Below are 111432 nucleotides of genomic sequence, written 5' to 3'. Positions count from 1 at the left end.
TGGCCTCCCGCCCCGCGAGGACCGTCGCGAGCTCCTCGACCGTACGTTCGTCCGCATCGATCAGGTAGTACAGGAGGAGTCGACGCCGTGCCGCCGCGAGCGCACGGTAGAGCCCGTCGTCGGACGGCCGCACGGCCCCCTCGAGGACCGGAGAACTATCGCTTCGATTCGGTGCCTCTCTCTCGGGGTGCATCGTACTGTTGAATATAACATCAGATAGTAAATCAATCTAACGATCGTTATGGATTTCTATGGCGTATATGCAATTTGCGTGGGGATCCTATTATTTCAATAGATATCATTAAATATGCATTATACGAACATATCGTGGATCAGTCCCGCGAGAGAACCGGCGGATCGGCCGGAACGTCAATCGTCGAGCGTGGCGGTCAGGGTGCCGTCGCCATCGGGACGGAAGTGAACGTCCGAACGTACCCGGTTCGATCCCGGGTCGTCCCACATCCGCTCGCGAAGCGTATCGGTGGTTTATATACGACCGCATCGTCGAGCCGATCGATGAAATCCGTTCGGGTGTCGCTGTATCACGACGCGGAGACGCTCTCGCCGATCCACGAGGGGATCTGTACGTCACCCGGTCTCGATCGGGAGGTCGTCCTCGGCGGGCAAGCGGTCGACGGCGTCGAGACGATCACCTCGTACGTGTACGGCGAGGTCGCGGCCTATGAGTCGCTGCTCACGGACCTCGAGACGGTGCTCGAGTACGACGTGACGCCGGCCGACGACGGCTGCTTTTTGTACCTGCGCCAAGAGCTGGAGAGAGACGGCCTGTCGTTGTTGAACGCACTCGCGCAGGAGACCGTCGTGGTCGTCCCGCCGATCGATATCCGCTCCGATCGCACGATCCGCCTGACGATCGTCGGCCACTCGGCAGACCTGTCCGCCGTGATCGAGGAGCTCGCGACCGGCGTGTCGATAGACGTTCGTTGGACGAGCGACGGCGTGACGGCAACCGGCACGCCGGTCTCCGATCGCCAGATTGCGGCGCTGTCGACCGCTCGAGACCTCGGCTACTACGAGGTTCCCCGGCGGAACGGAATCGAAGCCGTCGCGGACGAGCTCGGCGTGGCAGTCTCTACGACTTCGGAGCTCCTCCGCCGCGGCGAGGCAAATGCCATCGAGCGCGTCCTCGACCGACGGCTGTAGCCCGCCGGCTGCCGGGCCGTCGCTCGCTGTCAGGTCGTCGTCTCCGCCGCCCGACACAGCGCCGTGTAGGTCGTCCCGGCGGTGTACGTCTCGAGCACGCGACACTCCGCGAAGACGAGCCGTAGCGTCTCGAGAACGTCGTCGTCCGGGTTCCAGTTGGCGTACCACTGCAGACACAGCCGTACCAGCGGATTCAGTACCCGCGCGGGGCCCTCCGGGAACGGCCTGACGTCGAAGACGACGAACGGCGCGCCCGGCGTGAGCAGCCCGTGGACGTTCGCAACAGTCCGGCGGACGTCGGGCATCACGCTCAGCGAGAGCGACGCGATCGCGGCGTCGAACCCCTCGTCGGCGTCGAAACGCGTCGCGTCCGCACAGACCACCTCGACGTTCTCCCAGCCGTGGCGATCGACCCGCTCGCGGGCCTTCGCGACCATCTCCGGGCTGTAGTCGACGGCGACGACCTGCCCGGTCGGGCCGACGTCCGCCCGAAGCCGCTCGAGGTTCACTCCCGGCCCACAGCCGACGTCCAGCACGCGATCGCCCGGATCGAGATCCAGACGGTCGATCGCGTCCTCGCGCATCGGCTCGAAGTCCCGTTCGCTCATCGCGTACCAGTCGCTCCAGCGGTCCCACGTCCGGCGGCTGCGCTCGAGGTGTGCCCGGTAGTCCCGGTCGGTATCGGGCCGGTCGCTCGCTTCGTCCGCGGGCGAGTCGCTCGCGCTGCCGCGATCGGGATCTCGTCCGTGCTCAGTGGCGGTGTTCATACGCGTCTCTCGATCGCCGACCGGGGAATGAATACTCGCGAAGCCTATCGGCCATTTATCAGTGAGATCGAACCCGTCGCTGGTGGAACTGCTCCGTGTGAAAGTTTTGCGAGGGAAGAACGCTCCGAGAGCGCCCTTCCGCATCACGGGGCGTGGACCCCGTCGATGCGAGGGGAGGGATTTGAACCACGGTCGCGCCGGAGGCGCTCCCTGATTCAAATTCTCCCCCTTGTGCATTCGCGCGTTGTGGACGCGGTCATGCGAGGGGAGGGATTTGAACCCACGGACCTCTACAGGAGCGGATCTTGAGTCCGCCGCCGTTTCCGGGCTTGGCTACCCTCGCACGCGACCGATCGTTTTCGGTCCCGGCTCTTTATCCCGTCGGTTCCGCGTTTCGGGTCCCCGTCCTCCCGGCGCTCGGTGTGAGGGCTACGCTTACGACGTTCCCGGTCCAAATCGTCCGCATGGACGATCACACCCGCGATCCGGGCGTCGCCCCGCCGCTCGGGGACCCGACCGGGTGGCATTCGGGCGACGGAGCGACGTCGGACGAGTCCGGAGCCGACGCTCGTGTCGGCGGCGGCTACTGGGAGCACGCGACGCTCCGTCGAGCGACCGAGCACGGCGTTCGGCTGTTCAACGCCGGGGAGTACCACGAGGCCCACGACTGCTTCGAGGACGAGTGGTACAACTACGGGTCGGGCACCGTCGAGTCCGCGTACCTCCACGGGATGGTGCAGGTCGCGGCGGGCGCGTACAAGCACGTCGACTTCGAGAACGACGACGGCATGCGCTCGCTGTTCGAGACGGCGCTCCAGTACCTCCACGGCGTCCCCGAGGACTTCTACGGCGTCGACGTGGCGGCGGTCCGGACGCGGCTCCGCGCCGCGCTCGACGACCCGACCGCCATCGATGGCTGGGCGATCCGACTCGACGGCGCGCGGCCGGAGGCGTACCCGGTCGACTACGAGTACGCGGAACGGCTCGAACACGGCCCGTAGCTGTACCGGGCGAACGTCGAGGCGGATCCGAACGCCACTTAGTCGCTGACGTGCTCCGATGTATCATGGACGTCTTCGAGCTGGGAGAGGGCACGCCGGAGATCGCGGTCGTCGGCGCGATCCACGGCGACGAGCCCTGCGGTGCACGCGCGATAGAGCGGCTGTTGAGCGACGACCCGGCCGTCGAGCGGCCGATCAAGCTGATCGTCGCAAACGAGGAGGCGCTGGCCGCGGGCGAGCGCTACCTCGACGAGGACCTCAACCGGGCGTTCCCCGGCGACCCAAACGCCGACACCCACGAAGGGCGGCTGGCACACCGGGTCCAGTCGGAGCTGACCGGCTGTACCACGCTCGCGATCCACTCGACGCAGTCGTACGCCGACCCGTTCGCGGTCGTCGACTCGATGGACGAGATCACCCGCGGCGTCGCCCCGCATCTCCCGGTCGACGTCATCATCCAAACCGACGAGTTCACGGAAGGTCGGCTGATCGAACACCCGCACACCCTCGAAGTCGAGGCGGGCTTACAGGCGTCGGAGGGTGCCGCGGACAACGCGTACTGGCTGACCCGCGCGTTCCTCGCGGCGACGGGCGCGCTGCCCGCGCCCGGCGCGGAGGACGTCGTCGACGCCGGCGGCCGCGACGACGTCGACGTGTTCCGGCTGCGAGAGCGTATCCCGAAGCCGGACGCTGAGACGTACGAGGTGTTCGCGCGCAACTTCCGACGCGTCGAGGCCGGCGAGCGGTTCGCCGCCGCCGACGGCGAGGCGCTGTTCGCGGAGGAGCCGTTCTACCCCGTCCTCCTCTCGCCGTACGGCTACCGCGACCAGTTCGGCTACGTCGCCGAGAAGGTCGGCGCGATCGAGTGATAGCGCGGCGATCGGTTCACGGTCCGTCGTCGTCGGACGCGACCAGCGACTCGTACTGCGCGCCCGTCTGTTTCAGCGTCTCCGTCGAGTAGAGCCGCTCGTGCTCGAACGGCAGGTACTCCGCCGCCAGCTCGTCGATCTTCGCGTCGACGGCGTCGGCCTCGCGACCGTGGATCATCGTGAACAGGCTGTACTCCCACCCCTGCTCGGGCCGTCGAGGTCGGTGGTAACACAGCGTCACGTACGGGAGGCTGCCGACCGCCTCGCCCCGCTCGTCGAGCGCCGCGTCGGGCACGTCCCAAACGACCATGCAGTTGTTCGTGAACCCGGTGACGACGTGGTTGACGACGCAGCCGATCCGTTTGATACAGCCGTCCGCCAGCAGGCGCTCGACCGCCGCGAGCACGTCGTCGACGGGGGCGTCGATCTCGCTCGCCACGTCGGCGTAGGGGGTCGCCGACAGCGGAAAGCCGTCCTGGATCGCGAGGAGGAGGTCGGCCTCGACGGGCGTGAGGTCGCCGCGGGCGTCCTCGGAGATGCGGGTCGCGGACACCGTCGTCTCGCCGAGCGACTCCCTCGCGAACCGGTCCCCGTTCACCACCGGGAACTCCAGATCGATGTAGTAGTCCGTGAGCATCGGGAGAGCCAGCACCTCACAGCCGGTCCGCTCCTCGATCTCCGAGAGGATCGCGTCGCGTCGCTCCCGCGACCCCGCGGTGACGACGAACCACTGGTTCCACTCGTGGTCGCGGCGGTAGTTGTGGTTCACCTGTCGGTAGCCGTTGATGACCTCGGCCACCTCGTCGAAGCGGTCCGCCGGCGCGCGCACCGCCGCGAGCGTCGACGAGCCGATGGCCGGTGGGTTGAGCACCGCCCCGAACCGCCGGAACACGCCGCGCTCTCGGAGGTCGCGGACGCGGTCGAGGATCGCCTTGCCGTCGACGTCGACGCCCGTCTCGGCCGCGATCTCGCGGGCGACCCGCTCGAACGGGTGCGACTCGACGGGGAAGTCGCTCTGGTACTCGTCGATGAGGGCCGCGTCGATCGCGTCGAGGGCGGCCCGCCAGTCCGCGTCCAGACTCATTGGCCGACGTAGGTCGGGGACGTACCTACGGCTTTCGGACCGGCGAGCGACGCCTTATAAACGGGCACGCGGGTTCGTTTCCGTGCGGGGAGCGACGACGACCGCCGAGGCGGCTACCGTACGGGATCGGCCCCGACCGCGTCCGGCGAGATGGTCCGAGCGCTCGCGCGGATCTGGTCGGCGGAACAGCCGCTCGCCGTCGCCGCCTGCTCCAGCGTGATGGTCCGGGAACGATACAGCGTCAGCGCGGTGGCAACGGAGTGAGACGTCATCAGGGTACGTCAATCAGTTACTGTACACATACATAACAGTATCGTCTTTGAGAGACCATATAACCGGAGAGATATCTCAAAAGTGGTTATACGGGCGTATATAGTCCTTGAAAGTTGACTATGTGGAACCCCAATCGGGTGAGATGTCTCATCCGTGTGCGGTCAGTACCGTTGATTCATCTACAGGCGGAGCAGGCCGAGTGCCTCGGGATCGTCCGAGAATCTTCGATTCCCGGGGTAACGAGACGCCTTTGGCGTCTCGAACCACTTGACCCCGAGGCAGTTCACCGGTATGGGCTGCGTCTTCTCGGTATCTGGTAACACGGGGACGTCGTCATTTTCGCCAAACGAGCGTGCGAACTGGAATTTCTATCTCCCTTTTCGCCAGATGTGGCGGCTGATACGTTCCCGCATCGTACACTCGACGGCGAACCGGGCCGAACTGGGCGGGCCGATCGGCAGGACGGTCAGCGGGCCGATCGGCAGGACGGTCAGCGGACCGATCAGCGTCCTCCGGGCGGTCATCGTGCTCGGTCGACGTCGTTCGGGTGGCGACCACCGTTCCCGTTCGACGGGAGTCGAGCGGGAGGCTTTTCGTTCGACGACCCGAACGGGGTCGCATGGCGCAAGCGACCCGGGAGTTCGGCGAGTGGCCCCTCAAACGGCTGATGACCGAGGTGTGTGGATCCGGTCACAAGTCCGCTGACGACCTGACACGCGCGCAGGCGACGGAGGCGTTCGAGCGCATTCTCGCGGACGAGCCCGACCACACGACGCTCGGCGCGTTCTGGCTCGCGAACCGCTGGAAGCGCAACGATCCGGAGGAGTTGGCGGCGTACACGGACGTGATGTGCGAACGCGTCGAGTACGCCGAACCCGACTGCGACCCCGTCGACTGCGGCGCGAACTACGACGGCAAGGGGCGGAGCGCGATCCTCGGCGTCGCCGCCGGCGCGGTCGCGGCCGCGGCCGGAACCCCCGTCGTCGTCCACTCCGGCGACCGCGTCCCGACCCAGAAGCAGGACGCGTACAAACACGTCCTCGACGAGCTCGGCGTTCACACGGAGTTGACGCCCGCCGACTCCGCCGACATGGTCGACGAGACCGGCTTCGGCTTCTACTACCAGCCCGCGTTTAACCCGGCGATCGACGACCTGTTCGAGCGCCGCGACATGATGGGCGTCCGCACGTTCGTCAACACGATCGAGACGCTCGCGAACCCCGCGGGGGCGTCGACGCATCTCGGCTCCTTTTATCACCTCGCGTTCGCGAAGAAGGTGGTCGACACGTTCGCGGAAAGCGAGTTCCACGACCTCGACCGCGTGTTGATGTTCCAGGGGATGGAGGGGTACGACGACGTCCGTCCCGGCTACACGAAGGTCGCGGAGTGGGACGCCGACGGCGGCGACGGCGAGCCCGCGTTCGACGACTTCGAGATCGAGACCGCCGAGTACGGGATGGACGTCGAGAGCGAGGACCTGGGCGTCGACGACGTCGCGGTCGACTCCGCGCGGATCACCGAGGAGGTGCTCGCGGGCGAGCGCGACGACGAGTTCGCCGACGCGGTCGCGGTCAACGCCGCCCTCCGGATCTACGCCGGCGAGGACGCCGACTCGATCGGGGAGGGGCTGACGATCGCTCGCGACCACATCGACGACGGCTCGGCACACGACGTGCTCGACGCGATGCGGGCGTTTTAACTGAGGATCGAGGCGGCACGACGCGGGCGTTTTAATGGGGATCGAGGCGGCACGACGCGGGCGTTTTAACTGAGGATCGAGACGGCACGACGCGGGCGTTTTAATGGGGATCGAAACGATGCGATCCGGGAGACCGCGACGGATCTCGGGGGAATTTTGGAGAGAGTTCGGACAGCCAATATATGCGTTCGTCACCCACGCTCACGTGTACAGCACACACTCATGATCCACGACGCTCCATCACCCCATGCCGACGTGTGAACACTGCGAGGAACACGTCTCCGAACGGTTCGTCCGCGTCTTCGCCGACGAACGAGGGCGGGTCCACGCCTGTCCGAACTGCTCGGCGAACGCCGGGATAGCCGAGATAGCGAAGGAGCGTGCGCAGGACGCCTGAACCTCGATCGCTACCGGGTCGATACGTCCATCGGAGCCGGCGGGCGGTTCCGGCTTATCGCTCCGGTGCGGGCGGCATCGACCGCTTGTGGGCGCTCCGTTCGGTCAGTTCGACGACCCGATCGACCGCCTCGGCCGGGACGCCAAGTTCGCGAACGGTCGCGTCCCGCGAGAGCCCGCCGTCGACGTGGACCGCGAGGATCGCGTCGACGGTGTCGTAGTCGAGCCCCATCTCCTGGGCGTCGGTCTGGCCCTCCCACATGCCCGCGGTCGGCTCCTGCATCACGAGGTCGCGCGGGACGCCGACGTGGGCCGCGAGCTGGCGAACCTGCTGTTTGTACAGGTTACCGATCGGGTTACAGTCGACCGCCTGGTCGCCGTACTTCGTGAAGTAGCCCGTCATCGCCTCCGCGCGGTTCCCGGTTCCCAGCACGAGGCGGTTCTCCGCGTTGGCGACGAAGTAGTTCAGTACGGCTCGCGTCCGGACGAAGACGTTCCCCTTCGCCATGCGGCTCTCGGCGGCGTCCGGGAACGCCTCGAAGAACCCCTCCGCGATCGGCCCGATCTCCACGACGTCGTACTCGATGCCGAGGTCGTCGGCGACGCGCTCGGCGTCGCTCATCACGTCCGGGTCGTTCACGGCCGAGGGCATCGTGATCCCGTGGAGGCCATCCTCGCCGAGCGCCTCGACCGCGAGGTGGGCGGTCAGCGTCGAGTCGATGCCACCCGAAAGCCCGAGGACGGTCCCTTCGGCACCCGCGTCGTCGACGAGGTCACCGATGAAGGAGACGATACGGTCGCGGGTCGCGTCGAGCTCGCGGTCCGACAGCCGGAGGTCCAACGGGGGGTCCTCCGACAGCAACACTGACTGGTCCGTGGTCCGGCTCATGAACGGACGCAGGGGCTCGGCCGACTAATACCTCCCCGTCGGCGCGGGGAACTGGACGCGCGTCGGATTCGACGGTACCCGCGGAGCGATCGCCTCACGCATCGCCGACGAACGGGCCGCGACGGAATATCGGTATATAAAAGAGAACGGCGAGCGCGACGAACAGCCCCGCGGCGTACCGGAGCTGCGTGACCGGGTCCGGCGGCGGCTTATAAATACCCAACGGCGAGACCCTCGATTCGTTATAAAAGCCCGTCCTCTTTGGCCAACAGCAACCCCTCCACCGTCGCGTCGTTGGTCGGCGGCTCGCGGGCGACGTCGATCGCCTCGTCGATGGGGACCGTCCGCGGGACGAGGAACTCGTTGTCGTCGAGGGCGACGTCGACCGGGTCGAGCCCCTCGGCGAACACGTAGCCACGCCGGTGTCGAAGCAGCCCGGTCGAACACCACACCTCCTGTAACAGCGCGGTCGAATCGGGCTCGAACCCCGTCTCCTCGGCGAGTTCGCGTGCCCCCGCCTCCGTGTACGACTCGCCCGGCTCGACGATGCCGGCGGGGAGTTCCAGGTTCGTCTCCCGGATCGTCGGGCGGTACTGCTCGACGAACAGCACCGAGTCGTCGGCGACCGCGATCACGACCGTCGCGGGCGGGAGCTCCGCCCAGTAGTAGTTCTTCTCCGTGCCGTCGGGCTGTTCGACGCGGTCGTAACCGCCGACGTACCACCCGGCGTCGTACTCGACGGCGACCTCGCGCACCGGCCACTCGGGCTCGCCCGGCAGCGAGTGGAGCCGCCCGTCGGCGAACGCGGGCAGGTCCCGGAGGTCGCGTGCGGCAGTGTCCGTGACGTGCTCGCCGTCATCACGCTCGGGGTCCGTCATGGGGGCGGCTGCGTCACCTCGACGTAATACGTTTCCCCTTCGTACTCCACGCGGACGCCGTCGTCGATCCCGGCCGCAGGGACCTGCTGTGTCAGCGCGTCGACCTCGTCGAAGGGGGTGTGCGTGAACCACTCCTTGATCCCGTACGGTCCCATCCGGTACCCGTCCGACCGACCGTCGTCGCTTTCGAGCGCGCCGACCAGATACGGGTATCGCCGATCCGAGAGGTCGTCGACGTTCGCCGCCGACTCGTCGGTGTCGACGTGCTCGGCGGTGAGATAGTACGGGTCCCCGCTTCCGAGATAGCTCGGGAGCGCGCCCAACGCGAGCAGCGCGAGGAGGACGAGCGCGATGGCGACGAGCAGGTTCCGGGTGACCGGACGCATACCCCGGCGTAGGTGGCCGCCGGGAATACGGGTTTCGACCGCGAGATCCGGGCCCTATTCGACCGTGCAACGGTGCGGCGAGCCCTGTCCGGCCGTCCGAAGCCGACGACGACGCGTTTTAGCCCGTCCCGAGCCTCGAGCATCCATGGAGTTCCGATTCGAGTTGGCGCTGTGTGCCGCGCTCGAATCGCCGGATCGCGTCGTCGCTCGCCAGCTCGGCTCAGGCGTGACGGCTCCCGGAGCGCGGATCGTCGACGTCTGCGTGCTGTCGCCCGGCCCGGGGTTCGACGCCCGAGCCGCGATCACCCCCGACCGGATCCCAGATCCCGCGATCGAGTCACCCGTCGGTCCCGGCGAGGCGATCCCGCTCGCGGACGCGTTCGACCTCCCGCCGGACCGGGCCGAGGCGGTCGCCGATGCCGCCGTCGACGCCGGGTACCTCGAACGGGAGCGCCGCGGCGGGCGGCCGGTCGTTCGTGCGACGGCTCGGTATCCGGACGACTGGGTCAGTTCGCTGACCGCCGTCGAGAACAAGCCCGATCTGGGCGTCCCGGGGGATCTGCGGGCCCAGCTGCGGTACGACGTCGCGCTCGGTCTGTTCGATCGGGTGGTCCTCGCGACCGCCTCCTACGTCACCCGCGCGCATCTCAACCGGATCCCGGACGCGGTCGGCGTCTGGCGGTTCGACCCGGACTCCGGCGACCGCGAGGTGGTTCGCGAGCCGGAGCCGTTGGCGACCGCAGCGCCCGGCGTGGAGATCCGCGAGGAGCGTCCGCTCCGGACGGACGTAGCGCTCGTCGGCTCCGAGGCGAAAGCCCGGAAGCGGCGGCGGGTCGCCGAACGCGCCTACGGGAAGGGATGGCGGCCGGAACCACCGGCCTGTGCTCACGCGTCGGCGACCGACGACGGGCGACCGTACTGCGAGCGGTTCGAGCACGTCGTCGATCCCGGCCGTGACTGCGGGGAGACCTGTGCGGCGCACGACCCCGCGGACCCTCCACCGGTGGACCGTGCCGGGCTCCGCGACGGTCGGACGGCGTGGGTCGCGGAGCCCGAGGGCGGCGGCCCCCGACGACAGTCCGGGCTCTCGCGGTTCGAGTGATCGGCGGTGGGAGGCGGAGGCGACCGAGCGGAATCGGACGATCCGAGTCCAAGTCGGTGGGTCTCCGTCCCATGTCTTAAGGGCTCACGGTAACCCTTATACCGCGAGCGAGGAATCGTCCAGTATGGACGACATCGACGACATCTTCGTCGCACGGCTGATGACGACCGACCTGCATACGGTAACGCCCGGCACGCTCGTCGAGGACGCCGCGGCCGTGCTGCTCGACAACGACATCAGTTCCGTGTTGGTCGTCGAGGACGACCGGCTCGTCGGGATCCTCACGACCACCGACTTCGTCGACATCGTCGCGAAGAGCCAGCCGAAAGCGGAGACGGCCGTCGACCGCTACATGAGCACGGACACGGTGACGGCGGGCGCGCAGGACTCGATCGCGACGGTCGCCACGACGATGGTCGAGCACGGCATCCACCACATCCCCGTCGTCGACGACGACGGGATGGCGATCGGAATCATCACCACCTCCGACTTCGCCGCGTACGTCTCGACGGCGGAACCGAACGCCTCGATCTGAGTCCCACCCGACGACGGGTGGAAGCGATCGAGAGGGAGCGGAGTTCGGTGAGCGAAGTTCGGTGAGCGAAGTTCGGTGAGTGGAGTTCGATGTGCGGAGTTCGATGTGCAGAGACGAAGGCCCGATCCGCCGGCGATCGACGACTCGCGTTCTCACGACTGAGAACCGCGGGGGAGCGATTAAGTGATCGTCGGAACCGAGACACGGTATATGGCTACACGCGTACTTATCGCGGACGATTCGGAGTTCATGCGGAACCTGCTCCGGGAGATCCTCGAAGGCGAGTTCGAGATCGTCGGCGAGGCGGAGAACGGCGTGGAGGCGGTGAACATGTACGACGAGCACGGGCCGGACCTCGTGATGATGGACATCGTGATGCCGATCCGCGACGGTATCGAGGCGACGACGGAGATCAAATCGGAGGACCCGAACGCGAAGGTCATCATGTGTACCAGCGTCGGGCAGGAGGAGAAGATGAAAGCCGCGATCAAGGCGGGCGCGGAGGGGTACATCACGAAGCCGTTCCAGAAGCCGAACGTCCTCGACGCGATCGGGTCCGCGGTCTGATGCGTGTCGACGTTCGAGCGCTCGGCGCGTGCAACCGACTGGCGGAACGCGGGGCCGAGCAGGCCGCCGGCGCGCTCTCGGAGCTGACGGGGACGGATCTCACGGTCGAGGTGACGGGCGCGAGCGTCGCCAGCGGCGAGGACCTCGCGGAGGCGTTCGCGGGACGGGAGTCGATCGGCGTGACCGTCGGCCTCCGCGGCGGTCTGGAGGGCGAGGCCGTGCTCGCGTTCGACGCCGCCAACGTCGACGGGCTGCTCTCGCTGCTTCCGGGCGGCCAGTCGATGGGTCACAGCGCGGTGACGGAGGTCGGCAACATCGCGCTCGGGGGCTTCCTCGACGGATGGGCGAACTACCTCGGCAAAGCGATCGATATGACGCCGCCCAGGTACCTCGAAGCCGACGGTGCAGCGGTGCTCCCGGACGGTGCGCTCGCGGGCGACGGCGTGTTCCTCTTCGAGAGCCGGCTCGACGCGATCGGAACCGATCTGGACTTCTCGATCTACATGCTGCCGGACTCCGGGCCCTTCCGTGACCTGATCGTCGGGAGGACCGCCCCCGCGGCGGCAGCTGGCGGCGGGAACGGGGGCGGGACGGACAGGACCGTGGTTCCCTACGAGTCGCTGTCGACGTTCGCGTCGCTGGCGAAGCGGGGATCCGCGAACGCCGCCGACAACATCGGGATGATGACCGGCCTCGACACGTCCGTCGAGGTGAGCCGGCTCCGGTTCGTCCCGCTGGCCGACGTCCCGATGGAGGTCGGCCGCGAGCCGCACGCCGGGACCGTCTTCGAACTGCAGGGCGAGCTGAGCGGCTATCTCGCGATCCTGTTCAACGAGGCGTCGGCCGCGAGCGTCGCGGGGGCGATGTTGCCGATGGAGCCCGACGAGCCGCTCGGCGACATGGCCGAGAACGCGCTCTGCGAGCTCGGAAACGTGATGACGAGCGGCTTCATCGACGGGTGGGCGAACGTGCTCGGCACGTCGATCTCACACTCCCCGCCGGAGTTCGTCCACGACATCGGCGCGGCGACGGTCAGCCCGCTGGTCGCGAAGCTGAGCGAGCGACAGGACTACGGCTTCGTCATCGACGCCGCCATCGAGACCGAGGGCATCCAGGCGCGGTGTGACGTGTACGCGCTCCCGGACGAGCGCGAACTGGCCATGGCGCTCGAGAACCTCTCATCGAAGTGAGCCACCCGACGTCGGCGAACGACCCGACGCGTGCCGGCCACCAGCCGCGCGTGAAGGTCGGCGTCGGCGATCTGGCCGTCGTGACCGACGACTCGACGCTGACGACGAGCGGGCTCGGCTCCTGTGTCGCCGTGGCGGTGGGCGATCCCCGCGCGGGGGTTCGCGGCCTGTTACACGCGATGTTGCCGACCGCCGGACGCGTCGAGACGCCCGCACCGCGACCCGCCAAGTACGTCGATATCGGTATCGAGACCCTCCTCGAGGAGCTCCAGGCCGCCGGCGCGTCCACGCGCCGGCTGGAGGCGCGACTCGTCGGCGGCGCGGAGATGCTGGACCTGACCGAGGCGATCGGCCCGCGCAACGTGACGCGTGCGGAGGCGACGCTCGAGGCGGCGGGCGTGCCGATCGTCGGCAGCGACGTCGGCGACACGGTCGGACGGACGGTTCGGTTCCGGACGGACGGGAGCCTCGCGGTCAGAGCGGCCGACGGCTTCGAGCGCACGCTATGACGTCCTCCTCGTCGTGAACGGTAGCCGATCGTGTTCCCCGGACGTGACGAGTTGGTCGTGGTTTCGACGACGACGCAATCGCCCGACCGCGTTCCTTCGAGTGCTGTTCTCATCACTGATAGTTTGAGGGGTGCCTTGAAGTGGACGCTGTGGCTCGTACCTGGTAATGGGCCTCGAACTACCGGTGTGGGGAGCTCCAACGGTCGTGTGGGTAGTCGCCACGCTGGGGCTCGTCAGCGCGAGCGTCCTCGATCGGTTCCTCGACAACGACTCCGACGACCCCGACGATTCAGGCGGCATGGGCGGGGACGACGACCTCTTCGGCGGTGGTGGCGGGGGCGGCGGTGGCGGCGGAGAGTTCGACGACTTCGACGGAATGGACGAGTGGGACGACGCGATCGAGGGCGATGAGGGCGGCGGCGACACCGACGAACTGGAGAAACGCATCGACGATCTCGAAGCCGAGGTCGCGTCGTTGTCATCGACGGTTTCGACGGTGCGCTCGGAGAACGAGGAGATCTCCGGCACCGTCGAGGAGATCGAGGAGGACGTCAGAAACTTACTCGACATCTACGAGATGGTCACGCGCGGGATCAACCCGTTCGTCGACGAGTCCAGCGGCTTCGACGACGTGGGCGGCGGCGGCGAGGGCTCGTTCGGACTCTTCGACGACGACGACGAGGAAGTCGAAGACGACCTCGACGAGGACGTCGCCAGCGCGAACGCGGACGGCTTCTTCGACGAGGATCTGGTCGAGCCCGGCGACGACGGGTTCGACGACCTCGACGACGAACTGGACGATGAGTTGGACGAGGGGCTGGACGACGAACCGGACGACGGCGACACCGCCGACGCCGCGTCCGAGACGGAACCGGCGGACGGAGACGACATGAACGACGATGGAAAGAGCTTCAGCGAACTGAAAGAGGAGTACGACGCCGGGGAGGCCGACTGGGCCGACGACGGCGGCGAAACGGACGCGGGCGCGGCCGCGGACGAGGACCCGTTCGACGACGGCACGGACTCGTTCGACGACGGCGACGACGACCCCTTCGGTGACGACGGCTTCGATGAGGCTTCGGGGCCGGTCGACGACGGCTTCGATGACGGCGGGTTCGACGACGACCCCGAACCGTCGACGCCCGACCCCGAACCGACGCGGACGTCGCCCCCCGGTGGTGACCCCGCGGAGGCAAACGGGGACGGCTTCGAGTACGTCCAGCAGGGCGATCTGTCGGGGAGTCGGCGCAAGCCGTACCTGACCGAGCTTCCCGGCGACTACGTCGGGGACCTCCTCGTGATGGAGTGGCTGGAGTTCCTCGTGTCCGCGAGCGACGTCACTGACGCGGTGCGCGCGATCAACTACTACGAGCGCATCGAGTGGGTCGGGGCGGACGCCGCCGACAGCCTCCGTGACTTCCTGTCCGGCTTCGGGACGATCGACCGCAACGTCGTCGACCAGCCCGGCACCGACCGACTCGTCCGGGAACACCACACGCGGAGTCTCCGATACATCACGCAGCTCAACGGGACGAGTTCCCACACGGTCCTGCTCGACCGGTGGGACGATCTCTCCGGCGGCTCGCTCGTCGGCGGCGTCCCGCCGGAGCCGGTTTCCCGAGGTCGAAGCCGACGGACGAACGGGGACCGACGCGGTCGCGGTGCGGACGGAAGCAGCCCTCGCCACGAGGAACACGACGACCACGACAGCCGAGGCGACACGCCCCGAGGGAGCCGCGACGACCACGACAGCCGAGGCGACACGCCCCGAGGGAGCCGCGACGACCACGACAGCCGAGGCGACACGCCCCGAGGGAGCCGCGACGGGGCGAACGGCCGCGAGGACAACGGGTCCGCCCCGCGCCCGATGAACGACCCGAACCCGCGTTCGGACCGCGCCGATCCGGCCGACGGAGGGTGGGGAGATGGGCGTTAGCGTCTCCGCGTCCACGGCCATCATCGTCGCGGGGCTGTTCTTCGCGTTCACCGCCTTTTACCCGGTCGCGGCGAACGGGTTCGAGCGCGTCACCGACGCCCAACACGACGTCGGCGAGCGGGCGCTCGAACGACAGAACACGGCGATCGGGATCGACGCCGCCGAGAACCGGACGGTCGACGGCGGCGACGAGCTCGTGATCAACGCTACCAACGACGGCTCGACCGGGCTCGTCGTGAGCGACACGACGCTGGTCGTCGACAACGAGTACGTCGACCTCGCCGACGTGAACACGACCGTCTACGACCGCGACGGGGCGACCGGCGAGACGGATCTGTGGCTGACCGACGAGACGCTGGAGATCGTCGTCGTCGACGCCGACCTGGAGACGACCATCGTCTCGGAGGCGGAACGGGTCGTCGTCGTCACCGAGAGCGGCGTCCGCGACGCGACGGCCGTGGAGGGGGGTGCCTGAATGGCGAGCGTCCCCGTCTCCCACCTCATCCTGTTCGTGGCGAGCCTCGTCATCGCCGCCGGCGTCGTCGGCACGGTGACGACCGGCGTCGATCGGGTGAGTTCCGCGGTCGACGACGGAAGTCTCGACGCGACCGAGCAGCTCCGGACGGACGTGACGGTGATCTCCGACCCGAACTCGGGGGTGTACGACCCGAACGCAGGCGAGGACGGGAACGTGACACTCCTCATAAAGAACACCGGCACCCAGCGGCTCCGCCCGGACGGCTCGGGACTCGACGTCGTGTTCGACGGGACGTTCGTGCGACCGAACGCGACGAGCGGCGAGCTGGTGTCCGTCGACGGTGCGACCGCGTGGAGCCGCGGTGACGTGCTCGCGCTCACGATCGATCTGGACGAAATCGACGGGGCCGGGAGCCTCGACGACGAGAACAGCGACCACCGAGTGTACCTCTCGATCAACGGCGACGAGGAACTGTTCCAGTTCCGCGTGGAGGGGAGCTAACGATGCCACGAGCCGATAACCTGCTGTCGCTCGGACTGGGGGATCGGGATCGACTGAACAAGGAGCTCGGGGGCGGGATCCCCCGCGGGAGCATCGTGCTCCTCGAGGGAGACTACGGTGCGGGGAAAAGCGCCATATCACAGCGCTTCTCGTACGGACTCGTCCAGGAGGGCGCGTCGGTGACGATGATGTCGACGGAGCTGACCGTCCGCGGGTTCATCGACCAGATGCACTCGCTGGAGTACGACATGGTGTCGCCGCTGTTGAACGAGGAGCTCCTCTTTTTACAGGCCGACTTCGACTCCGGAGGCGCGTTCTCCGACAGCGACGGCGAACGAAAGGAGCTACTCAAACGGCTGATGAACGCGGAGGCGATGTGGAACTCCGACGTGGTCTTCCTCGACACGTTCGACGCCATCTTCAGAAACGATCCGACGTTCGAAGCGTTGGTTCGGAAAAACGAGGAGCGGCAGGCCGCCCTGGAGATCATCTCCTTTTTCCGGGACATCATCTCACAGGGGAAAGTCGTCGTCCTCACCGTCGACCCGTCCGCGGTCGACGACGACGCGATCGGGCCGTTTCGGTCGATCGCCGACGTGTTCATCGAACTGGAGATGGTGGAGGTCGGCGGCGACATCAGACGCCAGATCAACGTCAAGCGGTTCGCCGGAATGGGCGAACAGGTCGGGGACACGATCGGCTTCTCGGTCCGTTCGGGGACCGGAATCGTCATCGAGAGCCGGAGCGTCGCATGAGATCGAGCCGGGACGACACGCTCAAGCGGGCGGCGGTCCGACGGACGAACTGACGGACGGACTGACGGACGAACGAATCGACGGACACGACGGCACGAGCAGGAATGACAGAACACGGGACCGCAAAACCCTCGGACGAGCTTCGAAAGGCGGCCATGCGCCGCCCCCACCTACGGAAACATCTCCGGGAGTTCAAACAGATCACGGGGGAGTTCCCGCAGTTCATCGAGGAGCCGAAATCCGAGTACGAGTCCGATCGGCCCAACGTGTTGTATCCGGTCGGTGGACCGATCTTCTGTCACGTGTACGGCGACCTCGGACAGGAGACGAAGTACTACGCCATCGAGCCGGAGATGTCCGGACCGCAGGCGACGATCCTCGACCAGGTGAAAAACAAGCTCCTCACCGTCAGTGGCCAGCACAGCGCCCCCGACTCCGAGGCCGAGTACGACGACCTCATCGAGGAGCTGTTGGAGGACGTCACGCACGTGCAGGCGAACCGCGAGGGGTGGAAGCGGATCCTCGAGCGGATGCGAAACTGGGGGAAGCTGTCGGTGACCGAGGAGACGTACGAGGACATTCGCTACCGACTCAATCGCGACATCGTCGGGCTCGGCCCGCTCGAGCCGGTGATGCGTGACCCCGCGAACGAGGACATTCACGTCATCGGTCCCCACGAGTGTCACGTCGATCACGGGACGTTCGGCATGCTGGAGACCACGGTCGACTTCGGCGACAAAAAGCAGTTCGACACCTGGCTTCGGAACATGGGCGAGCGGATCGGCGACCCGCTGTCCGACTCCGACCCCATCGTCGACTCGACGCTGCCGGACGGGTCGCGTATCAACATCATCTACTCCGACGACGTCTCGCTGAAAGGCTCGTCGCTCACGATCCGGCAGGGCCAAGAACAGCCGCTGTCGATCAACCAGATCACCAACTGGGGAACGCTCTCCCCGAAGCTGGCGGCGTATCTCTGGCTCTGTCTGGAGAACGAACAGACCGTCTTCGTCGTCGGGGAGACGGCGTCCGGGAAGACGACGACGCTGAACGCGATCCTCTCGTACATCCCGAGCGACTCGAAGATATACACCGCGGAGGACACCGCGGAGGTCATCCCGCCGCACAACACCTGGCAGCAGCTGTTGACCCGCGAGGGCGGCGACGAGGGGTCCTCGGACGTCGACATGTTCGACCTGGTCGCGGCCGCGCTGCGCTCCCGTCCCGACTACATCATCGTGGGTGAGGTTCGTGGTGCGGAGGGGCGAATGGCGTTCCAGGCCGCACAGACGGGTCACCCGGTCATGCTGACGTTCCACGCGTCCGACATCGTCTCGATGATCCAGCGGTTCACCTCCGATCCGATCAACGTCCCGGAGACGTTCATGGACAACGCCGACGTGGCGCTGTTCCAGAACCGGGTGAAACAGGGCGACGACGTCCTCCGCCGCGTGACGAGCGTCCAGGAGATCGAGGGATACTCGAAGGAGATGGACGGCGTCGTCACCCGGGAGGCGTTCAGTTGGGACCCGGTCGAGGACGAAATCGTCTTTCAGGGGATGAACAACTCCTACGTGCTAGAAGAGCAGATCGCGACGCTGCTCGGCTACGCCGACACGCGAGACATCTACGACGATCTGGAGTTCCGTGCGAACATGATCGAGCGCATGATCCAGGAGGGGATTCTGGGCTATCACGAGGTGAACAACGCGATCGACGCCTTCCAACGCGACGGCGTCGAAGGGCTTCCGTTCGATATGCACCGGAAGATATCCTGACGCCATGTCCGTGAAACAGGCCAGCGACGGGCTCGCAATGGCGGTGCGTCTAACCTCCGATCTCCTCGCATCGTACGAGAAGCTCGACATCTCCAAGCGGCAGTACGTCGGCTACGTGCTGGTGCCGGCGGTTCTCGTGTTCGCGCTGAGCATCGTCGGTCTGTTCGCGCTTCCGTTGCCGCTCGCAGCACGAGTCCCCGTCCCGATGTTCGGCGGCGTCGTGTTGATCGCGGCGGGGGTGTATCCGAAGATCTACCTCAGCAGCCGCGAGAACCAGATCGACAACCAGTTCCACCTCGTGATGACGCACATGACCGTGCTGTCGACGACGAACATCGACCGCATGGAGGTGTTCCGGACGCTCGCGCGCGAGGAGGAGTACGGCGTCGCCGCCGAAGAGATCGCACAGATCGTCCATCTGGTCGACACGTGGAATCAGAGCCTTGACGACGCGTGTCGGCGGCGTGCAAAGGAGGTCCCCTCCGCGATGATGAGCGACTTCTTCGACCGGTTGGGCTACACGCTCGGGGCGGGACAGTCGTTAGAGGAGTTCCTGATCACCGAACAGGACGTCATGCTCACGCAGTACGAGACGCTGTACGAGTCGTCGCTCTCGAACATCGAGGTGATGAAGGATCTGTACATGTCGATGATCCTGTCGGTGACGTTCGCGTTGGTGTTCGCGATCGTGTTGCCGATCCTGACGGGGAACAGCCCGACGGTTACGGTCTCGGCGGTGATCGCGTTGTTCGTGTTCGTGCAGGTCGGCTTCTACATCGCCATCCGGGCGATGTCGCCGTACGATCCCGTCTGGTACCACCCCGATCAGCGAGTTCCCGGTGACCTGAAACTGTGGCTGGCGCTCGGGATCGGCGGGTCGCTCACGTTCGGACTCATCGGGATCACGGCCGCCGGGATGTTCGGATACGGGCCGGGACTACCCGGCATGCTCTGGTTCCTCGGGGACGTTCCGCTCCCGCTGTATCTCGCGGTCCCGATCACGCCGATGATCGTCACCGGGATCATCCTCCGAACCGAAGAGCAGGCGATCACCGCCCGCGACGGGGAGTTCCCCTCCTTTATCCGGGCGCTTGGCGCGACCGAGAGCGCGAAGCAGTCGACGACGACCGACGTGTTGACCACGCTCCGGGACAAGGACTTCGGAAGGCTCTCACCGGCGATAGAGGGACTGTATCGCCGCCTCAACATGCGCATCAGCACGGAGGGTGCGTGGCGCTCGTTCTCGCGCGCCACGCGTTCGTACCTGATCCAGAAGTTCTCCGAGATGTACCTCGTCGCACGTCGAATGGGCGGCGAACCGAAGCAGCTCGGCGAGCTCATCTCGCGGAACATGAACGCCGTCAACCAGTTGCGCGAACAGCGCCAGCAGGCGGCGATCACCTTCATCGGACTCATCTACGGGATCACGGCGGCAGCGACGTTCGCGTTCTTCATCGGGCTGGAGATCGTGTCCATCCTCGCGGACCTGTCGGCGGACTTTGAGATGGATCAGATGGACATCGGGCAGATCATCTACGCCGGCGCGTACGACATCCCGCTGATCGAGTACCTCCTTCTGACCGTCGTCATCTTCAACGCCGCGCTCTCCTCACAGATGATCCGCACCATCGACGGCGGCAATCCCGCGAACGGCTACATCCACTTCGTGTTGCTCACGTGGCTCGGCGCGCTCACCGCCATCGCGACGCAGACGCTGGTCAACGCGCTGTTGACGATCTGACCCCGCGAGCGGCACGGACTGCGATCGGACCCCGCGATCGGTACGGACTGCGATCGGACCCCGCGATCGGTACGGACTGCGATCGGACCCCGCGATCGGTACGGACCGCCCACGACGCGGCCGCCTCCGGCAGGTTTTAAGCCGATGAGCCGATACGAACGGGTATGCAATGGAACACGGACTGGGGACTCCGTGGACGGATGGCGTTCACGATGTTTCTCCTGTTCGCCCTCTACCTCGTCTTCGTCGGATTCATCACCCTCTACTTCCAGGGTGGGATGCTCCCGCTGATCCTGCTCGGCGGGTTCGCGATCGCACAGTACTTCTTCAGTGACAAGCTCGCGCTCCGGAGCATGGGCGCTCGCGAGGTGTCCGCCGACGAGTACCCCGAGCTCCATCGGATGGTCGAGCGGCTGTGTCAGCAGGCCGATCTCCCGAAGCCGAAAGTCGCCGTCGCGGACACGCAGGTCCCGAACGCGTTCGCGACCGGCCGGAACCAGCAGAACGCGACCGTCGCGGTGACGACCGGCCTGCTCGCGACCCTCGATGACGACGAACTGGAGGGCGTCATGGCCCACGAGCTCGCGCACGTCAAGAACCGCGACGTGATGGTGATGACCATCGCCTCGTTCCTCTCGACTATCGCCTTCTTCGTCGTGCGGTGGGGATGGCTGCTCAGTGGGAACAACCGACAGGGCGCGCCCGTCATCGTCGCCATCGGCGTCTCGCTGGTCGTGTGGGTCGTCTCGTTCCTGCTGATCCGCACGCTCTCGCGATACCGTGAGTACTCCGCCGACCGCGGCGCGGCCCTGATAACGGGGAAGCCCGCCGCGCTCGCGTCGGCACTCGTCTCCATCAGCGGCCGGATGGACCGGGTGCCCAAGGAGGACCTCCGCGACGAGGCCGAGATGAACGCCTTCTTCATCATCCCGATCCGCTCGGGGTTCATCGGCAAGCTCGCCTCGACGCACCCCTCGACGGAGAACCGGATCGAGCGCCTGCGCGAGCTCGAACGCGAGATGGAGACCGCCTGACGGACCGAGACGACGCGCGACGGCACCCGGCGACACACCCTTTTATACTCCCGTTCATGTCGACCACATGGACCTCGCGATCACGCTGCTCGGTGCGGCCGCCATCGTCCTACTGACGGGGATCAGCGCGTTCTTCTCCAGTTCGGAACTGGCCGTGTTCTCGGTCGCACGACATCGGGTCGACGCCCTGGTCTCGGCGGGCGTCCCGGGGAGCGACGCGCTCGCGGCGCTGCGGGCGGACCCGCATCGCTTTCTCGTCACCGCTCTCGTGAGCAACAACGTCGCCAACATCGCGGCCGCTTCGGTCGCCACCGCCGTGCTGGTCCAGTACGTCTCGCCGAGCCAAGCGGCGACCGGGTCGACGGTGTTCACCTCCGTGTTCGTCATCGTCCTCGGCGAGATCGCGCCGAAGTCGTACGCCGTCGCGAACGCCGAGCGACACGCGCTGCGGGTCGCTCGTCCCGTCGTCGTCGCCCAGCGAGTCCTCCGGCCGGTGTTGTTCGTCTTCGAGGCGCTCTCCGGGGCCGTCAACCGCGTTACGGGTGGAGAAACGGAGATCGAGTCGTACCTCACTCGCGAGGAGATCGCGACGCTCGTCCTCTCCGGCGAGGAGACGGGCGCGCTCGACGCCGAGGAGAGCGCGATGATCCGGGGCGTTCTCGAACTGGACACGACCCGCGTCACGGCCGTGATGGTTCCGCGAACCGATATGGTCGCCGTCCCCGACACCGCGACTCCCGAGGAGGTGATCACGACCGCGGCCGCCGAGGACGTCACGCGGATGCCGGTGTACGGCGAGAACCGGGACGACGTGGTCGGCGTCGTCGACGTCCGTGACGCGATCCGCGCGAGCGAGTCGGGCGCGAGCCTCGCGAGCGTGCTCGACGAGCCGACGTTCGTCCCCGAGAGCAAGCCCGTCGGCGAGCTGTTCGAGGAGATGCGAGCGGACGAGACCCGAATGGTGATCGTCGTCGACGAGTTCGGCGCAGTGGTCGGTCTCGCGACCGTCGAGGACGTCATCGAGGAGGTCGTCGGCGAGATCGTCGGCCGCGGGGAGACCGAACACGTCAGCGTCGTCGACGCGGACACCGCGGTCGTCAGGGGATGGACCACGATCGCACATCTCAACGAGACGCTCGGGCTCTCGCTGCCCGTCGACGGCGAGTTCGAGACCGTCGCCGGCCTGATCACGACACGTGTGGGCCGACTCGCGGCGGAGGGCGACCGCGTCGAGGTCGACGGCGTGACGCTGATCGTCACCGACGCGACCCCGACGCGGATCCGTCGCGTTCGCGTGGAGTTCACGACGGACATCTGATGGGCGGGAAGTCCATCGGGGACGGAGCGCCGCCCACTCGCCACAAACCGCCGTCCAGGGTCGACGTCCCGAGGCGCAGAGGCGGTCCGAATCGGAGCCGTCGAGCGTCGATCGCGGCTCCGAGACCGTTCCGCCGATCGGGTGCCTTTTTAGGGCATACCGCCGTAGCCCGACGTATATGTTCAAGGCCATCGTGGGCGCGTCGACGCTGCAGGACGCGCTCGATTCGGTGAGCGTGCTGGTCGACGAGTGTAAGATCCGCTTAAACGAGGAGGAGCTCTCGATCCGAGCCGTCGATCCCGCCAACGTCGGCATGGTGGACCTCACCCTCGAAGCCGCGGCGTTCGAGTCGTACGAGGCCGACGGCGGCGTCATCGGCGTCAACCTCGCACGCTTGGAGGACATCGCCGGCATGGCCAACTCCGGCGATCTGATCCACCTCGAACTCGACGAGGAGACCCGCAAGCTCCACATCGAGGTCGACGGCCTCTCGTACACGCTCGCGCTCATCGACCCCGACTCGATCCGGCAGGAGCCGGACATCCCCGACCTCGATCTGCCCGCCGAGATCGTCGTCGAGGGCGCACAGCTCGACCGCGGCGTGAAAGCCGCCGACATGGTCTCCGACCACATCCGCCTCCGCGTCGACGAGACCGACGAGGCCTTCTTCATCGAGGCGGAGGGCGACACCGACGACGTCGACCTCCGACTCAGCCGTGAGGACCTGATCGCGCTCACCGCCGGTCCCGCCGACTCGCTTTTCAGCCTCGACTACCTCAAGGACATGAACAAGGCGATCCCGGGCGACGCGGAGGTGACCGTCGAGCTCGGCGAGGAGTTCCCCGTCAAACTCCACTACAGCTTCGCGGAGGGGTTAGGGACCGTGACGTTCATGTTAGCACCTCGCATTCAGAGCGACTGAGGTCCCGTTCTACCGGGGTTCAACGCTCGACCCGCGCGTTCTCTTCTCCTCGCCATCGATCTCGGTCGTGACCGGTATCCGAACGGTGACGGACGTTCCTCGCGGCTCCCGGTCGGCGTAGTCGACCGCGGCTCCGAGCGCGACGGCGGCCCACTCGACGATCCACAGCCCGATCCCCGAGCCGTGTTCGAGCGACGTCTCGCGACCGGACTCGACGGCGGCGATCTCGTGGTCGGGGATCCCCGGGCCGTCGTCCGCGACCGTGAGGACGAGCGCATCGTCCGCTCGCACGAGTTCGACTCGAACCCACGGACCGCCGTCCTCGCGCTCGACGCCAGCGTCGTCGTGGTGTTCGAGCGCGTTATCCACGGTGTTCTCGACGATCGCCCGAACGGCGGTCCGGCGGAGCTCGACGACCGCCGATCCCGCGTCGACGGTCGCGTCGACGGTCGCATCCGGGTACCGGTGGCGCGCGTCGGCGACGACCGTCTCGACGACGTTCTCGACGTCGACCGCGACCGGCGTCGCGTCCGTCGACAGCGCCTCGACGGTGCCGGCCTTCGCTCCGAGAGCGGCGAGCGCGCCTGCACGACGTTCGATCGCGTCCGCCATTCGGCGGAGGTCGGGATCGTCCAGGCGCTCGACGAGCAGCTCCCCGTATCCCCGTGCGACGCCGGCATCGTTCCGGAGGTTGTGTCGGAGGATCCGGTTTAACACCGCCAGCTGTTGGCGGCGGCGCTCCCGGTCGGTGACGTCGGAGAACACCACGGTGTAGCCGACGTGGCTCCCGGTCGAATCGGTGAGCGGCGAGGTGGACACCGAGTACGTCCGACGTCCACGGGCGGATCCGACGGTGAGCTCCTCGGTCCCGCCGTCGACGGCGACGGTCACGTCGAGGAACTCCGACAGCGCCGTGTCCCGGACGTCCGTCGACGCCGTGACGCCGAGCAGCGACTCGGCCGCGGGGTTGAGCCGGACGATCCGACCGTCGAGCGCGAGCGCCACGATCGGGTCGGTCAGATCGTCGATGGCGGTCCGCTCGGCCGCCCGGCTCGTCGTCGGGTTCCGCTCGAACATCTCGGCGCGGGCGAACGCGTAGCCGTCGAGCGCGACGTGCGGAACGAACATGAGCGGTGCGAGCTGGAGCTGCGGAACGGGGCCGATCGCCAGTATCCACGCGACGAGCGCGAAGCCGGGTGCGAGCGGGCTCAACGCGACCGCCGCGCTCTCGCGCCAGTAGAGCGGGCCGTAGCTGAGCAGGGTGTCGACGAGCAGGAAGACGGCACTGGCGACGGCGATCAGTTCGACCGCGATCACGAGGTACGCCCACGGACCGAACGCGTACGACGCCGTCGACACGCCGAACACGGGATCGATCCGGAACGACGTCCAGTACGCACCGTGAACCGAGTTCGTGATCAACAGCGCGGTCGACAGCAGTCCGAACGCGACGACGATCCCGAACAGCCGCCCGTGGATCACGTCCCCGCGACCGGTGTACTCCAACGCGAACCCGAGAAAGGCGATCCCCGTCCAGACGATCCCGAACCACGCCGTCGTCTCGAGTACGATCCGGAGCGTGAGGTCGGAGACGGCGAGTCCGATACCGTACGAGAAACACCAGACCGCCTGCGCGGCGAACACGCCGAGGAACCAGTCGACGCCGGGCTCGTCCCGGTACGCCCGGAGCGCCCACGCGAGGACGACCGCACCGATCCCGCCGGCGAGCGAGCCGAGGACGGGCCACGCGAGGAGGGATCCGGAGATCATTCGTCGGACACGACGGGGGAGCGGCCCCTAAAACTGTCGTGCGTCCGCGGTCCGCGTCGGTCGGTTCGCGGGGTGATCGAGCCCGGATCGGTCCGCGGGTCGAACGGTCTCGAACGACGGAGTCAGCCGGTGCGCCGAACGAACGCCACGGCGACGGGAACGAGCAACAGGGCACCGACGAGGAACGGAGAGGCGTACGCGACGGTGTACAGAACCGCCATGAGCGGTGGTCCGACGGTTCGGCCGAGGCTCGCCGCACCCTGCGTCACGCCGAACGCGGCCCCCTGTCCGGCCGCGTCCGTCGACGTCGATACGAGCGTCGCAAGCGAGACGTTGACGAGCGCGTTTCCGAGCGAGAGCGTCGCGAGGACGACGAGCAACGCGACGAGCGGCCCGGTGAGCCACGTCGGACCGCCGACCGCGACGCCGCGGCCGACCCCGGCGGTGAACGGGAGCGCGGCCAGCGCGCACGCGAGCAGTGCCGCGCCGGCGGCCGCGAGGGTCCGCGAGGGAACGACGCGGGAGAGCCGTCCGACGAGCACGCCCTGATTCATCGCGCCGAGGACTCCGACGTAGGTGAGCAGGAACGCGGCCGCGGTCGCGTCGTAGCCGTACAGGTCCGCGACGTACGGGATGAACATCACCTGGACGCCCGCGAACGCGACGGCGACGACGAAGTACGCGACCGTGATCGGTCGAAGCGTCGGCGACGCGAGCGCGTTCCTGAACGTTCCGACGAACGTCACCCGGACCCCCGCCGTCCGGTTTCGACGGGGCTCCTCGAGGAACCGGTGTCCCGCGAGAACCGCGAGGAGGCTCATTCCGGCGGCGGCGAAGCTCGGGATCGAGTACGGAGTCGCCGGGACGAACGCCGGGAACACCGCGTCGGCGCGCGCAACGACGGCGTCGGCGGCGAGGAGGCCACCGATCGCCGGACCGAACACGAACCCGAGCGCGAACGACGCCCCGATCAGTCCGAGCGCGCCCGCACGTTCCTCCGGCGGAGTGATGTCGGCGACGTACGCCTGCGCGGCGGCGATGTTTCCGCCCATCGCACCCGCGAGCGTCCGAGAGGCGAAAAGCGTCGCGAGTGCGGCCGCGGTACCGAACGCGGCGTCGGCCTCGCTCGCGAACCCGAACACGACCCACGCGACCGCGGCCGTCGACAGCGACGCGAGGAGCACTGGGCGTCGGCCCAGTCGGTCGGAGAGCCGTCCCAGATACGGCGCGGAGAGGAACTGCGCCAGCGAGTACGACGCCGCCAGCAGACCGATGAAGGCGTCGCTGACGCCGAAGGATCGGACGTAAAAGGGGAGGATCGGGATCACGATCCCGAAACCGACCAGATCGATGAAGACGACGCCGATGACGACCGCGAGCGCGCGACGGGGATTGGTGACCGCCGGCGTCGACCCCTCGGTGTCGCCGACGTCCGGTGTCCCCTCGGAAATCGACGCGGCTCCGGCCTCGGGATGCGTCACGGTGAGTCAACGCGCCCGCGAATGAAAAAGGCCGAGCGTGCCGTCGAGGAGGTGACGGTCCCGTCCGGCGAACTCACCGATGGTGGTCGATGACGCGTTTCGCGGACTGTCCTTTCTCCTTCCAGCCGTAGCCCTGCTCGTACACGTGACGCTTCTTCTCGACGAGCTCCTCGGGCGAGGACTCCTCGAAGCCGCCGCGGTCCCACGCACCGGAGTCGCGGAGCCACTCGACGACGTTCTCCTTCGTTTCGGGCCACGAGAGCCCGACCATCTCGTACCACGCGATCATCGCGAAGACCGCGTTGTCGTGACAGCCGGGGACGGAGCCGTGCGTGTACACCGTCCGCATCGGCTCGCGGGTCGGCTCCGAGACGAGCTCCTTGAACTGCGCGGCCGTCAGGAGCCGGAGCGTCCCGTCCTCGCGAACGATCCGTTGTTCACGCTCGAGGGCGGCGAGTGCGGCCTTGTGCAGGCCCCCCCACGATCCGTCGGCGGCCTCCCGGAGCATCGGCTCGGACATCCCCTCGCGTTCGGCCGTGAGCACCGCCAGCAGGTCGGTGTACGCCTTCTCGATCGTCGGCCAGCTCGTCCCCTCGAACTCGCAGTCGACGTCGTGGAGGCTGTTGGTCGTCCGACAGCCGGGGCACGGGTAGCGGAACGTCGGCACTACGCGGACCTGCGTCACGCGCGGAGTTAGGGTTTTCGCGACGCGTTCGCCCGCCACGTCCGACCGCCGAATTCGACGCGTGCCGATCCCGAATGTCGACGGTTGAGGCGTGTTGTCGTCCGTTCCGAAACGTTTACTCGGCGTCCGGTCGCGGGTTTATGTGGCATGACGAAAGTTAGCGTAGTCGGCGCCGCGGGCACCGTCGGTGCAGCGGCCGGCTACAACCTCGCACTGCGTGACGTGGCGGACGAGCTCGTGTTCGTCGACATCCCCGACCAGCGGGAGACGACGATCGGACAGGCGGCCGACACGAACCACGGGGTCGCGTACGACTCGAACACGACGATCCGACAGGGCGAGTACGAGGACACCGCCGGCTCCGACGTCGTCGTGATCACCGCCGGGATCCCCCGCAAGGAGGGACAGACCCGGATCGATCTCGCCGGCGACAACGCGCCGATCATGGCGGACATCGGCTCCTCGCTCGCCGAGTACAACGACGACTTCATCACGGTTACCACCTCGAACCCGGTCGATCTGCTCAACCGACACCTGTACGAGGCCGGCGACCGCGACCGGAACCAGGTCATCGGCTTCGGCGGGCGGCTCGATTCGGCACGCTTCCGGTACGTGCTCTCCGAGCGCTTCGACGCGCCCGTCAAGAACGTCGAGGCGACGATCCTCGGCGAGCACGGCGACGCGCAGGCCCCGGTGTTCTCGAAGGTCCGCGTGAACGGGAGCGACCCCGAGTTCGACGCCGACGAGCGCGAGGAGATCCTCGCTGACCTCCAGGAGTCGGCGATGGACGTCATCAGCCGCAAGGGCGCGACGCAGTGGGGCCCCGCGACGGGCGTCGCCCACACGGTCGAGGCGATCCTGAACGACACGGGCGAGGTGCTCCCCTGTTCGCTCGTGCTCGACGGCGAGTTCGGCCACGACGACACTGCCTTCGGCGTCCCCACGAAGCTCGGCTCCGACGGCGTCGAGGAGGTCGTCGAGTGGGACCTCGACGACTACGAGTCCGAACTGCTCGGCGAGGCGGCCGAGAAGCTCTCCGAGCAGTACGAGCGGATCGCGTAGGTCGACGCGTCGACGCACCGCGCCGCCCTCGACAGATCATCCGGTCCGATTTTTTATAAGCAAAGCCGAAGCCAGTCGTCCTCGTGACCTGAGTCTCGCCCCGGAACGGGGGACGGGTGTGCGGCGGTCGTTCCGGGACGTCGTCTGCCGCCTGTCAGCCACGGAAAACCCCTACAGCCGGCCGCGGATCCGCTCCGCAGTCGTCGATCCGATCCCGTCGACGTCGGTGAGATCCGCCGTCGACGCCGCGCGCACGTTCTCGACCGACCCGAACCGCCGGAGGAGCCGCTTTCGGGTCTCCGGTCCGATACCGGGGACGTCGTCCAGCACCGTCTTCACCTCGTCGCGGACGGTCTGGTGATACTGTACGGCGAATCGATGGGCCTCGTCGCGGACGCGTTGGAGCAGGTGGAGCTCCGGCGCGTCGTCCGGCCAGCGCTGCGGCCCGTTCGGCGTCACCACCAGCTCCTCGGCTTTCGCGAGCGCGACGACCGAGATGTCCCACCCCGTCTCGGCCAGCGCGTCGCGGGCGGCGGCGAGCTGTCCCTCTCCGCCGTCGATCAGGAGGAGGTCCGGATCCGGACGGTCGTCGCGCCCGTCGACGGCGCGCTCCGCCCGCCACCGGACGAGCTCGCGCATGTTCGCGTAGTCGTCGTTGCGTTCGGAGAGCTTCTTACGTCGGTAGTCGCTCGTCTCGGCGCTTCCGTCGACGAAGCAGACGTTCGACCCGACGACGGCGGTCCCGCCGGCGTGGCTCACGTCGAACCCCTCGACGCGCTCCGGACGCCCGATCCCGAGTCGCTCGCCGAGCGCGCCGGTCGGATCGTCGCGACCGTCGCGCTTCCGAGCATTCTTCAGCGCGAGCTCGACCAGCTTCGCCTCCCGGCCCGCGCCGGGCACTCGGACCGCGACACCCTCGCCTTCGAGCCAGTCGACGACCCGCGAGTCGTCGGGACGCTCCGCGAGCAACATGGCGTCCGGGAACGGACGCTCCGCGTAGTACTGGGTCAGGAACGCCGACAGCACCGCAGCCGGGGTGTTCGCGTAGTCGTCCCCGTCGATGACGTCGGGGGCTCCCCCGTGATCCGTACCGGTTCCATCGAGACCGTCGGCAGCGGCGGCGTTCAGCCGGTGCCGGCTCCGATCGACCAACTGACCGCGTTCGCTGTGGAGCCGCGCCACGCGAGCGACGTCCCCCTCGACGGCGGCGGCCAACACGTCGACGGTCCGGTCGTCAGATCGGGCGGAGACGGCCTCGCCGCCCTCGCCGTGGAACGCCTCGACCGCCGCCAACCGGTCACGGAGGTTCGCGGCACGCTCGAACTCGGCGTTCTCCGCGGCCGCCTCCATCCGACGGCGAAGCGGGTCGGCGAGGACGCCGGTCTCACCCTCGAAGAACCGCCGAGCAGCGGTCACGTCCTCGGCGTACGACGCCGGATCGATCTCGTCGGTGCACGGCGCGGAGCAGATCCCCATCTCGTAGTCGAGACAGGGGCGCTCGCGACCCGCGTACTTGTGGTCCGAACAGCCGCGAAGTCGGTACTCGTCGCGGATCGCCTTCACGACCGTCTCGACGCGTCCCTTGTTCGTGAACGGGCCGTACGCGACGGCCCCCGCGTCCGGATCGCGAGTCACCTCTATCCGCGGGACCTCGTGGTCCGTGAACGCGACGAGCGGATACGACTTGTCGTCCTTCAGCCGGACGTTGTAGCGCGGTTGGAGCCGTTTGATGAGGTTCGCCTCGAGCAGCAGCGCCTGCGTCTCGGTGTCGGTGACCGCGAACTCGATCGCGTCCGCGCGCTCGACCATTCCCCTGATCCGATCGGATCGGGGGTCCGAATACGATCGAACCCGGTCACGGAGATCGACCGCCTTCCCGACGTACAGCGTCGTCTCACCCGACCGGAACTGGTACACGCCCGGTTCGGCGGGGAGGTCCGCGGCACGGCTCCGGACTGCGGCGGCGTCCATCGATCATCCGTAGCCGGCCGAGTCGCTTGAACGCTACGCTGAGCAGGACGATCGAGGCCGCCCTCGTGAACTGGACGCCGCTCCGATCCGGAGATCCCTTCGCTGCCGCCGAACGTTTAACCTCGGCGAGCCCACACATCTCGCATGTCCGTGACGCCCCCCGGGCCGATCGGGGACCCCCTGTTCGGAACCGCTCGACGGTACGCGAACGACCCCTTCTCGTTCATGCGGGCGTGTGCGGAGAGCTACGGGGACGTCGTGCGCTTCGATCTCGGCCCCCGCGAGACGTACATGCTCACGAACCCGTCGGACGTACAGCGCGTGCTCGTCGCCGACGCCGCACGGTACCGCAAGCCGTCGTTCGGCGACGACGCCATCCGGACGCTGCTCGGCGACGGGCTCCTGATGAGCGAGGGCGAGACGTGGGAGCGCCAGCGAGCGCTCGCAAACCCCGCGTTCCGCACGCGGCGGATCGGTGCGCTCGCGGGGACGATGGTCGAGCACACGGAGTCACAGATCGCCGGCTGGTCCGACGGTGACGTCGTCGACGTGCAGTTGGAGATCGCTCGGCTCACCGTCCGGATCATCGTCTCCGCGATGTTCGGCTCCGACATCAGCACCGAGGAGGTCCGGACGGTCCAGGAGAACCTCGAACCGCTCGGTGCACGGTTCGAGCCGGACCCGCGGCGGTTCCTGCTTCCGAACTGGGTCCCGACCCGGGAGAACCGCGAGTTCGATGCCGCGATCGACACGTTAGAGGAGCTGATAGACGGGATCGTCGCCCGACGACGCGGAACCGAACGGGACCCCTCCGTCGACCCCGCGTGGGCGGACGGCGTCGTCATGGGCGGGCCACCGGGCGACGCCGAAGGCGACCTGCCGATGGATCTGCTCTCGGTTCTGTTACGCGCGTACGACCGCGGCGAGCAGACCGAGAAGAACCTCAGAGACGAGCTCGTGACGATGCTTCTGGCCGGACACGACACGACGGCGCTCGCGCTCACGTACACGTTCTATCTCCTCTCGGAGCATCCGGAGGCTCGAGCACGCGTCGAGGCGGAGGCGACGGCGGCGACCGACGACGGTCCCCCGAACGCGGGCGACGTCCGGGAGATGGCGGACACGGAGCGCGTGCTCAACGAGGCGATGCGGCTGTATCCGCCGGTGTACACGATGTTCCGCGAGCCGAAACTCGACGTGAAGCTCGGTGGGTACCGGATCCCGGAGGGGGCCGCACTCATGCTCCCGCAGTGGGTGATCCACCGCTCCGACCGCTGGTACGACGACCCCGACGCGTTCGATCCGGAGCGGTGGACGCCGGAGCGACGGAGCGGGCGACCGCGGTTCGCGTTCTTCCCGTTCGGCGGCGGTCCGCGTCACTGCATCGGGAAGGCGTTCTCGCTCATGGAGGCGAAACTGATCCTCGCGCGCCTCTGCTCGGAGTACCGGCTGGCGTACGAGGGGCCGGAGCTGTCCCTGCGCGGCTCCCTGACGATGCATCCGGATCACCCGGTCCCGATGCGCGTTCGGAAGCGGTGATCGAGCCGGGGGAGCCGACGCCTACAGCTCGATCCTGTCGGCGACCTCCCGGAACTCGGGGTCGTACAGCGCCAGTTCGTGGACGCGCCACTCGATCGGGTCGATGTCGACGTCGCTGAGGGCATCGACCGCCTTCGATCCCCCGCCGCGAGCGAGGGTGATATGGGGAACGTAGTCGTCGCCCTCGATCCCGTCAACGGGATCGAACGCGGCACACAGTCGTCGATGGAGCCGGACGAGCACGTCGCTCTCGACGGCGAGATAGACGACCGGGGCGGGCCCCTGTGCCGGTGTCTCGAAGGTGGCGACCGCGGTGACCGACACGTCGAACGGTCCCGTTCCGGCGAGGAGCGGTCGGAGATCAGCACGGAGAGTCGCGACCGCGGCGTCTTTCGACCGGTGAGTTCGACCCGCCTCTCCGACGTCGTCGACGCCGAACCGTTTTCCGACGAGGGTGTACCGCTCCCGGACCCGATCGAACCCCGTCAGTTTCGGGTGGAGATCGGCTGCGAGGCGCTCGACTGCCGGCGGCAGCGGGACGTTGAGGCTGAACACGTCTCAGATCCGATCGGTGAGCCACAGGGCGATCAGGACGACGATCGCGATCCCGATGAGCGTCGGCAGGGTGTGAAACAGCGTCATCGTGATGCTCAGGAGGGTGCCGACGATCTCGAGGAGAAGCCAGACGATCACGAGCGCGAGGACGATCTTCAGCAGGTCCTCGACGTCGAGTTTCGCGCGGGTCATGGCTTCGACTCCGCGCGTCAGTTCCAAAAGCACTGTGGCTCGACCGAGGGTCCGATCGGGCGGTTAAAAGCCCCCACGGACACAACGGTCGCGTATGCGACTGATCGCGTTCGACTTCGACGGGACGCTCTCGGACTCGGAGATGACGGTTCTGCTCGCGGAGCGGGCGGGCGTCGCCGACGAGGTCGCGGAGATCACGGAACGGGCGATGAACGACGAGTTGAGCTATGCGGAGAGCCTGTATCGCCGCGCGGAGCTGCTCGGCGGGCTCTCCGAGGCGGACGCGACGGACGCGTACGACGACGTGACGCTCCGTCCGGGAGCCGGTCGGTTGATCGAGCGCCTCCGGGCGGAGGGACACCACGTGGCCGTCCTCACCGGCGGGTTCGAGCGCGGCGTCGAGCGCGCGCTCGCGAAGGAGGGCGTCGAGGCCGACACGATCGTCGCCAACCGTCTCCCGATCGAGGGGGGAAAGCTGACCGGCGACGCCGAGGGTCCGCTCATCGAGGGGACGAAAGACGACGCCTTGGAGGACCTCGCGAACGAGCTCGACGTCCCGATGGAGCTGACGGTCGCGGTCGGCGACGGCGCGAACGACCTCCCGATGTTGGAGGTGGCCGGGCTGTCGGTCGGGTTCATGCCGAAGCCCGCGGTTCGATCGTCGTGTGACGCGGTCGTCGCCTCCATGTTCCGGCTGGGGAAGGTGTTGGAGGGTTACCGCGTGCTACCGAGCGAGTGAGTCTCGGCGACGGAGACCGTCGAACACGGACGAAGCCACGGCTCACCGACGTAGCCAATCGGAAGAATCGCTCCGTCAAGCGTCGCGCGAAGCGACGAGAAAACGGGTGTTAGTTGCGGACGACGTTCGTCGCGCGGGGTCCTTTGGGGGACGACTCGATATCGAAATCGAGGTCCTGTCCTTCTTCGAGGTCTGCGCCGCCGACGTCCTCCATGTGGAAGAATACGTCATCGTCCGCGTCCTCAGTCGAAATGAAACCGTAGCCGCCAGTGTCGTTGAAGAAATCAACCTTTCCGTTTGCCATTGCAAACAAACGTACATCCGTCCGGGGGATAACCCTTGCGAGGGGGACGGTACCACGCCGTCTCGCGAGCGCGTCCGACGGGGGGCCCGAGCGCGTCCGACGAGGGGACCCGACCGCGAGAAGGGACCGTCGGACGTGTGAACGCTTAATCGGACAGGGATCGAACGGTCGACATGGTCGGGAACGAGAGGGGAGCCCGGTGATTCCCTCCCTGACGTATCTTCAGTTCCATCTCGTTTTCAGTCTCCCCCCGCTGGCGGTGCTGTGGTATCTCGCACCGCGATACGAGCGGCGTCGGCGTCGGCGCTCCGCAGCCGGCATCGCGGTCCTCGTCGCCGTCGCGTACGCGTACACGACGCCGTGGATCGGCTACATGATCCGGTCCGGGGTCTGGTGGTACGGTGACGGCGCGGTGTCGGTTCGTTTCCTCTCGATCCCCCTCGGGGAGTACCTCTACGTCGCGGTCCAGACGTGTATCGTCGCGCTCGCGCTCCATCGCATCGGCTTCGATCCCGCGTTCCTCGAGGGTGATTTCGCCCGCACCCCTCGTCTCGCGGGTCTCATCGTGGGAGCCGGTCTGTTCGGGCTCGGGCTGTGGCTCGTCTCGCTCGACGCCGCGACCCTGTACCTCGGCGGGTTGCTTGCGTGGGTCGGCCCGGTGTTCGCGCTTCAGTGGGCCGTCGGCGGCGGCTACTTGGCCCGGACGCCGCGAGTGTGGGTGACCGCGGCGCTCGTTCCGGCGGTCTACTTCTGGATCGTCGACCGGATCGCCATCGAGATGGGAACGTGGATCGTCTCGGGAGCGCACACGACCGGGATCGCTCCCCTCGGGCTCCCGATCGAGGAGGCGCTGTTCTTCGTGTTGGCGGGCCTGATGACGGTCAACGGACTCGTGCTGTTCGAGTGGGTACTCGACTGGAACGACCGGCGGGCGGCGACCGACCGAGGCAACCCGACGACCGCAGGGACCGTCCGGAACGACGACTCGACGGGGAGGATCCTGAACGATGACTGACGCGACGGCGTCTCGCCGAGTCGACCGACTGTTCGCGCTGTATCCCGCGCTCGCGCTCGCCACGCTCCTCCCGGTCGGTGCGATAACCCCTCTGTTTCCGGTGGAACTCGGCGTCGCCGTCTTCGCGCTCGGGACGCTCACGGTCGGGATGGCTCACGGCGCGGTCGACCATCTCGTCCCGGTGCGCGCTGCCGACGTGTCGCTCACTCGGTCCGTGTCCGCCGTCGCTGTCGTCTACGCGGTGCTCGGCGGCGCGGTCGTCACCGCGTTCTTCCTCGCCCCGGTGACCGCGTTCGTCGGATTCATCGCGCTCACGTGGCTGCACTGGGGACAGGGCGACGTCGCCGCGCTGGTGGTCGTCGGCGTCGATCACCTCCCGACGACCGCGGAGCGGGCGCTCGCGCTGTTCGTTCGAGGAGGACTCCCGATGGGCGTTCCGCTTCTCGCCCATCCGGCGGAGTACCGACTGGTCGCCGAGTGGGTCGTCGGACTGTTCGTGGTCGATCCCGCGGCCGCGACGGCGGCCGTCGATCCCGTGTTCACCGGAAACGTTCGAGTCGCCGTCGGCGTCGCGATGGCGAGTGCGACGCTGCTCGCGGCCGCACTCGGAGCCGCTCGAGTCCGACGCGGTGCCGACCGGCGCGGATGGCACCGCGACGTCGGCGAGATCGCTGTGCTGTGGGCGTGGTTCCTGCTCGCTGCGCCCGTGTTCGCCGTCGGGGTGTACTTCGCCGTCTGGCACGCGCTTCGACACGTCGGTCGGCTCGTCCTCGTCGACGAGGCGGCGGCGGGGGCGATCGCCGCGGGCGACCGGCACCGCGCGCTCCGGCGGTTCGCCCGCGACGCCGCGCCGCTGACGCTCGGCGGGTTCGCGGTGATCGGGATCGTCGCGCGCGCCGTCCCGTCGGGGGTCGCCACGTCGGGGGACCTGCTCGCCGCCTCGCTCGTCGCCATCGCGGCGCTGACGCTCCCGCACGTCGCCGTCGTCGCGTGGCTCGACGCACAGCAAGGCGTGTGGCGATCGGCGTGAGGAGTGGCGTGCGGTTTTAAGAGGACGGCGGCCCCCTCCCCGATAATGACGATCGAAGACCGCGACGACGCGTACCTCATCACCCACGCGCTGGCGAAGGACACCCTTTCGCGGCTCCGCGACGTCGAGACCGAACAGGTCGCCTTCCGGAAGGGGCTCGTCAAGCTCGGTAGGATCTGCGGCTACGAGATCATCGACGGCGCGATGGAGACGGAGTACGTCCCGGTCGAGACCCCCTTAGCGGAGACGACCGGCGAGCGCGTGAAGGGGCTCGAGGACGTCGTCATCATCAACGTGTTACGCGCGGCGACGCCGTTCGTCGAGGGGCTCTTAAAGGCGTTCCCGCGCGCGAAACAGGGCGTCATCTCCGCCGGGCGCGACGAGGAGGCGGGGATGAACGCGGACGGGGAGTTTCCGATCACCATCGACTACGTGAAGCTCCCGGAGATCAGCGAGGAGGACACGGTCATCGTCGCCGACCCGATGCTCGCGACGGGCTCGACGATGTGTGCGGTGTTGGACCACATCGTCGGTGAGGCGGACGCCTACGAGAACCTGTTCGTGCTCTCGGCCGTCTCAGCGCCCGACGGACTGATTCGCGTGAGCGAGCAGTTCCCGGAGGCGGACCTGCTCACCGTCGCCATCGACGACGGACTCAACGACGAGGGGTTCATCGTGCCCGGGCTCGGTGACGCCGGCGACCGCGCGTTCCGGACGACCTAAGACGATCCCGAACCCGACCGAAGCGGGCGATCCCGGACCCGACCGAAGCGGACGATCCCGGACCCGCACTCTGCGACGCCTCCCCGCGTACTTTTAAGAGCCGCCGACGCGACGACCGCGTATGAGCGACGCGGCGACGAACGAGCCCTGTGACGCCTGCGGCGAGCCGACGACGGACGCGCTCGCACGTACCGTCCGGCTGAGCGTCGACCGGGCGAACATCGACACCCAGCGACTCTGTCCGGAGTGTTTCGCCGAGTGGATACAGCGGTATCAGACGGAGATGGGCGGCGGGACCGATGACGCGGTGAGTGCCGGCTCCGACTCCGAGATCATCGTCGACTGAGTCGAGGCGGATCCGACGCCGACTCCGGCGAGACCTTTTGAGCATGCGTATCGATAGCATACGTGATGGAGCTCCGCTGTGAGGGGTGTGCGGGATGCTGCGTCGACTGGCGTCCGATCGATCCGGACGCCGCCGGCGACGGCGACCGGACGGGTCGCCGCCCGACGCTCGACGATCGGTACGACCTCGTTCCCCTGACCCGCGACGAGGTCGTGGCGTTTCTCGACCGCGGGCTCGGGGACGTTCTCGTCCCGCGACTGTTCGAGCCGGCCGAGGGTGACGATCACGTGACCGTCGACGGGATCACGCTCGCGGCGGTTCGCGATCGCCCGACGTTCGTCGTCGGGCTCCGCAAGCCGTCCAAACCGGTTGCACCCGTCGGGACGGGCGTGTCGCGCTGGCTCGACAGTTGCGTGTTCCTCGATCCGACGACGCTACAGTGTCGGATCCACGGACGCGAGGAGTACCCACGGACCTGCTCGGTGTACCCCGCACACAATCTCGAACTCGACGCGGAGACGGAGTGTGAACGCGTCGAGGCGGCCGGCGGGGGCGAGCGCCTGATCGAGGCTGACGTGCCGGCGGAGACGCCAGCGCCGCCGTTCGGGTCGCACGCGCTCGGCGCGACCGTGTTCGCGTATCCCGTCTCGGCCGACCTCGACGGCGTCGTCGATCGACTTCGACAGGGGTTCGGAACCGACGACGATCGCGCCCGGTTCGTGGGGGCCGCAGCGGGATCGCGGCCGGGATCGCTCTCGGTCGACCGCGATCGGATGGCCGAAGCGAGGGTGCGGGCACGCGAGGCGGACTCGTGGGCGGGCCGTGCGATCGACGCGTGGACCGCTCGGGCGGGTACTGACGGGGCCCTGGTCGGCCTCGACGACGCCGAACGGGAACGGCTCGTCCATCGACTGGAGGACGACGCAGGCGCACCGGGAACGCCGGGATGGGGGCGCTGATCGTTCACGAACGCTCGGCCGGGTCAGGGAGTCGCTCGCGTATCGGGGCGAACTCCGTCTCAGTCATACCCTCGACGCCGAGCGTCAGTTCGTGTGCGTCGCTGCCGCCGGTTCGAAGGAGGGACGCCGTCTCGGCGACGCGGTCGATCCGAGCGAGATCGACGTCGCGACCGTAGGGGTACCAGCGCTCGATCGCGTCCAACCCCTCGGCAACGTCGAGCGCGGCGGTGACGTCGTCGTAGCGGAACGGATGTGCGAGCCCGACGATCGCACACGCGTCGCGGAGGAGTTCGACGCCTCGATCGACCGTCGTCACCTCGCGAGCGACGTAGCAGGGACCGTCGTCGCCGATCAGCCGATCGAAGGCGTCCGCGTAGTCGTACGGTGCCGACGAGGCGTCGATGGCGCGAGCGATATGCGGACGCCCGAGTCCCGGCCGGGGGGCGACGTCGAGTTCGACGTCGAGTCGGTCTTCGACGCGGGCCAGCATCCTCGCGCCGCGTTCCCGTCGGTCCGTCTGGAGACGATCGATCTCCGCGACGAGCGCGTCCGTGTGTCGGACGGCGTATCCGAGGAGATCGACGCGCTCGAAGCCGGCATCGACGCGGAGTTCGATCCCCCGGACGATCCGGACGCCGGCGCGCTCGACGACCGGCGCGTCGATACCGGGATGGATCCGATCGTGGTCCGTGACGGCGACCCAGTCGAGTCCCGCCTCGTGGGCAGCCGCCGGAACGTCTCGGAGCGCGAGCGTCCCGTCGGAGGCGGTCGTGTGCGTGTGGAGGTCCGCGACGATTCGACCCGCACGCTCCGGGCGGCCGTCGGTTGTCGAACGCGTGCCCATGGTCGATACCCGAGCGAGCCGTACTAATCGACGGCGGTTCGGCCCTCATCGGAGATCGTGAGGCACGTTCACAATCATCCATTAATGATGATTAAGGAATCCACACCCGGCTAAGGTCATACATGGAAAATCATTAAGAACCTGCAGTGCTTCTCATCCGTTGATGCGCTTGAATGGCATTGACGATCGACTCGAACGGCACCAGTATCCGGCCACCTCGGACGAGATAATCGCGGCTCACGGGAACGCGACCGTAGAGCTCGCGGACGGTTCCGAGCGGCTCGGGGACGTCCTGGCGCGGTTCGGCGAGCAGACCTTCGATCGTCCGGACGAGGTGTTCGACACCGTCCGGTCCGGCGTCTGCCATCGAGGAGTCGGTCGGCGGTTCTACTCGGATCGGGACCCGACGACCGACGCCGAGACGGGTCCACAGCCCGTCTCCTTTTAAGGGACGCGGGACCGCTCAACGTTTTCGATGACCGACATCGAGAGCGATGGTCTCGCCGGCGATCGAACCCGATCGCTTAGCCGACCCACTCGATCGCGTCCGACAGATCGAGGGGGACGGAGCCCTTCGAGTAGCCCTCGACGTGTCCGTCGGGGCGTGCACGAAACACGACCGCCGGCTTGTGTCGAACGTCCGGTCGCTCGGTTTTGACCGCGGCCCAGTCGTCCTCGGGGAACGACGTACAGTCGACGAACAGGGTCGCGCCGCCGCCGTGCGCCTCCAACTGGCCGTTCGTCTTCGTCTCCGCGGTGTCCCTGACGGCGGCGACCGGCGTGTTCGCGCTTCGGCCGGACACCGGCTGGGGCCGCGTCACCTCGACGAGCGACGCGACACCGGTGTTGGGGTCCTCCGCCCGATAGTCCAGCGAGTGGCCGGTCGTCACCTCGATCTCGGGAGTGACGTCGTATCCCGAATCGGAGAGGATCTTGGCCGCGGTGAACTCGGCGACCGTCGCGCTCATCCGAACGAGATCTACGGACGCGGACGTGCCGAGCTTCCCGGCCATCGTCTCTCGATAGTCGTCGAGGATCCCGGGACGAAGGAGTCGTTCGAGGTAGCCGGCCCCCGCCTCGCGCGTCGCGTCCGGGAAGCCGGCGGCGTAGTCACGGAAGAAGGCTCGCGTCGTCTCGGCACCGTCCTTCGAACAGAACACCGGCAGGAAGAACCACGAGACGTGTGGGTAGTCCGCGAGCCATGGTTCGTCGTCGTGCAGCCCGGCGAGCAGTTCGCGCTGTGCCCAGCGCGAGACGGAGTACGGAGCCTCGTCGAATCCGAACTTGTTCGTCTGCCAGAGATCCCTCGGCGTCTCCGTGTTTCCGAGCCAGTAACCGACAGGTCCCGAACCGACACCCTGCGGCGGGTCGTCGTCGTTGTCGGTCCAACAGAACAGCGCCATCGAGCCGTCGTCCATGTCGAATCGGCGAGCGTCGTAGCCGGGCGGCGGGCTGAACCACGGGTCGCTTGCGGTCGCTCCGAGGTTGTCATCGAGCGAGCGTTCGAGCCGCGAGCGAACCCGGTCGCGGCTCCATCGACCGGGTGCGCGTCTGAATCGGAGCGGTTGTGCCACGATCGACCTACTGGCCCCCGATGCTAAGGGTTTCCGGTGAATCGCCTCGGAGACACGTGGTCCGAGACGCCTTCGACGTCTCGTTGCTCCGGGAGAGCTTTGACGTCTCAGCATCACGAGAGAGCAGATCTCTCCCGGACGACCTCGAGGCATCCGATCTGTTCGACCTGTTGCGTTGGTACGGCGTCATCCCCTCCCTCCCAAATACGTGAGTATCGATCGGTGTGCATGACCGATACATATATGTCTCGGAAATTCCAAGTGAGTATGTACCATGTCAATGGGTGCCTATGACGAAGACGAACACGAGCGCCGTGAACGGAAAACCGGTGTCGTCGACGCCGACTTCGACGCCGAGCGTGCGGAGTACTCCGGATCGCTCACGTACGACTCGGGGGACTCGGCGGAGGCACTCCTGGACAAGTTCGAGGAGCTGCAGGGGAAGTGACAACCCGAGTCGGTCGACGATCCACTGATCCTTCCGGTCTCCGTCGCTGAGAGCGTTCCGCTCGATGAGGGATGACGCTCACGAGAGAGATGACGCTCACGAGAGAAGGATCGCCGCCGTACAGACGACGGCGACGGCGACGACGTGACCGACGACCGCACCGAGCAGGATCGGGTCCTCGAACAGGAACGGCACGAGTACCAGCTGGATCGCGGAGAATCCGACGTTCTCCGCGTCTATCCGGCGTGCTCGAGCCCGGTCGGACGTCGAGAGTTCGACGTGGACCGCGCGCCACAGCGCGACGACCGCGCTCCACCAGGACGTTCCGATCCGGTAACAGAGGTCCCAGAGGATCAGCAGGGCGAGATACACCGCCGCAACCGGCGGGGTCGACCCGAACAGACGCGTGACCAGCACGTCGTTCCACACGAACAGGTACGTCACGAGAGCGATGAACGCCAGCAGTCCCAACACGATCTCGACGCTCGAACCGAAGAGGAGCCGTTTGTGTTCGGCCGGCGTCGACAGGGCTCGGTTTCCATCCCCGAGTCGATGCATCTCGACGCTCCCCGCGGCCGCAACGCCGACCGCGACCGTACCGGCGACGACCGCGCTCCACAGTCCGTAGTACCAGCCCACGACCAGGACGCCGGTCTGAAACAGCACCACCTGTATCGCGACCGCAGCGGCGCGTGAGAGATCGAGGCCGGGGATCCCGCCGACGAGGCTCTCATACACCCACGTCTCTCCGTAGTGGGGAGCCACGAGATCGGTCTCTTGCCCCGCTCGGCCGACGTTCTCCCCACCCGGATCGCCGTGCTCGGAAGCCCCCGCCTCGGAACCGGACCGTCCGTTCACCGGGTCGACACCTCGTCACCACCGTTCCGGTCGACGTCGCCGACCGCACCGGGCCCTTGGTCGTCGGAGCCATCGGTGCGGCGATCCTCGACGGGGACGGCGATCCGTTGTGCACCGGCGAGCGCGCGAGCGACGGCGAGATCGAAGGTAGTTCTCTCGAACGGTATCAGCTCCTGTATCCGAGTGTCCTCGACGACGACCGTGTTTCGGAGTCCTTCGACCAGCGATCGGGCGAGGTGTGGGTTCACGTCCGTTACCAGTCGGAGCCACATCGCCGACAGCTCCGGACTCAACACCGGCACTCGAACGATCCGGAGTCCCCCACCGAGTTGGCGTCGGGTTCGACGGAGGATCTCGGCGTACGTCAACACCTCCGGACCGCCGATCTCGAATGTCTCGCCGGCGGTAGCCGGAACGTCGAGCACGCCGACGAGGTACGTCACCACGTCGTCGATCGCGATCGGCTGACAGAGCGTGTCGACCCATTTGGGAGTGATCATGACGGGAAGCCGGCTCGCGAGCCCCTCTATCACCTCGAAGCTCGCGCTCCCGGTACCGATGATGACGGCGGCGCGAAGCACGGTGAGCGCGTACTCACCGTCGGAGAGGATCCGCTCGACCTCGCGGCGCGAGCGAAGGTGTTCGGAGAGCTCCTCGCGGTCCTCACCGAGTCCACCGAGATAGACGAGCCGGGCGATCCCGGCAGCGGACGCGGCGTCAGCGAAGTTTCGCGCACATTCCCGGTCGCGTTCCTCGAAGCCAGGACCGCCGTCCATCGAATGAACGAGGTAGTAGGCGGCGTCGATCGAACGGCCATCGATCTCGAACGCCGGCGAGAGGCTTGCCGGTTCCAGCAGGTCACCCTCGACGACGTGGACCTCGTTCGGCGGATCGTATCGATCGGCATCGCGAACGAGCGCGACGACCTCGTGTCCCCGTTCGGATAGCGCCGAGACGAGTCGAGTTCCGACGAAACCGGTGGCACCGGTGACGAGAACGCGCATACCGTCTTGTCGGGTGGGACGCGTATAATCCCCCGACACGGGAACGAGCGGTACGGGGGAGCGATCCGCTCCGTCGACCGATCCCTAAAAGGCCCTCCGGGCTGTCGCTCGGGCATGAAGGCTGGCGAGTTCGAACCCGTTCGCGGCGTCGACGATCTGTACGTTCACGACACCGGGATGTTCGAGACCGACGAGTACGGATCGGTGTACGTGTTCGACGCCGAGCGGCCGGCAGTGATCGACACGGGAACCGGGCAAAACCGAGACGCACTGTTCGAGACGCTCGACGAGATCGGGATCGGTCGCGAGGAGCTCGCGTGGATCGTCCCGACGCACGCCCACCTCGATCACGCCGGCGGGGCGGGGTATCTCGCCGATCGGTACCCGAACGCCGAGGTAGCCGTCCCCGAGAAGGGCGTGCGCCATATCGTCGATCCTGAGGCGCTCATCGCCGGAACGAAGTCCGCCGTCGAAGATCAGTGGCAGTACTACGCCGATCCGAAGCCGGTTCCCGAAGCGCGGCTAACCGGGCTGAGCGACGGAGACCGGATCGATCTGGGCGATCGAGAACTCGTCGTCCACGACGCACCGGGACACGCCCCACACCACGCCGTGTATCACGAGCAGCGTTCGGACGTCGTGTTCACCGCGGACGCCACCGGCCTCTACGTTCCGTCGATCGATACGGTCCGAGAGACGACGCCGCCGCCGCAGTTCGACCTCGATCGGTGTCTGGAGGACATGCGGCTGATCGAGGAGCTGGATCCCGAGTACCTCTGTTTCGGTCACTTCGGACCGAGAGCATACGAGCCGAAACTGATCGGCGAGGCGAAACGCGCGTACGTCGAGTGGGTCGAAGCCGTCCGATCGAAGCGAGCCGAGCTCGGCGACGACGACGCCGTCGTGGATCACTTCGAGGCGGCGAGCAGCGCGCTCGAGATGTGGAACCCGGAGCGAGCTCGCGCCAACGCGAGTCTGAACGCTCGTGGCGTGTTGAGGTACCTCGATCGCATCGGAGGCGAGTGAGACGACGAGGCGGATCTGTCTCTCCGTCGGTGTCGACCGGAAACGCCTAACCCCTCGTCACCAATACGAAAGCGAGAGATGGGCATCTTCGACACGATCCGTGCCGTACTCGGGACGAGCGCCGAGACCGACGCGACCCGCGACGCCGACCCGGAGGACCTGTTCGGGATGTCGACCGCGTACGTGACGATGCAGGCCGACCTCGGGTACGACAACTGCGGCGAGGCGGCGCTGTGTTTCTCGGGCGTGGACAGCACCCGCTTCGACGACGCCGTCGAGGAGGTCGAGGCGATCCTGGAAGCCGGGGAGATCGAGACGGGGACCGGCTTTCACCGACACGAGGACGACCACGGCTACCACTGGTTCGTACTCGAGGACGACGACCCGGAGGACCTCGTGACGAGCATCCACTTCGCCGCCGACCAGTTCATCGAAGAGGGGTTCGGATCACGGCTCCTGGCCGCCGTCTTCGGGTTCGAGAAGTCGGAGGGCGACGCCTACTGGATCTATTCGTTCCGCCGCGGTGCGTACTACCCGTTCGCTCCCGACGGCGACCACGAACGGAACCAACGCGTCGAGTTCAAGCTCCAATCAGTGCTCGACGGGGAGTTGGGGATCGAAAGCGACGAGTCGTACTGGTACCCGCTGTGGCCGGACACGCCGGGATATCATCCGTGGGAGTGATCCGATGAGCGAGTCGGAGGGTGTAGACGGTGGCCGGCAATCCGGACTGAAGAAGGTGCTTCGGGCCGTCGCCGTGCAGGGGGCGGTGTTGAGCGCCGCCGTGCATCTGCTGTGGGCGTGGCCGCGGTTGACCGAGCCCGCGGACCCGAGGCCGTACGTGTTCCTCCTCGCCGGTCTCTTCAGCGTCATCGTCGCCGCGGCGACGCTGCAAGCCGACGAGTATCGCCGCCTGTACGCACTGGGCGCTGGAACGCTCGCCACGTTCCTCCTCGGATACGTCGGCTGGCACGGAGCAGCGGTCCCGAGTGCGCTCGCCGCTGATCCGTTCGCGATCGTCGGGAAAGTCGCGGAGCTCGTCGGGGTGTTCGCGTTCGTCGCGCTGTATCGGCTCGCACCGCCGACGAGCGTCGTCGTGGAGCGTCGACAACGTGAGCGAGGGGAACAGTGACCGACAGCTACCTGACGGTGTCCGAGCGAGCGACCACGACGTTCGAGGTTCGGGGTTCGGAGTTCCTCGGTCACGTCTCTCCCGCCGACACGGTTGAAGAGGCGGAGGCGTTCATCGCGACCGTCGATGAGGAGTACGACGACGCGACGCACAACGTTCCCGCGTACCGCGTCCCCGCAGGAGAGCGCTCCGAGCGGACCCCCGGAAGCGACGTGATGCTCCGGGAGTACGCTTCCGACGACGGTGAGCCGACCGGCTCCGCGGGGAAGCCGGCGCTAAACGTCCTCGTTCAACGAGAGGTTCGCAACGTCGTCGTCGTCGTCACTCGATACTACGGCGGGACGAACCTCGGTGTCGGCGGGCTGGCCCGCGCGTACTCGCGGGCGGTCAAGGAAGGGCTTGACGAGGCGGGCGTGGTCGAGGAGCGCCCGCACCGTCGACTGACCGTTCGAACCGACTACGACGACTCCGGGACCGTTCGGGGCGTGATCGAGTCCGGGGGTGTCGAGTTCGACGCCGACTACGACCAGCGGGTTCGGTTCGATCTGCGGGTTCCGGTGGCCGAGATCGAGGAGCTCGTCGACCGACTCAACAGCGCGACGAGCGGTCGAGTAGAGATCGAGCGATAGCAACGCTCGTGAAGTGGCTAACAGGCGACGCGTCAATCGGGCCGATCGGTCGTCTCCGCCGCGGCGGGGCGTCGCGCTCCCTCCCAGTGCGCCGCGGGCAGTCATCAGATCACGGGAGCGTTGGTCGCGGCATCCAATGTAAACCGTCGGAGGGGAGGATCGCCTTCGTCGACGCCAGCTGTACCGTTGTACCGTCGTGTTGGACCACAGAGCGAGGTCACAGAGCGAGGTCACAGAGCGAGGTCACAGAGCGAAGTCACGGTCGTCGTCGATCGAGGCTGAAGAGTCAAGTCAAGAGTGTCGTGAAGCCGCGAGAGCAGCGTTGGACCGCCGGTCGTTGGCGGTCAGGCGAACTTCCGGACGGTCATCTCCAGCGTATCGAGATCGAGTATCGGCGCGAATCCGGCGTCGGGATCGATGTTGACGGACTTCTGGAAATCGGTTTGGGCCTGCCAGCAGCCGGAGTTGACCGCGAGCACGTTGTGGTACTTCCCCCACCCGAGCTTGTGGACGTGGCCGGTGTGGAACACGTCCGGGACGTCGTCGATCACGAGGTAGTCCCGTTCCTCCGGTGCGACGCGCGTGTGTCCGCCGAACTGCGGAGCGACGTGGCGTTTCTTGAGCAGCTGGTACATCGCCTTGTGCGGCTCGTCGTAGCTCGCCTTCTCCTCGGGAAGTTCGGCGATCACCTCGTCGAGCGAGACGCCGTGATACATCAACACCTCGACGCCCTCGACGTGTACCGTCGCCGGGTTCGAGACGATCCGCGCGTCGTGGACGTCCATGATGCCGCGAAGCTCCTCGGTGAATCCCGGCTGGGGCTCCGCGAGGCGAACGGCGTCGTGGTTGCCGGGGATCATCACGATCTCGGTGTCGCCCGGTACCTCCTTTAAGTACTCCGCGAACCGCTCGTACTGCTCGTAGATGTCGACGATGTCGAGCTCCTCGTCCTGGTTCGGGTAGACGCCGACGCCCTCGACCATGTCGCCCGCGAGGAGAAGGTACTCGACGGGGTCCGCCTCCGGCGTGTGGAGCCAGTCGGTAAAGCGGTGCCACGCGTCGGCCATGAACTCGTCGCTTCCGACGTGGACGTCCGAGATGAGCGCGGCTTGGACGTGACGGTCGGCCGTGCCGGTCCGGTGGGTCCGCGGGACGTCCGGGAAGTGCAGCGAGTCGGCAAAGAGGATCCCCGCGTCGTCCGCGAGCGTCCCCTCGACGGCGATACACTCGTCCATCAGGATCTCGTCGACGACGTCCGCGAGCCCCTTGTCCTTCATGATCAGCGCTGGAAACGTCCCCGTCGTGTCCTCCAGTTCGACGAGCCAGTGACCGGAGCGCGTCGATCGAACGTCGTTGACGAGGCCGATCATCGAGGCGTCGCTCCCGCCCGGCATGGACGCGATCGCCTCGGCCGGACGGTGGTTGACGCGACCGCGAAGCACTTTCGAGAGTCGTTCGTATCGGTCTCGAAACGTCCGGACGAAGTCGTCGTACTCGCCGGTCCCGGTGCTGTTGCCGGTCATGTCGTTACCGACCGATAGATCCCGACGATCGGGATCGCGGACGTGGGCGGACGGATCACGTGATGGGTCACGTGATGGGTCACGTAATGAATCGCGTGGCGGATCGTCGGTCGCGTTCGAGTCCGACTCCGCGGGATCTGACTCCGCGGGATCTGACTCCGCGGGATCTGACTCGGTCCGGTGGGAGTCTCCATCGACGAGGTCGTTCCCGTGGTTTGTAGACCCCTCTATTTCTACTGGAGACGAATCAACAGTCTCCGTGTTTTGTTCTATCTCGTTTGGAGTCGAAACGGAGGTGTTGTTATCGGATCCGGAGTCGTAATCCGGAACGGATCGTGAGTCGTCGAGAACTGCACGAACGTGTTCCGTGGTGATGCGGAGCGCGTCGGCGGGCGCGTGTTCGACGGTCGCCTCCAGCGCGAGGGTCGGTTCGGACGCCCCGGCGAGGAGCGTGATCGCCTCGCGCTCGGCGTTGTACCCGCGTTTGGCAAGTTCACTGACGATCCGTGCGTTCGACTCCAGCGGCACGATACCGGAAACGGTGGTAGCAGTGAAAACGGTTCCGGGACGGGACCCCGAGACTTATCACCGAAACCAACCTACCTGACTACGATGGACCCCGAGGACCGACCGCCAGCTACTGACGACGCGGTCGAGAGTACGAATGGGGCATGCGACACCGACACCGACACCGACACGATCGACGACACCGACACCGACACCGACACGATCGACGACACCGAGGATCCGGAAGCGTTTGTAGGAGATCCGGACGGCGGGGATAGAGACGGTCCGGTCGCCGACGTGAACCCGGATCGAAGCGAGGACGGGTTGCTCAAGCGGTTCCGGCGCGACAACGAGGGACCGTTGATGTGGCTCCGTGAGATGCTCTCGAGCGTTGCGATCGTTCTCCTCCTCGGTCTGATCCTGTTCGGTGTCAGTGGCGTGTGGCCGCCGATGGTCGCCGTCGAGTCCGGAAGCATGGAACCGAACATGGAGGTCGGCGATCTCGTGTTCGTCACCGAGCCCGGCCGGTTCGCTCCGGACGCCGCCGACAACGATATCGGCGTGGTGACCTACGAAAACGGGCAAGCCGCCGACTATCGGACGTTCGGGACGTACGGCTCCGTCGTGATCTACCAGCCGCCCGGCAGAACGGCGTCACCGATCATACACAGGGCGATGTTTCACGTCGACGAGGGAGAGAACTGGTACGAGCGTGCAGATCGGCGGTTACACAACGCTGACGACTGCGAGGAGCTCCGGAACTGTCCGGCACCCCACGACGGTTTCATCACCCTCGGAGACAACAACGGACAGTACGACCAAGCGAACGGACTGTCCGAACCCGTCAAAGCCGACTGGGTGACCGGCGTCGCACGGCTACGGGTCCCGTATCTCGGCTACGTCCGACTCATCGCGACGGGACAGGCGAAACCGAGCGACCTGATCTCGGTTTCGACCGGAGTCGAACCGAGAGAGCTCGGTACGGAGAGTACGTCTCCCCTGATCGATCGATCTGAAAGCACGCCAGGAACGATGATCGGTACGGAACGAACTGGCTTTTCGCTCCGATTCGACTCGAGTACGGTTGCAGTCCACGGATAGCCGAATTAGGCACGGCCGGGTTCGCTAATTGTCGAAGCGTGCCTGAACGAACGGTTGCGCGTTCTCGATATCGCCGAGCCTGGAGTCCGACAGGAGGACCGCTTCCGTTTCCTCGACCGGGACGGACAGACCCATCTCCTTCGTCCGGCCGTATCGGCCCTTCGAGACGACGACGGCGTTGACGATCCCGAGCATGTCGAGCTCGCTGATGAGATCCGTGACTCGACGTTGGGTGAGGACGTCGGCGTCGATCTCCTCACATAGGCGCTTGTAGATGTTGAACACCTCACCGGTGTTGATGTTGTGGACGCCGTTCTTCTCGAGAAGAATGACCGCAAAGAGGACTATCTTGCTCTGTGTCGGGAGGGTTCTAACGACCTCGACGACGCGGTCGAGTTCGATCTTGTCCTGTGCCTGTCTGACGTGCTCCTCGCCGACGACCTCGGCTTGCGAGCGCTCCGCGAGTTCGCCGGCCGTTCTGAGGAGATCGAGTGCACGACGGGCGTCACCGTGTTCCTGCGCCGCGAACGCAGCACACAGCGGTATCACGTCGTCGGTGAGCGCATCGTGCTTGAACGCGATGTCGGCACGGTGTTGGAGGATGTCACGGAGCTGATTGGCGTCGTACGGGGGAAACACGATCTCCTCCTCGCCGAGGCTCGACTTGACGCGGGGGTCGAGGAAGTCGGTGAACTTCAGGTCGTTCGAGATCCCCATGATCGAGATCCGGGAGTTGACGAGTTCGGAGTTCATCCGGGAGAGGTTATACAGCGTGTCGTCGCCGCTCTTCTCCACGAGTTTGTCGATCTCGTCGAGCATGATGACGACGACGCGTTCGTGGTAGTCGACGGCGTCGAAGAACGTCGAGTAGACGCGGTCCGTCGGCCACCCAGTCATCGGAACCTCCTCCATCTCGTCGGCGTCGGCCTCGAGTTCGTCGATCCGTGCTTGCAGCGCGTCGGCATCGGAGAACTCCGTCCGATCGAGAACGGTCGGATCGTCCGGGATCGTCGATCGAAGCTCTCGACAGCGATCGAGCCGGTCCTCGATGAGGTTCTGGTTCTTCTCGATGAACTTGTTCGCGAGCTGTGCGAGCACCCGATACTGGGTGTCGGTCACTTCACAGTTGATGTACTCGACCTCGCAGGGAACGTCGTACTTCTGAGACGTCGACTCGAGTTCCTGTGAGACGAACTTCGCGGACGCCGTTTTTCCGGTTCCGGTTTTTCCGTATATGAGGATGTTCGACGGGGTTTCCCCGCGGAGGGCGGACACGAGGATCGTCGCCATCTGGTTGATCTGGTCGTTTCTGTGGGGCAGTTCGTGTGGCGTGTACGACGGGCGGAGAACCTCCTTGTTCTCGAATATCGGCTCGCCGGACAGGAGATCGTCGAACAGTCCCTTGTTGTCGTCGTCCTCGTCGTCGAGAACGACGCCGTCGAGGTCGACATCGGTTGCCGACCGATCCCGACCGCCACTCTCCAAGTCAACGGTGACGTCGGGACTCCCCCCGCTGGATACGTCGGTATCGCCAGTGGACACGGCGTCGGTGTCCGCGACGGAGACGTCCGAAGGATCGGTCGACGTCGCGGCAACACCACCGGTCGGATCCGTCTCGAACGAAGGAGTATCCGGATCGTCGACATCGCGCCGACCGTCTCCGTTCTCACCGACGCCGTCGTCGGAATCGACGTTTTCGTCGTCGGAATCGGCGTTTTCGTCATCAGAACCGTCGGTTCCGCCGTCGGAACTACCGGTACCGCTGCCGTGCTCACCGTCGCCGCCGTTTCGCGTACGTCCATCCTCCTCGGCCGCGAGAGATGTACCCGCCCCTGTAGGCGACGTATCGTCCGCGTGCGATTTGTTGTCCTCCATTGTAACCCCCCAGTTTCGAGTGGAAATCACGCCCACGTAGTGTCTTTACCCACGTTTTCGGCACCGTAGAGCCCTAAGATACGGGTTACAGCGGTAGTAGTGATGGGAGCGTGTCCAATTGATGCAGTCGAACCAGATGAAGAGACACTACAAAAGTGTTGCTCATTCGAGTCGAAACGAAGGTGTCCGGCAGCCCTCGACCGCGGAATACGGGACGCGACGACCGCGGAATACGGGACGCGATGAACGATGGGAAGCGATCGTGGAAGAGAAACGGACGGGGGTGTGATTCAGGAAGGGATCGTTTCTGGTTGAGCTAGCCCGAGTGGATGACGGTCGGAGTACGCGACCGAGGTATACGGTCGGAGTACACGGCCGAGGTATACGGTTGGAGGGTGCGATCAAAGCGTACAAGCTGTGAACGTATTGTCGCTGCTAATAGTATCGGTCGATGTCTGGGGATATCTATTGAATCGAGTCGATGGAGTCAAAGCCGTATGTGACACGCCGAGAGATACTCGACCAATGGACCCCCCCCACCCCTTCGTTTCGGGTGGAACTGTTCGGAGGTGGGGGGAGGGGGCGAGGAGGCGTCTATTCATCGGTGTTTTTATTATGGGATAGAAGAAACAGCACCCTCGGTGCTCTATTAGAGAAAATTACGTTAGTATGATCTATGGTTCGAAAGGGAGAGACGGCAAACGACCCTCGAGATCAACTCACCCACCACCCGAACGTACGAGTTCCACCCGAAACGAAGGGGTGGGGGAGGGAAGAGACGGACGTTCCGCAACGGACTCACGGATATGAGGCATGACGAACACTAACGGTACTACCGATAATGGTCACGGGCACAAGCTACATCGCAGTCCGTTCATTTCACCGATGTTTCAGGCTGCCGATAACAATCTCGTTGGACTGCCCGGAACAGCACTTACAACCCGTCTTTAGCCGATTTGGAGGCGTCTGACGCAGTTCTTAAGTGAGAGGGGCGTGGAACGCCTACACGATAAACCGATTCCCCGCGCACGCGCAGGGAGAACTAACATACAGGAGGTCAGGATGGGACTGCTTACAAATCTTAAAGACAGCATTTCACGGGTCACGGACGGGCTGTTCGCCGCCGACGAGCCCAAGCGGATCGGGATCTATGGGCCACCGAACGCCGGAAAGACGACCCTCGCGAACCGTATCGCACGCGACTGGACGGGTGACGCCGTCGGGCCGGAGAGCCACATTCCACACGAAACCCGCCGCGCTCGCCGGAAGGAGAACGTCGAGATCGAACGCGACGGACGGAAAGTCACGATCGACATCGTCGACACGCCCGGTGTGACGACCAAGGTGGACTACAAGGAGTTCCTCGACCACGACATGGAGAAGGACGACGCCGTTCGCCGCTCCCGGGAGGCGACCGAGGGGGTCGCCGAGGCGATGCACTGGCTTCGTGAGGACGTCGACGGCGTCATCTACGTGCTCGACTCGACGACGGACCCGTTCACGCAGGTGAACACGATGCTGATCGGGATCATCGAGTCACAGGAACTCCCGGTACTCATCCTCGCGAACAAGACGGACCTCCCGGAATCGAGCGTCCAACAGATCGCGAACGCGTTCCCGCAACACGAGACGATCCCGCTGTCCGCTCTGGAGGGCGAGAACATGGACGAAGTATACGGCAAGATAGCGGAGTACTTCGGATAATGCCTGGGGCAAGACCGGGCGTCGATGGCGACGGCAACGGACCTGGAGACGGAAACGGTCCGAACGACGACTCGGACGACGGCGTCCGGATCGACATGATAAGCGGTGCCCGGATGGAGGGACTCACGGGCATGGAGAAGATCCGGCTCATCCTCGACGGCGTCCGTGACGGGAACATCGTCATTCTCGAGGAGGGTCTCTCGCCGGACGAGGAGTCGAAACTGATCGAGGTGACGATGACGGAGATCAGCCCCGACGACTTCACCGGGATCGAGATCGAGACGTATCCCAAAGCGGAGGCATCGAATCAGAGCTTCCTCGACAAACTGATGGGTCGAGAGTCGACGAAGAAACTCACAGTCATCGGTCCCGCAAACAGGATCGAGACGCTCCACAAAGACGAGAACCTCATCAGCACCCTCGTCTCCCGCAAGTAGATGCCCCACCAATGTACCTCCTGTGGCCGCGTGTTCGCCGACGGCTCCAAGGAGATGTTATCGGGGTGTCCCGACTGCGGAGGAAACAAGTTCCAGTTCAGACCGGACGGAGCGTTCGACGACGAGCCCGATACGGGTCCCGATCGATCCCGGAGCGCACCCTCCGAGACGACACCGTCAGACACGACACCGTCAGATACGACACCGTCTGAGACGCCGACCTCCCCCGGACGGGAAGACAGATCTTCAACGCCTGATTCTCCCTCGCCTTCGACTGACACGCCTTCGACTGACACGCCGTCTCCCGCGAAGACGCCTGATTCGCCATCGACCGCGAACGATCCGTCCGGATCCGGAACTCCGACGGCATCCGAGTCGGACGCTTCGGACTCGAAAGTGACGGGTTCCGAACGGCTCGCCGACACCGATGCCGAAGACACCGCTCAAGCGAGCGCCAGGTCCGACGTCGTCAGTCCCGACGAACTCGACCGTGCGAGTCGGGATGTCCCCGCTGATACTCCCGACGATCAGGCGGACACGGGGGCGGATCGTCCGGGAATCGACGACCTTCGCGACGAGCTCAACGACCAGTTCGAGAGTATCCGCATCGTTAGCCCCGGACAGTACGAACTGAATCTGATGGAGCTGTACGACCGTCAGGAGTATATCATCTCGTTACAGGAGGACGGCCGCTACGTCATCGAGATGCCTGATGCATGGGGCGTCTCCGACGAGTAGCAAACACCAACTCAGTTCTCCCCATTCGTCCTCCTATCCGATCGTCTCTCATCCGGGCTTCTCCCGTCGGATCGACCACATTTACGGAGGTGAAAGGCGGAACCACACTACTTGAGTCGTGAGTAACTGACAATCGGCCACGTGGCTCCGTTGAGATCCCACTCTTCAGACACGATACAGCGTGAAACAGCCGGTCGCTGAAGACTGGGACTGAGCGACTCGAGCGATTCAGAAGAGACCAATAATCCATATTAAGGATGAGACGACAAATCCACTAATAAATGCTACCAACAGGAAGATAGCGACCCAGCGTCGTGCGTTATCCGGGAGATACGGTATCTCACTTGGATAAATTGGGGCAAGCGTCCCTTTTTCATCAGAACCGCGTCCATCCATATAAGATGCTAGAAATACAACATTATTATTTCTTCTGCTGTACTGAGCGATCCGTACTTCACCTGTACTGACCGCGATCGGACTCAAATATATCGACTGTTGAGGATTTCAACGGAGCCAGCCACGTGATGATATACTATTACCATAATTAAATTGACTGTTAACGGAGAAGACACAGTTATGCGGCTCCCTCTGTTACGAGGGCGCATGTTTACCGATCACGGTGGTGTCGCCATCCAAGGGGGCGAGTCCGGGACCGAAACGAACGGTGTGGCTGACGTGAACGAGGCAGATAGTGAAACGGCGGTTGGAGGTACTGAAACGGCGGCTGGAGGTACTGTATGCGCGTAGTGGCGAAGTTCGGTGGAACGAGTCTCGGAAGCGGAGACCGAATCAACCGTGCGGCCGACTCGATAGCGAACGCGGTCGAAGCGGGCCACGAGATCGCGGTCGTTGCAAGCGCGATGGGGTCGACGACCGACGAACTGCTCGACGATATTACGTTCGAGACGGACGAGGCGGACCGTGCAGAGATCGTTTCGATGGGTGAACGGACCAGCGTCCGGATGTTGAAAGCCGCGCTCTCAGCGCGCGGTATCGATTCGGTGTTCCTCGAACCCGGCCATCCCGACTGGCCCGTCATCACGAACGGGCTCGGCGAGGTCGACGTCGAGGAGACGCGCAGGCGTGCCGAAGCGATCGCGTCGACGCTCGACGGCGTCGTCCCGGTCATTACCGGGTTCCTCGCCGAGGACCACGATGGAAACGTCACCACGCTCGGGCGCGGCGGGTCCGACACGACCGCGGTCATGCTTGGCAACTACATGGAGGCGGACGAGGTCGTCATTATCACCGACGTCGAAGGCGTGATGACCGGCGATCCGCGGGTCGTCGAGGGGGCGCGCAACGTCGGTCGGATCACGGTCGATGAGCTCCGGAACCTCTCGTTCCGTGGTGCCGAGGTCGTCGCTCCGTCCGCGCTGTCGTACAAGAACGAACAGCTCGCCGTTCGTGTCGTCCACTACCAACACGGCGACCTCCTTACCGGGGGGACCCGGATCGAGGGACAGTTCGAGAACCTCATCGACATGCGGGAGGAGCCGCTCGCGTGTCTCACCGTCGCGGGGCGCGCGATCCGGAACCGGCCAGGGATCCTGTCGGAGCTCTCGAACGCGCTTCGAAAGGAGAACATCAACGTCGATGCGGTCGCGTCAGGGATGGATTCGGTGACGTTCTACGTCGATATCGACGTCGCGGAGACGGCGGAGGCGCTGCTTCACGAGGCGGTCGTCGATGACGAGACGCTCTCGTCGGTCACCGTTGCTGACCCGATCGCAGTCATCCGCGTTACCGGCGGTGAACTCCCCAACCAGCCGGGCGTCATCCAGAACGTCATCGCTCCGTTGGCGGAGTCGGGCATCAACGTCATCGACCTGATCACGAGCGCGACGTCCGTCGCACTCTTCGTCGACTGGGGCGACCGTGAGGACGCGCTCGGGATCGTTCAAGAGCAGTTCGACTGATCCTGGGCGGCTCACTGGGACATCGTCGAAGTGATCCTGGCCGGCTCACTCGGTCGGATCGAGTCGAAACCGCGTCGTTGACCGGCCGTCGAATCGCGGCCCGGAGCCGACGCGATCGAACCCAACGCCCTCGACGGCGTCGATACCGATCGAATCGTCGTCGGCGACGACGACTTCAACGTTCATCGATTCGCGAACCGCGAATCGCCGTGGCTCCTCGAACAGCTCCCGAACCACGCGTTCGGGACCGCCGAAATCGGTGACGTGGACGGTCTCCGATCGAGCGTCGAAGGCGATGAATCCCGAAATCGAAACGTCCGAACCGTCACTGCTTGTATCCGCATGGTCCGACGTCTCTCCGTCGGCGAGGGCGACACGGACCGACCGATCGTGGACCATGTCGACCAGTACCTCCTCCGGTCGACCGGTGAGCGCGGTAAGGGCTTCGGCGTCCGATTCGAGTGCGTCACGGATCCGCATACTCTTCGTGTATCCGTGCTATCCCCTTAAAATCGTGGACGTCGACGGGAGATGATGTTCGGAGGATAAAACGGGTAAGAGGCGAGGTGGCCGGAAGGCGAATCATCCGGAATACGAGGCGATCGAGGGATACGGCGGATCGGCGGACTCATCGAAACTGGGTGGATTTAAGCGACCGGCGGACGGACGGCGAGACATGAGCAAGGCAACCAAGGTCGTTCTCGGAACCGTCAGCGTGTCGACCGTCCTCTCGGTTCTCATCATCCTCTCGTACGTGTTCGGGTGATGTTCTCGTCGCGAGCGCTCGACGACGACCTCGCGGCGATCCGGGCCGAGTACGCATCCGACTCCCCCGTCCTCGACGTGGAGTCGGACTTCGAGACGCTTCCGCCCGCGGTCGCGGAGGACCTCGGGCTGTTCGTCGACGGACTCGGACCTGCCTCGTATCCGGACGGTTGGCTCCCGGCGGACGCGCCGGAACTACTCCGTCGGTACGCCGGCCCCGACTTCACGGTCGGTCTCCCGGGAGACGGCACCGTCGTCCGAACCACCCAGACGACGCCCGACACGATCCTCGTCAAGCGCCGTGCGGAGGGGACTCCGGAGCAGTTCCTCGCGTTCCTCATCGCGGATCGACTCGTTCGGATCGGGATCGAACCCTCGTCCGGCGCGATCAGTGCCGACGGCGTCCCGCCCGACCGAATCCCCGAGTCGTTCCTTCCCTTTTTCGGACCGCTGTACGTCGACCTCGACGAAGCGATCAGACGGCCCGCAAGCGCCGACGATGCATCCCGTTCCGACGGCGAGCCTCGCGCTGGTCCGGATTCCCCCGTGACGGGGCTCGGTCCGGCGGACGTGTTTCAGGTCGCGAACGCGCTGTTCGACGCGTGGGTCGGACTCCACACGCGCGACGTCTTCGCGTCGTGGGAGCGTGAGTATCCCCGCCTGTTCGATGCCTGGCTGGACGCGGGCGACAGGCTTTCGGGCCGACTCGAGGACCTCCCCGGAGCGGTCGCACGTGGGGAGACGGAGTTCGCCAGCGCGACGGAGTATGCCTGCTCCGCGGTCCGACACGGACTCGATCTACCGGCCCCGTTCGCCGCGCTCGACACGCAGGCGTACCGCGAACGCGGTGCTCCGTACGCGGTGAAGTGGGCCGAAAAGACGTTCACGTCGATGGTCGACGTTCCGTAGGCCCTCCATCGACGTTTTCGCAGGCAGCGTAGCGGGTGTCATAGAACTCCTATCACGGCTATATATTCACAATTCGACAACTGCACCAGAGATGAGAGTCTGCGTGCTTCTTGATCGATAGCGGGAGTGGGTGTACCAGATCAGTGGCGTGGTTGTTTATAAGTCGAATTGGGGTGTTGCTGGCGGGCGTTTATAAGCGATCGAGGACTCTGCGATGAACGCCTGCAAAGCCCCAGCCGCGACGGCTCGCGCGCCTTGCTGCGCGCCTCGCTCGCGTCGCTCGCTGCGGTGCTTACTGCGGCGGGCTTCGCCCTCGCGGCTGCCCCTTTGAGCCCCACCCCGCACGGCACCGCACCCGCACCTCAGGCCTCCCCAGCCTCGTCAGGGGCGGTCGCCGGAACCGCTCGGCGACCGCCCCTGACTCCCTCGCGCGAGGCCGTTCGCGGCCTGACGGCCGCTCACGGGCGCGCGCCGACCGCACACGGGTGCACGCCGACCGCACACGGGTGCGCGCCCACCGCACACGGCTGTCCGGAATGTCGCATTCCGTTTATATACGATAGCCACCCGAACCTGATGGGCGATTCGATCCCGAGACGGACCAATGCGTAGAGTCGCTCTCTCGCCCTCGCGGAACCCGTGACACGACCCGTTCGAGCTTCCTCGCTTCACCCTACTCCTCGAAGCCGAGGAGTCGCAGCCCGATCAGCGAGACGAGGACCGTGGACCCCTCGTGGCCGACGACCGCGACCGGGAGCGGGATCCCCGCGGTGAGGATCGCGACGATCATGATCGCGATCGCTCCGAAGGCGATCGCGAAGTTCGTGTACAGCGTCTTCCGTGTCTCGCGGCTCAACGCTAACGCGTACGGGAGCTTGTCCAAGTCGTCGGACATGAGCACGACGTCGGCGGTCTCCAAGGCGACGTCCGTACCCGCACCGCCCATACCGATGCTGACGTCCGCGGTCGCGAGCGCGGGCGCGTCGTTCACGCCGTCGCCGACCATCGCGACCCCCTCGTAGCGCTCCTGGAGCGCCCGTATCCGATCGACCTTCTGCTCCGGCAGCAGCTCCGCGTACACCTCGTCGATCCCGACCTCGTCGGCGATATGCCGCGCGACGCGCTCGTTGTCGCCCGTCAGCATGACGACGCGTTCGACGCCGCCGTCCCGGAGCCGCTGGATCGTCTCCGCCGCACCCGCTCGGACGGTGTCGGTGAACGCCAGCCAGCCGAGCACCGTCACCCCGGCGTCCGTCTCCTCGGCGACGAGAACGCTCGTCTTCCCGTTCGCCTCGAGGCGACGGACTGCCCGGAGGCCGGCATCAAGGCCGTCGACGGTCGCATCGGCGATGACGGTCTCGAAGTATCGCTGGTTGCCGATGTGGATCGTTCGACCGTGAACCGTCGCGTGGACGCCCTTCCCGACGACGGCCTGGAAGTCGTCCGCGTCCGGGACGTCCAGCGAGCGATCCTCGGCTTCGTCGACGGTCGCGCGAGCCAGGTGGTGTTCCGACCGAGACTGTACCGCGGCGGCGACCGCGAGCAGCCGATCCGAGGTGATCGAGCGGCCGTCGGCGACCGACTCCCCGTCGATGACTGACCCCCCGTCGGCCGAGCCTCCGTCGACCGTGACTCCCTGTCGAGGTTCCACGTCAGTGAGGCGCGTGTTCCCCTCAGTCAGCGTCCCCGTCTTGTCGAACGCGACCGCGTTGACGTCGGCCGCGGTCTCGACGAACTCGCCCCCTTTGAACAGCACGCCCTGACGCGCCCCGGCGGTGATCGCCGACAGCACGGCCGCCGGCGTCGAGATGATGACCGCACACGGCGAGGCGGCCACCATGAGCGTCATCGCGCGGTAGAACGTCGAGTCGAACGGGTGCTCGAGGACGAAATACGGGAGCGCGACCGCAACGGCGGTCATCGCGAAGACCCCGAGCACGTACGGCTGCTCCAGCCGGTCGATGAGCCGCTGGGTCGGTGCGCGCTTGCTCTGTGCCTCCTCGACGAGGTGGATCAGCCGGGAGATGGCGGACTCGTGGACCGTCCGCGTGACCTCGACCTCGAGGCTCCCGGTCTCGTTGATCGTCCCGCCGAACACCTCGTCGCCCGGCTCCTTTGCGACCGGAACCGACTCGCCGGTCAGCGAGGACTGATCGACCGTGCTCTCGCCGTCGATGACGACGCCGTCCAGCGGAAGTCGATCGCCGGGGCGGACGACGAACACGTTGCCGACCTCGACGTCTTCGATCGGAGCGACGACCTCCTCGCCGTCGCGAAGCAGCCGCGCCGACTCCGGTCGGATCTCCATGAGCGACTCGATGGCGGTTCGAGATCGGCCGATCGCGTATCCCTCGAGGACCGTCGACAGCGAGAACAGAAACAGAAGCATCGCGCCCTCGAACGGTGCACCGATGACGAGCGCGCCGAGCGCGGCCAGCACCATCAGCAGGTCGATCTCGACGGCCGGCTCTCGGAGCGCAGCGAGGCTCTCCTTGAGCCCGTACCAGCCGCCGAAGACGTACGCCGCCCCGTAACAGATCCGGACGAGCGACTCGGACGCGCCGAACCAACCGCCGAGTAGCCCACCCACCATCCCGACGAACGTGAGGACGACGAACACCGCCCGCCTGCGGAGCATCGACCGATCCATTGCCGGCTCCGGAGACCGATCCATTGCCGGCTCCGGATCGGTGGACTTCTCCCGCTCGGAAGCCAGTTCCTGGTCCATATATAAACGAACGACCCGATCAGGGATGACTATTCGGGTGTCGGATCGACGGGGACGACGGTTTCGTCACTCGATGACACGGCCACCCGAGAGTCGTAACGGTTATCCGTGAATGCGGGGTACGTGTCGATGCGTGTCCGGGTTAGGGTAGTGGACTATCCTTCAGCCTTGTGGAGGCTGAGACGCGGGTTCGATTCTCGCACCCGGACCTTAACACTTCTAACCTCGTAGCTGTGGTTCGGTTTTGAATGTTCTTACTCAAGAAGTGATACAATCGCTAAAGTCATAAAGGCGGGTTTCGACAGGGCCCCATCGTCCCGAAACCATCGAAAGAACAGCTCACAGACCGGCAACTCGAGGACCACACTGAACATCGGATCCGTCTTCTTTCCTGGATGGAACATCTGGGGAAGTCGCCGGAGTATGGCGAGGGGTTTTCGCCGAGCACCGCGACGAACACGACGTGGATGACGCGATCGTTCTGGTCCATGGAGCGGCCATCTCTCAACTGTTCAAATAAACGGGATCGTAACACGATGAGCGAACTATGCTAACGAAGCGTCGGGCTCGGTAACGATCGGCTCGGGTAACGGTTTTGCACGCGCGGTTTGAGAGGTCACGTATGGCAACGTTCGAGGAGACGGACTTTCGACAACTCGAATCTCAGGACGTCCGGGATTACTGGCAGCACGAGGCCCATCAGTTTACGCCGTGGTTAGCTGACGAGATCCGGTCAGAGGAAGCCTCCCATCTTGAGGACGTTCTTGGATTAGACCTAGAGGTGATCGAGACGGAACGGAACGTCGGCAAGTATAGTGTAGATGTCTTGGCCGAGGTCGTCGACGACGGCCGACAGATAATCATCGAGAACCAGCTGGAGACGTCAGATCACGATCATCTCGGGAAATGCATCGCCTACGCCGCAGGCGTCGATGCGGACATCATCGTGTGGATATCACCCCAGTTTAACGCCGAGCACCAGGATGCATTTGAGTGGCTCAACAGGAATAGTCGATCGACAGTTAACCTATTTGCCATTCGACTTGAAGTATGGCGAATCGGTGACTCACAGCCTGCTATTCGACTCAACCCGGTCGAGGAACCAAGTGAGTGGAAAACAAAAGCACAGCGAAGTGGCGGTGAACTATCTGACAGGAGACAACTTCAAGAGGAGTTCTGGACCGCGTTTCGCGACGTGATCGAGGAATCGTCGACACACCTTCGCACGCGAAAGCCGAGACCTCGCCATTACTACAGCAATCCAATTGGAAGAACCGGATTTCACATCTACTTCGGCTTCGATGACGACCCAGCTGAAATCCATATCTCGCTGACAATTGACGACGACGAAGAGGCGTTTTGGGAACTAAAGTCACAAGAAGACGAAATCGGACAAGCCCTTGGTACGGAAGTGCGGTGGGATGAGCCAGAAGAAACCAGAACGGGAAACATGCGAAGCCACATTTGGATCGCGAGAGACGGACGGCTCGATAACCAAGATGAGTGGGACGAGTATTTCGACTGGATGCTGGAACAGGGCGACCAGTTCCACGAGGTGTTCTACGACCGCATCCAACAGCTTTGATCCATCTCGAGATCATTGATGAATTGACTGATGACGCAAGAAAACCCTCTCAACCTGTGTTAGCCATCAGGGTTACTTTATACCATAGAGCTCTCTTAAGGTGAGAGCCGGCCAAAAAACCTGACCATAGAGAGAAAACACGGGTTAGCGGTGTTGAGGCGACTGAAGCCTTGTGGGGGCTGAGACGCGGGTTCGGTTCTCGCACCGAACCGTCGTCACCGAAGAGTCGTCACCCGACGTCGTGTCGAGCCGCCGACTCGCATGCTCCACCCTACGCCTCACACCTCGTCGCGGTCGGTAAACGTGTGGCGGCGAGCGATCCGGTCGCCCTCGAACTCGTGGAAGTCGGCGAAGCCGAATCGGACTCGCTCGCCGTGCTGGGTGCCCGAGAACGTGCCGCGGACCCCCACGGTGGGGTCGTCGTCCTCGCTCTCGCGCTCGACGACGACCGCGTGGACCTCGTGTGTGCCGTCGTCGAGCGGGCGACCCGCTCGATAGAACGTCTCGAACGACTCCTTCCCCTCGATGGGCTCCTGTCCGGGGCGTTCGTAGACGACGTCGTCGGTGAACAGATGGAACAGCGCCTCGTACGCCCCATCGTCGACGAGGTCGTAGTAGCGGCGCACGAGCGACTCGGGATCGAGTTCGGCCGGCGTCACGGACATATGGAGACTGGTGGCTGCACGCCGATAAGTCGTTTGTCGGACGCGATCGGATGGCCGTTCGGAGCCTCCGGGACGCGGACCCTTTTCACGCCCGCCGTCGATGGGGGAGCCATGAGCGATCCAGACGTCGCCGTGTTGCGACAGACGATCCACGGCGTCGGTGCACCGGAACTGACCGCGGCGATCCGCGACCGACTCCCCGAGTACGACGTCTCACTGGCGCGGACTCCCGAGGAGGAACGTGAACTGCTCGAAACCGCACGTATCGCCATCGGCCTCGACGTCGAGGAGTCGGCGCTCGAGGCCGCGGAGAACCTGGAGCTGTTCGCGTGCGTGTACGCCGGGACCGGCCATCTCCCGCTGGCCGCGTTCGAATCGCAGGGGGTCGCCGTCACGAACGCGTCGGGCGTCCACGGACCGAACATCGCTGAGTACGTCGTGGGATCGATGATCGGACACGCCCGCGAGTTCCATCGGGCGTACCGTCAACAGTCGCGACGCGAGTGGCGGAGCTATCCGTCGACGGAGGTGTACGGATCGACGGTCGCCGTGGTCGGTCTCGGCGCGATCGGGACGACCGTCGTCGATCGGCTCGCCGCGTTCGACGCCGAGACGATCGGGGTTCGATACTCGCCTGAAAAGGGCGGACCGACAGACCGCGTGTACGGGTTCGACGAGTTCCACGACGCGATCGCGGACGCGGAGTACGTCGTCCTCGCCTGCCCGCTCTCGGAGACGACCGAGGGGCTCGTGGACGCGGACGCGTTCCGGACCATGCGCCCCGACGCCGTCCTCGTCAACGTCGCCCGTGGGGGCGTCGTCGACACCGACGCGCTCGTCGCCGCGCTTCGGAACAACGAGATCCGCAGCGCCGCACTCGACGTCACCGATCCCGAGCCGCTTCCCGAGGAGCACCCGCTGTGGGGGCTCGGAAACGTCACGATCACGCCGCACAACGCCGGCCACACGCCCGAGTACTTCGAGCGCGTCGCCGACATCCTCGCCGACAACGTCGAGCGGCTGTCGACGGACGTGGAGCTCCGAAACCGGGTCCTGTAGGGGCGGGCGTTCACCCGAGCACGGCGACGTCGACCGCGTGCTCGCCGCCGTTCGCCTCGATGGTAACGGAATCGACGACGGATCCGCGGACCGTCGCTCGCCACTCGGCGACGGCAGCGGCGTGGCGCTCGCGACGCGTCTCAATGTCGGCGTCCGGAAACGCCGCGGTTGTCTCGTCGACCTCCGGATACGGCGGCACGTCCGCGACGAGGCGGCGCGGATCGACGTGGATCGTCCCATCGTCGGTGCTCTCGTCGTCGGTGCTCCCGTCGTGCGTGCCGCTTTCGTCGACCTCGTCGCCGCCGCTTTCGATTCCGCTCCCGCCGATCGCCTCGTGCAGCCGCGCCCGCATCCGCCCCGAGAACGGCGGCGTGATCCGGAGGACGACCTCCCTGTCGGTCCGGATCGAGGCCTCCAGAGCGGTCGCGACGTCCTCGCGGTGGACCGCGATCGAACGGATGCGTGTGGGCTCACTCATCGTCGGGGGTCCATCGGGCGTCCGAGAGCGTTCGCTGGACCGCCTCCTCGCCGACCGCCATCGCGAGGTGCTCGAAGCCGCCACGGACGCCGCGATCGGTGGCATTTGCGACGAGGCGAGAGACGATGAACTCCGGCGTCGACTTGCCGACCGTTCCGAACCGGGGCTGGTAGTCGACGCGGAGTTCGAGGTCGTTCGTAAGCCCCTCCGCGAAGATCCCGTCGATCCGGGCGGCGTCCGGCAGCGGGCTGAGGTCGTCGGCGAGGTGCGTGACGTAGACGCCGAGCGCCGCACGGTCGACGGTCAGATCGACGAGTCCGTTGAGGAGATCCGCGGCCCGACCGGGCTCCGTGATCGCCTCGAACTCGTCGACGAGCATGAGCGTGCGCCCGTCCTCGACGAGCGGCGGAACGACCGACTTCAACGTCGACTCCAGCACGCCGGCGTTAAACGAGGCGTGCCGACGGTGGAAGACGATCCGGTCGAAGCGCCCGACTGCCGCCTCCTCGGCGGGGACGGGAAGTCCCATCGACGTCAACAGCGCGATCGTACACAGCGTCTCCAGGAGCGTCGTCTTCCCGCCGGAGTTTGCACCGGTGAGCACGCTCACACGGTCGCCCGATGGCGGTGATTCCCGCCCGCTGAATCCGGCACCGTCGGCGAGCGTGTGCGTCCCGATCCCGTACGACACCGGTTGCACCTCGTCGCCGATGAAGAGGGACCGCGCGTTTCGGACGGCGAGGCCGTCTTCGATCAGTCGCGGACGGACCAGGTCGTGTTCTGCGGCGAATCGACCGAGTGAGAGGTGGACAGCGATGTCCGAGACGGCGTCGACCGCGCGGTCGACGTCGCCGTCGGTCTCGCCGACCGCACTGCGGAGTTCGGTCGCGACGTCGGCCTCCCGATCGCTGACCGTGGTCTCGAGATCGGCCACGAGCGTTCGGAGCGTTCCGGAGACGAAGTCCGCCGCGTCGACCGCTTCGTCGGGTGTCGCGGAGCGGATCGTCGCCGGATCGATCCCCGTTTCGCCCGCGACGTGGGACACGACGCCGTCGGTGAACGCCTCGAAGTCACGAACTGACCCATCGCGAACGCTGTCGATGACGTCGAACGCCGAGCTCTCGAGCGCTCGCGCCGCGTCGAGGCGCTCGCGTCGCCGGTCGAGCGCCTCGTCCGCGCCGTCGACGACCGTGAGCTCGCCGGGGTCTCCGTCGAGCGGCCCTCGGAGGTACCCCAGCGCACCCGCGGCGTCGCGGAGGGCGTCGTCGTCGAGCCCGTCGAGTCCGTCGAACGTGTCGCCGTCGAGCCCGATGTCACGAAGCAGGAGGGCCGTTTCCACGGCCGCACGGTCGCTCCCGCCCGCCGCGTCGTACTCGGCGAACGCATCGAGGAGGCGCTCCCGCTGGACGTCGTCGAGCGCCCGCCACGCGTCGCGGGCCGCGACCACCTCGTCGAGTCTGGACGCGATCGCCTCGCGATCGGTAAGCGGAGTGAGTACACGGATACGGTCGCCGGCGTGGTCGGTCACGGCATAGCTCGCGGCCAACGAGAGCAGGTCGTCGTACACGGATCGGCTGTCGCCCGTCGCGAGCACGTCCATCCCGGCTTCGCCGTTCGCCCGGCGGAGGATGCGCGTCGCGCGTCCGCGAGGGATCCCCGCGTCGACCAGCGTCCGGACGTCCGCGGACTCGATGGCGTCGAGGGAGCGGTCGACGCCGAGCCGATCGCGCAACGTCTCGCTCGTCTTCGGGCCGATCCCCCAGTAATCCTCCAGTCGCATACCCGTGGGTGTCGGCGGAGCGCCTTGGCGTTTTCGTCGGGGGCGGGACCGATCCGACGCCCTTCGATCGCCGTCAGTCCGCCGTCGACGGCGACGCGGCCCCGGTGCGTTGTTCCCGGAGGTAGCCCTGCAGGTACGCACCGACGAACATTCCGGCGACGCCGTAGAGGATGACGACGTTTCCGATCCCGAGGCTCGCGTACGCCGCGCCGGGGCAGATCCCGGACAGTCCCCAGCCGACGCCGAACACGCCGCCGCCGACGATCACGTCTCGGTCCATCGACTTGAGACGACGTCCGAAGCGTCTCCCGGTCAGCGGTGCCGACCGCCCCGACAGCGTGAGCGCCCAGAACGTGATCCCGACGACGACGCTCGCGCCACCCATCACGAAGACGAGACCGAGATCACGGAGCTGGAGGAACTCGATGACGATCTCCGGTCGCGCCATCTGACTCACCGCGAGGCCGACGCCGAACACCGCCCCGCCGAGGAAGACGAGCGGGAGGAACAGCGGGTGTCCCTCGTGTTCCGCGACGACGCCCGCACCGCTCATGGTTGAACCCCCATGGCCATCACGAACTGTGCGACGCCGATCGCGACCAGCATGAACGTCGCGACGTTGAGAACCGACGCGCGCGATCCGGAGCCGATCCCACAGACGCCGTGTCCGGACGTACAGCCCTTCCCGAGCCGAGTTCCGACCCCGATCAGTATCCCGCCGAGGAACAGTCGCCACGGCTGTACCTCGGTCGTCCAGCCGAACTCACCGGTCGCCAGCGAGTAGACGGCGGCCCCGAACACGATCCCGAGCGTGAACACGACCCGCCAGTCGCGGGAGGCGACGAACCGCGGCTGTTGGAAGCGCCGGAGCTTCGAGCCGTACGACAGCGTCGATTCGAGGAACGTGCTCGCGCCGGCGTGAATCCCCGTCCCGACGTAGATGATCGCGGTTCCGAGTCCGATGAGGAGCCCGCCGAGCAGATAGTGTTCCCAGCCGCGTGGGAACAGCGTGTCGACGAGCAGGAGTGCCTCGTTCATACCCCCTCTGTGTGGGCGAGGAGGGAAAACGCACCGTTCACCGACCGATGTTGCCGCACTCGTGGCGGACCGGTCCTCCACGGGAGATACCGACCACCGACCACCGACCACCGACCACCGACCACCGACCACTACCGACCACTACCGACCACTACCGACCACCGACCACTACCGGCGGTGCGAACGGGTCGTGAGCACAATGGCGAACAGGCGACACGAATCGGTCCACGCGGCGACGTGTCGCACGCCCGCTACCCGCCGCGCGTCGAGACGCTTAGGTCACGGGGAGTGTGGCCGCGGCATCTCTTATAAACCACGGCGTACGGCTGGGCGGTTCATCGGATCTCGCGATGTCCACGCTCCACTACGTTTCGGCCGACAACCCGTCCACGACCGCGTCCACGTCCGACTCCGTCGAAACCGCATGGACGGACACGCGAATCGCCGCGGGATACGGGAGCGATCGCACGACGACGTCGCGATCCGCGAACCGGGCGACGGTCGCTTCGGGGTCGTCGACAGCGATCGACACGAGCCCGGATTCGAACTCGCGAGGGCTTAACAGGGACGCGTCGTCGATTCCCTCCTTGAGCCGGTCCGTCAGCGACTCGATCCGCGTCTCGATCCTGTCGATCCCGATCTCATCGATCGCGTCGAGCGCCGCCCCGAGGCCGACGTGCGCCGCGGGGGTCGTGCTTCCGACCTCGAAGCGGGGGGCACCCGTCTTATATTGGATCGTCTCCGCGGTCGGCGTCTCGACGCTTCGATACCCGATCGCGCCCGGAACGAGGTCGTCCGCGACGTCGCGGTCGACGTACAGGAACCCCGCACCCCACGGACCGAGCAGCCACTTGTGTCCGGCGGCCGCGACCGCGTCCGCCCCCCATTCGGAGACGTCCATCCTCCGTTCTCCCGGCACCTGCACCGCATCGACGAGCGTGAACGCGCCGGCGTCGCTCGCGGTCTCGACGAGCGTCCGGACCGGCAGCTTCGTCCCGTGCGTCCACGTGATCGCGCTGAAACAGACGAGCCTCGCGTCCGCGATCGCGTCCGCGAACTCGTCGAGGTCCATCCGGCCCCGGTCCGTCTCGACGACGCGGACCTCCACTCCCTCGCGTTCGAGCCGCTGCCACGGCAGTATCCCGGCCGGATGTTCGAGGTCCGTCCGAACGACGACGTCGCCCGGCTCCCAGTCGATCGCGCTCGCGATCCTGTTTATCCCGTCCGTCGTGCTCTCGGTCAGCGCGATCTCGTCGGGACGAGCGCCCACGAACTCGGCGATCCGTTCGCGGACGTCCTCGTACGTCCCGAACGCGACCTCGTAGGGATCGTTCGAGGCGGAGCCGTACTCGTGGGTACGGAGGAACTCGGACGCCGCCTCGACGACGCGACGCGGGCTCGGTCCGTGGGCTCCGAAGTTGAGATACGCCGCGTCCCGCAGCCCGGGCGTCTCCGCCCGGAGGTCCAGTGGATCCATATCCCCGATCGGAACGGCGGGGCCGATAAGCGTCCCGGGACGACCGGTCGACACGCTCAACCGATCGAAGCGAGAACCATGAGCCATGACCTCCGTATCGTCACCGTCCGCCCCCGCTGATCCCCGCGCCGACGTCGTCGTCGTCGGGACGGACGGGTGGGCGCGGTCGCTCGTGGACGCGATCGGGGCGACGGAACGGTTCTCCCCGCGGTCGGCGACGAGCGTCGCCGCCGCGCTCCGCGCCGTTCGCGAGCGGGAGCCGGACTGCGTCGTGTCCGCGTACGAGCTCGAATCGGGGACGGGACTGGAGCTGCTTCGAGCGCTCCGGAAGCGGGACGCGGCGCTCCCGGTCGTGCTGTGTTCGTCGGCGGCCGACGAGCGGATCGCGAGCGATGCCGTGTCCGCGGGCGTCACGGAGTACGTCGTCATCGACGCGTCCGACGAACCTCGAAGCCCCGACGACACGCCCACATCCGACGGCCCCCGAAGCCCCGACGACACGCCCGCATACGCCGACCGCGTCGTCGACGCGATCGGTGCGGCGGTCGAGACCGGTCGGACTCGCCGTGAGCGCAACCGGTCGGCGCGTGGGTTCGAGGCGGTCTTCCACGACGGTCGATCCGCAACCTGGTTGCTCGACCCGTCGGGGTCGATCCGTCGGGCGAACGACACGGCCCGAACGCTCGGCGGGAGCGACTCGGATTCCGATGCCGACGTACCGGGAGCCGAGGGTCCGTTCTGGAACCTCCCCTGCTGGTCGGGCGACGACGTCGTGCGCCGTGACGTCCGAGACACGATCGAGAACGCGATGGCGGGACGTGCGGGAAGGGCGGTCGTTCAACACGGTCCCGGCGAGGAGACGCGGGTCACGGATCTGTCGGTCCAGCCCGTCCGTGACGAGCGCGGTGGCGTCTCCGCGATGATCGTCGACGCCGTCGACATCACCGAACGCGTCGGGCTCGAACGCGAGCTTCGGCGGTCCGAGGAGCTCCACCGCGTCACGCTCAACAACATGACGGACACCGTGCTCATCACGAACGAGGCGGGCGAGTACACGTACGTCTGTCCGAACGTACACTTCATCTTCGGCTACACGGCCGAGGAGATACGCGATCTCGGGACGATAGACGAGCTGCTCGGCGAGGAGCTGTTCGATCGCGGTGAACTCGCGGACGACGGAGTGTTGAAGAACATCGAGTGTACCGCGACCGACAAGGCGGGTCGGGAACACACGCTGCTCGTGAACGTCCGCGAGGTGTCGATCCGGGACGGGACCCTCCTGTACAGCTGTCGGGACGTCACGAAGCGCAAACAGCGCGAGGATGCGCTTGCGACGCTGCAGGGGACGGCTCGCGAGTTCCTCTACGCGGAGACCGACGAGGGGATCGCCGAACGGGTCGTCGCGGACGCCCCCGACGTGGTCGGCGTCGACGCGGCGGCGATCTACCTGTTCGACGAGGAGGCGAACGTACTTCGGCCGGTCGCGTCGACGTCGACCATGGACCGCCGGCACGGGCCGCTCTCGCCGGTCGGCATCGACGACGAGACGCTTCCGGGATACAGCTTCGTCGCGGACGAACCGCTGTTTCTCGACGACGGCAACGGAGCGAGTCGGTTCTCGAACCCGGCGACCGGTCTCGCGAGTCTCGCGTGCGTTCCGCTCGGAGATCACGGCGTGTTCCTCGCAGGGTCGACGGCGGCAGGCGCGTTCGACGAGGTGGCCCGAGAGCTGGTCGACCTGCTCGCCGCGACCGCCGAAGCCGCGTTCGACCGCGTCGCGCGCGAGCGGCGACTCCGAGAGCAGGAGCGGGAGCTCCAGTGGCGGAACAGCCAACTGTCCGCGCTGAACCGGATAAACGAGACGATCAGAGAGGTCGATCGCGCGCTCGTCCGGGCGGAGACGCGAGAGGAGATCGACCACGCCGTCTGTGATCTGCTCACCGCGGACGACCGGTTCGCGTTCGCGTGGATCGGGGAACCCGACGCTGCCGGCGAGGTCGTCGAGCCACGAGCGTGGGCCGGAGAGGGACGCGGCTACCTCGACGGACGGAGCGTTCCCGTGTCCGACGAGGCCACCGAGCCGGCGGGACGCGCGCTCGCAACGGGAACGGTGACGACCGTCTCGAACGTCGCGAGCGACCTCCGTGAGGCCGCGTGGCGGACCGACGCGTTGGCACGCGACTTCCTGTCGGTGTCGAGCGTCCCGCTCGTGTACAACGACCTCTCCTACGGGGTGTTGACGGTGTACGGGAGCACACAGAGCGCGCTCGATGAGACCTCCAAGGAGGTGCTTGCGGAACTCGGCGAGACGATCGCCTCGGCGATCAGCGCGCTCGAGCGACGGAACGCGCTCGTGTCGACGTCGATGACGCGCATCGAGTTCGAGGTGGACGACCCGTCGTTCGTCCTCACGAGGATCGCTCGGGACGCCGACTGTACGCTCACGTATCAGGGCGGGGTGCAGCGGACGGCGGACGGAACCGGGGTGTTCGTCACCGTCGAGGACGCCTCCGTCGACGCGGTCGCCGAGGTCGCCGAGTCGCTCGTGGACGTCGAGGACGTCCAACGGATCGCGTCCGACACGGACGGCGGAGTCCTCAGGCTTCGGCTCGCGCAACCGTTTCTGGCGACGGAGCTGGCGGATCACGGTGCCGTCTTCCGGAGTGCATCGGCGACGCCCGAGCGGACGACGATCGTGATCGAGGTCCCGGACAGCGTCGACGTTCGGCACGTCACCTCGCTGGTTCGACGGACGTTCGACGACGTTCGGCTGCGCTCGAAGCAAAGCCGCGATGGCGTCCCGGATCGAACGGTTCGATCGCGGCTCTTCGAGGACCTCACGCCCCGACAGACGGAGGTGATCCAGACCGCGTACTACGGCGGGTTCTTCGAGTCGCCCCGACGGAACACCGGCGAGGAGATCGCCGAGATGCTCGGGATATCGTCCACCGCGTTCTACGGTCACGTTCGCGCCGTCTACGCGGCACTGTTCGCCGCGTTGTTCGCGGAGGACAAGAGCTGGGAGACCGAAGGCGGACGACTGGAGGAACACGGGAACGCGGCGGACGAGAGCGGGTACTGAGGCTTTGTTACGATCCTCGAGAGGTGATACCTTTATCAACCCGTAGCCGCCGGTCGTCCTCTCGGTCTGTGTCACCCGAGTTGTGCAAAATCGTCGTACGTTAGGGATCGGCCGTTTCAACTGAGCGTGTCGCTCGGAACTCGAACCGTGCACCGCCTTCTTTGCTATCTGTAAGCGTCACGTCCCAGTTGTGAGCTTGAGCGATGCGTGAGACGATCGTGAGTCCGATACCGCTCCCGCTGTACCCCGTCGTGTAGCCGTGATCAAACACGGTGTCACGTTCGTCGGGAGGAATACCGTCACCGGTATCTTCGACGTAGAAGCCGTGTTCAAGCGGACCGACGCGAACGGTGACGTCGGAGCCACCGTGTCCGACCGCGTTCCGGAACAGGTTCTCGAAGAGGGCCGTGAGTTGGCTTGCGTCACCGACCACTGTACACGGCTCCGTCGACAGGGTTGCTGACCGCGTATCAGTCAGTTCCCACGCGTCGCGGGCCACCTCTGAAACGGACACTGGTTCGTGTTGTTTGTTCGGGGTGCCGTGACGCGCGAGCGCAGTCAGGTCGGTGATGAGTTCCTGCATTCGGGTGAGCGACGTGTCGACTTTCTTGAGATGTGAGTCATCACCGGTTTGCTGATATAATTCGAGGTTTCCGGATGCGATCGTCAACGGGTTACGAAGGTCGTGTGAGACCATGCTGGCGAACTGTTCAAGCCGCTCGTTTTGGGCTTCTAGTTCCGCTTCTCGCTCACGTAACGCTTGTTCAGTGCTGACGTTGGAGAGCGCCGTGGTAAGATGGGCGGCAAGTAGTTCGCCGATGGTTAGGTCTTGCGTGTCGAAATCTGAAGGAGTTGGCGACCCAGCCATCAGAATACCGTACTCACTCAACGGGAGGTGTAGCTCGCTGCGGACCGGTGTCTCCGGGTTATAGACATCTGCGTCGTCCTGGACGTCGTCGATCGCTGTCGCGGTTCCATCCGCAAAGACTCGCCAAGCGATACTCTCTGTATCACGAAACGTCGGGAGGTCACCGATGAGTTCCAGAGCGGCATCAGTGTACGCAACAGGAGCCAGTTCTTCGTTCTCCGCGTCGTACAGGTGAATCGCGTTCGCCTGTAGATCCAAGATCTCACGGGCGGCGACAACCCCGCGTTCGGCGACTTCCGCAGTCGTCTCAGCGGACAATAACCGTGGTATCTCTCTGTTGAGTGCTTCGAGTTGTCGTTCTCGTTCTTTGCGTTCGGTGATCTCCGTGGACACGCCGAACACGCCCGCTACGTTACCGGCAGTATCCAGCGCAGGGACTTTCAACGAGAGATACGTTCGCTCGTCACCGTCCACCGTGATCCGTTCTTCAACCTCGATCGGCTCGCCCGTTTCAAGGACACGGAGATCGTTCGCTTGGACGGTTTCAGCCATGTCCGGTGGGTGGATGGCCTCATCGTCCTGTCCGACGATCTCCTCGGAGTCGACATTGAACAAGCGCTCGTATTCAGCGTTTACAAACACGTACCGACCATCAGTATCTTTCAGATACATCACTGCGGTCGTGTTTTCGAGAATGAGGTTGAGACGGCGGTCTGCCTCTTGTAGCTCTGAGAGGACGTGTCGCCGGTCAAGATACGCCGTGACGAGCGTCAGAATCGTTGTGAGCAGTTCCTCTTCCTCGGGGAGAAACACGTCGTCCGTCTCAGGTACTGGGTCGGTCGTGTAGCCGATTGTGAGGGTGAGTTCAGTGCCGGCAGCGGTCACGTCGTGAACAGTGAGTTGATGGACTGGTGGGTCGTACTCCGGAGAGGTGAACTCGGTCTCATCGATGGAGAGCGAAGCCACCGCCGACTCGGGGAACTGTAGCGACTGTGGAAGGTACGTAACGACCTGCTGGAGTTGCTCTGCCAACTGACCGTCACTGTCAGTGAGTAGATCGCTGATAGTTTGAATCGCAGTGAGCTCTTTCACTCGTTCTCGCAGTTCGTGTTCCGTTTGGTACTCGGCAACTGCGTGACGGATGCGTGTGGCAAGCCGGTCGTACTGTTCTGGGCCGCGCTTCTGTAGGTAATCGGTCACTCCGGCGGAGATCGCTTCGCTGGCGATCTCTTCCGAGCCTTTCCCTGTAAAGAGAATAAACGGCAGTTCCGGATGGGTTTCACGAACCGTCTGTAAGAACTCAAGTCCGTTCTGGCCCGGCATCTCGTAATCACTCACGATACACGCGATCGGTTCCGTCTCGATGCGTGTCTGCGCGTCATGAACGCGTGTCGCGGTGTGTATCGTCGCCGCAGGAAGTTTGCGTTGTAAAAACGTGGTTGTGAGATCCAAAAAATCCGTATCATCATCGACACAGAGAAGATGCATACAGGAGTGTATGATACCCTTATCAAAATTCTTTCTCAACGTGACATCCTCTCCGGCGTAAGCCCGCTCCGAGCGCGCGAGTTTAACCCCGATTGACTGGTTGGTACTCGTAGTCACCCGATCGGAGGTTCTCATGTGACGGATCGATGTACGGGCCGGTTAGCTTTTGTTCGTACGTTTGATTCCGAGAGGGTGTCCGGGTCAGAGCGCTAGCTTCCGAACCCGTACCGGGTCGTCACGTACGCGGCGATCTCCCGGCGTTCGAGCGCCGCGAACCCGGCGAGGATGGCGACGAACCCGACGATCGCCTCTCCCTCGATCAGGTGACCGAGCAGCACCCAGCTACCGATCGCGGCGACCATGGGCTCCACGTAGCCGACGAGGTGGAGCTGCGTCGGTCCGACCGCGTCCAGCAGCGCGAAGTAGATCAGGAACGCGACGACGCCCGACAGCACGGTGAGATACGCGAGCGACACGATGGAGGTCGCGTTCCAGACGATCGCACCGGGCGACTCGCCGAACACACCCGCGCCGACGAACAGCAGCCCGGCCCCGAGCAGCATCGCCCACCCCTGTAACGCGGCGATCGGGAGATCGGTCCGGAGCGGCCGGAGCAACACTGCCCCGATCGAGAACGCGACTGCGGAGAGGAACGTCAGACCCACGCCGATCAGTTCCGGCGAGAGAAGCCCATCGCCGTCCGCGGCGACCCCCGCACCCGTCGGGTCGGCGATGACGACGACGCCGACTAGTCCGAGCGCGAATCCGGCGATCTCGAACGGACCGAGTCGCTCGTTCGGGAGCAACACCGCGGCGAACGCGGCCGTCAGCACCGGCGCGAGACTGACGACGACGGCGGCGACCGCGCCCGGAACGTACAGCTCGCCGACGTACAACAGCCCGTGATACGCCGCGATCACGAACGTGCCGGCGACGACGATACCGAGCCACTCGTGGCGGTCGCGGGGAAGCCACCGGTCGGAGACGACGGTCGCGTACGCCAACACGATCGCACCCGCGATCGCGTATCGGACGCCCGCGAACAGCAACGGCGGGAAGTAGGCCAGTCCGGCTTCGATCGCGACGAACGACGTCCCCCACAGCGTCGCCAACAGAAGGAACGCCCCTGCGACGGCAATGGGAGACGAAAGGAGGTTTCTCGAATACATTGGTTATCAGTTCGAATCGTATTCTACTATTTAAACTACTCTATCACAATACGTGGTTTATCGGATTAACATTCGGACATATGGATGAGACACGATTCTCCGACTGATATTCGAGTTCCTGTTAGAGTTCGGTCCAACTCTGTCGGTCGTAATATATACCCGTTGTTCACGCGAAGGAGGGCTATGGACGAGCGCGACGTACGCCTGTTGAAGGCGATCGCGGATCTGGGGACCGGCAGTCCGGAGGCGCTCCACGAGGAGACGGGCATTCCGGTGTCGACGATCCACTACCGGTTGAACAATCTCAAGGACGCCGGCGTCATCGAGAACGACCTGTACGACTTCGACCACGAGGCGCTTGGGCTCGGCGTGACGGTCATCGTCGAGGTGCTCGCCGACTACGACGGTCCCTACGAGGAGTTCGCCGACGATCTGCTCTCGGTCGAAGGTGTCACGGAGGCGTTTTTCACGATGGGAGAGACCGACTTCGTCGTGCTCGCACGCCTCTCCTCGTCGGACACCGTCGAGCGGCTCATCAGCGACTTCGAGACGATTCCCGAGGTCGAACGCACCAACTCGACGTTCACGATCGCGACCCTCCGAGACGAACCGCGCGCGCCCGCAACGTACGACCTCGAAACCCTGATCGAAGAACTGACCGACTGAGTCGAATCCCTGATCGAAGAACTGACCGACTGAGGAGATCGACCGCGAGCCACTACGAACGCTTGCCTATCTCTTCGCGAAGCACGTCGGAGACGACCTCGCCGTCGGCCTTGCCACGCAGCGCGCCCATCGCCTCGCCCATCAGCCCGGAGAAGGCGGCCATCCCCTCCTCGGCGATCTGGTCGGCGTTGCGCTCGACGACTGCGACGACCGCCTCGCGGACGTCGGCCTCGCTCACGCCGGAGAGGCCGGCCTCCTCGACCGCCGCCGCGGCGTCGAGTTCGGGGTTCTCGGCGAGCGTCGTCAACACCTCGGGGACGCCCTCCTTCGCGAGCTCACCGGCCTCGACGAGTTCGAACAGCGCGAGGAAGTCGTCGTCGGAGAGGGTCTCGACCGGTGCGCCGTCCCGCCGTATCTCCGTCGTCGTCGACTCCAGCGTGGTCGCGGCGAACGTCGGATCGACCCCGCGGTCGACCGCCGTCTCGAACAGCGGAAAGCGCTGACCGTACGCGACCTGCTCGGCGAGCCCCTCGTCGAGCCCGAACTCGACCGCGTACCGCTCCGCCTTCTCGTCGAGCAGTTCCGGCTGATCGACGTCCGACGGATCCGGCTCGACCGGCGGTACGTCGGTTTCCGGGTACATCCGCGCCGCGCCCGGCAGCGGACGGAGGTACCGGGTCGTCCCGTCGTCGTTGGCACCGCGCGTCTCCTCGGGGACCCCCTCGATGGCGGTGGCGGCGCGGTCCGCAGCGGCCTCGATCGCGAGCGCTGCGGTCTCCGGATCCGCGGCGACGATTGCGACCGCGTCCTCCGCGCCCGCCCCGACGGCCTCCTCGAGCGCCGCGACCTCCGCCTCCGTGACGCCGTACGCGGGCAGCTCGTCCGTGTGGAAGATCCCGCCCGCCCCGTGACGCTTCGCGTGGTCCGACAGCTCGGTTCCGAGCCGTCGGTCCGGTTGGATCTCGCGGCCGACGAGTCCGTCGAACCCGTACAGCGGAACCGCGGTGACCGTTCCGCCCGCGTCGAGCGCGCCGCGAATCACGCCGGAGTCGGTGTCCGCGAGGACGTCCGTCACGTCTCTCACGTCGCCGACGCTCGCGTCCCGCGCGTCGAGTTCGTCGCGGATCGCGAGGAGTTCGGCCTGTCGACCGACCTCCCCGCGGACGATCTCCTCGATTCCGTCCAAGTCCTGGACGCCTTTCACCTCGACGCGAGCCCCCTCGGCGATGGAGACGTTGACGTCCTGTCTGATCGTGCCGAGACCGCGTTTGACCGTCCCGGTCGAGCGGAGCAGCATCCCGATCCGCTCGGCGGCCTCCTTCGCCTGCTCCGGGCTCCGGATGTCCGGTCCGGTTCCGATCTCGACGAGCGGCACGCCGAGCCGGTCCAGCGAGTAGACGACGCCGTCGTCGGTCTCCTCGACGCGTTTTGCCGACTCCTCTTCCAACATGAGGTCCACGATGGAGACGCCGCCCTCGCTCGTCTCGATCTCCCCCTCCTGGCCCAGCAGGATCGACCGCTGGAAACCGGAGGTGTTCGACCCGTCGATCACGAGCTTGCGCATGACGTGGGCCTGATCGACGACGGAGACGTCGAGGAGGTCCGCGATCTGGAGCGCGACCGACAGCGCCTCGTCGTCGACGCGACGGGGCGGCTCGTCGTCCTCTTCGACGAGACAGGTGGTGTCGTACGCGAGATACGTGAACTCCCGATCGACCCGGCTCTCCTCGACGGCGGCGTCGTCGAGCTCGCCCAGCTCGCTCTTCGTCGGATGGAGACGTCGGGTGAGCTCCCGCTCGGCGTCCGCCGGGTCGCGTTCGGTCGTCGGGGAGTTACAGAACAGCTTCGTCGCCGTATCGAGCTGCTGGTGGATCTCCAGCCCGGCGACGAGGCCCAACTCCTCGTGGTCGTATTCGGTCGTCGCGTCCTCGGTCATTACGACTCACTCCGGGATGCCGGAACTAAAAGGATGGCAGTTCACGGCGGCGTCGACGCCGCCGACACGTGATCGACGTCAGCCGACGGCGTCACCGGGTAAAAACGAGAGCGCCGTCGCTCGGGATGTAGCGTTCCGAAAGTTGTGCGTGGGTGCTGTCGTAGAGACAACACCGTGCATCGGTGGGGGTGGACCCCGGTACGATGCGTGGGACCGGATTTGAACCGGCGGACCTCTACAGGACAGCGCCCTCAACGCTGCGCCGTTGGCCTGGCTTGGCTACCCACGCTCGGTGCGTTCTGTCGCGTCTCTACGTATCCCGTCGCCAATTAAAAGCCCTTCCATTTGCCAGCCCCGTGCCGACTGTTGCCACCGGCGGACGGGGCGGGCGTTCGACCGCTCCCGACCCGGACCGGTAATCGTTTTTATCGCGCGTGCGACGGTTCACGTATGCAGCGTTGGGCCCGCGACAACGTTCCGCTCTTGACCGTCGTCCTCTCCGCCGTCTCGCTCGCGCTGGTGTTCGGTGCCGTCGGCGGCGCGATCCCGAGCGCGGTCCTCCCGCGCGCGAGCGACGACGTCCTCGCCGCCATCCCGCACGTCAACGCCGTGATCTCCGCCACGGCGATCGTCACGATCGGGCTCGGCTGGCGAGCGATCGGTCGCGGACGCGTCCGTCGCCATCGCTCACTGATGCTCTCGTCGCTCGCGCTGTTCGTCGCGTTCCTCGTCGGCTACCTCTACCGGCTGATCCTCGTCGGCACCGCCGAGTTCCCCGGACCGGAGACCGCATACACGTTCGTCTACCTGCCGTTCCTCGCCGTTCACGTCCTGCTCGCGATCGCCTGCGTCCCGTTCGTGTTCTACGCGCTGCTGCTGGCGACGACGCGTCCGCCGGAGGAACTGTCTCGCACGCGACACGCACAGGCCGGTTTCGTCGCCGCCGTCCTCTGGCTGATCTCCTTCTCGATGGGGATCGGCGTGTACCTGATGTTACACCACGTCTTCTAGCGTACTCGTCCGCCGACGAAGGACGTCTCCCGTCGACTCCTCTCGTCGCCGATTCGGTGCCTACTCGTCGTGTTTCGTTCGCTTGTGGGCGGCGTAAAACAGCGGAACGAGCAGCGCGCCGGCGAAGCCGAACGCCAGGGCCAGCGCGCCGAGGTCCTCCGCGGTGAGCTCTCGACCGCTCCCGCCGCCGTCCCCGCCGTCGTCCCCGCCGTCCGGATCGACGAGGTCGTCGTCGACGTCGCCGACCGCGACGACGCCCTTCATGCCGACCGCCTCGTGGGGCGTACAGACGTACTCGAAGACGTCTCCGTCCGCGGCGTCGTCGAAGGCGTGCTCGAACGTGTGGCCCGCCTCACCGACAGTGTCGCTCTCGAACGAACCGTCCTCCGCAGCCACGTTGTGGTCGCCGCCCTCGCCCGTCCACTCCCAGACGACGGTCGTTCCGGGATCGATCAGGATCGCGGCCGGACCGAACTGGAGCCCGTTGCCCGCGCCAACTTCGACGCGGACCTCTTCTCGGCCGCGGTAGTCGTGCGTCCCGTCGTAGTTCTCGACGTCGTCCAGCCACCCGTCGTACGCCGCGGCGACCGTCCCCGATCCGGCGGTGACGGCTCCCGTCGCCGCGACGCCTGCGGCACCCGCACGGAAGAACCCACGGCGGCTCATCGGCGTATCACGCCGGCTCATCGATGTGTCGTCCGCGTTCCGAGTCATGTATTGGTGTCCGACTGTCGATGTATTTAAACCCCCGATACGATCCAAGCCGACGGATCTCGGCCGAACATGTTCCCCTCCCCCGTACAGGACGTCGGCGGTCGGGTGGTCCCTCCCGTACAGGACGTCGGCGGTCGGGTGGTCCCTCCCGCACGTAGAACGTCCGCGGTCACGCAGTCCGCGGTCAGGCAGTCCGCAGTCGGGCAGTCCGCGGTCAGTGATCGCGTTGCTCAGTCGTCCGCCGGCGGCTGCCCGACCTGCGGACGGGTCACCTCGCGATCCGTCGTCTCTCCCTCGACGTCGAAGGGGTACTCCCCGGTCACACAGCCCAGACAGAGGTCGGCTCGGCTCGCGTCCAGCGCCTCCGCGACCGCGTCGATCGAGAGGTACGCGAGCGAGTCGGCGGCGATCGTCTCGCGGATCTCTTCGGTCGACATGTCCGAGGCGATCAGCTCCTCGCGGGTCGCCATGTCGATGCCGAAGTAACACGGCGCGATGATGGGCGGCGCACCGATCCGGAGGTGGACCTCCGCCGCGCCGGCTTCCCGGACGAGGTCGACGAGCTGTGTCGACGTCGTCCCGCGGACGATCGAGTCGTCGATTATCGTGACGGTCTTGCCCTCAACGGTCGATCTGATCGGGTTGAGCTTCAGCCGGACCGCACGCTCGCGCTCGTCTTGCGTCGGCATGATGAACGTTCGGCCGACGTACCGGTTCTTCATCAGTCCCTCCGCGAACTCGACGCTCCCGTCTCCCTCCGATCGCGGCGTCCCGTCCGCGGCGGTCTCGTTGGCGGCGTCGGCGTAGCCGGACGCGAACGCGCGTCCGGAGTCGGGGACGGGCATCACGACGTCCGTCTCGACGCCGGATTCCTCCCAGAGCTTCCGGCCGAGCTTCCGGCGCACCTCGTACACGAGGCTGTCGTCGATCACCGAGTCGGGGCGCGCGAAGTAGACGTGCTCGAAAAAGCAGTGTGCCGTCGACTCCGACTCGACGAGCTGGTAGGTGTCGTACCCCGAACCGTCGGGCTCCAACACGACGAGCTCGCCCGGTCGGACGTCGCGGACGAGTTCGCCGTCGAGCGTGTCGATGGCGGCGGACTCGCTCGCGAGCACGTAGCCGTCCTCGAGTTTCCCGAGACACAGCGGTCGGTTGCCGAGCGGGTCGCGGACGCCGAGCACGGTGTCGTCGTGAGCGATCGTCAGCGAGTACGACCCGTGGATGCGGCTCATCGTGTGTTTGACCGCGCGGACGAGGTCCTCCTTTAAGAGGTTCCGCGCGAGATCGTGAGCGATCACCTCGGTGTCGCCGTCGGAGGTGAACGCGTGACCGGACGCCGCCAACTCCGAGCGAACCTCGTCGGCGTTGACGAGGTTTCCGTTGTGGGACAGTCCGAGCGATCCCGACTTAAAAGAGACGGAGAACGGCTGCGCACAGCTCTTGTCGAGACTCCCCGCGGTCGGGTACCGGACGTGTCCGATCCCGGTGTTTCCCGACAACGCCTCCAGATCGCCCGGATCGAAGGCGTCGCCGACGAGCCCCCGCTCGACGTGGCTGTGTTGTTGAAACCCGTCGTGCGTGACTATCCCTGCGGACTCCTGTCCACGGTGTTGGAGCGCGTACAGCGCGTAGTACAGCGGCCGTGCGGCCGCCCGATCCGCGAGCGAGACGCCGACGACGCCACACTTCTCTCGCGGCTCGTCGCTGCGGGCGTGATCCCCACCGGATTCCATACGATCGGATCGGGTGGCGTCGATAAAAACCCTCGTGTTCGTGGTTTGAACTACGCCTCTCGATCCCCAATATATGCTCGATCGTGCATTATTATGTGCCACCGCGTTCGAGCGGCTCGCGGCCGGTTAGCTCGTCCAACCGTTCGAAATACTCCTCCCGCGGTACGTGGTAGGCGTCCCGGTACGCCACGTCGCCGTCGGCGAACCGCTCCGCGACGTCGAGGGCGGCGTCGACCGCGGTCGATCGCTCGTCGTACGTCTCGGCGACGACCTCGATCTCGGGCTCGGTGAAGCACACGACGTGCCACTCGTCCGTGGCGTACTGGCCGGCTCCCGGTCGACGGCGGCGGGAGCCGTTCGTCAGGTAGATCGTCGGCAGACACTCCGGCGGGAACCGGTCCCCGTCGAACACGTCGGGGCGAAAGACGAGGATCGTCCGCCCACCGGGCTCCTCGTTCCACACCCGCCAGCCGTCCGGCAGCGCCTCGAAGCTCATGGTCGTTCTGGGTCGCCGAGGTTTGAAAGGATCGCGCTCGCCGATCGGCACTCCACCCACCGATCACGGTGCGAGCCGACCCCGATCGATGAGCGCGAGCGCCCCGAACCCGACGCTTATCAGGGCGAACGCGACGAGCGCGAGACGCGGGATGGTGAACACGACGCCGCCCCGCCAGAGGATCGCGGTACACGCGCCGTCGACGCCGCAGGTCGCCGCGGGGCGCAACTGGACGGACGAGTGGTACGCCGCGACGACGACGCCCGACAGCGAGAGCGGGAGGCCCGTGCGCCAGACCGACGCCCGACGCTCGACCGCGGCGACTCCGGCGACGACGACGAGCGGGTACATGAGGATCCGCTGGTACCAGCAGAGATCGCACGGAACCAGCCCCATGACTTCGCTGAAGTACAGGCTTCCGGCCGTGGCGACGGTCGCGACGAGCGCGGTCGCCGCGAGAAGCGATCGGGTCCGGTCGGCGTCGGCCATCGATCGAGCAGACGAAACGCCGACTGATAAGGGTTCGCCGAGGGCGGTAGCGCCCCGCCGCAGTGCGGAGCCACGGCTCGGGAGCGGTTGAACGTAGGGATGCTCGGTCAGGGATTTGAACCCTGGTCGTCGGCTGTCTTCCAAACCGGCGCGATACGACGCCGTGCTTGTCGAAAGGCCAACATGATTGGCCGGACTACACCAACCGAGCGCATTCGGTCGTTGCGCTGCATCGGATTTAACTCTTCTCAACTCCCGTCGCCGTGAGTCGGCGTCCCATACGTCGGGCCCCCGTCGGTCGATACGTCGGAGCGGCGAGTCGGGCGGCGACGTGCGCCGCGCTCCGGCACCGAGCCGACAGGTCGACCTGCCGAGACGCGAAGGTTGATACCGGCGGATTCCGCACCTGTCACCATGGGTACGGAGCGGATCGTCGACCACTGTCTGTCAGCGGACGGAGACCGACCGGACCTCCCGAAACATCTCCTCGATTGGCTGGCCGTGACGGTCGGCGGCGCGAGACACGCCGACTCGACGCCGGCTATCCTCGACGGGGTTCGACGGATAGCTGGACCCGTCGCCGACGAAGCGACCACTCCGTCCACCGACACCGGGCGGACGGCTGGGACGGCGACGATCCTGCCGAGCGGCGAGCGCGTTGCGCCCGCGGACGCCGCGCTCGCGAACGGCGCGCTCGCACACAGCCTCGATTTCGACGACACGCATCTCGCCTCCTCGCTCCATCCCGGTGCCCCGACCATCGCGGCCGCGCTCGCGGCCGCCGAGTCGTCGGACGCCACGATCGATCGGTTCCTCGCGGGAGTCGCCGCCGGCTACGACGTCGCCTGTACGGTGGGCGAGGCGGTCGGGCCGGACGCACACTACGACCGCGGGTTCCACGTGACCGCGACCTGTGGAACGTTCGGTGCGACCGCCGCGGCCGGCGTGGTCCGTGGCCTCGACCGGGCGGAGCTTCGGAACGCGCTCGGAATCGCCGGGAGCCAGGCCGCCGGCTCGCTGCAGTTCCTCGCGAACGGCGCGTGGAACAAGCGGCTTCACCCGGGACTGGCCGCCCGGCGCGCGATCGAAGCGACGGAGTTCGCCGCGGCCGGCGTCGTCGGCGCTGCCGATCCGATAACCGGGGAACACGGCTTTCTCGCCGGGTACACAGACGATCCCCGACCGGAGGCGATCGAGCGGATCGGCGACCGAGACGCCGTCGGAGAGACGGGTCTCAAGCCGTATCCGTGCTGTCGATACCTCCACTCGGCGATCGACGGGCTGAAATCGATCGTCCCGGACGTCGACCCCGGACGAGTCGACGACGTCCACGTCGCGCTTCCCAAGGCGGGCGTCCGACTGACCGGGGAGCCGATCGACGCGAAACGCCGACCGGACGGGTTCGTCGACTGCCAGTTCTCGGCCCCGTTCGTTGCCGCGCTGGTACTCACCGAGGGGGACGCCGGGGCGGAGCCGTTCCTCAGTGCCGTCGGCCGACGCTCGACTCCGCCACGGTGGGACGACCCCGAGTTCCGTCGGCTGATGGACGCGACGACCGTCTCGACCGACGAGGCGATCGAGCGCCGCTTCCCCGCGGCGTGGGGTGCGCGAGTGACCGTGGAGGCGGGCGGCGAGCGTCACGAGCGGTCGATCGAGGACCCGTTCGGAGAACCGGATCGGCCGATGTCGGCCGGCGATGTCCGAGAAAAGGCGGACGGACTCCTCGCGGGGAGTTCGATCGAATCGGCGGAGCTGGCGGACGTTATCGACACGCTCGAGGACCGAACCGTCGCGGAGCTGGTGAACGCGGCCACCACATAAGCGGGACGGGAGCCGACGGCACGCGGGCCGGCTCGTTCGCACGTTCCGACCGGTCAGTCGTCGGTCGGCTTGCCGATGAGCACCGGCCGATCCGCGTTCAGGATGACGCTTTGACTGACGCTTCCGAACAGCGCCTTTCCGACGGGGGACCGCTTCCGCATTCCGAGAACGATCGCGTCGACGTCACGGTCAGCCGCGACGGACCGGATCGCCTCGGCCGGGTCGCCGACGTGTTCGACCCGATCGGACGCGATTCCGAGTTCGTCGAGCCGTGCCTCGACGACATCGACCGACTCGGGTCGGCCCTGAAGCTCCTCGATCGACTCGTTGACGTCGTCGATGACGTTCGACCCCGCCTCGTCGGCCGGCGCGTCGACCGCCTCGTAAACGTGGAGCACGGTCGCTCGGAGCCGCTCCGCGTCGACGGGCAGCGATTCGAGGAGATCCACCTGTGAGCGGGCCCGTTCCTCGTCGACGTCGATCGGGAGTAGCACGTGATACATATGTCACGATCTATCGGGGGGTCTCTTAAATACGGCGGACGGGACGGCGGAGAGTTAGTCCCGGCGCGTACCGAGCCGATCGACCCCGACGGCGGTGACCGCGCCGAGGGAGGCGATCGCCGCGAGCGCGAGGAACAGCTCCTGCGACCCCGCCACGGTGAGGATCGTTCCCGCGAGTCCGGCACCGAGCGAGCCGACGCCGAAGATGGCGAGGTACGTGTAGCCGAACGAGAGGCCCCGAGCCTCGGGGGCGGAGTACGCTGCGACCGTCGCCTGTGAGAGCGGCTGCACGGTGAACAGCGCGACGCCGAGCAACAGCGAGACGCCGAGGAACGTCGCCGTCGTTCCGCTCGCCGGCACGAACAGGGCCGCGAGCACCGCCAGTGTCGACATGACGTAGATCAGTCCGCGCTCGGGTGGGAGCCGGTCGGCGATCCGCCCCCCGAGGAACTGGCCGAGCACGCCGACCATCAGGATCGCGACGTACAGGTATCGAGCGGGGTCGAACTCGTCGGCGTACGGGCTGTCCGGGTCGACGAGTTGGACGTCGACCAGCCCCGCGAGCGCCTCCCCGAGGAGGTCCGGAAGGAACGTCAGGAACGCCCGGTAGTAGAGTCCGCTGAACGTGACGAAACACAGGACGAGCACGAAGCCGAGCGTCATGAGGGTTCGCGTGTCGCTCGCGACGTTCGACAGCGTGATCTCGCCTTTGGTGCCTCCCCCGTCCGCTCCGGTATCGTCGGCGTCCGCTCCCGTCCCGTCGCCGTGATCGTCGGCCTCGCCGCCGTCGGAGGCGATCTCGGCCTCGTGGACGTCCGCGAGCGCGGCGTCGACGTCGACCGTCAGGCCGTACACCGCCGCGATCACCGCGGGGACGGTGAGCAGGGCGGCGACGACGCGCCAGCCGAACGGTATCAGGAGCAGCACCGTCGCGAGCGGACCCAGCGCGATGCCGAGGTTGCCGCCGATCCCGTGGTAGCCGAGCGCGATCCCTCGGCGGTCGACCGCCTTCGAGAGCAGCGCGAGCCCGGCCGGGTGGTAGACGCTGGCAGTGATACCCCAGGCGGCGACCGCTATCGCGAGCGTGAGCAGGTTCGGCGCGAGACTCGCGAGGAGAAAGGAGCCGGCCATGCCGAGGAGACACCCGATGATGATCGGCTTCGACCCGAAGCGATCGACGAGGATCCCGCCGGGGAGCGCACCCGCACCGAACAGGCCGTATCCGACCGTCACGACCAGCCCGAGCGCCGCGGCGGTGGTCGAGAACTCCGCGATCCACACGGTCAGGAGGATCGGGATCGAGAGCTCGTAGGTGTGTACCAGTCCGTGGGAGGTCGCGGTGAACGACACGATCCGCCGCTCGTCGGAGTCCATTCGGCTCCCGGTTTACGCCGCCACGTCATAACGTCCGGGATAGATGCCGCAGTTGCCGGGAGACGGCGAACGGAGCGGACGGGGCGGATCCGGCGGGTGACCCGACTCGCCCCGTGCCGTAACCGCTAACACGGACGGCGAAGAGATCCGGCCATGGACGTCATCCATACCGCGCTGTGGGTCTCGGACATCGATCGGACGCGTGAGTTCTACGTCGACGCGCTCGGGCTCGCGGAGAACTGGTCGTTCACCGCGGACGACGGCGTCGAGAACGTGTACATCGGCGGCGACGCCGCCGAGTTCCAGTTCAAGTACGACCCGAGCGGCGGGCCGGCGATCGATCCGGGGACGATGGCGCACGTCGCCGTCGGCGTCGACGACGTGGACGCCGTCTTCGAGCGGCTGGTCGAGCGCGCGGATCCGCCCGTCCACGAGCCGCCGACGACCATGTCGAACATCGATCGCCGGGTCGCGTTCGTCGAGGACCCGGACGGCTACGTCGTCGAGCTCGTCGAGCGTATCGACTGACTCGACGGACGCGCCGAGAGCCGTCACTCCTCCGTTCACTCGGCCATCGCGGTTTCCCCGACCGGTGGGTCGGATCGGATGACTGCGACGACCAGTACGGCGGCGACGACACAGCCGCCGGCGAGCAGCGACCAGCTCGCCCGGTAGGTGGCGACGTCGGCGAGGTAGCCGAACGCGGGCGGCGCGACGAGCGCGCCGGAGGTGAGCGCGAGCTGACAGCCGGCGGTCGCGCTTCCCATCTCGTCGGGAGCGACGACCGTCGCCATACAGGAGTAGTAGACGCCGGTGAATCCGAGCACGAAGAAGCCGAGCGCGGCGAACGCGATGCCGGCTCCGGCCGGCGTCGACGTCGCGGCAACGACGATGAACAACACGGCGCTGGCGAGCGTCTGCACGAGGAGGATCCCGCCGATCCGCGTCCGCGGGTCGCCGGGGAGTCGATCGGAGAGCCAGCCGCCGAGGAGCCGTCCCCCGCTCCCGAACAGTTGGACCGACGCGAGCACGACGCCGCCGAACGCGACCGACGCCCCGATCGACTCCTCGACGTAGAGCACGGTGTATCCGGTCGTGGTGAACAGCGCGGCCCCGAGGAACAGGCCGGAGGCCGCAAGCAGGACGTACGGCCGGTTGTTCGCGAGCCCCCGTAGATCCGGATACGTCGTCGTTCCGCCCCCCTCGCCGGAGTACAACAGGTAGAACCCGACGGCGACGACGAGCGCCACGCCGGAGGCGATCAGGAAGCCGATCTGCCAGAAGAACACGCCGGCGAGTCCGGTAACGAGCAGGGCGCTGATCCCGCTCCCGCCGGTCACGCCGACCTGTTTGATCCCCATCGCCATGTTCTGTCGGCCGGGGGAGACGCTGTCGTACACCGCCTTGTTCGTCCCCGGCATCGCGGTGCTGTACACGGATCCAAGCAGGAACACGGCCGCCAACAACAGCGCGTACGTGGGTGCGCCGGCGACGAGGAACGTTCCTGCGGCGAGTCCGACGAGCCCGAGCGAGAGGGTTCGACGCTCGCCGAACCGGTCGGTGATCGCGCCGAGCGGGAGGAGAAACACCGCGTACCCGAGCGTCAGCGTCGTCACGATCAGTCCCACCTCGAACCCCGAGAGCCCGAACTCGTCCCTGAAAAACGGCGTCGCGGCGAACACGGTGTAATAGCAGATGCTCGCCGATACCTGCCACAGCGTCACCAGCGACACCGTCCGCCAGTACGACAGATCCATCCATCGTTTCGGTTCCGCCCCCGGCTGATAAGACGACCGCTCTCGGCAATCCGCCCCGCTCGAACGCGACTGCCGCCGCACGAACGCTTATGCGGTGAGCGGCAGGACGGTGGCGTATGCCACACGATTGGCGCGATTCGGTCGCGCTCACGGAACGGCAGTCGCTCGTTCGACGGAGCATCCGGGAGCTGTGTGCGGAGTTCGACGACGAGTACTGGCGGACGCGGGACCGCGAGGAGACGTACCCGCAGGCGTTCGTCGACCGGCTCGCGGCGGACGGGTGGCTCGGGATGTTGATCCCCGAGGAGTACGGCGGCGTCGGGATGTCGACGAGCGAGGCCGTGGTGATGATGGAGGAGATCGCGGGCAGCGGTGGCGGGTTCGCCGCCGCCCAGTCGATCCACGGGGGGATCTACAACTCCGTGCCGATCGTGAACTACGCCGACGAGGAGATCAAACGGAACCTGCTCCCGAAAGTCGCCGCTGGCGAGAAAGCGATCCAGGCGTTCGGACTGACGGAGCCGAACGCCGGCTCCGACTCGACGGCGATGACGACGCGGGCGCGACGCGACGGCGACGAGTACGTCATCGACGGCGAGAAGGTGTGGATCTCCCGCGTCGAGGCCAGCGACTACCTCGTGCTCATGGCACGGACGACCCCACGTGAGGAGGTCGACAAACGAACGAGGGGGATCTCGATGTTCCTCGTCGACCTCGCGGACGCCTACGACGACGGCCTGGACATCGAACGGATCCCGAAGACCGCGGCTCCCGCGGTCCACTCCTATCAGCTCTACTTCGACGGCGTTCGAGTCCCCGCGGACCGCCTGATCGGCGAGGAAGGCGAAGGGTTCTATCAGGTCCTCGACGGGCTCAACGAGGAGCGACTGGTGATCGCCGCGGAGTGTCTGGGTCTCGGCGAGGTCGCACTGGAACGCGGGATCGAGTACGCCAACGAACGGGAGGTGTTCGGTGGCCCGATCGGAGCGAACCAAGCGATCCAACACCCTCTCGCGGAGTCGTACGCGGACCTACTCGCCGCGAAGAAAGTGATCTACGACGCCGCCGACCGGCTCGACGACCTGGAGCGGGAGCGTGCGGGGGCGGAGGCGAACGTCGCGAAGTACCTCGCGGCCGACGCCGCGTTCGGAGCGGCCGACGCCGCGGTCCAGACTCACGGCGGGTTCGGAGTCGCCCGCGAGTACGACGTCGAACGCTATCTCCGGGAAGCCCGATTGACCCGCCTCGTTCCGATCACCCAACAGCTCGCGTTGAACTACCTGGGAGAGCGCGTGCTCGATCTGCCCCGCTCGTACTGAACGGAACCGAAAAATCGGTGCTGAACCGGCCTCAGGGACGCTTCCGACCCGTCAGCGTCCCGAACGCGCCACGAATCGCCAGCAGCGGGTTCGGGCGGCCGACCGCGACCTGGAGGACGTACATCGCGGCGACTGCGAGCAGCGCGCCCGCCTGGACCATCTGGTCCGGGTGGACCATCGCCACGACGCCCGCGACGAAGAACGCGACGCGGAGCCCGTACGTCCCCGCGCGGTTGAAGACGAACTGGTAGTTGATCCCGTGGATGATCGCGAGGGACCCCAACAGCGCGATGACACCTGCGGACAGCGACGCGTAGTCGAACACGCCGGAGACGAGTTCCGGGTGGTAGACGAACGCGAACGGAAGCACGAACAGCGGCGCGGAGATGCGTAGCGCCTCCTTACAGCTCCCCCAGAACCCGCCTCCGGAGATCCCGCAGGTGACTGCCACGCACGTCGCGATCGGTGGCGTGAGACCCGCGAGGATCGCCGCGTAGAACACGAAGAAGTGCGACGCCAGGTCGGGAATGAGGAACTGGTTGATGAGCGTCGGCGCGACGAGCAGCGCGACGACGGTGTACGCCGCGGTCGTTGGCATTCCCAGTCCGAGCAGGATACAGATGATCATCGCGAGCACCACGGCGATGATCATGACTCCGCCCGAGAGGTCCATCAGGGTCAGCGAGATGGCCGTCGGTACCCCGGTCGCCATCAGAATGTCGACGACGCCGTTGATCGCCGCGAGGATGATGGTCACGGGCGCGACGACGAGCGTCCCCTGACGGAACCCGTCGACGGTCTGTTTGAGCGTTTCCACGCCCGCCTGCGGGACACTTTCGCCATCGAGCGCCGCCTGTAGGAGCGGGATCGAGATCCCGAAAAAGACCATCGACGCCGCGGTGTACAGCGCCGCGGTCATCACGGTCCACTGTAACACGCCGAGGATGTAGATCAGGATGACCAGCGGGATCCCGTACTTCACGGTTTCCAAGGCGATCTCGCGGTCGCTCATCGGTTCGCCGATGATGCCGGTCATCTCGGGGTCGTCGATCTGCGGTGCCGCGACGTAGTGGACGGCGACGGCGATCGAGACGACGAGGATCACCGCCGGGATCAGCCCGGCGATGATGACGTCGACGTACGTGATCCCGGTGATGAGCGACGCCATGATGAACGCACCCGCGCCCATCACCGGCGGAAGCACCTGCCCGGCGGTCGATGCGACCGCCTCGATCCCGCCCGCAGTCTCCGGTTTGACCCCGTTCTCCTTCATCAGCGGAATGGTGAACGACCCGGTCATGCCGGCGTTGGCGGTCTGGCTCCCGTTGACGGAACCGATGACCGCGCTCGCGATCACCGCGGTCTGAGCGATGCCCGAGTCGACGTACTTCGCCGACCGGACCGCCAGTCTGAGGATAAGATCGAACGCGCCGTACGCCTTCAACAGGCCGGCGTACAGCAGGAACAGCGCGATCCACGCGGCCACGAGCCGGGTCAGGAACCCGTAGAACCCGTCGACGCTCACGACGAGGATCCGGATGATCCGCGTCGCCGACAGCCCACCGTGACTCAACGCGCCGGGCATCCACGGGCCCGCGAGTCCGTAGCCGATACCCGCGAGGACGACGATCAGGAACGTCATCCCGAACGACCGCCACGTCAGGTAGATCATCACGAGCGTGAACGCGAAGCCCATGACGAGCTCCGGTTGGGTCGCCCGACCGAGCGTGTCGACCGCGACGCTCTGGTAGTTCAAGAAGAGGTAGCCGCTCGTCCCCGCCGATATGACGGCGGACACGACGAGGAGACCGGTCTCGATCCAGTTGCCGTTGACGAGCGGCTCCTCGAGCTCCATGATCACGTACAACACCAGGATGCCACCGAGGAACGCGACGGCGTACTGGCCTCGAGGCATCAGCTGGGTGTACGAGTACCACATCACGATCATCCAGTACGGCACCGAAAAGGAGATCAGCGCCATCCGCAGTCGCTCTTTGACGCCGACGCCGAGCCAGGCGATCGCGGCGGTTACGCCGGCGACCCCTATCGCACCGATAACGCCGACCAGCGTCGTCGCGTACTCGTCGACGGTGTCCGAGAGCGCGACCGGATCGTCGAACAGGAGGTGCGGAAGGAACTCCCCGTAGGCACCGGCGAGGAAGTTCGGAAGGAACAGCGTCGGAACGAAGATGACGATGAACCAGAACGGAAGCGAACCGAGGTACAGCCACAGCTGTCGGCCGCCTCGCTCACCGTCGGCAAGTTCGAGCGGGTCCGCGTCGTCGAGCAGGCTCTCTTCCTCGCCCGGTGGCGGGTCCGTCGTGTCGGTCGCGTCGGCTGGACCGGGCGGATCTGTCGGATCTGTCGGGGTATCGGAGTGATTGGCCATCCGTCGTGAAAGATAGGTGTGGTCGGGGTTATGCGACCGTTATTCGGCTTCGCCGCGGATCCAGTCGTCCTCCCAGACGCCGTTGTCGTCGAAGAAGTCGGCGACGCCCTCGTGGACCTCCAGTTCGGGGATGACCGTCGCGGTCATCGCCTCCGGCGAGTACTCGAGCGTCGTCGGGTCGGATTCGCGGAGCGTGTCCTCGTGTTCCATGGCGAGTCGGCACACCTCGCTGGTCGCACGAGCGGGGATCTCGGGGCTGAACGCCCACTGGCCGGCGAGCGACCACGTGATCATCTCGTCGGTGAACTCGGTGACTTCCTGTTCGTAGCCGTACGGCTCGAGCTCCTCGAGGATCGCTCCGGGATGGTCCTCGATCGTCTGCTTGAACTCGTCGTCGACCTCCAACAGGTTCAGGCGGCCGCCGCTTCGGACGTCGACCTCCTGACACCAACCGGAGAGGTCGACGCCGTTCGCGCCGTACAGACACAGCGCGTCGACGCGGTCCTCCTCGACTGCACCCGGAATGTCGCCGGTGTCGACGTTGAGGATGTCGTTCTGGTCCCACATGTCGGCCGCTCGAATGATCTCTTCGGTGAGGAGGCGAGTCCCGAATCCGGGCTGGATCGGGTAGATCGTGTAGCCGCCCTCGCGGAGATCCTCCGTCGACTCGACGCCGCTCCCGTCCAGACCCACCCAGTGGATCTGGAGCGACGTAAAGAGGAATCCCTGATGGGGAAGCGAGTCGACGGGGTCGTCCGCGAACGGGCCCTCGTCGTTGAGCGCCTTCGCGAGCGAGTTGTTGTCGACCCCCATCGCGGGAATCTGACCGCTGTCGTACTCGTAGAGGTTCGCCGTCCACCCCGCAGTCTCCTGCACGGAGATGTTGAGGAAGTCGCTGTGGTTGCTCGCCGCGCGTGCCAGCGCCTGTCCGGCCGCCTGCGTCGAACTCCCGGTCGACGTGCCGCCGATCGTGATCGTCACGTCGCCGTTTCCGTCGTCGCCGTTTCCGCCGTCACCGCCGTCGTCGCCGCCGTTACCACCGTTACCGCCGTCGTCGCCATCATCGTCCGAACAGCCGGCGAGTCCGACCACCCCGAGGGTTGCCGCCCCTTTCGCTACGTCGCGCCGTGTTAGCCGATCATTATCGATCATGCGTATCTGCCAAATACGTCTATTTGTAAAAAGATATCGTAGGACGCGTCAGTCAATAGCATCAGTCGGGTTACCCCGCATCATACACAATATAGTAGCGTAAATCGGTGTGAAAACACACGATTCGATGCCGAGCCCCCTCCCTCGATAACTATACCAAACTCAGTGCCACGAAAACGCGGTGTCGAGATCCAGTGGCGTGTTACCGTTCTCGCCCGCGCGGTCACGATATCGATCGAGTTCCTCACGGAACGCCGGGTCAGCGATCGCCACGAGTTCGGCGGCGCGCTCCCGCGGTGAGCGACCGCGCAGGTCGGCGACGCCGTGTTCGGTGATGACGACGCTCGCGTCGTGTTCCGTGTGATCGACGTGGGGCGTCAACGGGACGATCCGCGAGACGTCGCCGTCGACCGCCGTCGACGGGAGCGCGATCACGCCGAGCCGACAGTTCCGTGAGAAGTCGCCGCCGCCGCCGATCCCGTTGACGACGTGGGTCCCCCCGATGTGGGTCGCGTTGACGTTGCCGTACAGATCGACCTCGACGGCGCTGTTGATCCCGACGACGCCGAACCGATCGATCAGTTCGGGGGCGTTCGAGACGTCCGCCGGCCGCAACACCACGTCCTCGGCGTACCGTTCGACGTCCGCGAACAGTCGCTTCTGTCCCGCCGTCGACAGCGCCAGCGACGTCGCGCTCGCACCGCGCAAGTGGCCGGCGTCGAGCATGTCCAAGAGCCCGTCCTGCACGACCTCGCCGACGTACGCGACCTCGCGCTCGCCGAACTCGACGTCGGTGAGCGCACCCATCAGCGCGTTTCCGAGGCTGCCGACGCCGAACTGCAGGTTCACGACGTCGCTCAACAGCGGGTTGCGGACGAGCTCCGCTTCGAGGAACGACGCGAGGTTCGCGGCGATCGCCTCGTCGGTCGCGGACGCTTCCCGGAACTCGTACGGGTCATCCTCGCGATCGGTTTCGACGACTGCAGCGAGTTTCTCGGGGGCGAACGGGACCGCTGGACCGCCCGTCTCGCCGAGCGGATCGTCGAGCGGGATCGGGTCGCGGTTCGGTGGATCGTTTCGTACGTGGACGTCGTGAACCCGGGCCAGTTCGACCGGCTGCGTGCGATTCACCTCGACTATCACCGTGTCGGCCGCGCCGACGTACGCGGGCGTGTGCCCGATCGACGTCGACGGGATCAGCCAGTCCGGGCCGACCGCGACGGCCTCGACGACCGCGATCGTCTCGCCGCGCATCCCGGCACGGATCCCCCCGAAGCGGACCTCGTCGGCGAGCCGCGAGATGTGTCGATCGTGGAAGCTCACGCGCCCGTCGTTCACCGCCTCGCGCGCGGTCTCGTTCGGCACGAACGGGTACCGACGCGCCATGTCCCCCGACTCCACGAGGTCGCGATCGATCTCGTCGCCGACGCCCCCGCCCGAGACGACGGTGAGCTCGCGGGGGGCTCCGTCGGCGATCGCCTCCGGGACGAGCTTCGGGTAGCCGACGCCGCCGAAGCCCGACACGAGCAGCGTCGCCGTTTCGGGGACGAGTTCCGCCGCGTCCGCCGGCGTCGCCATCGGAACGTCGCCGGCGATCCGAGCGTCGGGAACCGGATCGTCGACCGTCGGCGCGGCCGCCTCGGACGACGAGCGCGTCACTCCAGATCCTCCGGCTGGGTGCCGATCCCCGCCGGCCACCCGGTCGGCTGGGCGGCGCTCGGCTGTGCGTGTTCGCGTTTCAACACCATCGGCGTGCGCTCCAGGGAGAGCACCAGCTCGTCGTCCTGATTGTACGCTCGGAGCTCCGTGGTGACGATGCCGACGTGCTCACGCGAGGACGACTCGCGTTTATCGAGCACTTCGGACTCCGCGAACAGCGTGTCGCCGTGGAAGACGGGGGCGTGGTGTCGGATCGCGTCGTACCCGAGGTTCGCCGTGGCGTTCGCGCTGACGTCGATGACGCTCATCCCCACCGCGAGCGCGATGATGAACGTGCCGTCGACGAGCCGCTCGCCGAACTCCGTCTCGGCGGCGTACGCCTCGTTGAAGTGCATCGGGTTGAGGTTCATCGAGAGGTTCGTGAACCACACGTTGTCCGTCTCCGTCACGGTGCGGCCGTACGGGTGTTTGTACACGTCTCCCACCTCGAAATCCTCGTAGTAGCGGCCCTGCCAGCCGGACACGAGTCGCCGGTCCTCCGGATTCGGTTCGGGGGTTTCGTTGCTCATCGATCGGTACGTCGTCGGATCGCATGCTAAAGGTTTCTACGGAGAGGCGTCGACAGCTACAAGCCCGATCCGGACGCCTACGAGGTATGCCCCTGTTACAGTTCGACACGACGCTGTCGCTGTCGGCCGCGGAGAAGACGGCGTTCGCGGAGCGAGTCACCGACCTGTACACCGAGGAGATGGCGACGACCCGCGGCCACGTCGCGGTCACGGTCCGAGAGCGCGACGCGGGCGATCTCCACCTCGGCCGAATGGTTGACGGCCCGCTCCTGTTTCTCGACGCGGAGATCCGTCGCGGCCGCTCGTTCGAGCGCACCCGCGCGTTCGCGCTCGGCGTCATGGAACACGCCGCCGACGAGTACGGCGTCCCGGAGCCGAACCTGAAAGTCGTGTTCACCGAACACGCCGGCGAGGCGATGATGGGGATGGACCGTGTCGGCGGCGAGTGGGAACCGGGCGAGTAGCGCCGCCCTCATACTGTCGTGTGTTGGCATGTGAACACGTCTCCGGCTCGAATGTTCAGGATTTAAGCCGTCGACGGTCCCCGTTCAACGTGGATGAAACTACACGAACATCAGGCGAAAGGGATATTCGCCGATGCGGGGATCCCGGTACCGGACTCCCGACTCGCGACGAGCGTCGACGACGTGCTCGCCGCGGTCGACGAGATCGGTTTCCCGGCAGCGATCAAAGCGCAGGTCCACGTCGGCGGCCGAGGCAAGGCCGGCGGGATCAAGATCGCGACCGACCGCGACGAGGCCGAACAGTACGCCGAGGCGATCCTCGGGATGGACCTGAAAGGGTACACCGTCGAGACGGTGCTCGTCGAGTCGGGCGTCGACTTCGTCGACGAACTGTACGTGGGCGTGACGATGGATCGGAGCGAGGGGCAGCCCGTGCTGATGGTGTCGACGGAGGGAGGCGTCGACATCGAGGAGGTCGCCGCGGAGAACCCGGACGCGATCGCGCGTGAACACGTCGACCCCTCGTTCGGACTGCACCCGTATCAGGCCCGGAAGGTCGTGTACGACGCGGGCGTCGACGCCGACGTCGCCCTCGACGTCGCCGGGATCGTCTCCACGCTGTACGATCTGTACGAGTCGAACGACGCCTCCGAGATCGAGGTCAACCCCGTGATGATCACGGGCGACCGCGACGTCGTCGCCGCGGACGCCGTGATGAACATCGACGAGGACGCGCTGTTCCGCCAGCCCGAGCTCGCGGAGCTCGAAGAGGAGACGTACGAGGACGACCTCGAACGCAAGGCCGGCGAGTACGGCTTCGACTACGTCCGGCTGTCGGGTAACGTCGGCATCATCGGCAACGGTGCCGGACTCGTGATGACGACGCTCGATCTGGTCGACCACTACGGCGGCTCGCCCGCCAACTTCCTCGACATCGGGGGCGGGGCGAAGGCCGAACGCGTTACGAACGCCCTCGACATGGTCTTCTCGGACCCCAACGTCGACAGCGTCGTGTTCAACATCTTCGGCGGGATCACTCGCGGCGACGAGGTCGCCAAGGGGATCAACGAGGCGCTCGACGGTTACGACGAGCTCCCCAAGCCGGTCGTCGTGCGGCTCGCCGGCACGAACGCCGAGGAGGGAATGGAGATCCTGAACACGGACCTGCTGTCGGTCGAGAAGACGCTGGAGGCCGCCGTCCAGCACGCGGTGGCTGACGCGGCGGAGGTGGAACAATGAGTGTATTCGTCGACGACGACACCAGAGTGGTGGTCCAGGGGATCACCGGCGGGGAAGGGAAGTTCCACGCCGAACAGATGATCGAGTACGGAACGAACGTCGTCGCCGGCGCGGTGCCCGGCAAGGGCGGTCAGGAAGCCGCCGGCGTCCCCGTCTACGACACGGTCGACGAGGCCGTCGAGGCGGAGGACGCGAACGCCTCCGTGATCTTCGTGCCGCCGGCGTTCGCCGGCGACGCGGTTTTCGAGGCGCTCGACACCGACCTCGATCTGGCGGTCGCGATCACCGAGGGGATCCCGACCCAGGACATGGCGAAGGTGAACAAGCGACTGAGCGAGGTCGACACACGACTGCTCGGCCCGAACTGTCCCGGCATCATCACCCCCGGCGAGGCGAAGCTCGGGATCCTGCCCGGGAACATCTTCGCGGACGGCAACGTCGGGCTCGTCTCGCGCTCCGGCACGCTGACCTACCAGGTCGTCGACAACCTGACCGAGCGAGGTATCGGCCAGACGACCGCCATCGGTATCGGCGGCGACCCGATCATCGGGACATCCTTCATCGACGCCCTCGAGGCGTTCGAGGCGGACGACGAGACCGACGCCGTCGTGATGTGCGGCGAGATCGGCGGCGAGGACGAGGAACAGGCCGCCCGCTACATCGGCGAGCACATGGACACGCCGGTCGCCGGCTTCATCGCCGGCCGCACGGCCCCGCCGGGCAAGCGGATGGGTCACGCCGGTGCGATCGTCTCCGGCTCCGGAACCGGCACCGCCCAATCGAAGATCGACGCGCTGAACGACGCGGGCGTTCCGGTCGGTGACACTCCCGAGGAGGTCGCCGACCACGTCGAGGAGTTCCTGTAGACCACGCTCACGGATCCCGTCGGCTCGATCGGCGGTCGTTTTCTCGCTTCGTTCCGATCGCTCCGCCGCCTTTCGTCCGGTCCACGGACGGTATCGGAAGTGATTCCGATGCGGAACGTTCAAATCCGAGGTATGTGTGGTCTCCCGCATGCGATCGGATCCCAACTCACCCGATCCCGACCCGGAACACGCCGAGCCCGGTGACGGTGATATCGACGGATCCGGTCCCTGTGAGCGGCAGTTGCGGGCGGATGGCTCCGACACCCAGTGCGTGTTGGTCGTCGACGACGAACCCGCAGCGGCGGAGCTCGCGGCGACGTATCTCGACCGACTCCTCGACGGGGTCGAGACGTGTATCGAGACCGAACCGGATACGGCGCTCGATCGGATCCGAAACGATCGGATCGACTGCGTCGTCAGCGACTACGACATGCCCGACCGGAACGGACTGGAGCTGCTCGACGACGTTCGGACGGTCGCCTGTGACCTCCCGTTCGTGCTGTTCACCGGAAAAGGGAGCGAGGAGATCGCCAGCGAGGCGATCTCCGCCGGCGTCACCGATTACCTCCAGAAGGGGGCCGGACGCGACCAGTACGAGATACTCGCGAACCGCGTCGACAACGCCTTGCGTCGCCGCCGTGTCGAGGAACGCTCTCGCGCCCGCAGTGCGGCGATCGGCCGCTACGAGGCGATCCTCTCGACCCTTCGTGACCCGGTGTTCACGGTCGACGTCGACGGGCGGATCGCCTACGTCAACGACGCGTTGTGTACGCTGACCGGCATGTCCGCGTCTGCGCTACACGGTCGCGACCCGTCCGTCCTGTTCGACGGTGCGATCCCGCCGGGATTGGAGCCGCTCGCCACCGGAGCGGGCGACGATTCGGCGTACGTTCGGTCGCTGGCGGATGCACAGGACGCCGAGGTGCGCGTCCGTGCGGAACACGGGGATACCGTCACCTGTGAGAGCCGCGTGGGTCGTGTCGAGGGGTCCGACGACGCGGCCGCCTGCGTGCTCCGGGACGTCAGCGAACGGGCGCTGGCCGAGGCGGAACTCACCGACGTCAACCGAAAGGTCACCGCGATCCACGAGTTCGCGACCGAGGTGTCAACCGCGTCAACGAAACCGGCGGTGTTCGAGGAGGTCGTCGCCGCCGCCGAGGATATCCTCGAGTTCGATCGCTGTCTCACTGCACGGCGGGACGGGGACTACGTGTATCCCGAGGCGCTCTCCGGGAGCGTGACGATGGCGGAGGTCAGACGGTTCGAGGTCGGTGAGGGAATCGCTGGGCGAACGGTCGCCGACGGACGGACTTTCGTCATCGACGAGGTCGACCGATCGCCGGAGGCCGATCCGGTCGGCGACGACATCCGTTCCGCGATCAGCGTTCCGATCGGCGAACACGGACTGTTCCAAGCCGTCTCTGGCGAGCGTGCCGCGTTCGACGGGACGGACACCGAGTTCGCCGAGCTGCTCGTGTCTCACGCCAGCGATGCGATCGAACGGATCGAAACCGAACGCGACCTCCGATCCGAGCGAGACCGACTGGCCGCGCTGTTCGATGGCCTTCCCCTTCCGGTCGCGCGAGTCCTGATCGACGACGACGAGACACGGCTCGACGCCACCAACGAGGCGTTCGAGGAGACGTTCGGGTACTCGGCAACCGAACACGACTACCGCCAGGCGCTCGACGGGATGGTCCCGCCGGACGGTCGAACCGTCCCGTCCGAGGCGGTCGATCCGGACGCGGGACCGGTCCGTCTGGAGGTGGAACGCGAGACGATCGGCGGCGTCCACGAGTTCGTCATGAACGTCATCCCGACCGAGTACGACGGCGGCCAGCTCGTGTACAGCGTGTACGCCGATATCGAGGAACACAAGCGGATCGAGCGAACCCTTCGCGAACTCCACGAGGCGACCCGTGAGATGTTCCACGGCGGGGACCGAGAGTCCGTCGCGTCAGTCGCGACTCGGGCCGCGATCGACACGCTCGGGTTCCCGAGCAGCGGGGTCCGGCTGTACGACCCGGAAGAGGGGGTGTTGCAACCGACCGCGATCAGCGAGGAGGCGACCGCCGCGATCGGCGAGCGCCCGGCGTTCGACCCGAGCGACGGCGCGATATGGGACGCCTACGAGACGGACGAGATCGTTCTCATCTCCGACGTCTCGGCCGCGGACACGGCCGTCGGCTACGGCGAGCTCGACAGCCTGCTCGTCGTTCCGCTCGGCGACCACGGCGTCATGCCGCTGGGCTCCCGGGAGCCGAACGCGTTCGACGACACCGACGTCCAACTCGCCCGCGTGCTCGGCGCGAACGTGACCGTCGCGCTCGACCGTGCGGAACGCACGGAACAGCTCCACGAGCACGACGCCGCGCTCCAACGAGAGCTCGAACGGTTAGAGAAGTTCGCCGGCGTCGTCTCGCACGACCTCCGGAACCCCCTCAACGTCGCGATCGGCCGCCTCGAACTCGCGCGGGACGTCGTCGACGACGAGGCGGCGCTCGAGGAACTCGATCGGATCGAGGACGCCCACGAGCGGATGACTCGACTGATAGACGACCTGCTGGCGCTGGCACGACAGGGCAAGACCGTCGACGACCCGGAGTCGGTCGTGCTGGCCAACGTCGCCGATCGGGCGTGGCGAACCGTCGAGACCGGAACCGCCGAACTCGACCCGCCGGACGACGACGCGACGATCGAGGCGGACCCGGAGCGACTCCGAACGCTCCTCGAGAACCTCTTTCGGAACTCCGTGGAACACGGTTCCACGAGCGATCCGGCGGCCCCCGGTGACGGCGTGGAACACGACCGACCGAGCGTGACGGTTTCGGTCTCCGAACTCGGTGCCGGTGACGGGTTCTCCGTCGCCGACGACGGAGCCGGGTTCGATATCGACCCTGAGCAGGCGTTGGAGTACGGCGTCTCGGACCGGTCGGACGGTACCGGGTTCGGGCTCGCGATCGTCAGGGAGATCGCCGACGCACACGGTTGGGACGTGGTCGTCGACGACGACGACGGCGCGCGGTTCGAGTTCCGAACGTCGTAACTGACGGACGTGCGCGAGAGACGCACGGGCGGGTCACGGTTAACTCCGGATCGCCCCCAGAACGGACATGAACGACGTGATACGCGATCGACTCTCCTCGCTTCCGCCAAGCGCGAAACTGGTGTACTACGTCCTCGAGAAACACGACCAGCTCGACCAGACGGGGGTGGCCGAGGAGACGCGCCTCTCGACCCGGACCGTCCGGTTCGCGATCGAGAAGCTGTCCGAGGCGGAACTCGTCGATGAGGGGCTCTGTCCGACCGACGCTCGACGATCGGTGTATCAAGCGGTCACGGAGCCCGACGTGGACGAGGAGAGACCATCGGCGGCGACGGCCGTCGCGGCCGAGGACTGAGATCCGAGTCGAGGCGTCGACGCCGGGGCGGTTCGCGGCATCGCCGACGAGACGATTCGCGGCATCGCCGACGAGACGATTCGCGGCATCGCCGACGAGACGATTCGGGTGGCTCATCGATCCGCCGTCAAAATGAACGGAGGGGTCTCAATACCTGTACAGCGAAACGACGAGCGGCAGCTTCCCGTACATCCAGATCGCGATGGGGATGCCGAGGATCGAGACGGTCAGTCCGTACGCGATGGCCATCCACACCGCACTCGCCCACCAGCCGATGAGAACGAACCACACCGCGCGAACGAGAACGGTTCGTTGCTCTCGCGAGTGAACGGTTCCCGTACCCGTTTCGCTCACGAACTCTCTGGTCGGAGACTTGAGCGAGAGAACCATCGGAACCATGTTGATCATCTTGATCCCGAGCGGAATCGTGACGATCAACAGGTTGAGAAACCACGCCACGCTCAGCCAGATCCCCGTTGCCCACCAGCCGATGAGAACGAACCACACCGCGCGAACGACGAGGGAACGGTCATCGGCTACACGTACCGGCTCGGTCGCGTTCATACTGCACCGTACGTGCGGAGAGAATTAAACGAGAACGGTCCCGTGAGGTTGACATCCTCCCCGCCCTTCAGCGCGGGGAGGATGTCAAGAGAACTCCGGTCGTTCTACGTACGCGATCGGATCGCGTGACCCGGCGTTCCGGAACGCCTCAAGTCGGAACGCACACGCATCACACGTCCCACACGCCGGCGCGTCATCCCGGTAACACGACCACGTGATCTCGTACGGTACACCGAGCGCGAGCCCCCGCTCAGCGATCTCCGTTTTCGACCACTCGACGAACGGCGCTTTCAACTCGATCTCCGTCTCGGGCTTCGTCCCGACGTCGATCACGTTCTGAAAGGCGTCGAAGAACGCCGGGCGACAGTCAGGATACCCGGAGAAATCCTCCGAGTGCGCGCCAATGAACACGGCCGACGACTCCGTCGCCTCCGCGTACGACGTCGCCATCGACAACAGATTCGCGTTTCGGAACGGGACGTACGACGTCGGGATCTCATCACTCTCGAGATCCGCGTCAGCCACGTCCATCTCCTCGTCCGTCAGGCTCGACGCGCCGATTTGCGAGAGATGTCCAGTTTCGATATGCAGGAAGTCAGCCGCATCAACCTCCTCAGCAAGCGATTTCGCACACTCGAACTCCTTGTCTTCGGTGCGCTGTCCGTACGACGTGTGGAGGAAGTACGGCTCGTACCCCTGCTCCATCGCTTCGTATACAGCCGTCGCGCTATCCATCCCTCCGGACGCCAGAATCACCGCGCTTTCGTTGCTCATGTGTGTTCAGTTGCGTCGAATCGATCGTCACTCCGTTCACCACGCCAAGTCCGACGCCCCGAACGCGGTGTGGGCGTCGCACTGCGTCGACGAGCGTGTTCTAGTGCGATGCTCATGTCCCCGGCGCGTCGTTCCACAAGTCGACGTGAAGCCGTGGCGTGTACCGGTACCCGTACTCCAGAGCGAGTTCGGCCACCTCGCTTCGCGTCCCGTCGAGTTGCTCGCGCGTCATGCCCTCCGGCATCAACAACACGTCATCGTCCGCCACGATCGCCGCCGTCGCCGTCCGCACCCGATCAACCAGGTCCGTGATCTCCGGCAAGTCCGTCTCATCCGTCACGACGAACTTGAGCTGCGTCTCGTACTCGTCGACCAGCCGGGAGAGCGCGTCCATATCGATCCGGTTCTCTTCGTGTTGCTCTTCGAATTCGCCGTCAGCTTTCGGGTCACGATCCGGCGTCGGCGTGCTGCTCGCCAGTTTCGGGCTGATACTTGCCAGATCGATGGGCGCATCCCGGTAGATCGTCCCGTTCGTCTCCACCGTCGTGTGATACCCGTCTGCGGCCAGTCGCTCTAAGAGCTCGACTGACTCCTCGTGGATGAGCGGCTCGCCGCCCGTGAGTACGACGTGGGTCGCCTGCTCGTAGGAGTGGACTTCCTCGATGATCGAGTCGACGTCGCGCCACGCCCCAGTCGGCTCCCACGAGGTGTGGTACGAATCACAGAACCAACACCGCAGGTTACACCCAGAGGTTCGTACGAAGACGGAGGGGACGCCTGCGAGCGTTCCCTCACCCTGCAACGAGTAGAACACCTCGTTGATCGGGAGGGCCTCACCAGTTGTATCAGCGTCCGTTTCGGACTTCTCTGCGTCACTCGCAACCGGCATCAGTAGGTCGCACAGAGCTCGCCGGTTTCGCTCACCGACACCGACACCTCCGAGACGGTGTCCGGGAACGCATCACGCATTCGTTGTTCGAGGAGGACGCCCATCACCTCCGCCGTCGGTGGGTGGTCCAACACGACGAGCGCGTTACGGTCGCCGGACGCCTCAAACGCCTCCACGAGCGGATCGCCCTCTTCGACGAGGAACCGATGATCCCACGCGTCGATGACGTCTGTGACGTCCCCTTTGTCGACGACCCATCCCTCATCAGTGAGCCGGCCGGTCACTTCGACGGTGATCTCGTAGTTGTGGCCATGCGGGCGTGCACACTTCCCGTCGTGATGGAGGATTCGGTGGCCCGAACTGATCCGAATCGGGTTGTCAGCGCCGACATGGAGCGTTCGTTGGCCTGCTTCAGCCAAATCTACTACTGTAGGGTCTTCTTGAGATATGCTCTGGGGCATACTCAAAGAATACAGGAGGCGAATATAAGCATTGAGCTTCGTTGGCTCCGACGGAGTCCTCAGCTTCAGACCTGCTCTCACACAAAGCAGCTTGTCGTCAACAAGAACATACCGACTATTGAGAGTCCTCCCCAACTCGAAGGAGTGGTCCGATGGCCGTACGAAATATATCGGTTTTGTGAGGCACTCGAGAGGTAATTCGGACACTTCTCGATCGATGACGGGAGTGGGTGTTGCAGTCCGCCGGTCGTGCTGCGATATTTAAACGACCGTGAGCGATGTCGATGGATACTATAAAGAACGCATGCGGCGGCGCGCGCCTCCGAGCGCCCAACGGGCGCGAGGAGCGCGTGCGAGGGAGTCAGGGACGGTCGCCGGAACCGCTCGGCGACCGCCCCTGACTCCCTCGCACGCGCTCCTCGCGCCCGCCGGACGCTCGGAGGCGCGCGCCGACCGCATCACTGATTTATAACTAGTCGTCGACACCGCTCACGGTCGTTTAAATATCGTATCGCGATCGACGACCTGCAACACTCACTCCCGCTATCGATCACCGCTGTATTGGGTGGTTGGTGGTGCAAAATATCAGTTACGGAGGGGTTCAACGGAGCCAAACGGACGATTTTGATTCCGTCGCTCACGGCTCCGCGGGCTGTTCGTACCCCATCACCGCGATCCGGAGTCGGCCGTCCGTCTCGGCACGGATCTCCACGCCGGAGATCGGATCCGCCAGCGGGAGATCGAACGTCTCGCTCGCGGCGACTCCCTCGTTGACGACGCGTGCGTCGACGGCGAGTTCCCGCGTTCCGGCCGGAACGACTCCGATCGTTTCGCTCGTCGAGACGGTTTCGGGAGCCGCCAACTCGACCGTCTCCGAGACGATCGTTTCACCGTCCGCGACCGCGTCGACGGCGATGCGCACGGGACCGTCCCGGTAGTTGTACACGAAGAGGTCGAACGGTTCGTCTATCCCGTCGGAGTCGTTCTCTCCGTCGGGATCGCGCTCCCCGTCGAGACAGCCGAGAAGGGTGACCGAGGACGTCGAGCCGACCGCGGCGAGGATCGTGCGACGGTCCATATCGGATGGGTACCGCGGAGGGATATATGTCTTCTATCGGCCGCCATCGTCGTCGTCGGTTTCCCCCTCCGCAGTTGCGTCACCATCGCCGCCGTCGATATCGGGTTCGTCACCATCGCCGCCGTCGGTATTGCGTCCGTCGGGTTCCTCGGTCGACTCCGTTCGGTGTCTGACGTCGGAGTCGGAGGGATACCTGTCGACCGCGTAGTCGCCGTCGTCTATCGTCTCTGCGGGCTCCGAGTAGTCGCGTTCACTCGGCGAGAAGTCCGGCCGCACGACGCCGTCGTCGTCCGGATCGATATCCGGTTCGACGACGCCACGGTGCTCGTCGTCAGTGCCGGATTCGGGGTCGGAATCATCGCTCTCGGACGGGTCGGAGTCGGCGTCGTCAGCGTCGTCCGGCCCCGTGGCTTCGTCGCCAGCGTCGTCCGTCTCCGTGGCTTCGTCGGTGTCCTCCAACCACTCGAACCCGGAGTAATGTGTCCGACGTTCCCGGAGCGATGCCTGCAGTCGCTCGGTGAGTTCCTCCCGGAGGCGTTCCGCCTCCGCGGTGTCGAAGTCGATGGCTGCGGCGTCGCTGCCGACGAGCGAGTTCGTGCCCGCCGTGTCGGCGACGACCGTCGCGACGTGCCAGCGCCGCTGGAAGACGGTTCGCGAGTCGATGACGTTCTGGATCCGGTAGTACGGTACGACCCGGACCTGTCGGCTCCAGAAGCCGTTCCGGGTGAGGAGGTGGTCCTCGCCGAGCCAGTAGCCGCGGTGTTTCCACTTCAGGTGCGCCGCGGGCGGGACCGCACCGAGCAGCCCGGCGACGAGGTACCACGGTACGTCGACCGCGATCCACCAGTCGACAGCGAACGCGACCGCGGCGAGCGCCGCGACGACCATCGCGTACCGGAACGCGTACCGCCACCGAATCCGCTTCGGCGGGCGGGAGAACTCCGGGTCGCCGAACGTCTCGACGTCGCGTGCGAGCTCGTACACCCGTTCTCGCGAGGCGATCGGAACGGCCGCTTGGGTCCCGAGCTCACCGCCCTGTCCGGGCGCGTAGCCGGCGGTCTCGATGGACATGGTCGCGTACCCGAGCGCGCGCTTGGCCGGGTTATCGGAGATCGTCAGCGTCTGGACCTTCTCGGTCGGGATCGACCCGCTGTAGCGCCGGAACAACCCCCGTTCGTAGCGGAGTTCGTCGCCCGCACGAGAGAGCCGGAAGCCGTAGTAGTTCGAGAAGGCGACGACCGCACCGATGATCCAGGACACGATGAACAGCGCCCCGATAGCGACGATCGCCGTCGCGGTGAGCACGGCCGCCGACGTGCCGGGAAGAAAGCTCCGCAACACCGGGAACGAACCCGATCCGAGGAACGCCAACAGTCCGATGAGACGGCCGTCGAACGAGAGCGCGCCGACCAGCGCCAGCTCGCCGGGCGAGATGGCGAACAGGTCCTCCTCGACGGGTCCGACGGAGTCGCCGTGCGCGTCGGTGTCGCCGGTCGTCGACGCTCTCGACTTCCGTCGCTGGACCTCCCGCTGGAGTCGAGTCGCCTCCGACGGGACGACGTACCGGATCGATCCCTCGGTGCTGGAGCCGCCGGCGGTTTCGAGGTCGACCGCGGCGATGCCGAGCGCACGCTGGAGCACGTTTCGACTCACGTCGACGTTCTGGATCCGTCGGTACGGGATCTCCCGTTCTCGTCTGGAGATCACGCCCGAGGAGATGTCGAGGGTGTCGGCGGTGAGCTCGTAGTCGAATCGGCGATAGTAGGCGACTTCGTAGGCGGTCGCGGCACCGATCACCGCGAGCGATCCGCCGACGGCGAGCGCGAACCCCCAGTCGTTGGCCGTCGCGAGGAAAAAGAGGAGCACGACGACTCCCGACACCTTCTGGAGCGCGCGATACGGGATCGACTGTTTGGCAAGCTTCACACCGCGTCCTCCCCGTCGGCACGGATCGCGAGTCGTTTCAGCTCCTCGCGGAGGTCGTCGGCACGCTGGGGGGTCAACCCCGGTATCCGGACGTCAGCGCCGCGAGAGCCGGCGGTGTACACGACACACGAGGCGAGTCCGACGCCGCGCTCGATCGGGCCGCGCCGGGAGTCGACGTGCTGGATCCGGACCAGCGGTACCGCGGTCCGGACCTGCGTGACAACGCCACGGTCGAGGTACAGTGCGTCCTCGCGGATCTCGTAGCTCCAGCGTCGGTACCGGAGGAGCGCGTGACCCACACCGACGACGACGAGGCCGCCGCCGGCGACGAACGGGGCCCACTCCGGCAGGTAGCCGAAGTAGAACCCCGCCACAAACGGAGTCGAGAGGAACGCGGCAAGGATCGCGGCACGGAGGACCCAGACGATCCGAACGCGAGGGTTGAGTCGCTGTGTCGTCATCGACGCTCCTCCGTCACGTGTCCGAGAGTCATACGTTCGGGTTGTCACGGGTTACGTATAAACTCCCGCGACTGGACGGAGCGCGAGGCGATCGGGACGATCCGAGCGTCCGCCCCGTCCGGACTCCGCCGACCTCGACCCGAGCCGGGCCGGCCGCACCGCTTAAATGGCTGACTCCGGCCCGAGCCGCGCCGGCCGTGCAGTTTAAAGGCTGACTCCGGCCCGAGCCACGCCGGCCGCGCCGTTTAAAAGGCTGACTCGCCTGCGTTCGAGCATGTTCGAAGACCGGCCGGACCGCGACGCCGAGGTCGTCCTCGTGGGACGATCGAACGTCGGAAAGTCCACGATCATGCGGGAGCTGACGGGCCATGACTTCTCGACCGGCGGCAAACCCGGCGTCACCCGGCAGCCGAACCACTACGACTGGGCCAGCGAGTCGTTCATGTTCACGGACCTCCCCGGATTCGGATTCATGTCAGGTGTGGAGGCGGACCGTCGGGAGCAGATAAAGACGGACGTCGTGCGCTACGTCGAGGACAACGCGGACTCGATCCTCGCGGGCGTCGTCGTCGTCGACGGGAAAAGCGTCATCGACATCATCGACCGGCACCGCGAGCGGGGGAACGTCCCCCACGACGTCGAGATGTTCCACTTCCTCGAGGAGGTCGGTACCGATCCCATCGTGGCGGTGAACAAGACGGACAAGATCGACGATCTCGACGAGCGCCTCGACGACGTCTGCGACCGGCTCGGCCTCTACCCGCCGTGGCAGCAGTGGTCGGACACGATCGCACCGGTCTGTGCGAAACGCGGCGATATCGACGCGTTAGCGGAGTGCCTCCGCGAGCGCTTCCACGAGCACAACCGCGACGACCTACTGAAGTTCGTCTCCTGAGACCGAGGCGACGGCGCACCACCGTCAAAAGTCGAACCCGGCGGCGTCGGCGGACGGGCGCAACGGGCTCGACGGATAGGGCGGCGACGCGTCGGGGTCGTTGAACGCTCTCGGCGCGACGTCGTTCGGGCCGTCCGGATAGAACAGCGCGGCGACCGTCTGGACGTGTTCGCGACCGCTCGCCAGCTCGAACTGCCCGCCGCCGTACATCGCGATCCCCTCACGATCGCAGTAGTCTATCGTCTCGAACAGCGATTCGAGCGTCCCGAACCGCGAGGGTTTCACGTTACACCAACCGGGCTCGACCGGCAGCGATTCGAGGCTCTCGACGCCGTCGATCGGGTAATCGAACGCGAGCCGGTCCGCCTGCGGTTCCAGGAGCGGCGTCGTCGCGGGCGTAAACGCCGCGTCCTCGACGACGGCCGACGGAAACGCCGCGAGCACGTCACGGTACAGCTCCGGGTCGGCCTCGACGTCCACGTCGGTACCCTCGTACCACCCTTTTAAATCGAGCACGCGAATCGCGCCCGTCTCGCGGAGCTCGACGAACGCCTCCGCCGGCCAGTCGGGCGTCGGGTCGAGTTTGAACTCCAAATCGCCGTCGGCCGCGAGGAGTTCGTCCACGCGGTCGGTCGTCGGCGGGTCGCCGAGTCGCGTCGAGACGACGAACCGGACCGGATTCGGTTCGACCCCGAGTCGGTTGCCGAGCGACGTGTCCGCCTGTCGGAGCGCCAGGTCGAGCGCGGCGCTCTCGAGGGCCCACCGGCGGTAGTTGCGGGACGTCTCGCGTTCCGGCGGCTTCGCGGCGAACAGGTCGAGGTCGTCGAGCCGCGCGGACAGTTCGGCTATCGTCCACTCTCCTTCCAGATCCACCGGATCGGTTCCGGCAAGCGCGTCGTGGTCGGCGTCGTCGTACGTGACGTCCTCGCCGCGACCGGTCAGGCCGTCGCCCGACAGCCGGAACTCCGTCGTCGTTCGCTCGAACCCGCTCGTCGTCGCCTCCGTGTACCGACGACGACCGACCGACTCGATCGTCACACCGAGGTCCGCGACCCGCTCATACGCGCTCATACGATCAGCACACGACTCACTGGCGTATAAAGCGTGTCACGGTACCGGCCATCGATCACTCGGCGTCAGCGAGGCGAAGCCGAAGCTTCTCGGTGCGGGTCGCGAGCATCCAGAACGTCGGGATCACGGTCAACACGACCGCGCCTGCGGCTGCGACCTGCAGGACGGTCGTCGTGAACCAGGGCTCGGAGCCGGCGTACGGCAACGGCGTGTGCGTCACGTCGCCGAGGACGGGAACGAAGTAGTCCATCAGCAGGTCGACGGTGTACCACGCGACGGCGACGGCGACCGCCTTGAGGGGGAAGTCGGTCATCCGATGGAGCACGAACGCCTGCAGTGCCATCCCGAGATGGCTCACGAGCAGGAACGCGTACATCGGCGTCGACGACTGTGCGAGGAATCCCGGCGCGAACGCGACGAGCACGTACGGCGTCCACAGCCCCAGTTTGACGTTCCCGACGAACGCGAGCGCGGCGAGGTAGTCGTTCGAGCGCCCGAGCCCCCACGACGCGAGCGCGAGCGCGATCAGGAGGGTCGCGCCCGGGCTGTCCGGAACGAACACCCACATCTCCTGTGGAACGCGCTGAAACTGGAACCGGTAGTACCAGAACCCGAACGCCGTCCCCGCGAGGTTGATGGCGACGATGAGCCAGACGAACCGGTACGCGACGTCCTCGAGTCGCTTCGGAAGCGGGGCGACCCACCGCGGAAGCGACTCGCGTTCGGGCGGGTCACGCCCGAGCGCGCCGACGAGATCCATACGCCGGGGTCACCGCGGGCGTTCAAAGCGGTGACGGTCCCGACCGCACCCGATCAGTGACGTCACGCCCGGTCACGGTGTGACGACGCCGACGAAAAGGGCTATGGGTTCCCGGCCGCAAGCGTGCCCCATGCGCTCGCGAACGCTTCTCGTGTTGCTCCTCGTCGTGCCCTTCGTCGACGCGCTGTTTCTGATCTACGTCGCGACGCGACTCGGGGCCGCACTCACGGTCGCGCTCGTCGTGTTGACCGCGATCCTCGGCATGCTCCTGTTGCGTGCGGAGGGCCGTGCCACCCTCGCGCGCGTCCAGCGAAAGCTCGCACGCGGCGAGCCACCAACGGACGAGCTGCTCGACGGCGGACTGCTGATCGCGGCCGGGGCACTGCTGCTCACGCCCGGACTGGTCACCGACGCGATCGGCTTCCTGTTCGCGCTGCCGCTCTCCCGCGTTCCGATCCGGATGGCGCTGAAAAAGTACGTCGTGATCCCATACATCGATCGCGAGACGGACGGGTTCGCAACCGGAAACGTGTACATCGGCGGCTTCCCGAGCGGCGGCGACGGCGACTTCGAGGGCTTCGGTCCTGGCACCGGTCCCGGCGGCCCCGGCGGCCCCGGCGGCCCGTTCGATCCCGATGGCGACGGAGCGACCGACGCCGGGGACGCCGGTCGCACTCGCTCCGCCGGCGGCAGCCGTTCCGACGACGTCGTCGACGTCGACTTCACGGTCGAAGAGGAGGACCGACCGGAGTGAGCCCGAGTCGCGTGAATCCACCCCGAAACCGACGGACGGCGGGGACGCTATCGAAAGGAAACTCTTAAACTCTTACCCACGCAACGACTGAATGCGCTCACCTGGGCCAATAGCTCAGTCAGGTTGAGCGCTCGGCTGATAACCGGGAGGTCCACGGTTCAAATCCGTGTTGGCCCACCTACTGTACGCACGGTCTTTGGCCGTGCGGGATTGGTGGGCTGGGACTCCCCAGCCACCCAATTTCGTTCGATACGCTACCTTCTGAGACGATCGTCTCGCGTTGTCCGAACAGGAGAACGGGCGGCCCCCTTCGGAAACCGTCGGTTTTCACGCACGGATGGCCATGTGAAACGATCGGGCAGTCGGTACGGGGAGAACTGACGCGATCCCCGGCGTGATCGGGGCGGTTTCGGGGGGTTCGTTGACGACTTGTACAAGAAATCGTAGTCGCAGTAACGCGCCCGGTTCAGCTATTCCGGTCGATCCACTCGCAGAACGAGTCGAAATCGAGCGCTCCGCACTGGTCGGCGATGTTCCGAAGCGTGCCGGTACGGATCTCTCCGTGAATCGGAACGCTGACATTCCGCACTTCCCCTGTCTGGGGATGTTTGTATCTGAGTTTGAGGTGACTTCCCGTTCGATCGACGGGATAGTACCCGTTGTCGATGAGAACAGATGCGACTTCTTCGCCAGTGAACTGTCGCCGCGTCATTCCTCGTCCGTGTCGAACCACGGCGTATCCGGGACTCCGGGCTCGTCGGGGGCCGACTCGGGGTCGATCCCCAACTCGCGGAGATCGTCGTCAGTGACGGGTCGGCCCGCCTCACCCTTGTGCAGCGCGACCGCCTCGTCGATCATCTCCAAAGCGTGTTCGCGCGTCTCACCCTGCGTCGTCACGCCCGTCTCCTCGTCGGTGACGATCCACATCTCACCGTCCTCCGAGAGTTCCAGCGTGATGTGAGTCACGGGTGCCGGTCTCTCACCGTTGCCACCCGTATCTGTGCTCATGAATGTGATTAGACCGCACCTCATCAAAAGGATTCGGGACACTTTTGCGCCACTTCCCGCTGTCTTCTAGGTCCTCAGCGTTCAATTCGCCCACAAGGTACTCCCGCCCGCGATTGATGTCGAATATCCGTAGCATTCCCACTTGCCTTCGAGTTGGGTGAGGAGAGCTGATTCGGGACGTGGATGATTTCACCGAGTCGGCTAGTTGAGCCACAATCATTTTGTCGGCTATAGAATATCAATTGCTATGAGTCATCCACAGCCAGCGTTCGACTTTCTAGTGGGACTTCCAGTTGATGCGTCGGTGGACGAGTACTTGCTTATGGATTGGTGGGCGGATGATGATATCGATGCTGAAAGTGGAGACGACATCGTCAACCATCCGGAAGTCTGGAACGTGTTGGAGCTTCCTGATGCTCTGGCTGAACTCTCTCCCGACGACCACGTGAGTATTCAGCCGATCAGCGGACACCTAAATCTCAATGCGGCCGCCATCGGACTTGGTCTGGAAAACGTACGATATTCGCCTGAGCTGTTTAGCGGGCTCGTCTACTGCCCCAATGGATACGACGCGACCGCAATCCTTTGTTGGGAAAATATACTCTTCACCGTCGGTGAAACCGCAGAGGACGTATCCGATCTGGTCAAGTATACGACCGAAATGATCGAAGAGCTGGGAC

Annotated in this window: 109 protein-coding genes, 5 tRNA genes and 1 pseudogene (1 of these 115 only partly in view); 58 read left to right on the top strand and 57 right to left on the bottom strand. The window is 66.1% G+C overall.

Annotated features, from left to right (window positions below; all coding sequences use genetic code 11):
• On the bottom strand, positions 1 to 133 hold the 5' end (the start) of the coding sequence (locus ACNSN7_RS01650; protein WP_418280160.1) for a DUF7344 domain-containing protein. Its footprint begins 203 nt before the window's first position; 133 of the gene's 336 nt are visible here — the first part of the coding sequence; its start codon is at positions 131 to 133; the stop codon falls past the left edge of the window.
• A 383-nt stretch (positions 134 to 516) separates the two neighbouring features.
• Between ACNSN7_RS01650 and ACNSN7_RS01645 the strand changes: the two genes are divergently transcribed.
• Complete coding sequence (locus ACNSN7_RS01645) at positions 517 to 1164, top strand: helix-turn-helix domain-containing protein (protein ID WP_418280158.1); 648 nt, start codon at positions 517 to 519, stop codon at positions 1162 to 1164.
• A gap of 29 nt (positions 1165 to 1193) precedes the next feature.
• Here the strand turns inward: ACNSN7_RS01645 and ACNSN7_RS01640 are convergent, their stop codons facing one another.
• Positions 1194 to 1931: a class I SAM-dependent methyltransferase gene (locus ACNSN7_RS01640; protein WP_418280157.1), complete on the bottom strand. Its 738-nt coding sequence runs from the start codon at positions 1929 to 1931 to the stop codon at positions 1194 to 1196.
• A 259-nt stretch (positions 1932 to 2190) separates the two neighbouring features.
• A tRNA-Leu gene (locus ACNSN7_RS01635) sits at positions 2191 to 2274 on the bottom strand.
• Between the two features lie 121 nt (positions 2275 to 2395).
• Here ACNSN7_RS01635 and ACNSN7_RS01630 point away from each other — a divergent pair.
• Positions 2396 to 2932, top strand: a complete 537-nt coding sequence (locus ACNSN7_RS01630; protein WP_418280155.1) for a DUF309 domain-containing protein — start codon at positions 2396 to 2398, stop codon at positions 2930 to 2932.
• Between the two features lie 65 nt (positions 2933 to 2997).
• Positions 2998 to 3801, top strand: coding sequence for a M14 family metallopeptidase (locus ACNSN7_RS01625; RefSeq protein ID WP_418280154.1), 804 nt, complete (start codon positions 2998 to 3000; stop codon positions 3799 to 3801).
• Positions 3802 to 3817: 16 nt separating this feature from the next.
• Here ACNSN7_RS01625 and ahbB read toward each other — a convergent pair whose 3' ends face one another.
• Together ahbB and ACNSN7_RS01615 are read right to left on the bottom strand one after the other, a co-directional pair.
• A complete protein-coding gene (ahbB, locus tag ACNSN7_RS01620) occupies positions 3818 to 4885 on the bottom strand; it encodes a siroheme decarboxylase subunit beta (RefSeq protein ID WP_418280152.1) in 1068 nt (355 codons plus the stop codon).
• Positions 4886 to 4998: 113 nt separating this feature from the next.
• Entirely contained in the window at positions 4999 to 5157 is a 159-nt protein-coding gene (locus ACNSN7_RS01615; RefSeq protein WP_418280149.1) for a DUF7317 family protein, read from the bottom strand.
• Positions 5158 to 5777: 620 nt separating this feature from the next.
• Between ACNSN7_RS01615 and ACNSN7_RS01610 the strand changes: the two genes are divergently transcribed.
• Both ACNSN7_RS01610 and ACNSN7_RS01605 read left to right on the top strand, forming a co-directional pair.
• Complete coding sequence (locus ACNSN7_RS01610; RefSeq protein ID WP_418280147.1) at positions 5778 to 6857, top strand: anthranilate phosphoribosyltransferase; 1080 nt, start codon at positions 5778 to 5780, stop codon at positions 6855 to 6857.
• A 247-nt stretch (positions 6858 to 7104) separates the two neighbouring features.
• Complete coding sequence (locus ACNSN7_RS01605; protein ID WP_418280146.1) at positions 7105 to 7254, top strand: DUF7563 family protein; 150 nt, start codon at positions 7105 to 7107, stop codon at positions 7252 to 7254.
• 54 nt (positions 7255 to 7308) lie between these two features.
• Here ACNSN7_RS01605 and ACNSN7_RS01600 read toward each other — a convergent pair whose 3' ends face one another.
• The 4 genes from ACNSN7_RS01600 to ACNSN7_RS01585 all read right to left on the bottom strand — a co-directional run bounded on the left by ACNSN7_RS01600 (position 7309) and on the right by ACNSN7_RS01585 (position 9406).
• Entirely contained in the window at positions 7309 to 8142 is an 834-nt protein-coding gene (locus ACNSN7_RS01600; RefSeq protein WP_418280145.1) for an NAD+ synthase, read from the bottom strand.
• 94 nt (positions 8143 to 8236) lie between these two features.
• Complete coding sequence (locus ACNSN7_RS01595) at positions 8237 to 8365, bottom strand: hypothetical protein (RefSeq protein ID WP_418280144.1); 129 nt, start codon at positions 8363 to 8365, stop codon at positions 8237 to 8239.
• Positions 8366 to 8384: 19 nt separating this feature from the next.
• On the bottom strand, positions 8385 to 9020 hold the full coding sequence (locus ACNSN7_RS01590; protein ID WP_418280142.1) for an NUDIX hydrolase: 636 nt from the start codon (positions 9018 to 9020) through the stop codon (positions 8385 to 8387).
• Positions 9017 to 9406 (bottom strand): hypothetical protein, encoded by a 390-nt coding sequence (locus ACNSN7_RS01585; RefSeq protein ID WP_418280141.1) that lies wholly within the window; start codon positions 9404 to 9406, stop codon positions 9017 to 9019. The genes ACNSN7_RS01590 and ACNSN7_RS01585 overlap by 4 nt, the downstream gene beginning before the upstream one ends.
• Positions 9407 to 9551: 145 nt before the next feature.
• On the opposite strand from ACNSN7_RS01585, the gene ACNSN7_RS01580 reads away from it, so the two are divergent.
• The 14 genes from ACNSN7_RS01580 to ACNSN7_RS01515 all read left to right on the top strand — a co-directional run bounded on the left by ACNSN7_RS01580 (position 9552) and on the right by ACNSN7_RS01515 (position 23772).
• Positions 9552 to 10508 (top strand): DUF5787 family protein, encoded by a 957-nt coding sequence (locus ACNSN7_RS01580; protein WP_418280139.1) that lies wholly within the window; start codon positions 9552 to 9554, stop codon positions 10506 to 10508.
• 124 nt (positions 10509 to 10632) lie between these two features.
• The gene (locus ACNSN7_RS01575) at positions 10633 to 11043 is read left to right on the top strand and encodes a CBS domain-containing protein (RefSeq protein WP_418280137.1); all 411 of its coding nucleotides are present in this window, start codon (positions 10633 to 10635) and stop codon (positions 11041 to 11043) included.
• 210 nt (positions 11044 to 11253) lie between these two features.
• Positions 11254 to 11610 carry a chemotaxis protein CheY gene (cheY, locus tag ACNSN7_RS01570; RefSeq protein WP_418280136.1) on the top strand — a complete coding sequence of 119 codons (357 nt, stop codon included), beginning with the start codon at positions 11254 to 11256 and terminating at the stop codon, positions 11608 to 11610.
• A complete protein-coding gene (locus ACNSN7_RS01565; RefSeq protein WP_418280135.1) occupies positions 11610 to 12800 on the top strand; it encodes a chemotaxis protein CheC in 1191 nt (396 codons plus the stop codon). Before cheY ends, ACNSN7_RS01565 begins: the two co-directional genes overlap by 1 nt.
• Entirely contained in the window at positions 12797 to 13309 is a 513-nt protein-coding gene (locus ACNSN7_RS01560; protein WP_418280134.1) for a chemotaxis protein CheD, read from the top strand. Before ACNSN7_RS01565 ends, ACNSN7_RS01560 begins: the two co-directional genes overlap by 4 nt.
• A gap of 166 nt (positions 13310 to 13475) precedes the next feature.
• Positions 13476 to 15245: a FlaD/FlaE family flagellar protein gene (locus ACNSN7_RS01555; protein WP_418280133.1), complete on the top strand. Its 1770-nt coding sequence runs from the start codon at positions 13476 to 13478 to the stop codon at positions 15243 to 15245.
• Positions 15235 to 15720 (top strand): archaellum stator protein ArlF, encoded by a 486-nt coding sequence (arlF, locus tag ACNSN7_RS01550; RefSeq protein WP_418280132.1) that lies wholly within the window; start codon positions 15235 to 15237, stop codon positions 15718 to 15720. The genes ACNSN7_RS01555 and arlF overlap by 11 nt, the downstream gene beginning before the upstream one ends.
• Positions 15721 to 16224 carry an archaellum stator protein ArlG gene (gene arlG, locus ACNSN7_RS01545; RefSeq protein ID WP_418280130.1) on the top strand — a complete coding sequence of 168 codons (504 nt, stop codon included), beginning with the start codon at positions 15721 to 15723 and terminating at the stop codon, positions 16222 to 16224.
• Positions 16225 to 16226: 2 nt separating this feature from the next.
• Positions 16227 to 16979 carry an archaellum protein ArlH gene (gene arlH / locus ACNSN7_RS01540; protein ID WP_418280129.1) on the top strand — a complete coding sequence of 251 codons (753 nt, stop codon included), beginning with the start codon at positions 16227 to 16229 and terminating at the stop codon, positions 16977 to 16979.
• Between the two features lie 104 nt (positions 16980 to 17083).
• Positions 17084 to 18757, top strand: coding sequence for an archaellum flagellar ATPase motor FlaI (gene flaI / locus ACNSN7_RS01535; RefSeq protein WP_418280127.1), 1674 nt, complete (start codon positions 17084 to 17086; stop codon positions 18755 to 18757).
• 4 nt (positions 18758 to 18761) lie between these two features.
• Entirely contained in the window at positions 18762 to 20498 is a 1737-nt protein-coding gene (arlJ, locus tag ACNSN7_RS01530) for an archaellar assembly protein ArlJ/FlaJ (RefSeq protein ID WP_418280126.1), read from the top strand.
• A gap of 164 nt (positions 20499 to 20662) precedes the next feature.
• The gene (gene htpX, locus ACNSN7_RS01525; RefSeq protein WP_418280125.1) at positions 20663 to 21532 is read left to right on the top strand and encodes a zinc metalloprotease HtpX; all 870 of its coding nucleotides are present in this window, start codon (positions 20663 to 20665) and stop codon (positions 21530 to 21532) included.
• Positions 21533 to 21599: 67 nt separating this feature from the next.
• Positions 21600 to 22850, top strand: coding sequence for a hemolysin family protein (locus ACNSN7_RS01520; protein WP_418280124.1), 1251 nt, complete (start codon positions 21600 to 21602; stop codon positions 22848 to 22850).
• 178 nt (positions 22851 to 23028) lie between these two features.
• Positions 23029 to 23772: a DNA polymerase sliding clamp gene (locus ACNSN7_RS01515; RefSeq protein WP_418280123.1), complete on the top strand. Its 744-nt coding sequence runs from the start codon at positions 23029 to 23031 to the stop codon at positions 23770 to 23772.
• Between the two features lie 9 nt (positions 23773 to 23781).
• Here the strand turns inward: ACNSN7_RS01515 and ACNSN7_RS01510 are convergent, their stop codons facing one another.
• From ACNSN7_RS01510 to ACNSN7_RS01500, 3 genes are all read right to left on the bottom strand, one after another.
• Entirely contained in the window at positions 23782 to 25542 is a 1761-nt protein-coding gene (locus tag ACNSN7_RS01510; RefSeq protein ID WP_418280121.1) for a sensor histidine kinase, read from the bottom strand.
• A 122-nt stretch (positions 25543 to 25664) separates the two neighbouring features.
• On the bottom strand, positions 25665 to 27023 hold the full coding sequence (locus ACNSN7_RS01505) for an MFS transporter (protein ID WP_418280120.1): 1359 nt from the start codon (positions 27021 to 27023) through the stop codon (positions 25665 to 25667).
• 73 nt (positions 27024 to 27096) lie between these two features.
• Positions 27097 to 27690, bottom strand: coding sequence for a DUF7474 family protein (locus ACNSN7_RS01500; RefSeq protein ID WP_418280118.1), 594 nt, complete (start codon positions 27688 to 27690; stop codon positions 27097 to 27099).
• A gap of 165 nt (positions 27691 to 27855) precedes the next feature.
• On the opposite strand from ACNSN7_RS01500, the gene mdh reads away from it, so the two are divergent.
• Entirely contained in the window at positions 27856 to 28770 is a 915-nt protein-coding gene (gene mdh, locus ACNSN7_RS01495; protein WP_418280116.1) for a malate dehydrogenase, read from the top strand.
• A 171-nt stretch (positions 28771 to 28941) separates the two neighbouring features.
• On the opposite strand, the gene ACNSN7_RS01490 is transcribed toward mdh, so the two are convergent.
• Positions 28942 to 30741, bottom strand: coding sequence for an excinuclease ABC subunit C (locus ACNSN7_RS01490; protein ID WP_418280115.1), 1800 nt, complete (start codon positions 30739 to 30741; stop codon positions 28942 to 28944).
• A gap of 144 nt (positions 30742 to 30885) precedes the next feature.
• Between ACNSN7_RS01490 and ACNSN7_RS01485 the strand changes: the two genes are divergently transcribed.
• Positions 30886 to 32280: a cytochrome P450 gene (locus tag ACNSN7_RS01485; RefSeq protein ID WP_418280114.1), complete on the top strand. Its 1395-nt coding sequence runs from the start codon at positions 30886 to 30888 to the stop codon at positions 32278 to 32280.
• 21 nt (positions 32281 to 32301) lie between these two features.
• On the opposite strand, the gene ACNSN7_RS01480 is transcribed toward ACNSN7_RS01485, so the two are convergent.
• Positions 32302 to 32835, bottom strand: a complete 534-nt coding sequence (locus ACNSN7_RS01480) for a 2'-5' RNA ligase family protein (protein ID WP_418280113.1) — start codon at positions 32833 to 32835, stop codon at positions 32302 to 32304.
• 3 nt (positions 32836 to 32838) lie between these two features.
• The gene (locus ACNSN7_RS01475; protein WP_418280112.1) at positions 32839 to 33027 is read right to left on the bottom strand and encodes a DUF7554 family protein; all 189 of its coding nucleotides are present in this window, start codon (positions 33025 to 33027) and stop codon (positions 32839 to 32841) included.
• A gap of 94 nt (positions 33028 to 33121) precedes the next feature.
• Here ACNSN7_RS01475 and serB point away from each other — a divergent pair, with 94 nt between their 5' ends.
• Positions 33122 to 33766: a phosphoserine phosphatase SerB gene (serB, locus tag ACNSN7_RS01470; RefSeq protein WP_418280110.1), complete on the top strand. Its 645-nt coding sequence runs from the start codon at positions 33122 to 33124 to the stop codon at positions 33764 to 33766.
• Between the two features lie 109 nt (positions 33767 to 33875).
• Here the strand turns inward: serB and ACNSN7_RS01465 are convergent, their stop codons facing one another.
• Positions 33876 to 34070, bottom strand: coding sequence for a cold-shock protein (locus ACNSN7_RS01465; protein WP_418280108.1), 195 nt, complete (start codon positions 34068 to 34070; stop codon positions 33876 to 33878).
• A 199-nt stretch (positions 34071 to 34269) separates the two neighbouring features.
• Between ACNSN7_RS01465 and ACNSN7_RS01460 the strand changes: the two genes are divergently transcribed.
• From ACNSN7_RS01460 to ACNSN7_RS01440, 5 genes are all read left to right on the top strand, one after another.
• Positions 34270 to 35085 carry a lycopene cyclase domain-containing protein gene (locus tag ACNSN7_RS01460; protein ID WP_418280107.1) on the top strand — a complete coding sequence of 272 codons (816 nt, stop codon included), beginning with the start codon at positions 34270 to 34272 and terminating at the stop codon, positions 35083 to 35085.
• Entirely contained in the window at positions 35078 to 36115 is a 1038-nt protein-coding gene (locus ACNSN7_RS01455; RefSeq protein WP_418280106.1) for a Brp/Blh family beta-carotene 15,15'-dioxygenase, read from the top strand. Before ACNSN7_RS01460 ends, ACNSN7_RS01455 begins: the two co-directional genes overlap by 8 nt.
• 45 nt (positions 36116 to 36160) lie before the next feature.
• On the top strand, positions 36161 to 36838 hold the full coding sequence (gene upp, locus ACNSN7_RS01450) for a uracil phosphoribosyltransferase (protein WP_418280105.1): 678 nt from the start codon (positions 36161 to 36163) through the stop codon (positions 36836 to 36838).
• A gap of 121 nt (positions 36839 to 36959) precedes the next feature.
• Positions 36960 to 37184, top strand: coding sequence for a DUF7569 family protein (locus ACNSN7_RS01445; protein ID WP_418280103.1), 225 nt, complete (start codon positions 36960 to 36962; stop codon positions 37182 to 37184).
• A 65-nt stretch (positions 37185 to 37249) separates the two neighbouring features.
• Positions 37250 to 38143: a YkgJ family cysteine cluster protein gene (locus tag ACNSN7_RS01440; protein WP_418280101.1), complete on the top strand. Its 894-nt coding sequence runs from the start codon at positions 37250 to 37252 to the stop codon at positions 38141 to 38143.
• Positions 38144 to 38147: 4 nt separating this feature from the next.
• On the opposite strand, the gene ACNSN7_RS01435 is transcribed toward ACNSN7_RS01440, so the two are convergent.
• The gene (locus ACNSN7_RS01435) at positions 38148 to 38987 is read right to left on the bottom strand and encodes a PHP domain-containing protein (RefSeq protein ID WP_418280100.1); all 840 of its coding nucleotides are present in this window, start codon (positions 38985 to 38987) and stop codon (positions 38148 to 38150) included.
• A gap of 163 nt (positions 38988 to 39150) precedes the next feature.
• Here ACNSN7_RS01435 and ACNSN7_RS01430 point away from each other — a divergent pair, with 163 nt between their 5' ends.
• Positions 39151 to 39435: a DUF5789 family protein gene (locus ACNSN7_RS01430; protein WP_418280099.1), complete on the top strand. Its 285-nt coding sequence runs from the start codon at positions 39151 to 39153 to the stop codon at positions 39433 to 39435.
• A 76-nt stretch (positions 39436 to 39511) separates the two neighbouring features.
• Here ACNSN7_RS01430 and ACNSN7_RS01425 read toward each other — a convergent pair whose 3' ends face one another.
• Positions 39512 to 40561, bottom strand: coding sequence for a DUF5784 family protein (locus ACNSN7_RS01425; protein ID WP_418280096.1), 1050 nt, complete (start codon positions 40559 to 40561; stop codon positions 39512 to 39514).
• A 280-nt stretch (positions 40562 to 40841) separates the two neighbouring features.
• Here ACNSN7_RS01425 and ACNSN7_RS01420 point away from each other — a divergent pair, with 280 nt between their 5' ends.
• Positions 40842 to 41009: a DUF5786 family protein gene (locus ACNSN7_RS01420; protein WP_418280213.1), complete on the top strand. Its 168-nt coding sequence runs from the start codon at positions 40842 to 40844 to the stop codon at positions 41007 to 41009.
• 96 nt (positions 41010 to 41105) lie between these two features.
• Here ACNSN7_RS01420 and ACNSN7_RS01415 read toward each other — a convergent pair whose 3' ends face one another.
• A complete protein-coding gene (locus ACNSN7_RS01415; protein WP_418280212.1) occupies positions 41106 to 41774 on the bottom strand; it encodes a DUF7530 family protein in 669 nt (222 codons plus the stop codon).
• A gap of 89 nt (positions 41775 to 41863) precedes the next feature.
• A complete protein-coding gene (locus tag ACNSN7_RS01410; RefSeq protein WP_418280094.1) occupies positions 41864 to 42871 on the bottom strand; it encodes an NAD(P)H-binding protein in 1008 nt (335 codons plus the stop codon).
• A 114-nt stretch (positions 42872 to 42985) separates the two neighbouring features.
• Between ACNSN7_RS01410 and ACNSN7_RS01405 the strand changes: the two genes are divergently transcribed.
• The 4 genes from ACNSN7_RS01405 to ACNSN7_RS01390 all read left to right on the top strand — a co-directional run bounded on the left by ACNSN7_RS01405 (position 42986) and on the right by ACNSN7_RS01390 (position 45658).
• On the top strand, positions 42986 to 43897 hold the full coding sequence (locus ACNSN7_RS01405; RefSeq protein WP_418280092.1) for an MBL fold metallo-hydrolase: 912 nt from the start codon (positions 42986 to 42988) through the stop codon (positions 43895 to 43897).
• Between the two features lie 78 nt (positions 43898 to 43975).
• The gene (gene pspAB, locus ACNSN7_RS01400) at positions 43976 to 44581 is read left to right on the top strand and encodes a PspA-associated protein PspAB (RefSeq protein WP_418280091.1); all 606 of its coding nucleotides are present in this window, start codon (positions 43976 to 43978) and stop codon (positions 44579 to 44581) included.
• A 4-nt stretch (positions 44582 to 44585) separates the two neighbouring features.
• Positions 44586 to 45029 (top strand): hypothetical protein, encoded by a 444-nt coding sequence (locus tag ACNSN7_RS01395; RefSeq protein WP_418280090.1) that lies wholly within the window; start codon positions 44586 to 44588, stop codon positions 45027 to 45029.
• A complete protein-coding gene (locus tag ACNSN7_RS01390; protein ID WP_418280089.1) occupies positions 45026 to 45658 on the top strand; it encodes an IMPACT family protein in 633 nt (210 codons plus the stop codon). The genes ACNSN7_RS01395 and ACNSN7_RS01390 overlap by 4 nt, the downstream gene beginning before the upstream one ends.
• Before the next feature lie 344 nt (positions 45659 to 46002).
• Here ACNSN7_RS01390 and ACNSN7_RS01385 read toward each other — a convergent pair whose 3' ends face one another.
• A complete protein-coding gene (locus ACNSN7_RS01385; RefSeq protein ID WP_418280087.1) occupies positions 46003 to 47709 on the bottom strand; it encodes a DNA-directed DNA polymerase II small subunit in 1707 nt (568 codons plus the stop codon).
• An 84-nt stretch (positions 47710 to 47793) separates the two neighbouring features.
• Here ACNSN7_RS01385 and ACNSN7_RS01380 point away from each other — a divergent pair, with 84 nt between their 5' ends.
• On the top strand, positions 47794 to 48789 hold the full coding sequence (locus tag ACNSN7_RS01380) for a S24/S26 family peptidase (RefSeq protein ID WP_418280086.1): 996 nt from the start codon (positions 47794 to 47796) through the stop codon (positions 48787 to 48789).
• 24 nt (positions 48790 to 48813) lie between these two features.
• On the opposite strand, the gene ACNSN7_RS01375 is transcribed toward ACNSN7_RS01380, so the two are convergent.
• Entirely contained in the window at positions 48814 to 50664 is a 1851-nt protein-coding gene (locus ACNSN7_RS01375; protein WP_418280085.1) for a Cdc6/Cdc18 family protein, read from the bottom strand.
• A 1062-nt stretch (positions 50665 to 51726) separates the two neighbouring features.
• Between ACNSN7_RS01375 and ACNSN7_RS01370 the strand changes: the two genes are divergently transcribed.
• The 4 genes from ACNSN7_RS01370 (at position 51727) to ACNSN7_RS01355 (ending at position 55462) form a co-directional block, all read left to right on the top strand.
• Positions 51727 to 52368 carry an Era-like GTP-binding protein gene (locus ACNSN7_RS01370; protein WP_418280084.1) on the top strand — a complete coding sequence of 214 codons (642 nt, stop codon included), beginning with the start codon at positions 51727 to 51729 and terminating at the stop codon, positions 52366 to 52368.
• Positions 52368 to 52805 carry a DUF2073 domain-containing protein gene (locus tag ACNSN7_RS01365; protein ID WP_418280083.1) on the top strand — a complete coding sequence of 146 codons (438 nt, stop codon included), beginning with the start codon at positions 52368 to 52370 and terminating at the stop codon, positions 52803 to 52805. Before ACNSN7_RS01370 ends, ACNSN7_RS01365 begins: the two co-directional genes overlap by 1 nt.
• Positions 52806 to 53543, top strand: a complete 738-nt coding sequence (locus tag ACNSN7_RS01360; RefSeq protein ID WP_418280082.1) for a Zn-ribbon domain-containing protein — start codon at positions 52806 to 52808, stop codon at positions 53541 to 53543.
• A gap of 737 nt (positions 53544 to 54280) precedes the next feature.
• Complete coding sequence (locus ACNSN7_RS01355) at positions 54281 to 55462, top strand: aspartate kinase (protein ID WP_418280081.1); 1182 nt, start codon at positions 54281 to 54283, stop codon at positions 55460 to 55462.
• Between the two features lie 45 nt (positions 55463 to 55507).
• On the opposite strand, the gene ACNSN7_RS01350 is transcribed toward ACNSN7_RS01355, so the two are convergent.
• Positions 55508 to 55942 (bottom strand): hypothetical protein, encoded by a 435-nt coding sequence (locus tag ACNSN7_RS01350; RefSeq protein ID WP_418280079.1) that lies wholly within the window; start codon positions 55940 to 55942, stop codon positions 55508 to 55510.
• Positions 55943 to 56138: 196 nt separating this feature from the next.
• Here ACNSN7_RS01350 and ACNSN7_RS01345 point away from each other — a divergent pair, with 196 nt between their 5' ends.
• Positions 56139 to 56228 carry a hypothetical protein gene (locus ACNSN7_RS01345; RefSeq protein WP_418280077.1) on the top strand — a complete coding sequence of 30 codons (90 nt, stop codon included), beginning with the start codon at positions 56139 to 56141 and terminating at the stop codon, positions 56226 to 56228.
• Positions 56228 to 57136 (top strand): DUF7089 family protein, encoded by a 909-nt coding sequence (locus ACNSN7_RS01340; RefSeq protein ID WP_418280075.1) that lies wholly within the window; start codon positions 56228 to 56230, stop codon positions 57134 to 57136. The genes ACNSN7_RS01345 and ACNSN7_RS01340 overlap by 1 nt, the downstream gene beginning before the upstream one ends.
• A gap of 673 nt (positions 57137 to 57809) precedes the next feature.
• Here ACNSN7_RS01340 and ACNSN7_RS01335 read toward each other — a convergent pair.
• Complete coding sequence (locus tag ACNSN7_RS01335; protein WP_418280210.1) at positions 57810 to 59810, bottom strand: heavy metal translocating P-type ATPase; 2001 nt, start codon at positions 59808 to 59810, stop codon at positions 57810 to 57812.
• A 190-nt stretch (positions 59811 to 60000) separates the two neighbouring features.
• Here ACNSN7_RS01335 and ACNSN7_RS01330 point away from each other — a divergent pair.
• Both ACNSN7_RS01330 and ACNSN7_RS01325 read left to right on the top strand, forming a co-directional pair.
• Positions 60001 to 60073: transfer RNA gene (locus tag ACNSN7_RS01330), tRNA-His, on the top strand.
• Between the two features lie 413 nt (positions 60074 to 60486).
• A complete protein-coding gene (locus tag ACNSN7_RS01325; RefSeq protein ID WP_418280073.1) occupies positions 60487 to 61449 on the top strand; it encodes a DUF4268 domain-containing protein in 963 nt (320 codons plus the stop codon).
• 278 nt (positions 61450 to 61727) lie between these two features.
• On the opposite strand, the gene ACNSN7_RS01320 is transcribed toward ACNSN7_RS01325, so the two are convergent.
• The gene (locus ACNSN7_RS01320; RefSeq protein WP_418280072.1) at positions 61728 to 62114 is read right to left on the bottom strand and encodes a nuclear transport factor 2 family protein; all 387 of its coding nucleotides are present in this window, start codon (positions 62112 to 62114) and stop codon (positions 61728 to 61730) included.
• A 111-nt stretch (positions 62115 to 62225) separates the two neighbouring features.
• Between ACNSN7_RS01320 and ACNSN7_RS01315 the strand changes: the two genes are divergently transcribed.
• Positions 62226 to 63173, top strand: coding sequence for a D-2-hydroxyacid dehydrogenase (locus ACNSN7_RS01315; protein WP_418280071.1), 948 nt, complete (start codon positions 62226 to 62228; stop codon positions 63171 to 63173).
• 10 nt (positions 63174 to 63183) lie between these two features.
• On the opposite strand, the gene ACNSN7_RS01310 is transcribed toward ACNSN7_RS01315, so the two are convergent.
• The 5 genes from ACNSN7_RS01310 to ACNSN7_RS01290 form a co-directional block, all read right to left on the bottom strand.
• Positions 63184 to 63651, bottom strand: coding sequence for a DUF8009 family protein (locus tag ACNSN7_RS01310; protein ID WP_418280069.1), 468 nt, complete (start codon positions 63649 to 63651; stop codon positions 63184 to 63186).
• Entirely contained in the window at positions 63644 to 65431 is a 1788-nt protein-coding gene (locus tag ACNSN7_RS01305) for a MutS-related protein (protein WP_418280067.1), read from the bottom strand. The genes ACNSN7_RS01310 and ACNSN7_RS01305 overlap by 8 nt, the downstream gene beginning before the upstream one ends.
• Before the next feature lie 73 nt (positions 65432 to 65504).
• Complete coding sequence (locus ACNSN7_RS01300; RefSeq protein WP_418280066.1) at positions 65505 to 65984, bottom strand: DUF6691 family protein; 480 nt, start codon at positions 65982 to 65984, stop codon at positions 65505 to 65507.
• A complete protein-coding gene (locus ACNSN7_RS01295) occupies positions 65981 to 66469 on the bottom strand; it encodes a YeeE/YedE family protein (RefSeq protein ID WP_418280064.1) in 489 nt (162 codons plus the stop codon). The genes ACNSN7_RS01300 and ACNSN7_RS01295 overlap by 4 nt, the downstream gene beginning before the upstream one ends.
• Before the next feature lie 364 nt (positions 66470 to 66833).
• Complete coding sequence (locus ACNSN7_RS01290) at positions 66834 to 67946, bottom strand: aminotransferase class V-fold PLP-dependent enzyme (RefSeq protein WP_418280062.1); 1113 nt, start codon at positions 67944 to 67946, stop codon at positions 66834 to 66836.
• Positions 67947 to 68031: 85 nt separating this feature from the next.
• Here ACNSN7_RS01290 and ACNSN7_RS01285 point away from each other — a divergent pair, with 85 nt between their 5' ends.
• A complete protein-coding gene (locus tag ACNSN7_RS01285; protein ID WP_418280061.1) occupies positions 68032 to 71028 on the top strand; it encodes a bacterio-opsin activator domain-containing protein in 2997 nt (998 codons plus the stop codon).
• A 100-nt stretch (positions 71029 to 71128) separates the two neighbouring features.
• On the opposite strand, the gene ACNSN7_RS01280 is transcribed toward ACNSN7_RS01285, so the two are convergent.
• Both ACNSN7_RS01280 and ACNSN7_RS01275 read right to left on the bottom strand, forming a co-directional pair.
• Entirely contained in the window at positions 71129 to 73384 is a 2256-nt protein-coding gene (locus ACNSN7_RS01280) for a hybrid sensor histidine kinase/response regulator (protein ID WP_418280059.1), read from the bottom strand.
• Positions 73385 to 73593: 209 nt separating this feature from the next.
• Positions 73594 to 74553 carry a DMT family transporter gene (locus ACNSN7_RS01275; RefSeq protein WP_418280057.1) on the bottom strand — a complete coding sequence of 320 codons (960 nt, stop codon included), beginning with the start codon at positions 74551 to 74553 and terminating at the stop codon, positions 73594 to 73596.
• Positions 74554 to 74736: 183 nt separating this feature from the next.
• Between ACNSN7_RS01275 and ACNSN7_RS01270 the strand changes: the two genes are divergently transcribed.
• Entirely contained in the window at positions 74737 to 75219 is a 483-nt protein-coding gene (locus ACNSN7_RS01270) for an Lrp/AsnC family transcriptional regulator (RefSeq protein ID WP_418280056.1), read from the top strand.
• 52 nt (positions 75220 to 75271) lie between these two features.
• Here ACNSN7_RS01270 and gatE read toward each other — a convergent pair whose 3' ends face one another.
• Together gatE and ACNSN7_RS01260 are read right to left on the bottom strand one after the other, a co-directional pair.
• The gene (gene gatE / locus ACNSN7_RS01265) at positions 75272 to 77155 is read right to left on the bottom strand and encodes a Glu-tRNA(Gln) amidotransferase subunit GatE (protein ID WP_418280055.1); all 1884 of its coding nucleotides are present in this window, start codon (positions 77153 to 77155) and stop codon (positions 75272 to 75274) included.
• 204 nt (positions 77156 to 77359) lie between these two features.
• A tRNA-Leu gene (locus ACNSN7_RS01260) sits at positions 77360 to 77444 on the bottom strand.
• 161 nt (positions 77445 to 77605) lie between these two features.
• Between ACNSN7_RS01260 and ACNSN7_RS01255 the strand changes: the two genes are divergently transcribed.
• A complete protein-coding gene (locus tag ACNSN7_RS01255; protein WP_418280053.1) occupies positions 77606 to 78166 on the top strand; it encodes a DUF420 domain-containing protein in 561 nt (186 codons plus the stop codon).
• Between the two features lie 60 nt (positions 78167 to 78226).
• Here ACNSN7_RS01255 and ACNSN7_RS01250 read toward each other — a convergent pair whose 3' ends face one another.
• The 5 genes from ACNSN7_RS01250 to ACNSN7_RS01230 all read right to left on the bottom strand — a co-directional run bounded on the left by ACNSN7_RS01250 (position 78227) and on the right by ACNSN7_RS01230 (position 81809).
• Complete coding sequence (locus tag ACNSN7_RS01250; protein WP_418280052.1) at positions 78227 to 78880, bottom strand: halocyanin domain-containing protein; 654 nt, start codon at positions 78878 to 78880, stop codon at positions 78227 to 78229.
• Between the two features lie 230 nt (positions 78881 to 79110).
• Entirely contained in the window at positions 79111 to 80613 is a 1503-nt protein-coding gene (gene purF, locus ACNSN7_RS01245; protein WP_418280050.1) for an amidophosphoribosyltransferase, read from the bottom strand.
• Between the two features lie 91 nt (positions 80614 to 80704).
• Entirely contained in the window at positions 80705 to 81109 is a 405-nt protein-coding gene (locus ACNSN7_RS01240; RefSeq protein ID WP_418280049.1) for a DUF5820 family protein, read from the bottom strand.
• Positions 81110 to 81172: 63 nt separating this feature from the next.
• On the bottom strand, positions 81173 to 81598 hold the full coding sequence (locus tag ACNSN7_RS01235) for a disulfide bond formation protein B (protein WP_418280047.1): 426 nt from the start codon (positions 81596 to 81598) through the stop codon (positions 81173 to 81175).
• 100 nt (positions 81599 to 81698) lie between these two features.
• Positions 81699 to 81809 (bottom strand) — tRNA-Glu (locus ACNSN7_RS01230).
• 203 nt (positions 81810 to 82012) lie between these two features.
• Between ACNSN7_RS01230 and ACNSN7_RS01225 the strand changes: the two genes are divergently transcribed.
• Complete coding sequence (locus ACNSN7_RS01225) at positions 82013 to 83419, top strand: MmgE/PrpD family protein (protein WP_418280046.1); 1407 nt, start codon at positions 82013 to 82015, stop codon at positions 83417 to 83419.
• A 53-nt stretch (positions 83420 to 83472) separates the two neighbouring features.
• On the opposite strand, the gene ACNSN7_RS01220 is transcribed toward ACNSN7_RS01225, so the two are convergent.
• Positions 83473 to 83922, bottom strand: coding sequence for a universal stress protein (locus ACNSN7_RS01220; protein WP_418280044.1), 450 nt, complete (start codon positions 83920 to 83922; stop codon positions 83473 to 83475).
• Between the two features lie 54 nt (positions 83923 to 83976).
• Positions 83977 to 85296, bottom strand: coding sequence for an MFS transporter (locus ACNSN7_RS01215; RefSeq protein ID WP_418280043.1), 1320 nt, complete (start codon positions 85294 to 85296; stop codon positions 83977 to 83979).
• A gap of 153 nt (positions 85297 to 85449) precedes the next feature.
• Between ACNSN7_RS01215 and ACNSN7_RS01210 the strand changes: the two genes are divergently transcribed.
• Entirely contained in the window at positions 85450 to 85824 is a 375-nt protein-coding gene (locus ACNSN7_RS01210; RefSeq protein ID WP_418280041.1) for a VOC family protein, read from the top strand.
• Between the two features lie 35 nt (positions 85825 to 85859).
• Here the strand turns inward: ACNSN7_RS01210 and ACNSN7_RS01205 are convergent, their stop codons facing one another.
• Positions 85860 to 87053, bottom strand: coding sequence for an MFS transporter (locus tag ACNSN7_RS01205; protein ID WP_418280040.1), 1194 nt, complete (start codon positions 87051 to 87053; stop codon positions 85860 to 85862).
• A gap of 116 nt (positions 87054 to 87169) precedes the next feature.
• On the opposite strand from ACNSN7_RS01205, the gene ACNSN7_RS01200 reads away from it, so the two are divergent.
• Positions 87170 to 88372, top strand: a complete 1203-nt coding sequence (locus ACNSN7_RS01200) for an acyl-CoA dehydrogenase family protein (RefSeq protein ID WP_418280039.1) — start codon at positions 87170 to 87172, stop codon at positions 88370 to 88372.
• A 31-nt stretch (positions 88373 to 88403) separates the two neighbouring features.
• Here the strand turns inward: ACNSN7_RS01200 and ACNSN7_RS01195 are convergent, their stop codons facing one another.
• The 4 genes from ACNSN7_RS01195 to ACNSN7_RS01180 form a co-directional block, all read right to left on the bottom strand.
• Complete coding sequence (locus tag ACNSN7_RS01195) at positions 88404 to 90761, bottom strand: TRAP transporter permease (RefSeq protein ID WP_418280037.1); 2358 nt, start codon at positions 90759 to 90761, stop codon at positions 88404 to 88406.
• A gap of 39 nt (positions 90762 to 90800) precedes the next feature.
• Positions 90801 to 91913 carry a TAXI family TRAP transporter solute-binding subunit gene (locus ACNSN7_RS01190; RefSeq protein ID WP_418280036.1) on the bottom strand — a complete coding sequence of 371 codons (1113 nt, stop codon included), beginning with the start codon at positions 91911 to 91913 and terminating at the stop codon, positions 90801 to 90803.
• 162 nt (positions 91914 to 92075) lie between these two features.
• The gene (locus tag ACNSN7_RS01185; RefSeq protein ID WP_418280208.1) at positions 92076 to 93491 is read right to left on the bottom strand and encodes an acetyl-CoA hydrolase/transferase C-terminal domain-containing protein; all 1416 of its coding nucleotides are present in this window, start codon (positions 93489 to 93491) and stop codon (positions 92076 to 92078) included.
• Positions 93492 to 93568: 77 nt separating this feature from the next.
• Positions 93569 to 94141: a MaoC family dehydratase gene (locus ACNSN7_RS01180; protein WP_418280034.1), complete on the bottom strand. Its 573-nt coding sequence runs from the start codon at positions 94139 to 94141 to the stop codon at positions 93569 to 93571.
• Positions 94142 to 94227: 86 nt separating this feature from the next.
• Between ACNSN7_RS01180 and ACNSN7_RS01175 the strand changes: the two genes are divergently transcribed.
• The 5 genes from ACNSN7_RS01175 (at position 94228) to ACNSN7_RS01155 (ending at position 100111) form a co-directional block, all read left to right on the top strand.
• Positions 94228 to 94605 carry a tautomerase gene (locus ACNSN7_RS01175; RefSeq protein ID WP_418280033.1) on the top strand — a complete coding sequence of 126 codons (378 nt, stop codon included), beginning with the start codon at positions 94228 to 94230 and terminating at the stop codon, positions 94603 to 94605.
• A 93-nt stretch (positions 94606 to 94698) separates the two neighbouring features.
• Positions 94699 to 95844: an ADP-forming succinate--CoA ligase subunit beta gene (sucC, locus tag ACNSN7_RS01170; protein ID WP_418280032.1), complete on the top strand. Its 1146-nt coding sequence runs from the start codon at positions 94699 to 94701 to the stop codon at positions 95842 to 95844.
• Positions 95841 to 96710, top strand: a complete 870-nt coding sequence (gene sucD, locus ACNSN7_RS01165; protein WP_418280030.1) for a succinate--CoA ligase subunit alpha — start codon at positions 95841 to 95843, stop codon at positions 96708 to 96710. The genes sucC and sucD overlap by 4 nt, the downstream gene beginning before the upstream one ends.
• Before the next feature lie 148 nt (positions 96711 to 96858).
• Positions 96859 to 99756 (top strand): GAF domain-containing protein, encoded by a 2898-nt coding sequence (locus ACNSN7_RS01160; protein WP_418280029.1) that lies wholly within the window; start codon positions 96859 to 96861, stop codon positions 99754 to 99756.
• Positions 99757 to 99823: 67 nt separating this feature from the next.
• The gene (locus tag ACNSN7_RS01155) at positions 99824 to 100111 is read left to right on the top strand and encodes a MarR family transcriptional regulator (protein ID WP_418280027.1); all 288 of its coding nucleotides are present in this window, start codon (positions 99824 to 99826) and stop codon (positions 100109 to 100111) included.
• 147 nt (positions 100112 to 100258) lie between these two features.
• Here ACNSN7_RS01155 and ACNSN7_RS01150 read toward each other — a convergent pair whose 3' ends face one another.
• The 7 genes from ACNSN7_RS01150 to ACNSN7_RS01120 all read right to left on the bottom strand — a co-directional run bounded on the left by ACNSN7_RS01150 (position 100259) and on the right by ACNSN7_RS01120 (position 106264).
• Positions 100259 to 100675: a YccF domain-containing protein gene (locus tag ACNSN7_RS01150; protein ID WP_418280025.1), complete on the bottom strand. Its 417-nt coding sequence runs from the start codon at positions 100673 to 100675 to the stop codon at positions 100259 to 100261.
• A gap of 84 nt (positions 100676 to 100759) precedes the next feature.
• Positions 100760 to 101449, bottom strand: a complete 690-nt coding sequence (queC, locus tag ACNSN7_RS01145; protein ID WP_418280024.1) for a 7-cyano-7-deazaguanine synthase QueC — start codon at positions 101447 to 101449, stop codon at positions 100760 to 100762.
• Positions 101450 to 101561: 112 nt separating this feature from the next.
• Complete coding sequence (locus ACNSN7_RS01140; protein WP_418280023.1) at positions 101562 to 102338, bottom strand: 7-carboxy-7-deazaguanine synthase QueE; 777 nt, start codon at positions 102336 to 102338, stop codon at positions 101562 to 101564.
• Positions 102338 to 102799: a 6-pyruvoyl trahydropterin synthase family protein gene (locus ACNSN7_RS01135; protein ID WP_418280021.1), complete on the bottom strand. Its 462-nt coding sequence runs from the start codon at positions 102797 to 102799 to the stop codon at positions 102338 to 102340. Before ACNSN7_RS01135 ends, ACNSN7_RS01140 begins: the two co-directional genes overlap by 1 nt.
• Positions 102800 to 103436: 637 nt before the next feature.
• Entirely contained in the window at positions 103437 to 103877 is a 441-nt protein-coding gene (locus ACNSN7_RS01130; protein WP_418280019.1) for a hypothetical protein, read from the bottom strand.
• 33 nt (positions 103878 to 103910) lie between these two features.
• The gene (locus ACNSN7_RS01125; RefSeq protein WP_418280018.1) at positions 103911 to 105803 is read right to left on the bottom strand and encodes a PH domain-containing protein; all 1893 of its coding nucleotides are present in this window, start codon (positions 105801 to 105803) and stop codon (positions 103911 to 103913) included.
• Positions 105800 to 106264 carry a PH domain-containing protein gene (locus ACNSN7_RS01120; RefSeq protein WP_418280016.1) on the bottom strand — a complete coding sequence of 155 codons (465 nt, stop codon included), beginning with the start codon at positions 106262 to 106264 and terminating at the stop codon, positions 105800 to 105802. The genes ACNSN7_RS01125 and ACNSN7_RS01120 overlap by 4 nt, the downstream gene beginning before the upstream one ends.
• A gap of 274 nt (positions 106265 to 106538) precedes the next feature.
• Between ACNSN7_RS01120 and engB the strand changes: the two genes are divergently transcribed.
• Positions 106539 to 107159, top strand: coding sequence for a GTP-binding protein EngB (engB, locus tag ACNSN7_RS01115; RefSeq protein WP_418280015.1), 621 nt, complete (start codon positions 106539 to 106541; stop codon positions 107157 to 107159).
• A 24-nt stretch (positions 107160 to 107183) separates the two neighbouring features.
• On the opposite strand, the gene ACNSN7_RS01110 is transcribed toward engB, so the two are convergent.
• The gene (locus ACNSN7_RS01110) at positions 107184 to 108230 is read right to left on the bottom strand and encodes a hypothetical protein (protein ID WP_418280013.1); all 1047 of its coding nucleotides are present in this window, start codon (positions 108228 to 108230) and stop codon (positions 107184 to 107186) included.
• A gap of 55 nt (positions 108231 to 108285) precedes the next feature.
• Entirely contained in the window at positions 108286 to 108990 is a 705-nt protein-coding gene (locus tag ACNSN7_RS01105; protein WP_418280011.1) for a DUF1405 domain-containing protein, read from the bottom strand.
• 130 nt (positions 108991 to 109120) lie between these two features.
• Here ACNSN7_RS01105 and ACNSN7_RS01100 point away from each other — a divergent pair, with 130 nt between their 5' ends.
• Together ACNSN7_RS01100 and ACNSN7_RS01095 are read left to right on the top strand one after the other, a co-directional pair.
• Entirely contained in the window at positions 109121 to 109744 is a 624-nt protein-coding gene (locus tag ACNSN7_RS01100; RefSeq protein ID WP_418280010.1) for an FxsA family protein, read from the top strand.
• A gap of 103 nt (positions 109745 to 109847) precedes the next feature.
• Positions 109848 to 109921 (top strand) — tRNA-Ile (locus ACNSN7_RS01095).
• A 289-nt stretch (positions 109922 to 110210) separates the two neighbouring features.
• Here the strand turns inward: ACNSN7_RS01095 and ACNSN7_RS01090 are convergent.
• Positions 110211 to 110456 (bottom strand): type II toxin-antitoxin system HicA family toxin, encoded by a 246-nt coding sequence (locus tag ACNSN7_RS01090; RefSeq protein WP_418280008.1) that lies wholly within the window; start codon positions 110454 to 110456, stop codon positions 110211 to 110213.
• The gene (locus tag ACNSN7_RS01085) at positions 110453 to 110752 is read right to left on the bottom strand and encodes a type II toxin-antitoxin system HicB family antitoxin (protein WP_418280007.1); all 300 of its coding nucleotides are present in this window, start codon (positions 110750 to 110752) and stop codon (positions 110453 to 110455) included. The genes ACNSN7_RS01090 and ACNSN7_RS01085 overlap by 4 nt, the downstream gene beginning before the upstream one ends.
• 469 nt (positions 110753 to 111221) lie before the next feature.
• Here ACNSN7_RS01085 and ACNSN7_RS01080 point away from each other — a divergent pair.
• Positions 111222 to 111309 (top strand): annotated as a pseudogene (locus ACNSN7_RS01080) (TATA-box-binding protein); the annotation flags it as partial.
• Positions 111310 to 111432: the final 123 nt, after the last annotated feature.

The sequence above is a fragment of the Halorubrum rarum genome (genome assembly GCF_048380895.1).
Taxonomy (GTDB): Archaea; Halobacteriota; Halobacteria; order Halobacteriales; family Haloferacaceae; genus Halorubrum.
Note: the sequence above shows the minus strand (reverse complement) of the source record. Positions and strands in the feature narration are given on the sequence as shown.

Bases quoted from the DNA above. Each gene is read 5' to 3' on its own strand.
- ACNSN7_RS01645 (WP_418280158.1), top strand. From the start codon at position 517: ATGAAATCCGTTCGGGTGTCGCTGTATCACGACGCGGAGACGCTCTCG.
- ACNSN7_RS01640 (WP_418280157.1), bottom strand. From the start codon at position 1,931: ATGAACACCGCCACTGAGCACGGACGAGATCCCGATCGCGGCAGCGCG.
- ACNSN7_RS01630 (WP_418280155.1), top strand. From the start codon at position 2,396: ATGGACGATCACACCCGCGATCCGGGCGTCGCCCCGCCGCTCGGGGAC.
- ACNSN7_RS01625 (WP_418280154.1), top strand. From the start codon at position 2,998: ATGGACGTCTTCGAGCTGGGAGAGGGCACGCCGGAGATCGCGGTCGTC.
- ahbB (WP_418280152.1), bottom strand. From the start codon at position 4,885: ATGAGTCTGGACGCGGACTGGCGGGCCGCCCTCGACGCGATCGACGCG.
- ACNSN7_RS01615 (WP_418280149.1), bottom strand. From the start codon at position 5,157: ATGACGTCTCACTCCGTTGCCACCGCGCTGACGCTGTATCGTTCCCGG.
- ACNSN7_RS01610 (WP_418280147.1), top strand. From the start codon at position 5,778: ATGGCGCAAGCGACCCGGGAGTTCGGCGAGTGGCCCCTCAAACGGCTG.
- ACNSN7_RS01605 (WP_418280146.1), top strand. From the start codon at position 7,105: ATGCCGACGTGTGAACACTGCGAGGAACACGTCTCCGAACGGTTCGTC.
- ACNSN7_RS01600 (WP_418280145.1), bottom strand. From the start codon at position 8,142: ATGAGCCGGACCACGGACCAGTCAGTGTTGCTGTCGGAGGACCCCCCG.
- ACNSN7_RS01590 (WP_418280142.1), bottom strand. From the start codon at position 9,020: ATGACGGACCCCGAGCGTGATGACGGCGAGCACGTCACGGACACTGCC.
- ACNSN7_RS01585 (WP_418280141.1), bottom strand. From the start codon at position 9,406: ATGCGTCCGGTCACCCGGAACCTGCTCGTCGCCATCGCGCTCGTCCTC.
- ACNSN7_RS01580 (WP_418280139.1), top strand. From the start codon at position 9,552: ATGGAGTTCCGATTCGAGTTGGCGCTGTGTGCCGCGCTCGAATCGCCG.
- ACNSN7_RS01575 (WP_418280137.1), top strand. From the start codon at position 10,633: ATGGACGACATCGACGACATCTTCGTCGCACGGCTGATGACGACCGAC.
- cheY (WP_418280136.1), top strand. From the start codon at position 11,254: ATGGCTACACGCGTACTTATCGCGGACGATTCGGAGTTCATGCGGAAC.
- ACNSN7_RS01565 (WP_418280135.1), top strand. From the start codon at position 11,610: ATGCGTGTCGACGTTCGAGCGCTCGGCGCGTGCAACCGACTGGCGGAA.
- ACNSN7_RS01555 (WP_418280133.1), top strand. From the start codon at position 13,476: ATGGGCCTCGAACTACCGGTGTGGGGAGCTCCAACGGTCGTGTGGGTA.
- arlF (WP_418280132.1), top strand. From the start codon at position 15,235: ATGGGCGTTAGCGTCTCCGCGTCCACGGCCATCATCGTCGCGGGGCTG.
- arlG (WP_418280130.1), top strand. From the start codon at position 15,721: ATGGCGAGCGTCCCCGTCTCCCACCTCATCCTGTTCGTGGCGAGCCTC.
- arlH (WP_418280129.1), top strand. From the start codon at position 16,227: ATGCCACGAGCCGATAACCTGCTGTCGCTCGGACTGGGGGATCGGGAT.
- flaI (WP_418280127.1), top strand. From the start codon at position 17,084: ATGACAGAACACGGGACCGCAAAACCCTCGGACGAGCTTCGAAAGGCG.
- arlJ (WP_418280126.1), top strand. From the start codon at position 18,762: ATGTCCGTGAAACAGGCCAGCGACGGGCTCGCAATGGCGGTGCGTCTA.
- htpX (WP_418280125.1), top strand. From the start codon at position 20,663: ATGCAATGGAACACGGACTGGGGACTCCGTGGACGGATGGCGTTCACG.
- ACNSN7_RS01520 (WP_418280124.1), top strand. From the start codon at position 21,600: ATGGACCTCGCGATCACGCTGCTCGGTGCGGCCGCCATCGTCCTACTG.
- ACNSN7_RS01515 (WP_418280123.1), top strand. From the start codon at position 23,029: ATGTTCAAGGCCATCGTGGGCGCGTCGACGCTGCAGGACGCGCTCGAT.
- ACNSN7_RS01510 (WP_418280121.1), bottom strand. From the start codon at position 25,542: ATGATCTCCGGATCCCTCCTCGCGTGGCCCGTCCTCGGCTCGCTCGCC.
- mdh (WP_418280116.1), top strand. From the start codon at position 27,856: ATGACGAAAGTTAGCGTAGTCGGCGCCGCGGGCACCGTCGGTGCAGCG.
- ACNSN7_RS01490 (WP_418280115.1), bottom strand. From the start codon at position 30,741: ATGGACGCCGCCGCAGTCCGGAGCCGTGCCGCGGACCTCCCCGCCGAA.
- ACNSN7_RS01485 (WP_418280114.1), top strand. From the start codon at position 30,886: ATGTCCGTGACGCCCCCCGGGCCGATCGGGGACCCCCTGTTCGGAACC.
- ACNSN7_RS01475 (WP_418280112.1), bottom strand. From the start codon at position 33,027: ATGACCCGCGCGAAACTCGACGTCGAGGACCTGCTGAAGATCGTCCTC.
- serB (WP_418280110.1), top strand. From the start codon at position 33,122: ATGCGACTGATCGCGTTCGACTTCGACGGGACGCTCTCGGACTCGGAG.
- ACNSN7_RS01465 (WP_418280108.1), bottom strand. From the start codon at position 34,070: ATGGCAAACGGAAAGGTTGATTTCTTCAACGACACTGGCGGCTACGGT.
- ACNSN7_RS01455 (WP_418280106.1), top strand. From the start codon at position 35,078: ATGACTGACGCGACGGCGTCTCGCCGAGTCGACCGACTGTTCGCGCTG.
- upp (WP_418280105.1), top strand. From the start codon at position 36,161: ATGACGATCGAAGACCGCGACGACGCGTACCTCATCACCCACGCGCTG.
- ACNSN7_RS01445 (WP_418280103.1), top strand. From the start codon at position 36,960: ATGAGCGACGCGGCGACGAACGAGCCCTGTGACGCCTGCGGCGAGCCG.
- ACNSN7_RS01440 (WP_418280101.1), top strand. From the start codon at position 37,250: ATGGAGCTCCGCTGTGAGGGGTGTGCGGGATGCTGCGTCGACTGGCGT.
- ACNSN7_RS01435 (WP_418280100.1), bottom strand. From the start codon at position 38,987: ATGGGCACGCGTTCGACAACCGACGGCCGCCCGGAGCGTGCGGGTCGA.
- ACNSN7_RS01430 (WP_418280099.1), top strand. From the start codon at position 39,151: ATGCGCTTGAATGGCATTGACGATCGACTCGAACGGCACCAGTATCCG.
- ACNSN7_RS01420 (WP_418280213.1), top strand. From the start codon at position 40,842: ATGGGTGCCTATGACGAAGACGAACACGAGCGCCGTGAACGGAAAACC.
- ACNSN7_RS01410 (WP_418280094.1), bottom strand. From the start codon at position 42,871: ATGCGCGTTCTCGTCACCGGTGCCACCGGTTTCGTCGGAACTCGACTC.
- ACNSN7_RS01405 (WP_418280092.1), top strand. From the start codon at position 42,986: ATGAAGGCTGGCGAGTTCGAACCCGTTCGCGGCGTCGACGATCTGTAC.
- pspAB (WP_418280091.1), top strand. From the start codon at position 43,976: ATGGGCATCTTCGACACGATCCGTGCCGTACTCGGGACGAGCGCCGAG.
- ACNSN7_RS01395 (WP_418280090.1), top strand. From the start codon at position 44,586: ATGAGCGAGTCGGAGGGTGTAGACGGTGGCCGGCAATCCGGACTGAAG.
- ACNSN7_RS01380 (WP_418280086.1), top strand. From the start codon at position 47,794: ATGGACCCCGAGGACCGACCGCCAGCTACTGACGACGCGGTCGAGAGT.
- ACNSN7_RS01375 (WP_418280085.1), bottom strand. From the start codon at position 50,664: ATGGAGGACAACAAATCGCACGCGGACGATACGTCGCCTACAGGGGCG.
- ACNSN7_RS01370 (WP_418280084.1), top strand. From the start codon at position 51,727: ATGGGACTGCTTACAAATCTTAAAGACAGCATTTCACGGGTCACGGAC.
- ACNSN7_RS01365 (WP_418280083.1), top strand. From the start codon at position 52,368: ATGCCTGGGGCAAGACCGGGCGTCGATGGCGACGGCAACGGACCTGGA.
- ACNSN7_RS01360 (WP_418280082.1), top strand. From the start codon at position 52,806: ATGCCCCACCAATGTACCTCCTGTGGCCGCGTGTTCGCCGACGGCTCC.
- ACNSN7_RS01355 (WP_418280081.1), top strand. From the start codon at position 54,281: ATGCGCGTAGTGGCGAAGTTCGGTGGAACGAGTCTCGGAAGCGGAGAC.
- ACNSN7_RS01350 (WP_418280079.1), bottom strand. From the start codon at position 55,942: ATGCGGATCCGTGACGCACTCGAATCGGACGCCGAAGCCCTTACCGCG.
- ACNSN7_RS01345 (WP_418280077.1), top strand. From the start codon at position 56,139: ATGAGCAAGGCAACCAAGGTCGTTCTCGGAACCGTCAGCGTGTCGACC.
- ACNSN7_RS01340 (WP_418280075.1), top strand. From the start codon at position 56,228: ATGTTCTCGTCGCGAGCGCTCGACGACGACCTCGCGGCGATCCGGGCC.
- ACNSN7_RS01335 (WP_418280210.1), bottom strand. From the start codon at position 59,810: ATGGATCGGTCTCCGGAGCCGGCAATGGATCGGTCGATGCTCCGCAGG.
- ACNSN7_RS01325 (WP_418280073.1), top strand. From the start codon at position 60,487: ATGGCAACGTTCGAGGAGACGGACTTTCGACAACTCGAATCTCAGGAC.
- ACNSN7_RS01320 (WP_418280072.1), bottom strand. From the start codon at position 62,114: ATGTCCGTGACGCCGGCCGAACTCGATCCCGAGTCGCTCGTGCGCCGC.
- ACNSN7_RS01315 (WP_418280071.1), top strand. From the start codon at position 62,226: ATGAGCGATCCAGACGTCGCCGTGTTGCGACAGACGATCCACGGCGTC.
- ACNSN7_RS01310 (WP_418280069.1), bottom strand. From the start codon at position 63,651: ATGAGTGAGCCCACACGCATCCGTTCGATCGCGGTCCACCGCGAGGAC.
- ACNSN7_RS01305 (WP_418280067.1), bottom strand. From the start codon at position 65,431: ATGCGACTGGAGGATTACTGGGGGATCGGCCCGAAGACGAGCGAGACG.
- ACNSN7_RS01300 (WP_418280066.1), bottom strand. From the start codon at position 65,984: ATGAGCGGTGCGGGCGTCGTCGCGGAACACGAGGGACACCCGCTGTTC.
- ACNSN7_RS01295 (WP_418280064.1), bottom strand. From the start codon at position 66,469: ATGAACGAGGCACTCCTGCTCGTCGACACGCTGTTCCCACGCGGCTGG.
- ACNSN7_RS01290 (WP_418280062.1), bottom strand. From the start codon at position 67,946: ATGGATCCACTGGACCTCCGGGCGGAGACGCCCGGGCTGCGGGACGCG.
- ACNSN7_RS01285 (WP_418280061.1), top strand. From the start codon at position 68,032: ATGACCTCCGTATCGTCACCGTCCGCCCCCGCTGATCCCCGCGCCGAC.
- ACNSN7_RS01280 (WP_418280059.1), bottom strand. From the start codon at position 73,384: ATGCATCTTCTCTGTGTCGATGATGATACGGATTTTTTGGATCTCACA.
- ACNSN7_RS01275 (WP_418280057.1), bottom strand. From the start codon at position 74,553: ATGTATTCGAGAAACCTCCTTTCGTCTCCCATTGCCGTCGCAGGGGCG.
- ACNSN7_RS01270 (WP_418280056.1), top strand. From the start codon at position 74,737: ATGGACGAGCGCGACGTACGCCTGTTGAAGGCGATCGCGGATCTGGGG.
- gatE (WP_418280055.1), bottom strand. From the start codon at position 77,155: ATGACCGAGGACGCGACGACCGAATACGACCACGAGGAGTTGGGCCTC.
- ACNSN7_RS01255 (WP_418280053.1), top strand. From the start codon at position 77,606: ATGCAGCGTTGGGCCCGCGACAACGTTCCGCTCTTGACCGTCGTCCTC.
- ACNSN7_RS01250 (WP_418280052.1), bottom strand. From the start codon at position 78,880: ATGACTCGGAACGCGGACGACACATCGATGAGCCGGCGTGATACGCCG.
- purF (WP_418280050.1), bottom strand. From the start codon at position 80,613: ATGGAATCCGGTGGGGATCACGCCCGCAGCGACGAGCCGCGAGAGAAG.
- ACNSN7_RS01240 (WP_418280049.1), bottom strand. From the start codon at position 81,109: ATGAGCTTCGAGGCGCTGCCGGACGGCTGGCGGGTGTGGAACGAGGAG.
- ACNSN7_RS01235 (WP_418280047.1), bottom strand. From the start codon at position 81,598: ATGGCCGACGCCGACCGGACCCGATCGCTTCTCGCGGCGACCGCGCTC.
- ACNSN7_RS01225 (WP_418280046.1), top strand. From the start codon at position 82,013: ATGGGTACGGAGCGGATCGTCGACCACTGTCTGTCAGCGGACGGAGAC.
- ACNSN7_RS01220 (WP_418280044.1), bottom strand. From the start codon at position 83,922: ATGTATCACGTGCTACTCCCGATCGACGTCGACGAGGAACGGGCCCGC.
- ACNSN7_RS01215 (WP_418280043.1), bottom strand. From the start codon at position 85,296: ATGGACTCCGACGAGCGGCGGATCGTGTCGTTCACCGCGACCTCCCAC.
- ACNSN7_RS01210 (WP_418280041.1), top strand. From the start codon at position 85,450: ATGGACGTCATCCATACCGCGCTGTGGGTCTCGGACATCGATCGGACG.
- ACNSN7_RS01205 (WP_418280040.1), bottom strand. From the start codon at position 87,053: ATGGATCTGTCGTACTGGCGGACGGTGTCGCTGGTGACGCTGTGGCAG.
- ACNSN7_RS01200 (WP_418280039.1), top strand. From the start codon at position 87,170: ATGCCACACGATTGGCGCGATTCGGTCGCGCTCACGGAACGGCAGTCG.
- ACNSN7_RS01195 (WP_418280037.1), bottom strand. From the start codon at position 90,761: ATGGCCAATCACTCCGATACCCCGACAGATCCGACAGATCCGCCCGGT.
- ACNSN7_RS01190 (WP_418280036.1), bottom strand. From the start codon at position 91,913: ATGATCGATAATGATCGGCTAACACGGCGCGACGTAGCGAAAGGGGCG.
- ACNSN7_RS01185 (WP_418280208.1), bottom strand. From the start codon at position 93,491: ATGGCGACGCCGGCGGACGCGGCGGAACTCGTCCCCGAAACGGCGACG.
- ACNSN7_RS01180 (WP_418280034.1), bottom strand. From the start codon at position 94,141: ATGAGCAACGAAACCCCCGAACCGAATCCGGAGGACCGGCGACTCGTG.
- ACNSN7_RS01175 (WP_418280033.1), top strand. From the start codon at position 94,228: ATGCCCCTGTTACAGTTCGACACGACGCTGTCGCTGTCGGCCGCGGAG.
- sucC (WP_418280032.1), top strand. From the start codon at position 94,699: ATGAAACTACACGAACATCAGGCGAAAGGGATATTCGCCGATGCGGGG.
- sucD (WP_418280030.1), top strand. From the start codon at position 95,841: ATGAGTGTATTCGTCGACGACGACACCAGAGTGGTGGTCCAGGGGATC.
- ACNSN7_RS01160 (WP_418280029.1), top strand. From the start codon at position 96,859: ATGCGATCGGATCCCAACTCACCCGATCCCGACCCGGAACACGCCGAG.
- ACNSN7_RS01155 (WP_418280027.1), top strand. From the start codon at position 99,824: ATGAACGACGTGATACGCGATCGACTCTCCTCGCTTCCGCCAAGCGCG.
- ACNSN7_RS01150 (WP_418280025.1), bottom strand. From the start codon at position 100,675: ATGAACGCGACCGAGCCGGTACGTGTAGCCGATGACCGTTCCCTCGTC.
- queC (WP_418280024.1), bottom strand. From the start codon at position 101,449: ATGAGCAACGAAAGCGCGGTGATTCTGGCGTCCGGAGGGATGGATAGC.
- ACNSN7_RS01140 (WP_418280023.1), bottom strand. From the start codon at position 102,338: ATGCCGGTTGCGAGTGACGCAGAGAAGTCCGAAACGGACGCTGATACA.
- ACNSN7_RS01135 (WP_418280021.1), bottom strand. From the start codon at position 102,799: ATGCCCCAGAGCATATCTCAAGAAGACCCTACAGTAGTAGATTTGGCT.
- ACNSN7_RS01130 (WP_418280019.1), bottom strand. From the start codon at position 103,877: ATGGACCGTCGCACGATCCTCGCCGCGGTCGGCTCGACGTCCTCGGTC.
- ACNSN7_RS01120 (WP_418280016.1), bottom strand. From the start codon at position 106,264: ATGACGACACAGCGACTCAACCCTCGCGTTCGGATCGTCTGGGTCCTC.
- engB (WP_418280015.1), top strand. From the start codon at position 106,539: ATGTTCGAAGACCGGCCGGACCGCGACGCCGAGGTCGTCCTCGTGGGA.
- ACNSN7_RS01110 (WP_418280013.1), bottom strand. From the start codon at position 108,230: ATGAGCGCGTATGAGCGGGTCGCGGACCTCGGTGTGACGATCGAGTCG.
- ACNSN7_RS01105 (WP_418280011.1), bottom strand. From the start codon at position 108,990: ATGGATCTCGTCGGCGCGCTCGGGCGTGACCCGCCCGAACGCGAGTCG.
- ACNSN7_RS01100 (WP_418280010.1), top strand. From the start codon at position 109,121: ATGCGCTCGCGAACGCTTCTCGTGTTGCTCCTCGTCGTGCCCTTCGTC.
- ACNSN7_RS01090 (WP_418280008.1), bottom strand. From the start codon at position 110,456: ATGACGCGGCGACAGTTCACTGGCGAAGAAGTCGCATCTGTTCTCATC.
- ACNSN7_RS01085 (WP_418280007.1), bottom strand. From the start codon at position 110,752: ATGAGCACAGATACGGGTGGCAACGGTGAGAGACCGGCACCCGTGACT.